The 115,343-nt window shown below is 68.8% G+C and carries 88 protein-coding genes (2 of these 88 running past the window's edge); 41 read left to right on the top strand and 47 right to left on the bottom strand.

Annotated features, from left to right (window positions below; translation table 11 throughout):
* Positions 1 to 559 carry the 3' portion of an NAD(P)H-dependent oxidoreductase gene (locus Q7W82_RS18050; protein ID WP_242080567.1) on the top strand. Its footprint begins 65 nt before the window's first position, so the window shows 559 of its 624 coding nt (coding positions 66-624); its start codon lies off the left edge, out of view; the stop codon is at positions 557 to 559.
* 65 nt (positions 560 to 624) lie between these two features.
* On the opposite strand, the gene Q7W82_RS18045 is transcribed toward Q7W82_RS18050, so the two are convergent.
* Positions 625 to 1,245 (bottom strand): histidine phosphatase family protein, encoded by a 621-nt coding sequence (locus Q7W82_RS18045; protein WP_242161011.1) that lies wholly within the window; start codon positions 1,243 to 1,245, stop codon positions 625 to 627.
* A 266-nt stretch (positions 1,246 to 1,511) separates the two neighbouring features.
* Between Q7W82_RS18045 and Q7W82_RS18040 the strand changes: the two genes are divergently transcribed.
* Entirely contained in the window at positions 1,512 to 3,536 is a 2,025-nt protein-coding gene (locus Q7W82_RS18040; protein WP_242161012.1) for a phosphocholine-specific phospholipase C, read from the top strand.
* Between the two features lie 261 nt (positions 3,537 to 3,797).
* On the opposite strand, the gene Q7W82_RS18035 is transcribed toward Q7W82_RS18040, so the two are convergent.
* Positions 3,798 to 6,107, bottom strand: coding sequence for a TonB-dependent receptor (locus Q7W82_RS18035; protein ID WP_242161013.1), 2,310 nt, complete (start codon positions 6,105 to 6,107; stop codon positions 3,798 to 3,800).
* A gap of 284 nt (positions 6,108 to 6,391) precedes the next feature.
* On the opposite strand from Q7W82_RS18035, the gene rimK reads away from it, so the two are divergent.
* From rimK to Q7W82_RS18015, 4 genes are all read left to right on the top strand, one after another.
* Positions 6,392 to 7,285, top strand: coding sequence for a 30S ribosomal protein S6--L-glutamate ligase (gene rimK, locus Q7W82_RS18030; protein WP_242161014.1), 894 nt, complete (start codon positions 6,392 to 6,394; stop codon positions 7,283 to 7,285).
* Positions 7,286 to 7,544: 259 nt separating this feature from the next.
* Positions 7,545 to 7,991 (top strand): hypothetical protein, encoded by a 447-nt coding sequence (locus Q7W82_RS18025; protein ID WP_242161015.1) that lies wholly within the window; start codon positions 7,545 to 7,547, stop codon positions 7,989 to 7,991.
* Between the two features lie 14 nt (positions 7,992 to 8,005).
* Positions 8,006 to 8,683 (top strand): response regulator transcription factor, encoded by a 678-nt coding sequence (locus Q7W82_RS18020; RefSeq protein ID WP_010340533.1) that lies wholly within the window; start codon positions 8,006 to 8,008, stop codon positions 8,681 to 8,683.
* Positions 8,676 to 10,010, top strand: a complete 1,335-nt coding sequence (locus Q7W82_RS18015) for a HAMP domain-containing sensor histidine kinase (protein ID WP_242161016.1) — start codon at positions 8,676 to 8,678, stop codon at positions 10,008 to 10,010. Before Q7W82_RS18020 ends, Q7W82_RS18015 begins: the two co-directional genes overlap by 8 nt.
* Positions 10,011 to 10,121: 111 nt before the next feature.
* On the opposite strand, the gene coaE is transcribed toward Q7W82_RS18015, so the two are convergent.
* Genes coaE through Q7W82_RS18000 form a run of 3 tightly spaced genes read right to left on the bottom strand, consistent with a single transcriptional unit; the run spans position 10,122 to position 12,888 of the window.
* Positions 10,122 to 10,745 carry a dephospho-CoA kinase gene (coaE, locus tag Q7W82_RS18010; protein ID WP_242161017.1) on the bottom strand — a complete coding sequence of 208 codons (624 nt, stop codon included), beginning with the start codon at positions 10,743 to 10,745 and terminating at the stop codon, positions 10,122 to 10,124.
* A gap of 13 nt (positions 10,746 to 10,758) precedes the next feature.
* Positions 10,759 to 11,622 (bottom strand): A24 family peptidase, encoded by an 864-nt coding sequence (locus Q7W82_RS18005; RefSeq protein WP_010342233.1) that lies wholly within the window; start codon positions 11,620 to 11,622, stop codon positions 10,759 to 10,761.
* A gap of 6 nt (positions 11,623 to 11,628) precedes the next feature.
* Complete coding sequence (locus tag Q7W82_RS18000; protein ID WP_242161061.1) at positions 11,629 to 12,888, bottom strand: type II secretion system F family protein; 1,260 nt, start codon at positions 12,886 to 12,888, stop codon at positions 11,629 to 11,631.
* 364 nt (positions 12,889 to 13,252) lie between these two features.
* Here Q7W82_RS18000 and Q7W82_RS17995 point away from each other — a divergent pair, with 364 nt between their 5' ends.
* The 3 genes from Q7W82_RS17995 (at position 13,253) to Q7W82_RS17985 (ending at position 16,041) form a co-directional block, all read left to right on the top strand.
* Positions 13,253 to 13,645, top strand: coding sequence for a pilin (locus Q7W82_RS17995; RefSeq protein WP_017910395.1), 393 nt, complete (start codon positions 13,253 to 13,255; stop codon positions 13,643 to 13,645).
* A gap of 85 nt (positions 13,646 to 13,730) precedes the next feature.
* Positions 13,731 to 14,177: a pilin gene (locus Q7W82_RS17990; protein ID WP_311195437.1), complete on the top strand. Its 447-nt coding sequence runs from the start codon at positions 13,731 to 13,733 to the stop codon at positions 14,175 to 14,177.
* 118 nt (positions 14,178 to 14,295) lie between these two features.
* Positions 14,296 to 16,041, top strand: coding sequence for a hypothetical protein (locus Q7W82_RS17985; RefSeq protein ID WP_353949499.1), 1,746 nt, complete (start codon positions 14,296 to 14,298; stop codon positions 16,039 to 16,041).
* A gap of 49 nt (positions 16,042 to 16,090) precedes the next feature.
* On the opposite strand, the gene Q7W82_RS17980 is transcribed toward Q7W82_RS17985, so the two are convergent.
* The 4 genes from Q7W82_RS17980 to Q7W82_RS17965 are packed head-to-tail and all read right to left on the bottom strand — an operon-like array spanning position 16,091 to position 19,905.
* The gene (locus Q7W82_RS17980) at positions 16,091 to 17,296 is read right to left on the bottom strand and encodes a glycosyltransferase (RefSeq protein ID WP_353949498.1); all 1,206 of its coding nucleotides are present in this window, start codon (positions 17,294 to 17,296) and stop codon (positions 16,091 to 16,093) included.
* The gene (locus Q7W82_RS17975; protein ID WP_242161020.1) at positions 17,293 to 18,243 is read right to left on the bottom strand and encodes a lysylphosphatidylglycerol synthase domain-containing protein; all 951 of its coding nucleotides are present in this window, start codon (positions 18,241 to 18,243) and stop codon (positions 17,293 to 17,295) included. The genes Q7W82_RS17980 and Q7W82_RS17975 overlap by 4 nt, the downstream gene beginning before the upstream one ends.
* A complete protein-coding gene (locus Q7W82_RS17970; RefSeq protein ID WP_242161021.1) occupies positions 18,240 to 19,028 on the bottom strand; it encodes a class I SAM-dependent methyltransferase in 789 nt (262 codons plus the stop codon). The genes Q7W82_RS17975 and Q7W82_RS17970 overlap by 4 nt, the downstream gene beginning before the upstream one ends.
* Before the next feature lie 19 nt (positions 19,029 to 19,047).
* Positions 19,048 to 19,905 (bottom strand): glycosyltransferase family 2 protein, encoded by an 858-nt coding sequence (locus Q7W82_RS17965; protein WP_242161022.1) that lies wholly within the window; start codon positions 19,903 to 19,905, stop codon positions 19,048 to 19,050.
* Positions 19,906 to 20,037: 132 nt separating this feature from the next.
* On the opposite strand from Q7W82_RS17965, the gene pilB reads away from it, so the two are divergent.
* Positions 20,038 to 21,771 carry a type IV-A pilus assembly ATPase PilB gene (gene pilB, locus Q7W82_RS17960; protein ID WP_242161023.1) on the top strand — a complete coding sequence of 578 codons (1,734 nt, stop codon included), beginning with the start codon at positions 20,038 to 20,040 and terminating at the stop codon, positions 21,769 to 21,771.
* A 236-nt stretch (positions 21,772 to 22,007) separates the two neighbouring features.
* Here the strand turns inward: pilB and Q7W82_RS17955 are convergent, their stop codons facing one another.
* Together Q7W82_RS17955 and Q7W82_RS17950 are read right to left on the bottom strand one after the other, a co-directional pair.
* A complete protein-coding gene (locus Q7W82_RS17955; RefSeq protein ID WP_242080579.1) occupies positions 22,008 to 23,396 on the bottom strand; it encodes a sigma-54 dependent transcriptional regulator in 1,389 nt (462 codons plus the stop codon).
* An 82-nt stretch (positions 23,397 to 23,478) separates the two neighbouring features.
* The gene (locus tag Q7W82_RS17950) at positions 23,479 to 25,092 is read right to left on the bottom strand and encodes an ATP-binding protein (RefSeq protein ID WP_160947582.1); all 1,614 of its coding nucleotides are present in this window, start codon (positions 25,090 to 25,092) and stop codon (positions 23,479 to 23,481) included.
* 379 nt (positions 25,093 to 25,471) lie between these two features.
* On the opposite strand from Q7W82_RS17950, the gene sucC reads away from it, so the two are divergent.
* From sucC to Q7W82_RS17930, 4 genes are all read left to right on the top strand, one after another.
* On the top strand, positions 25,472 to 26,641 hold the full coding sequence (gene sucC / locus Q7W82_RS17945; RefSeq protein ID WP_010342227.1) for an ADP-forming succinate--CoA ligase subunit beta: 1,170 nt from the start codon (positions 25,472 to 25,474) through the stop codon (positions 26,639 to 26,641).
* Between the two features lie 22 nt (positions 26,642 to 26,663).
* Entirely contained in the window at positions 26,664 to 27,539 is an 876-nt protein-coding gene (sucD, locus tag Q7W82_RS17940) for a succinate--CoA ligase subunit alpha (protein WP_010342226.1), read from the top strand.
* A 340-nt stretch (positions 27,540 to 27,879) separates the two neighbouring features.
* Positions 27,880 to 29,976: a pyrroloquinoline quinone-dependent dehydrogenase gene (locus tag Q7W82_RS17935; protein ID WP_242161024.1), complete on the top strand. Its 2,097-nt coding sequence runs from the start codon at positions 27,880 to 27,882 to the stop codon at positions 29,974 to 29,976.
* A 454-nt stretch (positions 29,977 to 30,430) separates the two neighbouring features.
* Complete coding sequence (locus Q7W82_RS17930) at positions 30,431 to 32,068, top strand: NAD+ synthase (protein WP_242161025.1); 1,638 nt, start codon at positions 30,431 to 30,433, stop codon at positions 32,066 to 32,068.
* Between the two features lie 183 nt (positions 32,069 to 32,251).
* On the opposite strand, the gene egtD is transcribed toward Q7W82_RS17930, so the two are convergent.
* Both egtD and egtB read right to left on the bottom strand, forming a co-directional pair.
* Entirely contained in the window at positions 32,252 to 33,235 is a 984-nt protein-coding gene (gene egtD, locus Q7W82_RS17925; protein ID WP_242161026.1) for an L-histidine N(alpha)-methyltransferase, read from the bottom strand.
* Complete coding sequence (gene egtB / locus Q7W82_RS17920) at positions 33,232 to 34,521, bottom strand: ergothioneine biosynthesis protein EgtB (RefSeq protein WP_242161027.1); 1,290 nt, start codon at positions 34,519 to 34,521, stop codon at positions 33,232 to 33,234. Before egtB ends, egtD begins: the two co-directional genes overlap by 4 nt.
* 70 nt (positions 34,522 to 34,591) lie before the next feature.
* Between egtB and Q7W82_RS17915 the strand changes: the two genes are divergently transcribed.
* Positions 34,592 to 35,800 (top strand): aminotransferase class V-fold PLP-dependent enzyme, encoded by a 1,209-nt coding sequence (locus Q7W82_RS17915; RefSeq protein WP_242161028.1) that lies wholly within the window; start codon positions 34,592 to 34,594, stop codon positions 35,798 to 35,800.
* Positions 35,801 to 36,049: 249 nt separating this feature from the next.
* On the opposite strand, the gene Q7W82_RS17910 is transcribed toward Q7W82_RS17915, so the two are convergent.
* The 4 genes from Q7W82_RS17910 to Q7W82_RS17895 form a co-directional block, all read right to left on the bottom strand.
* Positions 36,050 to 37,507, bottom strand: coding sequence for a glycine betaine ABC transporter substrate-binding protein (locus Q7W82_RS17910; RefSeq protein WP_242161062.1), 1,458 nt, complete (start codon positions 37,505 to 37,507; stop codon positions 36,050 to 36,052).
* Between the two features lie 41 nt (positions 37,508 to 37,548).
* Positions 37,549 to 38,286 (bottom strand): ATP-binding cassette domain-containing protein, encoded by a 738-nt coding sequence (locus tag Q7W82_RS17905; RefSeq protein ID WP_160947588.1) that lies wholly within the window; start codon positions 38,284 to 38,286, stop codon positions 37,549 to 37,551.
* 52 nt (positions 38,287 to 38,338) lie between these two features.
* Positions 38,339 to 39,283, bottom strand: coding sequence for a hypothetical protein (locus tag Q7W82_RS17900; RefSeq protein WP_242161029.1), 945 nt, complete (start codon positions 39,281 to 39,283; stop codon positions 38,339 to 38,341).
* A gap of 274 nt (positions 39,284 to 39,557) precedes the next feature.
* The gene (locus tag Q7W82_RS17895; RefSeq protein WP_019797124.1) at positions 39,558 to 40,433 is read right to left on the bottom strand and encodes an outer membrane protein assembly factor BamD; all 876 of its coding nucleotides are present in this window, start codon (positions 40,431 to 40,433) and stop codon (positions 39,558 to 39,560) included.
* Between the two features lie 116 nt (positions 40,434 to 40,549).
* Here Q7W82_RS17895 and rluD point away from each other — a divergent pair, with 116 nt between their 5' ends.
* The 4 genes from rluD (at position 40,550) to Q7W82_RS17875 (ending at position 43,400) form a co-directional block, all read left to right on the top strand.
* Entirely contained in the window at positions 40,550 to 41,557 is a 1,008-nt protein-coding gene (gene rluD / locus Q7W82_RS17890; protein WP_160947590.1) for a 23S rRNA pseudouridine(1911/1915/1917) synthase RluD, read from the top strand.
* A gap of 112 nt (positions 41,558 to 41,669) precedes the next feature.
* Positions 41,670 to 42,443 (top strand): peptidoglycan editing factor PgeF, encoded by a 774-nt coding sequence (pgeF, locus tag Q7W82_RS17885; RefSeq protein WP_242161030.1) that lies wholly within the window; start codon positions 41,670 to 41,672, stop codon positions 42,441 to 42,443.
* On the top strand, positions 42,428 to 42,970 hold the full coding sequence (locus Q7W82_RS17880; RefSeq protein WP_160947592.1) for a DUF4166 domain-containing protein: 543 nt from the start codon (positions 42,428 to 42,430) through the stop codon (positions 42,968 to 42,970). Before pgeF ends, Q7W82_RS17880 begins: the two co-directional genes overlap by 16 nt.
* Positions 42,971 to 42,980: 10 nt before the next feature.
* Positions 42,981 to 43,400: a thiol-disulfide oxidoreductase DCC family protein gene (locus Q7W82_RS17875; protein WP_242161063.1), complete on the top strand. Its 420-nt coding sequence runs from the start codon at positions 42,981 to 42,983 to the stop codon at positions 43,398 to 43,400.
* Positions 43,401 to 43,419: 19 nt separating this feature from the next.
* On the opposite strand, the gene Q7W82_RS17870 is transcribed toward Q7W82_RS17875, so the two are convergent.
* The 6 genes from Q7W82_RS17870 to Q7W82_RS17845 form a co-directional block, all read right to left on the bottom strand.
* The gene (locus Q7W82_RS17870) at positions 43,420 to 45,276 is read right to left on the bottom strand and encodes a methyl-accepting chemotaxis protein (RefSeq protein WP_242161031.1); all 1,857 of its coding nucleotides are present in this window, start codon (positions 45,274 to 45,276) and stop codon (positions 43,420 to 43,422) included.
* A 309-nt stretch (positions 45,277 to 45,585) separates the two neighbouring features.
* Entirely contained in the window at positions 45,586 to 48,018 is a 2,433-nt protein-coding gene (locus Q7W82_RS17865) for a membrane-bound PQQ-dependent dehydrogenase, glucose/quinate/shikimate family (RefSeq protein ID WP_242161064.1), read from the bottom strand.
* A 361-nt stretch (positions 48,019 to 48,379) separates the two neighbouring features.
* The gene (gene otsA, locus Q7W82_RS17860) at positions 48,380 to 49,750 is read right to left on the bottom strand and encodes an alpha,alpha-trehalose-phosphate synthase (UDP-forming) (RefSeq protein ID WP_160948496.1); all 1,371 of its coding nucleotides are present in this window, start codon (positions 49,748 to 49,750) and stop codon (positions 48,380 to 48,382) included.
* A complete protein-coding gene (locus Q7W82_RS17855) occupies positions 49,747 to 51,528 on the bottom strand; it encodes a glycoside hydrolase family 15 protein (protein ID WP_242161032.1) in 1,782 nt (593 codons plus the stop codon). The genes otsA and Q7W82_RS17855 overlap by 4 nt, the downstream gene beginning before the upstream one ends.
* Positions 51,529 to 51,604: 76 nt before the next feature.
* Positions 51,605 to 52,357 carry a trehalose-phosphatase gene (otsB, locus tag Q7W82_RS17850; RefSeq protein ID WP_242161033.1) on the bottom strand — a complete coding sequence of 251 codons (753 nt, stop codon included), beginning with the start codon at positions 52,355 to 52,357 and terminating at the stop codon, positions 51,605 to 51,607.
* 163 nt (positions 52,358 to 52,520) lie between these two features.
* Entirely contained in the window at positions 52,521 to 54,959 is a 2,439-nt protein-coding gene (locus Q7W82_RS17845; RefSeq protein ID WP_242161034.1) for a TonB-dependent receptor, read from the bottom strand.
* A gap of 244 nt (positions 54,960 to 55,203) precedes the next feature.
* On the opposite strand from Q7W82_RS17845, the gene Q7W82_RS17840 reads away from it, so the two are divergent.
* The 4 genes from Q7W82_RS17840 (at position 55,204) to Q7W82_RS17825 (ending at position 59,083) form a co-directional block, all read left to right on the top strand.
* A complete protein-coding gene (locus Q7W82_RS17840) occupies positions 55,204 to 55,692 on the top strand; it encodes a DUF3574 domain-containing protein (protein ID WP_242161065.1) in 489 nt (162 codons plus the stop codon).
* Positions 55,693 to 55,786: 94 nt separating this feature from the next.
* The gene (locus Q7W82_RS17835; RefSeq protein ID WP_242161035.1) at positions 55,787 to 56,239 is read left to right on the top strand and encodes a GNAT family N-acetyltransferase; all 453 of its coding nucleotides are present in this window, start codon (positions 55,787 to 55,789) and stop codon (positions 56,237 to 56,239) included.
* Between the two features lie 106 nt (positions 56,240 to 56,345).
* Entirely contained in the window at positions 56,346 to 57,944 is a 1,599-nt protein-coding gene (locus Q7W82_RS17830) for a hypothetical protein (protein WP_242161036.1), read from the top strand.
* Between the two features lie 305 nt (positions 57,945 to 58,249).
* Positions 58,250 to 59,083, top strand: a complete 834-nt coding sequence (locus Q7W82_RS17825; protein ID WP_242161037.1) for a DUF3014 domain-containing protein — start codon at positions 58,250 to 58,252, stop codon at positions 59,081 to 59,083.
* Between the two features lie 215 nt (positions 59,084 to 59,298).
* On the opposite strand, the gene Q7W82_RS17820 is transcribed toward Q7W82_RS17825, so the two are convergent.
* Entirely contained in the window at positions 59,299 to 60,003 is a 705-nt protein-coding gene (locus Q7W82_RS17820) for a glutathione S-transferase (protein ID WP_242161038.1), read from the bottom strand.
* 216 nt (positions 60,004 to 60,219) lie between these two features.
* Between Q7W82_RS17820 and clpB the strand changes: the two genes are divergently transcribed.
* From clpB to Q7W82_RS17805, 3 genes are all read left to right on the top strand, one after another.
* Positions 60,220 to 62,805: an ATP-dependent chaperone ClpB gene (gene clpB, locus Q7W82_RS17815; protein WP_242161039.1), complete on the top strand. Its 2,586-nt coding sequence runs from the start codon at positions 60,220 to 60,222 to the stop codon at positions 62,803 to 62,805.
* Positions 62,805 to 63,455, top strand: coding sequence for an HAD-IA family hydrolase (locus tag Q7W82_RS17810; protein WP_242161040.1), 651 nt, complete (start codon positions 62,805 to 62,807; stop codon positions 63,453 to 63,455). Before clpB ends, Q7W82_RS17810 begins: the two co-directional genes overlap by 1 nt.
* A gap of 126 nt (positions 63,456 to 63,581) precedes the next feature.
* Positions 63,582 to 64,868 carry an O-acetylhomoserine aminocarboxypropyltransferase/cysteine synthase family protein gene (locus Q7W82_RS17805; RefSeq protein WP_017917425.1) on the top strand — a complete coding sequence of 429 codons (1,287 nt, stop codon included), beginning with the start codon at positions 63,582 to 63,584 and terminating at the stop codon, positions 64,866 to 64,868.
* Positions 64,869 to 65,061: 193 nt separating this feature from the next.
* On the opposite strand, the gene Q7W82_RS17800 is transcribed toward Q7W82_RS17805, so the two are convergent.
* Positions 65,062 to 66,012, bottom strand: coding sequence for a LysR family transcriptional regulator (locus tag Q7W82_RS17800; protein WP_242161041.1), 951 nt, complete (start codon positions 66,010 to 66,012; stop codon positions 65,062 to 65,064).
* Positions 66,013 to 66,059: 47 nt separating this feature from the next.
* On the opposite strand from Q7W82_RS17800, the gene Q7W82_RS17795 reads away from it, so the two are divergent.
* On the top strand, positions 66,060 to 68,096 hold the full coding sequence (locus Q7W82_RS17795; protein WP_242161042.1) for an FUSC family protein: 2,037 nt from the start codon (positions 66,060 to 66,062) through the stop codon (positions 68,094 to 68,096).
* Between the two features lie 62 nt (positions 68,097 to 68,158).
* On the opposite strand, the gene Q7W82_RS17790 is transcribed toward Q7W82_RS17795, so the two are convergent.
* The gene (locus tag Q7W82_RS17790) at positions 68,159 to 68,908 is read right to left on the bottom strand and encodes an SDR family oxidoreductase (RefSeq protein WP_242161043.1); all 750 of its coding nucleotides are present in this window, start codon (positions 68,906 to 68,908) and stop codon (positions 68,159 to 68,161) included.
* Between the two features lie 97 nt (positions 68,909 to 69,005).
* On the opposite strand from Q7W82_RS17790, the gene Q7W82_RS17785 reads away from it, so the two are divergent.
* Positions 69,006 to 69,377 carry a helix-turn-helix domain-containing protein gene (locus Q7W82_RS17785; protein ID WP_242161044.1) on the top strand — a complete coding sequence of 124 codons (372 nt, stop codon included), beginning with the start codon at positions 69,006 to 69,008 and terminating at the stop codon, positions 69,375 to 69,377.
* A 100-nt stretch (positions 69,378 to 69,477) separates the two neighbouring features.
* On the opposite strand, the gene Q7W82_RS17780 is transcribed toward Q7W82_RS17785, so the two are convergent.
* A complete protein-coding gene (locus Q7W82_RS17780) occupies positions 69,478 to 70,308 on the bottom strand; it encodes a helix-turn-helix transcriptional regulator (protein ID WP_353949497.1) in 831 nt (276 codons plus the stop codon).
* A 29-nt stretch (positions 70,309 to 70,337) separates the two neighbouring features.
* Here Q7W82_RS17780 and Q7W82_RS17775 point away from each other — a divergent pair, with 29 nt between their 5' ends.
* The gene (locus tag Q7W82_RS17775) at positions 70,338 to 71,606 is read left to right on the top strand and encodes an MFS transporter (protein ID WP_260115067.1); all 1,269 of its coding nucleotides are present in this window, start codon (positions 70,338 to 70,340) and stop codon (positions 71,604 to 71,606) included.
* Here Q7W82_RS17775 and Q7W82_RS17770 read toward each other — a convergent pair.
* Entirely contained in the window at positions 71,603 to 71,737 is a 135-nt protein-coding gene (locus Q7W82_RS17770; RefSeq protein WP_260115068.1) for a hypothetical protein, read from the bottom strand. The genes Q7W82_RS17775 and Q7W82_RS17770 overlap by 4 nt on opposite strands.
* Between Q7W82_RS17770 and Q7W82_RS17765 the strand changes: the two genes are divergently transcribed.
* The gene (locus tag Q7W82_RS17765) at positions 71,724 to 72,794 is read left to right on the top strand and encodes a sterol desaturase family protein (protein WP_242161046.1); all 1,071 of its coding nucleotides are present in this window, start codon (positions 71,724 to 71,726) and stop codon (positions 72,792 to 72,794) included. The two genes, Q7W82_RS17770 and Q7W82_RS17765, sit on opposite strands and share 14 nt — an antisense overlap.
* Positions 72,795 to 73,048: 254 nt before the next feature.
* On the opposite strand, the gene Q7W82_RS17760 is transcribed toward Q7W82_RS17765, so the two are convergent.
* The 9 genes from Q7W82_RS17760 to ybaL all read right to left on the bottom strand — a co-directional run bounded on the left by Q7W82_RS17760 (position 73,049) and on the right by ybaL (position 85,606).
* Positions 73,049 to 73,363 carry a PsiF family protein gene (locus Q7W82_RS17760; RefSeq protein ID WP_242161047.1) on the bottom strand — a complete coding sequence of 105 codons (315 nt, stop codon included), beginning with the start codon at positions 73,361 to 73,363 and terminating at the stop codon, positions 73,049 to 73,051.
* Between the two features lie 53 nt (positions 73,364 to 73,416).
* Positions 73,417 to 74,670: a type III PLP-dependent enzyme gene (locus Q7W82_RS17755; protein WP_242161048.1), complete on the bottom strand. Its 1,254-nt coding sequence runs from the start codon at positions 74,668 to 74,670 to the stop codon at positions 73,417 to 73,419.
* Complete coding sequence (locus Q7W82_RS17750; protein WP_242161049.1) at positions 74,667 to 76,424, bottom strand: IucA/IucC family protein; 1,758 nt, start codon at positions 76,422 to 76,424, stop codon at positions 74,667 to 74,669. The genes Q7W82_RS17755 and Q7W82_RS17750 overlap by 4 nt, the downstream gene beginning before the upstream one ends.
* Positions 76,402 to 77,574 carry an MFS transporter gene (locus tag Q7W82_RS17745; RefSeq protein ID WP_242161050.1) on the bottom strand — a complete coding sequence of 391 codons (1,173 nt, stop codon included), beginning with the start codon at positions 77,572 to 77,574 and terminating at the stop codon, positions 76,402 to 76,404. Before Q7W82_RS17745 ends, Q7W82_RS17750 begins: the two co-directional genes overlap by 23 nt.
* Positions 77,571 to 79,367 (bottom strand): IucA/IucC family protein, encoded by a 1,797-nt coding sequence (locus Q7W82_RS17740; protein ID WP_242161051.1) that lies wholly within the window; start codon positions 79,365 to 79,367, stop codon positions 77,571 to 77,573. The genes Q7W82_RS17745 and Q7W82_RS17740 overlap by 4 nt, the downstream gene beginning before the upstream one ends.
* Positions 79,364 to 80,590, bottom strand: a complete 1,227-nt coding sequence (locus Q7W82_RS17735; RefSeq protein WP_242161052.1) for a siderophore biosynthesis protein PvsA — start codon at positions 80,588 to 80,590, stop codon at positions 79,364 to 79,366. Before Q7W82_RS17735 ends, Q7W82_RS17740 begins: the two co-directional genes overlap by 4 nt.
* Positions 80,591 to 80,836: 246 nt before the next feature.
* Positions 80,837 to 82,963 carry a TonB-dependent siderophore receptor gene (locus Q7W82_RS17730; RefSeq protein WP_242161053.1) on the bottom strand — a complete coding sequence of 709 codons (2,127 nt, stop codon included), beginning with the start codon at positions 82,961 to 82,963 and terminating at the stop codon, positions 80,837 to 80,839.
* A gap of 28 nt (positions 82,964 to 82,991) precedes the next feature.
* A complete protein-coding gene (locus tag Q7W82_RS17725; RefSeq protein ID WP_242161054.1) occupies positions 82,992 to 83,723 on the bottom strand; it encodes an aldolase/citrate lyase family protein in 732 nt (243 codons plus the stop codon).
* A 203-nt stretch (positions 83,724 to 83,926) separates the two neighbouring features.
* Entirely contained in the window at positions 83,927 to 85,606 is a 1,680-nt protein-coding gene (gene ybaL, locus Q7W82_RS17720; protein ID WP_242161055.1) for a YbaL family putative K(+) efflux transporter, read from the bottom strand.
* 522 nt (positions 85,607 to 86,128) lie between these two features.
* Here ybaL and Q7W82_RS17715 point away from each other — a divergent pair.
* A complete protein-coding gene (locus tag Q7W82_RS17715) occupies positions 86,129 to 87,643 on the top strand; it encodes an MASE1 domain-containing protein (protein ID WP_242161056.1) in 1,515 nt (504 codons plus the stop codon).
* On the opposite strand, the gene Q7W82_RS17710 is transcribed toward Q7W82_RS17715, so the two are convergent.
* Together Q7W82_RS17710 and Q7W82_RS17705 are read right to left on the bottom strand one after the other, a co-directional pair.
* Positions 87,633 to 88,064 (bottom strand): hypothetical protein, encoded by a 432-nt coding sequence (locus tag Q7W82_RS17710; protein WP_242161057.1) that lies wholly within the window; start codon positions 88,062 to 88,064, stop codon positions 87,633 to 87,635. The two genes, Q7W82_RS17715 and Q7W82_RS17710, sit on opposite strands and share 11 nt — an antisense overlap.
* Positions 88,065 to 88,876: 812 nt before the next feature.
* Positions 88,877 to 91,261, bottom strand: coding sequence for a TonB-dependent receptor (locus tag Q7W82_RS17705; protein WP_242161058.1), 2,385 nt, complete (start codon positions 91,259 to 91,261; stop codon positions 88,877 to 88,879).
* A gap of 663 nt (positions 91,262 to 91,924) precedes the next feature.
* Between Q7W82_RS17705 and Q7W82_RS17700 the strand changes: the two genes are divergently transcribed.
* The gene (locus Q7W82_RS17700) at positions 91,925 to 92,848 is read left to right on the top strand and encodes an IS110 family transposase (RefSeq protein WP_242161605.1); all 924 of its coding nucleotides are present in this window, start codon (positions 91,925 to 91,927) and stop codon (positions 92,846 to 92,848) included.
* Between the two features lie 463 nt (positions 92,849 to 93,311).
* On the opposite strand, the gene Q7W82_RS17695 is transcribed toward Q7W82_RS17700, so the two are convergent.
* Together Q7W82_RS17695 and Q7W82_RS17690 are read right to left on the bottom strand one after the other, a co-directional pair.
* Positions 93,312 to 95,705 (bottom strand): TonB-dependent receptor, encoded by a 2,394-nt coding sequence (locus Q7W82_RS17695; RefSeq protein WP_242161151.1) that lies wholly within the window; start codon positions 95,703 to 95,705, stop codon positions 93,312 to 93,314.
* A 207-nt stretch (positions 95,706 to 95,912) separates the two neighbouring features.
* On the bottom strand, positions 95,913 to 98,303 hold the full coding sequence (locus Q7W82_RS17690; protein ID WP_242161150.1) for a TonB-dependent receptor: 2,391 nt from the start codon (positions 98,301 to 98,303) through the stop codon (positions 95,913 to 95,915).
* A gap of 255 nt (positions 98,304 to 98,558) precedes the next feature.
* Here Q7W82_RS17690 and Q7W82_RS17685 point away from each other — a divergent pair, with 255 nt between their 5' ends.
* Together Q7W82_RS17685 and Q7W82_RS17680 are read left to right on the top strand one after the other, a co-directional pair.
* On the top strand, positions 98,559 to 100,418 hold the full coding sequence (locus Q7W82_RS17685; RefSeq protein ID WP_242080618.1) for an ABC-F family ATP-binding cassette domain-containing protein: 1,860 nt from the start codon (positions 98,559 to 98,561) through the stop codon (positions 100,416 to 100,418).
* Positions 100,419 to 100,621: 203 nt separating this feature from the next.
* On the top strand, positions 100,622 to 101,140 hold the full coding sequence (locus tag Q7W82_RS17680; protein WP_242161149.1) for a YcxB family protein: 519 nt from the start codon (positions 100,622 to 100,624) through the stop codon (positions 101,138 to 101,140).
* A 320-nt stretch (positions 101,141 to 101,460) separates the two neighbouring features.
* On the opposite strand, the gene Q7W82_RS17675 is transcribed toward Q7W82_RS17680, so the two are convergent.
* Positions 101,461 to 101,751 (bottom strand): hypothetical protein, encoded by a 291-nt coding sequence (locus tag Q7W82_RS17675; protein WP_237473104.1) that lies wholly within the window; start codon positions 101,749 to 101,751, stop codon positions 101,461 to 101,463.
* A gap of 206 nt (positions 101,752 to 101,957) precedes the next feature.
* Positions 101,958 to 102,836 carry a LysR substrate-binding domain-containing protein gene (locus Q7W82_RS17670; protein WP_242161148.1) on the bottom strand — a complete coding sequence of 293 codons (879 nt, stop codon included), beginning with the start codon at positions 102,834 to 102,836 and terminating at the stop codon, positions 101,958 to 101,960.
* A gap of 98 nt (positions 102,837 to 102,934) precedes the next feature.
* Here Q7W82_RS17670 and bla point away from each other — a divergent pair, with 98 nt between their 5' ends.
* Entirely contained in the window at positions 102,935 to 103,843 is a 909-nt protein-coding gene (gene bla / locus Q7W82_RS17665) for a class A beta-lactamase (RefSeq protein ID WP_242161147.1), read from the top strand.
* 77 nt (positions 103,844 to 103,920) lie between these two features.
* Here bla and Q7W82_RS17660 read toward each other — a convergent pair whose 3' ends face one another.
* Positions 103,921 to 104,139, bottom strand: coding sequence for a hypothetical protein (locus Q7W82_RS17660; RefSeq protein WP_353949496.1), 219 nt, complete (start codon positions 104,137 to 104,139; stop codon positions 103,921 to 103,923).
* Between the two features lie 22 nt (positions 104,140 to 104,161).
* On the opposite strand from Q7W82_RS17660, the gene Q7W82_RS17655 reads away from it, so the two are divergent.
* Positions 104,162 to 105,091 (top strand): alpha/beta hydrolase, encoded by a 930-nt coding sequence (locus Q7W82_RS17655; protein ID WP_242161145.1) that lies wholly within the window; start codon positions 104,162 to 104,164, stop codon positions 105,089 to 105,091.
* 83 nt (positions 105,092 to 105,174) lie between these two features.
* On the opposite strand, the gene Q7W82_RS17650 is transcribed toward Q7W82_RS17655, so the two are convergent.
* A complete protein-coding gene (locus Q7W82_RS17650) occupies positions 105,175 to 107,331 on the bottom strand; it encodes a phosphocholine-specific phospholipase C (protein ID WP_242161144.1) in 2,157 nt (718 codons plus the stop codon).
* A gap of 70 nt (positions 107,332 to 107,401) precedes the next feature.
* Positions 107,402 to 109,744, bottom strand: a complete 2,343-nt coding sequence (locus Q7W82_RS17645) for a TonB-dependent receptor (protein ID WP_311195517.1) — start codon at positions 109,742 to 109,744, stop codon at positions 107,402 to 107,404.
* 491 nt (positions 109,745 to 110,235) lie between these two features.
* Between Q7W82_RS17645 and Q7W82_RS17640 the strand changes: the two genes are divergently transcribed.
* Both Q7W82_RS17640 and Q7W82_RS17635 read left to right on the top strand, forming a co-directional pair.
* Positions 110,236 to 111,519: a cation:proton antiporter gene (locus Q7W82_RS17640; RefSeq protein WP_242161142.1), complete on the top strand. Its 1,284-nt coding sequence runs from the start codon at positions 110,236 to 110,238 to the stop codon at positions 111,517 to 111,519.
* Positions 111,520 to 111,590: 71 nt separating this feature from the next.
* Positions 111,591 to 111,929 (top strand): zinc ribbon domain-containing protein, encoded by a 339-nt coding sequence (locus Q7W82_RS17635; protein ID WP_242161141.1) that lies wholly within the window; start codon positions 111,591 to 111,593, stop codon positions 111,927 to 111,929.
* 176 nt (positions 111,930 to 112,105) lie between these two features.
* Here the strand turns inward: Q7W82_RS17635 and Q7W82_RS17630 are convergent, their stop codons facing one another.
* Positions 112,106 to 113,059, bottom strand: a complete 954-nt coding sequence (locus Q7W82_RS17630) for a DUF3011 domain-containing protein (protein ID WP_242161140.1) — start codon at positions 113,057 to 113,059, stop codon at positions 112,106 to 112,108.
* 157 nt (positions 113,060 to 113,216) lie between these two features.
* Here Q7W82_RS17630 and aspS point away from each other — a divergent pair, with 157 nt between their 5' ends.
* The 3 genes in view from aspS to Q7W82_RS17615 are tightly spaced (at most 31 nt apart) and all read left to right on the top strand, a layout consistent with a single transcriptional unit that may run on beyond the window.
* Complete coding sequence (gene aspS, locus Q7W82_RS17625) at positions 113,217 to 114,968, top strand: aspartate--tRNA ligase (RefSeq protein WP_242161139.1); 1,752 nt, start codon at positions 113,217 to 113,219, stop codon at positions 114,966 to 114,968.
* 31 nt (positions 114,969 to 114,999) lie between these two features.
* The gene (locus Q7W82_RS17620; protein ID WP_242161138.1) at positions 115,000 to 115,296 is read left to right on the top strand and encodes a DNA primase; all 297 of its coding nucleotides are present in this window, start codon (positions 115,000 to 115,002) and stop codon (positions 115,294 to 115,296) included.
* Positions 115,297 to 115,299: 3 nt separating this feature from the next.
* Positions 115,300 to 115,343: the 5' end (the start) of a GNAT family N-acetyltransferase gene (locus Q7W82_RS17615; protein ID WP_160946517.1), read on the top strand. It continues 475 nt past the right edge of the window; only the first 44 of its 519 coding nucleotides appear in the window; its start codon is at positions 115,300 to 115,302; the stop codon falls past the right edge of the window.

Below are 115,343 nucleotides of genomic sequence, written 5' to 3'. Positions count from 1 at the left end.
GCATGCCTACGTGCAAGCGCACCTGCTTGCTCATCCAGCGACCGTGGTGGTGCAGCGCGACCTGGTCAAGGAGCCACTGCCGGCGATGCAGCCGGAGATGCTTCCTCTGTATCTCGGCCGGCCGGAACAGGCGGACGACGCGGCCGCGGCGCTCTGCGATGCACTGATCCGCGAGGTGGAACAGGCCGACGTCATCGTCATGGGCTTGTCGATGTACAACTTTTCGTTGCCCGCCTCGGTCAAGGCATGGCTCGACTATGTGGTGTGTGCCGGCAAGACATTCCGTTACACGCCAGAGGGGCCACAAGGCCTTCTGCCAGCCGGGAAACAGGTGATCGCGCTGGTCGCCAGCGGAGGCATCTATTCGCACGGCGATGGCGCAAATTACGATTACCTGTTGCCCTACTTGAAAACCATCCTGTCCCTGATTGGTCTTTCTGACGTGCGAGCGGTGCGTGCGGAAGGCACGGCGCTCGGCGACGTGACGGCCATTCGAGAGAAGGCCATCGCGGAGGCTGCGGCGCTGGCGAAGCAGCTAGGACAAATGGGATCGTCGTGAATCGCGACCGCGATTGCCTGCACGGCAGTGCCTTCCAACGCCGAAAGCAAGGGCGTTGGATTGCACTAGACGCGAAGCCCCAGCGTGTGATGGGTTTCGTTGAGGCGATGCAGGGTGAAGTTGCCTTCCTCGATCGCGATTTCATTCACGCAGCACGGCTCCTGCTTGATACGCCAGTAGCGCGCCAACGGAAGCCCGAGGCATTGCAGGAGGAGCACCCGGTTGATGCTGTCGTGGCCGACCAGGACGACGGTCTGGCCACTATGATGATGCAGGATGTTGTGCAGCACCTTCATGGCGCGAACCAGCACGTCCGCCAGCGTTTCGCCTCCTGGAATGAGTGCGAGGTCGGGCATCGCAAACCAGGTGCGCGCGCTCTCGGGCCAGCGCGCGGTTACTTCGTCGTGCGTCAGCCCCTGCCACTGGCCGTAGTCGATGTCGGACAAGTCCTCCAGTATCTTGGCCGGCACGCCGGTCGTCTGCGCGATCGCAGCACCGGTCCGTACGCACCGCGACAGCGGGCTGGTGTAGATCGCGTCCGGTGCCCAGCTTTGCGCGACGCGCGTCGCGAGCGCTGCGGCCTGCAGCTCACCAAGCTTCGATAGCGGCAGTTCCGCGCGCCCGCGGAAGCGCTCGGGTGCAATCCAGTCGACATGCCCATGGCGGGCGAGGATCAGGGTGGTCATGTCGCCTTTCTCGCATTGTCTTGTCGAACCAATGCTGAGCGGCGAGGCGGTGCCATGTCCTCGATGCGCGGTGTCTGGTCGCTGGCGCGTCGCGACCGCCGGCTGTTCGACAGCCGCTGGCCAACTGTCAAACCCGCTTCATCGACCAGCGCTAGGCTGGCCGACGCCTGAGCGTTTGCTCGTTGCCGGTCCTGCTTCCCGTGGTCGAACACAGCCGTCGTCGTTTCCTCGCCCGCGCGTCCCTGGCCCTGGGGGCCGGCGCGGCCATGCCGCTGTTGCCCGGCGTCATCCGCAGTGCGCTGGCGGTGCCGCCGGCGCGGGTCACCGGTACGGTGCAGGACGTGCAGCACGTGGTGATCCTGATGCAGGAGAACCGGTCCTTCGATCATTACTTCGGCTGCCTGCGCGGAGTGCGCGGCTACGGCGATCCGCGGCCGTTGCGGCTGCCCAGCGGCAAGCCGGTCTGGTACCAGCCCGAGCGCAAGGGAAGCGATCGCTATGTGCTGCCGTTCCGGCTCAACAGCCAGACCAGCAGCGCGCAGTGGATGAAGGATCTCAACCACGACTGGAAGGGCTCGCACGAGACCTGGAAACACCACGACGCCTGGATCGCGCAGAAGAGCGCCATGAGCATGGGCCACTTCCAGCGCGAGGATCTGCCGTTCTACTACGCGCTGGCCGACGCCTTCACCCTCTGCGACGGCTACCACGCCTCGCTGTTCGGGCCGACCAACCCCAATCGCATGTACATGTTCACCGGCACCAGCGGGCTGAGCGTCGGCAACGACGGCGAGCAGGCGGTGAACAACCGCGACGACGGCAACTGGACCGCGGACATGGCGCGCGACAATCCGCGCTTCCCCGGCTACACCTGGAGCACTTACTCCGAGCGTCTGCAGGCGGCCGGCGTCAGCTGGCAGGTCTATCAGGAATTCGACAACTACGGCGACAACAGCCATCCGTACTTCGCCAACTTTCGCAAGCTGGACCGCGCCTCGCCGCTGTACCGCCGCGGCCGCGCCATCGTGCCGGGCTCCACCGCCGACAACGCCAAGGCCTCGCGCGGCGAACATCTGGTGGCGGCGTTCGCGCGCGACGTGCGCGCCGGCACGCTGCCGCAGGTGTCGTGGATCGTGGCGCCGTATCTGCTCAGCGAGCATCCCGAGGCGACGCCGGCCTATGGCGAATCCTTGAGCGCGCGCTTGCTGGAGGTGCTGGCGGCCTCGCCGGAGGTCTGGTCGAAGACGGTGTTCCTGATCAACTACGATGAGAACGACGGCTTCTTCGACCACGTGCCGCCGGCGCTGCCGGCGATCCGGCCGGAGCTGGGCGCCAGCAACGTGGACCTGCATGGCGAGGACTATCACGGCGTGCCGGTCGGCCTGGGGCCGCGGGTGCCGATGCTGGTGGTGTCGCCGTGGAGCCGCGGCGGCTGGGTGAACTCGCAGGTGTTCGACCACACCTCGGTGTTGCGCTTCCTGGAGCGCCGTTTCGGCGTGATGGAGCCGAACATCAATCCCTGGCGCCGCGCCGTTGCCGGCGATCTGACCTCCACGCTGGACTTCGTCGGCCACGATCCGGCGCCGGTGGCGTTGCCGGACACCCGCGACTACATCGCCCGCATCGACGCCACCGCGACGCTGCCGCCGCCGCAGCGTCCTGCGCAACAGGCGCTGCCGGTGCAGGAGCCTGGCCAGCGCCCGGCGCGGGCGTTGCCCTACGATTTCGACGTGCGGCTGCAGGTGCAGGCGGATGCGCGGGTGTTGCGCATGCGCAATCGCGGCGACGCTGGCGTGGCGCTCAATGCCTACGCCGACGGTGGCATGGCCGGGCCCTGGTTCTACACGCTCGCCGCCGACAGCGAGCTGCAGGATGCGCGCGCGTGGCGCGGCGATGCCGCCGATGCCGGCTACGCGGTGCGCGTGCACGGGCCCAACGGGTTCCTGCGCGAGTTCCATGGCGACGGGATCGGCGATGCCGGGCTGCAGGCGGAGGCCGACTACGATGCGGCCGCGCAGTGCCTGCTGCTGATGCTCGGCAATGCCGGCACGCAGCCGTGCACGCTGCGCGTGCACGACGGGTACCGCGGCGATGGCACCGAGCAGACGCTTACGCTGGCCGCAGGCGATCGCATCGTCCTTCGCCTGCCGCTGCAGGCGCAGCACCACTGGTACGACCTGACCATCGACAGCGCGACCCTGCCGCAATGGCGTCGGCGTCTGGCCGGACACATCGAAACCGGCCGCCCCAGCATGAGCGATCCGGCGATCGGCCGCACGGTCGGCGCGTAGCGGTCGCCGCCTTTCAGCGCGGGACGTGGTTGCTGGTGGCGGTGCCCGGTCGCGGCTGAAGCCGCTCCTACGGGTCATCCGGCTATCGTAGGAGCGGCTTCAGCCGCGACCGCTTCGCGCGCGTGTCACGGGATACACCAGTTCTGTTCCGCGCCGGCTCATCTACAGCACTCCGCACGTTTCAATGACCCCAAAAACAAACGCCGCCGCTGCAAGTGCAGCGGCGGCGCAGGGTGCCTTCCCTGGCGGTGTCGCCTCGGCTCAGAACTTGCCGCTGAAGGTGACGAAGAACTGGCGCGGCGCGCCGGCCATCAGCGTCTGGTTGTAGCCGTTGGGGTCGGAGACGACGTAGCCGTTGGTGCCGACGGTGGCGAAGTAGCGCTTGTCGAACAGGTTGGTGACGTTCGCGCTCAGCCCCAGGTTCTGGAACATGCCGACCTGGCCGAAGTCGTAGCCGGCGCTCAGGTCGAAGCGCCAGTAGCTGGGCACCGACGAGTCGTTGAGGTAGCTGATGTAGCGGCGGCCGGTGTACTTGCCGTCCAGCGAGGCGTGCCAGCCGGCGTTCTCGTAGGCCAGGCTGCTGGAGAACATCCACTCGGGGATGCCGACCACGCGCTTGCCGGAGGTCGCCACCACGCCGCCGTTGAGGTAGTCGTCCTGGTAGGTGGAGTCGTCGTAGGACAGCGAGTTCAGCCAGCGCAGTTGTTCGATCGGGCGCCAGATTACCGCCAGGTCGGCGCCCTGGCTGCGCACCGAGCCGACGTTGTTGAGCGTGGCCGAGCAGGTCTGGATCGCGCTGCACGGCGAGGTCACCAGCAGGCGGTCGTCGAAGGTGGTGTGGTACAGCGCCAGCGACGCTTCCACGCCGCCGCCGCGCACGCGGTAGCCCAGTTCGTAGGTCTGCGCGGTCTCCGGCTCCAGCGAGCCCTTGATCGCGTTGAACGCGGCCTGCGATTCCTGGAACGGGGTGAAGCCGAAGCCGGCCATGTTCTTGTTGTAGGAGGCGTAGACCTCCTGGTGCTCGTCGATCTTGAAGTTGGCGCCCACCTGCGGCAGCAGGTCGGAGTCGGCCTTGATCTCGCCGGCGGCGTTGGACGCGGACGGCACCTGCGACTGCGCGGTGGTGTCGACGATCAGCTTCTTGGCGCCGAAGTTCAGGGTCAGGCGCTCGTCCATCAGGCGCAGCGTGTCCTGCGCGTAGACCATGGTGGTGTCGGTGTCGTAGTGCTGGGCGAAACCACGCGCGAACAGGGTGCCGTTCTTGTTGAAGTAGTACAGATCGGTGAACGGGCCGTCGAGCAGGAAGTAGTTGCGCTCCTGCACGGTCTTGGCGTTCTGGTACCAGCCGCCGATCTCGATCTCGTTGCCGGCCACGGTGAAGTTCAGCGAGCCGGTGACGCCATGGCGGTTCAGGCGGTAGTCGGTGGTGCGCATCGACAGCGGCACGCTGGCCGAGGACGCCGCGTACGGCGTGGTCCACTGGCCTTCGCCGTTGTTGTCGTGGTAGTAGCCGGTCAGGTTCAGCGTGGCGCTGCCGCCGAGGTTGAACGTGCCGCTGAGCGCGGCCAGGTTGTCGCGGCGCAGGCCGGCGCCGGAGTAATAGGACGCATCGGCCTTGCCGTAGTCGGCGGGCAGGCCGTTGAGGCTGGCCGGGTAGCTGCCCTTGCCGTTGAGCGCGTTGGCGATCTGCACCGCGCTGTTCCAGTCCGGCATCAGGTAGTCCCAATCCCAGCCGAGGACCCGCTGCGAGGTCAGCGACAGGTCCATGATGTCGTATTCCTTGCGGTGCGAGCTGTCCAGGTACAGGCTGACCCGGTTGCCGTCGCCCCACTGGTATAGCGCCTTGGCGTTGGCCTGGTTGTACTCGTTGTTGCCGTAGCCCTTCCACTTGTCCATTTCGCCATGCACCAGCGAGGTGTACAGCGAGAAGCCGTGGATGTCGCCGGTGTCGCCGCGCAGGTAGGTGCGGCGGGTGCTGTCGGAACCGAGGGTCTGGCTGAAACGGATGCCGGCGTCGGCATCCGGATCGGCGGAGTAGTAACGCACGGTGCCGCCGAGGTTGCTGCTCGACGGCGTGCCCAGGCCGCCGGCGCCCTGCGCCAGTTCCACCGAGGCCACGTTCTCGGAAATGATCGCGCGGGTCACCTGCAGGCCGTCGCTGACGCTGTAGCTCATGTTGCCCAGCGGCACGCCGTCCAGGGTGAAGCCGAGCCGGCTCTGGTCGAAGCCGTGCAGGCTGATCGCGGTGGACCATTCGTAGGCGCCGAACGGGTCGGCCGACTGGAACTGCACGCCCGGCAGCTTGTCCAGCACCTTCAGCGCGCTGGTGCCGGGAGCGGCGATTCCGATGTCCTCACGGGTGATGCGCTGCACCTGGCGGGTGGTGCCGCTGGACACGACGGTGATCGCGTCGAGCATCGTGGCATCGTTGCCGCTCGCGCTGGCCGCCGCATCGGCGGTTGCGGTGGCGGCGGCCGGCGCGGTCTCGGCCAGCGCGGCGAAGGCCGGCAGGGCGGACGCAACGGCAAGCACCAGCGCGTGCGGGCGCAAGGATCTGGAAGTGGGGGTCATCGAAAGTCACCAATCATGAGGGGGAGACGTGCCGGACCTGCCGCGCGGGGCGCGGGCAGCCGGTATACCGGGCCTAGACGCGGCCCGCCCGCCACGATGCAACGGTTTTGTGAACGTTTCGGGGCGGTCCGATGTCGGCTGTGGGACAGCGCGCGGACCGTGGGTGATGGCGATCACCTCGCATACTCGGCCTTGCCGCGCCGGCGGCGGCTGCGACGACGCGCGGCATCGCAGTGCCGGTGACGCGACGTATGATGCCGGGCCTGCCACCGCCGCCGCCCTCGATGAAGCTCGCCATCCTGTCCCGCAACACCAAGCTGTACTCGACCCGGCGCCTGGTCGAGGCCGGCCGCGAACGCGGGCACACGGTGCGGGTGCTGGACCCGTTGCGCTGCTACATGCGCATCGCCGCCGGCGCCTTCACCATGCATTACAAGGGCAAGCCGATCACCGGCTACGACGCGGTGATCCCGCGCATCGGCAACTCGGTCACCCGCTACGGCACCGCGGTGCTGCGGCAACTGGAGATGATGGGCGTCTGTACGCCCAACCCCTCCGACGCCATCCTGCGCGCCCGTGACAAGTTGCGTGCACACCAGCTGCTGGCGGCCAAGGGCATCGACATGCCGATGACCGTGTTCGGCGACAACCCGGACGACACCGGCGACCTGCTGTCCATGCTCGGCCCGCCACCGCATGTGGTGAAGTTGAACGAAGGGACCCAGGGCACCGGGGTGATCCTGACCGAGAAGGCCAGCGCCTCGCGCGGCGTGGTGGAGGCACTGCGCGGGCTATATGCCAACTTCCTGGTGCAGGAATTCATCGGTGAGGCCGAGGGCGCCGACCTGCGTTGCTTCGTGGTCGGCAACCAGGTGGTGGCGGCGATGCGCCGCACCGCGCCGGAGGGCGACTTCCGCTCCAACCTGCACCTGGGCGGCACCGCCGAGCGCACCACGGCCAGCCGCGGCGAACAGGAGGTGGCGGTCCGCTCGGCCAAGGCGCTGGGCCTGGGCGTGGCCGGCGTCGACCTGATCCGCTCACGGCGTGGCCCGCTGGTGCTGGAGGTCAACTCCACCCCGGGCCTGGAAGGCATCGAGACGGTCTGCGGACTGGACATCGCCGGCAAGGTCATCGAACACCTCGAAGCTTGCCTGAAGCGAAAGAAATCAGCGGGTTAGCGGAATCTGTGGCTAAGGGTTCTGGCTTAACACCGGTTTAATTCCGCCCTGCGTAAGCTTCGTCGAACCGCAGCTCTGCCCTCCTCAGCAGGAACGGTAATCGGGATAGAACTTTTTCGGCCCAGGCAGCCCCGCTGCCTGGGTCTTTTTGTTGGCGAGCACCTACCTGACCCAGCCCGTCTACTGCTTGCGGCGGTGTTTGCGCGGGGGCTACATTGCCAGGCGCGTTCAACTGCGGGGGAAGGGGATGAAACGGTCGATGGCATTGGTGCTGGGCATGCTCCTGGCATGCACGGCGATGGCGGCGCCCAAAGGTGAGGCGCCCATGAACGTGAAGAAAGCGTTCGCGCAGCAACTCAGTACAATTCGGCAGCAATTGAACGATGGTAAGACCTATTCCGAAATCAATGCTGACGATCGCGGCAAGGTCGAAGCTGCATTGGCGCGAATGGCTGCGATACTCGACGCCCACCAGGACGTGGAGACCTTGAAGGAAGAGCAGAAGGTCGCATTGTTCAACGATCAGGAAACGGTGAATACGTTGCTGACCAAAGCGGCAGCGGACAGCCGGATGGTGTGCAGGCGCGAGGCCGTGACAGGCTCGCTGCGCACGACCACGCAATGCAGGACCGTGGCGGAACGCCGCCGCGACAACGAGGATGCGCAGGAACTGATGCGGCGCAATCCAACTGGCAAGTACGACTGACGGGGTAAATGTTGGTGCGAATTCTAGTGATCGAAGACAACAGCGACATCGCTGCCAATCTGGGCGACTACCTCGAGGATCGCGGCCACACCGTCGATTTCGCCGCCGATGGCGTCACTGGCCTGCACCTGGCGGTGGTGCACGAGTTCGATGCGATCGTGCTCGACCTCAACCTGCCGGGCATGGACGGCATCGAAGTCTGCCGCAAGCTGCGCAACGAGGCGCGCAAGCAGACCCCGGTGCTGATGCTGACGGCGCGCGACTCGCTGGACAACAAGCTTGCCGGATTCGATTCCGGCGCCGACGACTATCTGATCAAGCCGTTCGCGCTGCAGGAAGTGGAAGTGCGGCTCAACGCGCTGTCGCGTCGCGGCAAGGGCGTGCACACCCGGGTGCTGGAGACCGGCGACCTGGAATACAACCTGGATACGCTGGAGGTGCGCCGCCAGGGCAAGCTGCTGCAGCTCAATCCCACCGCGCTGAAGATCCTGCAGGCGCTGATGGAGGCCGCTCCGGCGGTGGTGACCCGGCAGGAGCTGGAGACCCGCGTGTGGGGCGAGGAATTGCCCGACTCCGATTCGCTGCGCGTGCATATCCACGGCCTGCGCGCGGTGGTGGACAAGCCGTTCGACGTGCCGATGATCCAGACCCGCCACGGCATCGGCTACCGCATCGCCGCGCCCGATGCCTGAAGCGCCGGTGTTGCCGCGGGTCGTGCGGCGGCGCGGGCGCTACCGCCGCCGTCTCCGCAGCCGCATCATCCTCTCGTTCGTGCTGTTGGGCTTCGGCTTGACCGCGCTGTTCGCGTTCGCCACCAACTGGGCGCGCGCGCGCGTGGAGAACCAGCTGGTCGAGGACGTGATGAACCGCAACCTGGAAGCGTCCTGGCGCAGCTACGTGGCCAGCGGTGGGCGCAACCTGGCGATCCCGGTCCAGCAGATGAAGGGCTTCGTCTACCGCCCCGACAAGCTGGATGGCCTGCGTCGCGATTTCCCGGAATGGGAGCGTCTGAGCGACGGCATCCACATGATGTCGGGTACCGACGCCGACGGCAAAGCGTTCGCCTACAAGGTCGGCGTCCGCAAAACCCCGGACGCGTGGTTCTTCATGGCCTACGACCTGACCCAGACCATGCAGGGCGAGGTCCAGCTCAAGCGCACCCTGATCCTGTCGGTGCTGGTGTTCAGTGCGTTGTCGCTGGTGATCGGCTGGTGGTCGGCGTCGCGGGTGATGCGGCCGGTGTCTGACCTGGCCGCGCGTCTGCGCGCCTATCGCGGCAGCAGCGATCCCAAGCCGTTGGCGCCGCACTTCCCCGACGACGAGGTCGGCCAGCTGGCCGAGGCGCTGGACGACTACTCGGCGCGCCTCACCGAAGTGGTGCAGCGCGACCGCGAGTTCAACGCCGACGTCAGCCATGAGCTGCGCACGCCGTTGGCAGTGATTCGCGGCGCCACCGAGCTGCTGCTGACCCGGCCCAATCTCGACGAGAAGGTGCTGCAGCGCCTGCAGCGCATCCAGCGTGCCGAACAGCAGTGCAGCGACCTGATCGGGTCGCTGCTGCTGCTGTCGCGCAACGAGCGCGGGCAGGGCCACAGCAACGTCGCCAAGGTCGCCGAGCAGTTGATCGAATCGCATCGCGCGCAGTTGGGCGGCAAGCCGCTGCAACTGCTGCTGGAAGGCGAGCGCAACCTGACCATCGATGCACCGGAAGCGGCGTTGTCGGTGGCGCTGGGCAATCTGATCGGCAATGCGGTCAAGTACACCCAGGAAGGGCAGGTAGTGGTGCGGGTGCTGAGCGATGCGGTGCAGGTGATCGACTCCGGCCCGGGCCTGAGCGAGGAGGACGCGGCCAAGCTGTTCCAGCGCGGCTACCGCGGCACCCATGCCGGTCATTCCCAGGGCGGCGGCATCGGTCTGTCGATCGTCAGTCGGCTCTGCGACCTCTACGGCTGGCAGGTCAACGTGCGTCCGGGCGCGACCAAGGGCGTGGTGGCGACGCTGTGGTTCAAGCCGGCTTGAGGCTGGCGGCAGGCCGTCCTCTCCCCGCGGTAGGAGCGGCTTCAGCCGCGACCAGGCTATTCCAGTCAGTGCGGGTCGCTTCTGATCCTTGATGGCGGAATAAACGCTTTTCTACAGCGAAGACTTTGCTGTGGCCAGGTCGCGGTACTGCCGATCCAGCCGATCCACCGCTTCCTGCAGTTCGGCGGCGGCGCCGTCGTTGACCACCACGTCGTCGGCAATGGCCAGGCGCGCGGCGCGGGTCGCTTGCGCCGCCAGCATGCGTTGCGCCAGGTCGGCGGTGATGCCGTCGCGCTGCATCAGGCGCGCATGCTGCAGCGCCTCGGGGGCGTCGATCACCAGGATCCGGTCGAGCCAGGGATAGGCGGCGCGTGCGCCGACCTCGGTCAGCAGGGGAATGGCCGCGATCGCATACGGTCCTGCGGCCTCGCGGCACTGTTCCTGCAGTAACTTGCGGATGGCGGGATGGGTGATCGCTTCCAGGTCGCGGCGCGCCGTCGCGTCCTCGAAGATGCGCTGGCGCAAGGTGGCGCGGTCGAGCCGCCCATCGTCCTGCAGGATCTGCGGCCCGAAGCGCGCCACGATCTGCGCCAGCGCCGGATGGCCCGGCGCGACGACTGCGCGAGCGGCGAGGTCGGCATCGGCGACGACGACACCCTTGGCCTCGAAGCGGCGGCTCAGTTCGCTCTTGCCGGAGGCCACGCCTCCGGTCAGGCCGACGACGAAATCAGTCAAGCCGCAGGCTCCGTCAGCGCAGTCCCGACCAGCGCATGTAGGTCTCCACGATCTCCGTGCCCCAGAAGAAGGTGATCCAGCCGGCGATCGCCAGGTAGGGGCCGAACGGGATCGGCGTGGCGCGGTCGCGGCCCTTGGCCGCCAGCCACAGCGAACCCAGGATCGCACCGACCAGCGACGAGATCAGGATGGTGGGCAGGATGCCCTTCAGGCCGCACCACGCGCCGATCGCGGCCAGCAGCTTGAAATCGCCATGGCCCATGCCTTCCTTGCCGGTGATCTGCTTGAACAGCCACCACACCGACCACAGCGAGAAATAGCCGACCGCCGCGCCGAGCAGAGCGGGTTTGGCCGGCATGTACAGGTTGTCCATGCTGCCGATCAGGCCGAGCCACATCAGTGGCAGCGTCAACTGGTCCGGCAGCAGACGGGTACGCAGGTCGATGCCGGACAGCGCCACCAGGAAACAGCTGAACACGATCGCGCCGAAACCCTGCCAGCCGAAGCCGAAGCGCCACACGCTGGCGACCACCAGCAGGCTGGTGAGCAGTTCCACCAGCGGGTATTGCGGCGAAATCGGCGCATGGCAGTAGCGGCATTTGCCGCGCAGCGCCAGCCAGCTGAACAGCGGGATGTTCTCGAACCAGGCCAGCTTGTGCTTGCAGTGCGGGCAGTGCGACGGCTCCACCACGATGCCGGGCGGCGGCGGATCGTAGATGTCCGGCAGCTCCAGGATCTCGCGCGAATCGCGCTTCCACTGCCACTCCATGCGCTTGGGCATGCGCAGGATCACCACGTTGAGGAAGCTGCCCACCAGCAGGCCAAGTCCGGCCGCGGCCGGGAAGCCGAGGCCGGGGTGTTGATCGAGAAATGCCATTAATGCTTATCCAACGACGGAGGCCAGCTTGAAGATCGGCAGGTACATGCCGATGACCATGCCGCCGACGATGGTGCCGATGAACACCATGATCAAGGGCTCGATCAGGCTGCTCAAGGCATCGACCGCATTGTTCACTTCCTGCTCGAAGTACTCGGCCACCTTGAACAGCATCGCATCCAGCGCACCGGCTTCTTCGCCGATCGCGGTCATCTGGATGACCATGTGCGGGAACAGATTTGTCTGCTTCATCGCCACGTTGACTGGGTAGCCGACCGCCACGTCGTCGCGCATGCGCAGCACGGCAGTTTCGTAGACGCTGTTGCCGGTGGCGCCAGCGACGATGTCCAGTGCCTCCACCAGCGGCACGCCGGCGCGGAAGGTGACTGCAAGAGTGCGCGAGAAACGCGCCACCGAGCTGTTGTGCATGATCTGGCCGATAATCGGCACCTTGAGCACCAATCGGTCCATCCCATGCTGCATCGCAGGCGAACGTTTGTAGGCGAAGATGAAGCCGCCGATGGTGCCGATCAGCAGGAGCAACAGCATCCACCAATACGACACCATGAAGCGCGATGCCGCGACGATCATCTGGGTGAAGGCTGGCAGTTCCGCGCCGAAGCCCTTGAACACGTCTTCAAATTGCGGGACGACCCAGACCAGCAGGATCGAGGTAACGATCAGGGCAACCGCCATTACCATGGCCGGGTAGAACAAGGCCTTCTTGATCTTGCCCTTCAGTGCCTCGATGTTCTCCTTATAAGTCGCAACCGTCTCCAGCACCGTCTCGAGCACGCCGGCGCCTTCGCCGGCCTTGACCAGATTGCGGTACAGCTCGTCGAACTGCACCGGATGCTTGCTGACCGCCTCGTAGAGCGAGGAGCCGCCCTCGATGTCGGTGCGGATCTGGTCGACCATCTTCTTCATGCGCGGGTTCTTGTGCCCGCTGGCGATGATTTCCAGCGAACCCACGATCGGGACGCCTGACTTCATCATCGTCGCCATTTGGCGACTGAAGAAGGCGATGTCCTTCGGGGTGATCTTTTTGCCCGCCGCGCCGAACAGCGGCTTGGGTTTGGGTTTGACCACCGACGGGGTGATGCCCTGGCGGCGCAGTTCTGCGCGCAACAGATTGGCGTTCTTGGCGATCTGCTCGCCCTTCATCTTGATGCCGCGCTTGTCGGTGCCCTCCCAGACGAAGGGCAACTGTTGGCTGGTATTGCGCGCGACCGGCTCTTTCTTGACTGCGCTGCGAGTTGCGGACATCAGGTCGTCTCCCCCGTCCGGCCATCCCCGGGCGGACATGCCAAGCATGGTATCGGTTTCCTGGGCGTCTGACACCCGTAGGGGCCGCGTCGGCAAGGTTCCCTGTCCATCGATGTGACCTCCAGCGTCACTTTTTGCCAAAATTCGACAGATGGCCCATTCTGTCGCAAATCTCCGATTTATCTGCCTCTTGCCTTGCCTGCTAGGGCATGATGCGCCACGAGGCATGGAGCAGGGCGGCGTCAGAAGTTGGCACGCCGTCTGCTTCTATCACCTCGCACGTGGCGCTTCGCCGCGGCGCTCGGGGAGTAGGATCCGCGGGCGAGTGCCTACCACCACCTCATTCCATCTCTAGGGGTTCACAATGAAGAAGCAGCAGGGCTTTACCCTGATCGAACTGATGATCGTGGTCGCGATCATCGCCATCCTGGCCGCCATCGCGCTGCCGATGTATCAGGACTATGTCGCCAAGTCGCAGGCCACCGCCGGTCTGGCGGAAATCACCCCGGGCAAGACCCAGTTCGAGGTGAAGAAGAACGAGGGCAGCACCCTCAGCACGCCGGCTCAGATCGGTTTGGCCTCGAGCACGACCCGTTGCAGCATCGCTGTGACCGATACCACGATTGCCTGTACTCTGAAGGGCAATGCGGCCAAGATCGCTGGCAAGAACGTTACTCTGACCCGTACTGCCAGCACCGGTACCTGGGCTTGCAGCTCGTCGGTCGACGCCAAGTACAAGCCGACCGGCTGCAGCTGATTCGCGTCTGCTGTACAAAAAAAGCCCCGGACATCGGGGCTTTTTTTTTCGCTGCGGTTCTAGTGATGACTGGTGACGGCCACCTATGAGCGTACTGGGGGAGAGTATGCAGCGACGTACGGTGCATGGTTTTACATTGATAGAGTTGATGGTTGTTGTGGCCATCATTGCAGTCCTGTCCGCCATCGCGTTGCCTATTTACATGGACTATTTGGCAAAAGCACAGGCGGTTGCCGCTTTGCGCGAAATTACAATTGGGAAAGCTGCGTACGAATCGCTGGTCGCGAGGGGCGCTGGAGTGGATGAATATAGCGCCCAGGGGGTGAGTCTTCAGGCGAGCAGCGTGCGCTGCAACGCGATCACGGTAAGTGCACCTGCAGACGGGATAACGCGCGCTATCGTGTGCAAGATGAATGGCGGGTCTGATATTCAGGATAAGGAAATGCGTTGGGACCGCTCGGCGGAAGGCGGGTGGATATGCAGTAGTTCGGCGCGGCAGAAATATATTCCGGTGGAATGCAAGGCTGACTGAGTGGATTCTCTATTTTGATTCGGGCCAAACGATGAAGCGCCTGTACTTCTTGTCCATGCTGAGCTTGGCCGCCATCTTGGCATGTGTTGTGTTTCTGCCAGGGCTGTCGGGAGGGTTCTTGTTCGACGATTACCAGGCGGTCGTCGAAAACAAATCCATCATGCTCAAGGCCGTGACGCTCCATGGATTGTGGGAGGCTGCGCATGCCTATGGAGGCCCAATCGGGCGGCCCGTCGCTACCTTGAGTCTTGCGCTCGGCTATTGGATGCACGGTATGGATCCCGGTGCCTACAAGGAAGGGAATCTATTACTTCACGCTATCAATATCGTGCTGGTGGGATTGCTCCTTCGACGCCTCGTCGCGCTCGCGTGGCCGACCGAGTCAAGTCGGAATCAAGCGGTCGCCAGTATTTTGGTGGCGTTTTCCTGGGGCTTGCACCCCTTGCAGGTCTCCGCGGTTCTTTATGTTGTGCAAAGAATGGAGTTGCTGGGGAACCTCTTTCTTCTTTTATCTCTGATCGCATATGTTTCAGCGCGCACCCGCCAGGTGGCAGGGGAGCGCGGCGGTGTTATGTTTATGCTGTGTTCTGTGTTTCTTGTGTTTGGGATTTTATCGAAAGAAAATGCCGCTCAGATGCCGGTCTACGCTTTTGTCATCGAATTGGCTCTGATGCGGTTTGATGCACAGAATTACCGTCTGAGAAAGATCATAAGGGGCGCCTATGGTTCGATTTTCGCTGTGGGTGCTGTGGTTTTCTTTGGTTTCCTGTTGCCACGCATTTCCGGGCAGTTCGCGATGCGCGATTTCACCATGTGGGAACGGGTGATGACGCAATTTCGTGTTCTTCCCGAATATATCTATTGGATGGTCTGGCCTTCTCCCGGGAACTTGACTTTCTATCACGACGACGTTGCTCCTTCGCACGGCATCTTTCAGCCTCCTACGACGTTTATCGGGTTGGTGTTCTTGGGTGGTGTGGTCTTGGTCGGCGTTCTGGCGCGTCGAAAGATGCCGTTGGTGAGTTTGGGTGTAGGTTTTTTTTTCGCGTCGCATCTCATAACCAGCGCGCCTTTGGCGTTGGAGCTCGTGTTTGAGCATCGAAACTATCTTGCACTGCTTGGGCCATTGTTGGTGGCGGCAGAGTTGGTGCGTTGTCTGATCAGCAGCCGCAAGCAGACTGTCGCAGTCGTGCTTGTTGGCGCGTGCATCGTCGGACTTGCGTTTGCCACCTTCTTGCGGAGCTCGGTGTGGGGAAATCCGGCGCTTTTTGCGAACTCTGCGGTGATCGACAACAAGAATTCCTCGCGTGCGTCATATGAGCTGGCCAGTATCTATATGGAGCGCTCTGGCGGTGAAGTCGATTCCGTCAACTACACGTTGGCCATGGCGGAACTGGCGAGAGCATCTGCCCTGCCTCGGTCCTCACCATTGCCTGAGCAGGCCATGATATTGATCAATGCGAAGGCTGGCAGACCAGTTAATCCAGAGTGGCAAGCCAGGATTGTGCAGAAATTCGAGACAAGGCCACTGGGGCCGCAGGAATTCAGTGCCTTCTATGCATTGCATAGTGAGCGCATGGATGGGACACCGGTATCAGATCAACTTTTGAAGACGATAAGCGAGATTTATGTGCGCAGGCAGCCAGGCCTTCTGGATGCTCACTTGTTGTATGCCGATTACGCGGGTCGCGTCCTGCACGATCCCCGCCTTGCATCGAGAGAGTACTGCGCCGCTGTTCGGATAAAAAAAGATCTTGCTTACGACGAGCATCTCATCGCATCGCTTGTCGAGCAAGGACGTGTCGAAGAGGCGAGACTTCTAGCCCCATGTATCGCCAGGGAAAATGCCCTGGTCACACAGTAAAGGCGGGCGATAACCTGGCTGTTAACGTGGCTAAAGAATCGGCCTTTTGCTATACGTTGGTGTGTGCCTGGGATTGCATCAAGTCCTGCCAACGCAGGGCGATTTGCGATGGTCCGAGATGCTTTAGGTAGTACATTCGGCCTGCGTCCGCCAATGAAGAGCGCAGTGTCACATCGGCGGCCAGCGTTTTCAGGCCTGCGACGATCTCTTCCGGTGTGTCCGATGTGAAAAGCGCGGGAATAGGGGGGGCGGAATCGGGTAAGCCATGATCTCGTTGCGTGATAATGGGCTTGCCGGCGGCTAGCGCGATGTAGATTTTAAAGGGGAGTACGCGGGCGGACTTCCCCTGTCCACCAAAGACGCCGAGACAAATGTCTGAATTCTCGATCAGTCGCATCAGCTTTTCAGTTGACAGCCATTCGCGTATCCACGTGACGTTTGGATTTTGGATCAGATAGGGTTGTGCTTCGGATGCGGCTTGCCCGTCCCCGATCAGTACGAATTCTATGTCGTTACGGTCGCGCAGTAAGGCGATCGTCTGTGCGATCTTGGTCGTGCCCTGCAGCGGGACGAACGTGCCGAAAAAGATGACCCGGGTAGCGTGAGGTGCTGTCTGTGGCCTGACGACGGTGCTGGACGTGGATATCTCGTCCATGGCGAGCGGGAGCGCATGGATGCGTGTGCGGTCTACGCCGAACGTCGCTGCGATATGGTCGGCATTCTTGTTGGTGTCAACAATGAGTCCGTTGGCGCATCTCAGGGCGCGTGATTCGAACCGAAGCACCAGGTTCGACAGCCGACCTCCTGCTTTTCCGCCCAGTCCGCGATCCTGGTAAAGCGTGTCCCATATGGTGATGTAGGCATCACATAGGCATGACGGCCGCAGGCGCTTCGGTACCCATGAGAGCATCCATAGTAGGAATGCTCCCGGATAGGGAATGTAGACCAGGTCATTGCGCCGCGTACCCAGCAAGATCTTGATAGCCGATGTCACGTTCAGAATCGCGAGTCTACCTAGGGCGATGGCTGCTCGCCAGGGTGGAAGTCGCGTCAGTTTCCACAGATGAAAGTCTTCCGGGAGCCAATGGCATAAGTCAACGATGTCTATGCCGGCTTTTCTAAGAATGCGTAGTGTGTTCCATGCATTGGGATAGCCGCTGCCACGAAGCGCGACGCCGCCGACAACAAGTCTCTGCCGAGTATTGCCGGTGCCAGATGACGCGGCGCCTTCGTTTGAGGTGCCGGAAGATTTCACTGGAAGCGGTTCTCCTTGCGGGCGGAACAATGTGTGGCCAGGGATAGCAGGAAGACAAGGAGGTCTCCCAATATGCTGGCAACCCTGGTCAGGAGTACAAGCAAAAGAATCTTTTCATGATTGTGCTGGCTCTCCAGGATCAACAGCATGATACCTTCGCGTGCGCCGAGTCCTGCTGGCGCGCCGGGAGCAAGGAAACCAAGGGTCCAGGAAAGCGCGAAGGCTGCGGTCGCCATGGCAAGGTCAACATCCGCTCCCAGAGTCTGGGACAACAGCCATATTCCGATTCCGACGGCAAGAAAGTTGACGGCGTAGGCTGACAGAGCGGTCAAGGCAGCGGTTGGCCCTGGGAGGCCTCCCATCCTTCCAAGCATTCTGATTATCAGCCGATTGCTTCGCTCAAGCGATGATGCTGGAAGGTCGAGACAAAGCAGGGCTGCGCCTAGAAAGGCCGCACATGTCAGCGCGTAGAGAGTCCGGATATGGCCATGTGAGTCCAGTGCCTGCACCCCGCTCGGCGATATCGCCAGCGCAGCACTGCCCACGCACAGGCTCGCTGCCACGGTAAGAAGTGCTTCTTGGCCGGCACTTGCAACATAGCCCTTGGTGGTCACGCCTGCCCTCATGGCCAATACGGCGCGCGAGGCGTGTTGAGCGATATTGCCGGGCACGTACTTGGCCAGCTGCGTCAAGCCGATGATTCTGGTGAGCAGAACTGCTGGATATGTTTGGCTTTGTCTTGCCAGTAACTGCTTCCATGCAAAGCCTGTCAGTGGGTAGATCAGGCAATAGCAGATGGTGGCGGCAAGGACGCCACTGACGACTTCCTGGTTTGATAGGGCTTGGCCGATTTCCCGAATGTCAAGATTTGCTGTCGCAAACCACAGCACATACAGTGCCAGCGCCACCGCCAGCAGCCTCGATGTCCAGCGCCATAGGGATTTCATCGCTTCCTGGCGGCGACCAGATAGCCGCTGCCCCAGTCCGTATTACGCGCAAGCGACTGCATCGCCACTGCTGCGCGCAAGCCGAGGCGGCCGGGCACTGACGCAATTAGCGTAGCCAGGCGTGAATAATCGCGCCGATCGATTCCGCTGGCATGGGTGGCTGCCAGTTTTGACAGATTGCCGCGCTCCTCGATCATTCTCCGATACCTAAACTCCCCAGCCCATTCAGTCAGGTTTGCAGCAGGGAAGCCGTAGCACTCGAAATGCACGCAATCGAGGTCCTGCGCTTCGAGCAGTCGCATGAGGCCGTCGCGATCGTACCTGCGCCAATGACCTGCCCATTCATCGCCGGCGCCCCAGCGCTGTGGATGCGCTGGTACAGACAAGACCATGGTGCCGCCAGGTGCGAGCCAGCGTTTCCATTCTTCTATGGCCGCACCATCGTGCTCAATGTGTTCAAGTACGTCGAAAGCGCAGACGACGACGAATTTTTCGCTCCAGTTCTCGTTGGCGACTTCTTCTATCGTATGTCGCCCTTGGTCGAGTTCGGCAAGGGTTCTCGCCATCGCAAGTGCTGATTCTGAATTCTCCAATCCAGTCGTCTGAAACCCAAGTCGGTCGAAGTCGCATAGCAGAGCGCCGGCCCCGCATCCCACCTCGAGCAGGTTTCCTCGCGGCAGGTGCTTTGCGATCTCAAGGACCCTCGCTCTCCGAAGCAAATAGCGGATGGGTGGGGTCCATCCCGCTTCCGGGGCGAAAATGCCAAGCGAGGTCGAATAGCTCATGGCTGCTTTTTTGTGGGCATCAATGATCGCGGCGGTAGGTTAAGTTGGTAATTTGCTCTGAGATCAGGCCGATCAGAAAAACGATCACGGCGGCACTGAACAATAGTGTGCTCATATTGGTGAAGCGGTGCATCGTCGCGAATGTGTAGCCGTAGTAGGCCAGTCCTGTGATGAAAAACGCAATGGAGACAGGAACGAACAATTTCAGCGGCGAGTACAGCGTTGCGATCTTGAAAATGATGAGCAGAAAACGGATGCCGTCTTTCAGTGGGCGGATATGGCTTGCGGTTCCGACGCGCTTTGCTACCGGAATAGGAACATACGCAACGGGATAGGCACTTCGGAAGAAGGCCATGGTGCTTGTGGTGGGATAGCTGAAGCCATTGGGGAGGAGGTGCAGGAACTCTCGAAATCGTTCCGCGCGGACGGCGCGAAAGCCGGAGGTGAGATCCTTGACGTGGAAGCCTGTCATGCGACTCGCCAGCCAGTTGTAAAAACGGTTGGCGAAGCCGCGGTGAATACTGGCCTGTCCGCTACGGTCACGTGCCCCAACGACCATGTCGTAGCCCGCATCGAGCATCGCCAGGAGCTTTGGGATGTCCTGAGGGTCGTGCTGTCCGTCCGCATCCATGAATACCAGGATGTCGCCGCTTGCTGCGCGAGCGCCACGTTTGATTGCGGCGCCATTGCCCATTGAATAGGGGCTGCCGAGTACACGCACCCCATGATCTCGAGCGACCTGCGCAGTTGCGTCGGTGGAACCGTCATCGACGACGATGATCTCTGCCCCTGGCAGGCAGTCGCGCAGCTTTGGCAGGGTGCGCGCCAAGCCCGCGACCTCGTTCTTCGCCGGCAGGATAATGCTGATTCTGTCCACTGATCGTTCCCGTTTCCCCACGCCCTATGTTAGTCCTAGTCGCCGCGGGATTCATGTCACCCGAAGCGGTGGCGGTAGATGCATCTTGCCGGATATGCAGTATCTTTGCCGTTATATACGGAGACTTCGGACATGAACGCAGCTGTATCGGCCAACCTTGTCGGCATCACCGGTATCGCCCGCCGTCTCGTGCAGGACGGTGCGCTGGACGAAGCCGCGGCGCGGGCCGCGATGGCCCAGGCGGGCGAGGCCAAGGTACCGCTGCCGCAGTGGTTCTCCGAGAAGAAGCTGGTCACCGCCGCGCAGTTGGCCGCCGCCAATGCGGTGGAGTTCGGCATGCCGTTGATGGATGTCTCGGTTTTCGACGCCAGCCAGAACGCCATGAAGCTGGTCAGCGAGGAACTGCTGCAGAAGTACCAGGTGCTGCCGTTGTTCAAGCGCGGCGGCCGCCTGTTCGTCGGCATCAGCAACCCGACCCAGACCCGGGCGCTGGACGACATCAAGTTCCACACCAACCTGACGGTGGAGCCGATCCTGGTCGACGAGGACCAGATCCGCCGGACCCTGGAGCAGTGGCAGGCCAGCAACGACTCGCTCGGCAACGCGCTGGGCGACGACGAGGGGATGGACAACCTCGATGTCGGCGGCGGCGACGAGGACATGGGCAGCAGCGGCGACACCGGCATCGACGCCAAGGGCGAGGACACCCCGGTCGTCAAGTTCGTGAACAAGGTGCTGGTCGATGCGATCCGCCGCGGCGCGTCCGATATTCACTTCGAGCCCTACGAGGACGATTACCGGGTGCGCCTGCGCATCGACGGCCTGCTCAAGAGCGTGGCCAAGGCGCCGGTCAAGCTCAACCAGCGCATCGCCGCGCGCCTGAAGGTGATGGCGCAGCTGGACATCGCCGAGAAGCGGGTCCCGCAGGACGGCCGCATCAAGCTCAACCTGTCCAAGAACAAGCAGATCGACTTCCGCGTCAGCACGCTGCCGACGCTGTTCGGCGAGAAGATCGTGCTGCGTATCCTCGACGGCAGCGCGGCCAAGCTGGGCATCGACAAGCTCGGCTACGAGCCGGAGCAGCAGAAGCTGTTCCTGGATGCGATCCACAAACCGTACGGCATGGTCCTGGTCACCGGCCCCACCGGCTCCGGCAAGACGGTGTCGCTGTACACCGCGCTGGGCATCCTCAACGACGACACCCGCAACATCTCCACCGCCGAGGATCCGGTCGAAATCCGCCTGCCCGGGGTCAACCAGGTGCAGCAGAACAACAAGCGCGGCATGACCTTCGCCGCGGCGCTGCGGTCGTTCCTGCGCCAGGACCCGGACATCATCATGGTCGGCGAAATCCGCGACCTGGAGACCGCCGAGATCGCGATCAAGGCCGCGCAGACCGGCCACATGGTGTTGTCCACCCTGCACACCAACGACGCGCCGCAGACCATCGCGCGCCTGATGAACATGGGCATCGCGCCCTACAACATCACCAGTTCGGTGACCCTGGTCATCGCCCAGCGCCTGGCGCGGCGCCTGTGCAACAACTGCAAGCGCCCGGTCCAGTTGCCGGAGAAGGCCCTGCTGGCCGAGGGCTTCACCGAGGCGGAGGTCGCCGCCGGCATCCAGTTGTACGAAGCGGTCGGCTGCGACGACTGTACCGAGGGCTACAAGGGCCGCACCGGCATCTACCAGGTGATGCCGATGAACGACGAGATCGCGGCGATCGTGCTGCAGGGCGGCAACGCGATGGACATCGCCAGCGCCGCGCAGAAGATCGGGGTCAAGGACCTGCGCCAGTCGGCCCTGCTCAAGGCCCGCAACGGCATCACCAGTCTGGCGGAGATCAATCGGGTGACGAAGGACTGAGAAGCTGGGAATGGGGAATCGGGAGTGGGGAATGGGAAAAGCGGGGTTTCCCATTCCTGTCGCTCAGTCCAAGCCCTATTCCCTGGCTCGCCGACGTGTAGCGCAGGGCGGACGATGCCGGCTGCAGCCACCGCATCGTCAGCCTGGCCGGATCATTCCCTGAGGCGAAGGGCCGGGAGAATCCGGGAAGCCCGCTTTTCCCATTTCCCAATCCCGACTCCCCATTCCCGGCCCTCCTACTCCATCCCCAGCTTCTTCAGCTTGTAGCGCAGCGCCCGAAAGGTGATGCCCAGCTGCGCGGCGGTGCGGGTCTTGTTCCAGCGGTTCTCTTCCAGCGCCTTCTGGATGGCGGCGCGTTCGAGTTGCTCGATGTAGGACGGCAGTGCGGAGGAACTGGGGTCGATGTCGACCACGCCGCGCGGCAGGGCGGGGGCGGCCTCGGCGGCGCTGCGGGCATGGTTGCCGGGTTGCGGCAGGCGCAGGTCGGTGGCGCTGATCTGATCGTCTTCGGCCATCGCCAGGGCGCGCTCGAGGATGTTCTCCAGTTCGCGCACGTTGCCGGGGAAGGCGTAGCTGCTCAGCGCGTCCAGCGCCGAGGGCGACAGCAGCGGGGTGGGGCGGCCGTGGCTCTTGGCCAGCCGTGCCAGGATCGCCGCGGCCAGCTGCGGCAGGTCGCCGCCGCGCTCGCGCAGCGGCGGCACGCGCAGTTCGATGACGTTGATGCGGTAGTACAGGTCGTGGCGGAAGCGGCCCTCGGCGACCAGGTCGGCCAGGTCCTTGTGCGTGGCCGAGAGGATGCGCACGTCCACCGGCACTTCGCTGGCGGCGCCGACCGGGCGCACCGATTTCTCCTGGATCGCGCGCAGCAGCTTGACCTGCATCGGCAGCGGCAGTTCGGCGACCTCGTCGAGGAACAGGGTGCCGCCATGCGCGGCCTGGAACAGGCCGGCCTGGTCGGCATGGGCGCCGGTGAAGCTGCCCTTCTTGTGGCCGAAGAACTCGCTTTCCATCAGTTCGGCCGGGATCGCGCCGCAGTTCACCGGCACGAACGGGCCGGCAGAGCGGGCGCCCTGTTCGTGGATGGTGCGCGCGACCAGTTCCTTGCCCACGCCGGACTCGCCGAGGATGTAGACCGGCGCCTGGTTGCGCGCGACCTTGGCGATGGTGCTGCGCAGCGCGTCCATCGCCGCCGAGGCGCCGAGCAGGCGGCTGGCCTGTTCCGGGGCCGGCTGCGGCGGCGCGGCGCGGCTCTCGTTGTTGAGTTCCAGTGCATGCTTGACCAGGCCGCGCAGCACCTGGATGTCCACCGGCTTGCTGACGAAGTCGAAGGCGCCGGCCTTCAGCGCTTCCACCGCCAGGTCCATGCTGCCGAAGGCGGTGATCATCGCCACCGGCGTGCGCGGGTAGTGCTTGGCGATCTCGCTGACCAGCTCGATGCCGTTGCCGTCGGGCAGGCGCATGTCGGTGATGCACAGGTCGTAGGGGTTGCTCGCCAGCAGTTCGCGCGCTTCGGCGAGGTTGGCGGCGGTGCTGATGCGCAGCCCCATCCGGCCCAGGGTCAGGACCAGCAACTCGCGGATGTCGCGCTCGTCGTCGACGACCAGGGCACTTCGGGTTTCGTTCATGTGCAGGGAAGATAGCGTAGGAACCGGGGCATGCGCCAATTTACCGGCGCCGGCCGCGCGCTGGCGGAGCGATTCTCACCTATCAGCCGCTGAGCATGGCGTGTGGCCCGGGCAGGGCGACGCGGAAACACGCGCCGCCGGCCGGCACCGGCACGTACTCCAGTCGCGCCTGGTTGGCCCGGCACAGTTCGCGGGCGATATACAGGCCCAGCCCGGTGCCGTGCTCTGAGGTGGTGAAGAACGGCCGGAACAACTGCGCCGCCACCGCCTCGGGAATGCCGGGGCCGCGGTCCATCACGTCGACGATGGCGTTGCGCTCCTGCAGCGCGACACGCAGGCGCACCCGCGCCGGTTCTTCCATCACCCGCCCGTACTTGAGCGCGTTGTGCACCAGCGCGCTGAGGATCTGGTGCAGGTGCTTGGGATCGACCAGCGCATGCACCGGCTGCGGGGCGAGGATCGCCTCGAGGCTGTCGGTCTCGATCGACAGGGTCTGTCGGTACTCCAGGACGAAGCGGCGCACGAACGCGCCCAGGTCCAGGTTCTCCGGATTGGAGCGCTCGCGCCGGGCCAGGCCGAGCACGCTCTCGACGATGCCGTTGGTGCGCTGGCACTGCTGGTGGATGATCTGCAGCAGGCGGCGGTCGGCATCGCCGATCGCCGGCGATTCCTCCAGCAGCTGCGAGGCGTAGTTGATCGCGGCCAGCGGATTGCGGATCTCGTGGGCCAGGCTGGCCGAGAAGCGGCCCAGCGCCGACAGGGTCAGCGACTCGGCGCGTCGCGACACCACCGTGGCGTCGTCCAGGAACACCAGGGTCAGGTCGCCCTCGGCCAGCAGCCGGGCGAAGCGCGGCTGCACTTCCGGCTGGTCCGGCGACAGCTGCAGCGGGCTTTCGTCCTGGTTCCAGCCGTTGCGCCAGCGCTGCAGGCGCCGGGCCAGTTCCGGCGCGGCGCTGAGCAGGTCGAGGCGGCCGCTCTCGCTGTTGCCGTCGGTGTCGCCGAGCAGGGCCGACGCGGCCTCGTTGGCCAGGGTCACCCGGTTCTGCGCGTCCACCACCAGCACCCCGGTGCGCATGCGGCGGATGATCAGTTCGTTGATTTCGTAGAGGTTGGCCACCTCGGCGCCGCGGCGTTCGGCCAGGCTCTGGCTGGTGCGGGCGCGCTGGCCGAGGCCGTTGCAGATGTAGGCCACCGCCAGGTAGCTGGTGGCGAACATCGCCAGTTCGGCCAGGCTGCGGGTGTTGTCGGCACCGTCCAGCACGCTCCATATGTACTCGGCCAGCGTCGCCGCCGAGGCGATCAGGGCGATGGCCAAGCCGCCGCGCAGGCGCAGCAGCATCGCCGCGGCGGCGACGTTGAACAGCAGCATCATCGCGATGCCGGCGCTGGCCGCGGGCAGGGCGTGCGCGGCCAGGGTCGCGGCGACGATGTCGGCCACGGCACTGAAGCCGACGATCGGCGCCAGGTGCGCCTCGTTGCGTCCCCACACCAGAAGCGCCAGCGCCACCGCCAGGTAGGCGGTGGACAGGGTGCTGGCCAGCTGCGGATAGCGCGGCTCGCCCACCAGCACGCTGAGCGGGCTGAACACCAGGGCGGCGATCAATCCGGCCACCAGCACGCGGTACAGCGCGAAGAAGTACAGCTCGCGGCGCGGAATGGACTCGATGCGATCGATGAGCGAGGCGCTGGTGGGCAAGCCGGACTCCGGGCGGGCAGCGGACGGCGCGAGTATAGGGGCGGTGCCGTGTACGTGGATGGCGGCCGGCGTGGCGACGACCTGCCTGGGCCGTCGCCGCCCATGACGGGAAGCCGCGATTGTCGCCGCTGGTGGTCCGGCGCCCGGGCAGGGCAAGGGGAAGGGCGAGCGAGCGCGGCAGGATGCGTGCGGCCCAGTGCCAGCTCCATCGGGTGGCGCCACCTCCGACCTCCCGGAGGCCTCGGTCGGGCCGGGACGCCGCCGCTTTTGCGCCGCCGCCCTGGGTCGGCGACAATAGGCGTCCCGTCCGTACCGCTCCCGGCCGCCACTCAGGGCCCGGATCGCTGCGGGACGGCCGTTCCTTTTCCCACGGTGACGCATGAATTTCCACGAATATCAGGCAAAACAACTGCTTGCCGAGTACGGCATCCCGGTCCCGGCCGGCAAGGTCGCGGCGACTCCGGAAGAAGCGGTTGAAGCCGCCAAGTCGCTGGGCGCTGGCCCTTGGATGGTCAAGGCGCAGATCCACGCAGGTGGCCGCGGCAAGGCCGGCGGTGTCAAGTTCTGCAAGACCACCGACGACGTGAAGGCCGTTGCCGAGAAGCTGCTCGGCACCAAGATGGCCACCTACCAGACCGCCGGCGTTGAGCTGCCGATCAACCTGGTGCTGGTGACCACCGCCGGCGAGATCGTCAAGGAGCTGTACCTGTCGGTGCTGGTCGACCGCGGCACCCGCACCATCAGCTACATCGCCTCCTCCGAGGGCGGCATGGAGATCGAACAGGTCGCCGCCGAGACCCCGGACAAGATCCACACGCTCAACGTCGACTTCGTCGAGGGCGTGCAGGGTTACCACGGCCGCGACATCGGCTTCAAGATGGGCCTGACCGCCAAGCAGGCCGGCCAGTTCGCCAGCATCATGGTCAACCTGTACCGCATCTTCAACGAGAAGGATCTGGCCCTGGTGGAGATCAATCCGCTGGCCATCCTGGACGACGGCAACCTGTACGCGCTGGACGGCAAGTTCAACAGCGACGACAACGCCAACTTCCGCCACAAGGAACTGGTCGCCATGCGCGACAAGTCCCAGGAAGACGAGACCGAAGTGACCGCTTCGGAGCTGGACATCAACTACGTCACCATGGACGGCAACATCGGGTGCATGGTCAATGGCGCCGGTCTGGCGATGGCGACCATGGACGTGATCAAGCTCAACGGCGGCGAGCCGGCGAACTTCCTCGACGTGGGCGGCGGTGCCAACAAGCAGCGCGTGATCGAGGCGTTCAAGCTGATCCTGTCCTCGGACAAGGTCGAAGGCATCTTCGTCAACATCTTCGGCGGCATCGTCCGCTGCGACATGATCGCCGAGGGCATCATCGCGGCGGTCAAGGAAGTGGGCGTCAAGGTTCCGGTCGTGGTGCGCCTGGAAGGCACCAACGTGGAAGAAGGCAAGCAGCTGCTGCGCGACAGCGGCATGGCCATCATCCCGGCCGACAACATCAACGACGGCGCCAAGAAGGTCGTTGAAGCTGTCAAGAACGCCGCCTGATCCACGACACCAAGGAACTCCAATGTCTGTTTTGATCAACAAGAACACCAAGGTGATCGTGCAGGGCTTCACCGGCCAGCAGGGCACCTTCCACGCCACCCAGATGATCGAGTACGGCACCCAGGTCGTCGGCGGTGTCACGCCGGGCAAGGGCGGCACCACCCATATCGACCTGCCGGTGTTCAACACCGTGGCCGATGCCGTGCAGAGCACCGGCGCCGACGCCTCGGTGATCTACGTGCCGCCGCCGTTCGCGGCCGACGCGATCCTGGAAGCGGCTGCGGCCGGCATCAAGGTCATCGTCTGCATCACCGAAGGCATCCCGGTGCTGGACATGCTGCGCGTCAAGAACGTGCTGACCCGCTCGCATCCGGACACCGTGCTGATCGGGCCGAACTGCCCCGGCGTGATCACCCCGGGCGAGTGCAAGATCGGCATCATGCCGGGCCACATCCACAAGCCGGGCAAGATCGGCATCGTCTCGCGTTCGGGCACGCTGACCTATGAAGCGGTCAAGCAGACCACCGAAGTCGGCCTGGGCCAGTCCACCTGCATCGGCATCGGTGGCGACCCGATCAACGGCCTGAACTTCGTCGACTGCCTCAAGCTGTTCAACGAGGATCCGCAGACCGAAGGCATCATCATGGTCGGCGAAATCGGCGGCGACGCCGAGGAAGCCGGTGCCGAGTACATCGCCAAGCACGTCAAGAAGCCGGTGGTCGGCTTCATCGCTGGTGCCTCGGCCCCGGCCGGCAAGCGCATGGGCCACGCCGGTGCGATCGCCTCGGGCGGCAAGGGCACGGCCGAGGGCAAGTTCGCGGCGATGGAAGCCGCTGGCGTCAAGACCGTCCGCTCGCCGGGCGACCTGGGTGCGGCGATCGCCTCGCTGGTGAAGTAAGCCGCCAGCGCCGCGGCAGCGACCCGCCTTCGGGTGCGTCGTTGTCGCCGCCGCTGTCCGGAAGGGCCTCGCGCGAGCGAGGCCTTTTTCGTTTCGAGGATCCGGTGCGCGGCACCGGTGCGGCGTCCCTGCCGCGATGAGGCGGATGGGGCGGCCACGCACTGGCGCCCCGCTAACATCTGCGCAATCAAGCAGTTGCGCCATCCCAGTGGTCGCCATTCGTCCCTGCCGCCCCGCCATTGGTCCCCTGGCCGGGTGATGCCGTCCCTGCGGCGCTGACATGGCCGGGCGCCGCGCCGACCCTGGCGCCACTTTCTTCGGCAGCGACAGGAGCGGATGCGTGATCAGGCGATGGCGGGCGGCGGTATGCGGGGCGGGCATGGCGATGGGCATCGGTGGTCTCTGCGCGGCGGCGCCGGGCGACTGGGCCAGTTATGCCGGCGCGCCCGGTGGCGGGCAGTATTCGCCGCTGACCCAGATCACCCCGGACAACATCGGCCGGCTGCGCATCGCCTGGTCGTTCCGCACCGGCGAACTCGGCGCGGGCCTGCCCGACCCGGAACGGCGGCGCTTCGAAGCCAATCCGCTGGTGCTGGGCGGGCGCATGTACCTCACCACCGGGACCGGCATCGCCTTCGCGCTGGATGCGGCCAGCGGCCGCGAGCTGTGGTCGTTCGATGCCAAGGTGCGGCGCGACAAGCACTACAGCGACCCGGCCTCGCGCGGAGTGAGTTTCTGGCGCGACACCCAGGCTGCGGCAGGCGCGTGCCGCGAGCGCATCGTGTTCGGCACCCTGGATGCGCGGCTGATCGCGCTGGATGCGGCCGACGGCCGGCCCTGTGCCGGGTTCGGCAAGGACGGCACGATCGACCTGCATGCCGGCATCGACGTGCACGACAACGCCAGCGATGCCTGGTCCAACTATGCGGTGACCTCGCCACCGGTGGTGGCCGGCGACGTGCTGGTGGTCGGCAGCTCGATCGGCGACAACCGCGGGCATGCGCTGGAGCAGGGCGTGGTACGCGGCTACGACGCGCGCAGCGGCCGTGAGCTGTGGCGCTGGGATCCGGTGCCGCGCGACCCGGCCAAGGCCACCGCCGCCGGCTGGCAGCCGGCGCAGGCGGCCACGGTCGGTGGCGGCAATGCCTGGGCGCCGCTGTCGGTGGATCCGGCGCTGGGCCTGGTCTACGTGCCGACCGGCTCGGCCAGCCCCGATTACTACGGCGGCGAGCGCCTCGGCGACAACCGCGATACCGACGCGCTGGTGGCGCTGGACCTGCACAGCGGGCGCCGGATGTGGGCGCAGCAACTGGTGCATCACGACCTGTGGGACTACGACCTGGCCTCGCAGCCGGTGCTGACCACGGTGCAGACCGCGCAGGGACCGCGCGCGGCGGTGCTGCAGGCGACCAAGACCGGCTTCCTGTTCGCCTTCGACCGTCGCGACGGCACGCCGCTGTTCCCGATCAGCGAGGTGCCGGTGCCGGCCTCCGACGTGCCGGGCGAGCGCGCCTCGCCGACCCAGCCGATGCCCGAGCCGGCGTTGCGCCTGGCGCGGCATGCGCCGCTGACCGCCGCCGATGCCTGGGGGGCGACGCCGGGCGCGCGCCGCGAATGCGCGGCGCTGATCGCCGGGCTGCGCTCGGAAGGCCTGTTCACTCCACCCAGCGTGCGCGGCACGATCGCGCTGCCTGGCTGGGCCGGCGGGGTGAACTGGGGCGGGATCGCCGTGGATCCGCAGCGGCAGCTGGCGATCCTGCCGGTGTCGGACCTGCCGATGCAGGTGGCGCTGATCCCGCGCGACCGTTTCAGCAAGGCCGAACACGCGCGCCATCCGGACCAGCAGTTCAACGACATGGAGGGCACGCCGTACGACATGCGCCGCGGCATGCTGAGTTCCTCCAGCGGCATTCCCTGCGTCAAGCCGCCGTGGGGGCGGCTGGTGGCGGTGGACCTGCGCACGCGCAAGATCGCCTGGGAGCGCCCGCTCGGCACCCTGGAAGAGAAGCTGCCGTGGCTGCCGCTGGAGGTGGGCACGCCGCTGCTCGGCGGCGCGGTGACCACGGCCAGCGGCCTGACCTTCATCGCCGCGGCCGCCGATGCGCGCCTGCGCGCGCTCGACACTGCCACCGGCAAGACCCTGTGGGAGGCCAAGCTGCCGGCCGGTGGCCAGGCCACGCCCTCGGTCTATGCGGTGGGCGGCAAGCAGTACGTGGTGATCGCCGCCGGTGGGCGCGAGGGCATGGGCACGATGGGCGATTACGTGGTCGCCTATACGCTCGACGGCGAAGGCAGGGACGTGGTGTTCCAGCACGGCGTCGGCGTGCGCATGGCGGTGCTGGGCGCTGCCGCGCTGGGGTTGTGTGCGGGACTGGCGATGCTGCTGCGGCGTTGGCGCCGGCGGCGGCGTGCACGGTCTGGCGCTGGCGCCCGCTGAAGCACAGGGCGGTGGCGGGGCGGCGCTGCGGGATTGCTGCAGTCGGGACTGAAGTCCCGCCCACAGTGGCGCGTCAGCACGTGCTGTCCCTGGAGTGAGCGCGGCTTCGGCGGCGACGCGCGGTGCATGCGCCAGCGATTTCTGTTGGTCGTGCATGTTGCTGTGGGAGCGACTTCAGTCGCGACGCGGGGTGCCTGGCTAAGCCGCTTTCTCGGGGCGTGCAGCAGAGCGCGCGGCCTGTGGCATCGCCGTGGCTGCCGCCATGTGCGCATCGAAGATGTGGCTTGCCCGGGCGACATGCCTGCACTCCAACGTGGCGGCATGCGCATCACCGGCCGCAACCCGGCACGGCGCTACACTGCGCAGGGCGCCACGCGAAGCAGCGGCGCCGCGGCAGGTGCGATGCGCTCGCGTGGCGCCTGCGTGTCTTCCCTTCGTTCCCGCAAGGTTGCCTATGTCCGCCTCCCTCCGTCTCGCCATGGCCCAGTTCGATTTCCCGGTCGGCGCCGTGGCCCAGAACACCGACCGGATCATCGCGTTGATCGAGGAGGCGCGCGACGAGTACGGCGCCGACGTGGTGCTGTTCCCGGAACTGGCGGTCAGCGGCTATCCGCCGGAGGACCTGCTGCTGCGGCCGGGCTTCCTGGCCGATTGCGAGCGCGCGGTACAGCGCGTCGCCGCGCAGGTGCACGGCATCGTCGCGGTGGTCGGCTGGCCGCAGAGTGCCGGCAGCGTGGTCTACAACGCTGCCAGCGTGCTGCGCGGCGGCCGCATCGAGCGGACCTATCGCAAGCGCGAACTGCCCAATTACGCGGTGTTCGACGAGCGCCGCTATTTCGACGTCGACCCGGACGGCGAGAACTGCGTGTTCGAGGTCAAGGGCACGCCGGTGGGCCTGGTGATCTGCGAGGACCTGTGGTTCCCGGAGCCGTTGGCGGCGACCGTGCGGGCGGGCGCGGAACTGGTGCTGGTGCCCAACGCCTCGCCCTACGAGCGCGGCAAGCATGCGCAGCGCGATGCCCTGCTGGCCGAGCGCAGCCGCGAGAGCGGCGCGGCGCTGGCCTATCTCAACGTGGTCGGCGGCCAGGACGCGCTGGTGTTCGACGGCGCCTCGGTGGTGGCCGACGGCGACGGCACCGTGCATCCGGCGGCGGCCGCCTTCACCGACCAGTGGCTGGTGGTGGAATACGACACCGCCGCACGCCGTTTCGCGCCGCTGCGCTGGACCGACGACGGCGACGAGAGCATGGATGCGCTGGCCTGGCGCGCGGTGGTGCGCGGGCTGCAGGACTACTGCGCCAAGAATCGCTTTTCCAAGGTCTGGCTTGGCCTGTCCGGTGGCATCGATTCGGCGCTGGTGCTGGCGATGGCGGTGGACGCGCTGGGCGCGGACAACGTCACCGCGGTGCGCTTGCCGTCGCGCTATACCGCCGACCTGTCCAACGACCTAGCCGCGGACCAGTGCCGCGTCCTCGGCGTGAAGCTGGAGACGGTGGCGATCGAGCCGGCGTTCGAGGGCTTGCTGAGCGCGCTCGGCCCGCTGTTCGCCGGCACCGAACCCGACGTCACCGAGGAGAACCTGCAGTCGCGCAGCCGCGGCGTGATCCTGATGGCGCTGGCCAACAAGTTCGGCGGCCTGCTGCTCACCACCGGCAACAAGAGCGAGTACGCGGTGGGCTACGCCACCATCTACGGCGACATGTGCGGCGGCTATGCGCCGCTGAAGGACCTGTACAAGACCGAGGTGTTCGGCCTGGCGAAGTGGCGCAATACGGTCGGCGGCACGCCGGTGATCCCGCCGGCGGTGATCGCGCGGCCGCCCTCGGCGGAACTGCGCGCCAACCAGACCGACCAGGATTCGTTGCCGCCGTACGACGTGCTCGACGGCATCCTGTACCGCTACGTCGACCAGGAAGAATCGCGCGACGAAATCGTCGCCGCCGGCTATGCCGCCGAGGTGGTCGACCGGGTGGTGCGACTGGTGCGCATCAGCGAATGGAAGCGCCACCAGGCCGCGCCGGGGCCCAAGGTGTCGCGCCGCGCCTTCGGACGCGAGCGGCGCTATCCGATCAGCAACGGGTACCAGGCCTGACGCGGTCGTCGACCTGGCATCTGTCTCATCTGTAGGAGCGGCTTCAGCCGCGACGGGCTTTACCAGTAAAGCCCGTCGCGGCTGAAGCCGCTCCTACGAGGGATGTCGTTGACAGGAAGCCGCCACCGCGCGTGCCGGGCTCGCTTTTGCCAATCCCCAATCCCGATTCCCCAATCCCGCCCTTCAGACCGCCTGCAGCAACCGCAACCCGAACGCATCGTCCTGCGCATTCCAGCCATGGCTGACACGCAGGCCGGCTTCGGCGGCCATCGCCGCGAAGCTCTGGTCGGTGTACTTGTGGCTGTACTCGACCTGCATCGCTTCGCCGTCGGCGAAATCGAAGCGCTGCCCGGCCACCGTCACCTGTTGGGCGCACTGGCTGACCAGGAAGGTCTCGATGCGCTCGCGCGCTTCCGAGTACACCGCATGATGGCGGAACTGCGCGAGGTCGAAGTCGCTGCCGATCTCGCGGTTGAGCCGGCGCAGCAGGTTCAGGGTGAAGGCGGCAGTGACCCCGGCGGCGTCGTTGTAGGCCGCCTCCAGCAGCGCCGTGTCCTTGACCAGGTCGATGCCGATCAGCGCGCAGCCGTCCGCGCCCATGGTCTGGCGCATCGAGCGCAGCAGGGCGATGCCGTCCTCGCGGGTGAAGTTGCCCAGGGTCGAGCCGGGGAAGAACACCAGGGTGCGGCGCGCGCCGCGCTGCGGCGCCGGCAGCGCCACCGGCGCGGTGAAGTCGGCGCATACCGGCAGCATCTGGATGTGCGGGAAGCGCTCGGCCAGCCGCGCGGTGCTGGACATCAGCATGTCGCGGGAAATCTCGATGGGGGTGTAGGCCACCGGCATGCGCAGGCCGTCCAGCACCAGCTGGGTCTTGCGGCCGCTGCCGCTGCCCAGTTCCACCACGTGCGCGCCGGTGCCGATCGCCTGCGCGATCGACGGCATCCGCGCTTCCAGCAGGTCCAGCTCGGTGCGGGTCAGGTAGTACTCGGGCTGGCGGGTGATCGCCTCGAACAGGCGCGAGCCCTCGGCGTCGTAGAAGTACTTGGACGGCAACTGCTTGGGGCTGCACGACAGGCCGGCGATCGCGTCGGCGGCAATGTCGTCGGCCTGCGGGTGCAGATCGGTGAGGGCGGCTTCGGTCAGGGCGCGGGCGGTTGCGGCATTCATGCGGGATCCTTGGCCAGGCGCACGCCGGCGAACTGCCACCGCGCATCGGAGGGGAAGAAATTGCGGTAGCTGGCGCGGATGTGATCGTGTGGCGTGGCGCAACTGCCGCCGCGCAACACCCACTGCGCGTTCATGAACTTGCCGTTGTATTCGCCCAGCGTGCCCGACCACGGGCGGAAGCCGGGGTAGGGCAGGTAGGCACTGCCAGTCCATTCCCAGACATCGCCGAACAACTGCTGCAGGCCGGTACTGGCCGGCGCCGTCGACTGCGGATGCAGCGCGTCGCGCTCGACGAAGTTGCCGGCGATGGCGACGCCGGCGGCCGCCTGTTCCCACTCCGCCTCGGTCGGCAGGCGTGCGCCGGCCCAGCGCGCGAACGCATCGGCTTCGAACAGGCTGAGATGGCATACCGGTGCGTGCGGATCGCGTTCGCGCCAGCCGCCGAGAGTGAATTCGCGCGCGCCGTCGGCATGCCAGTACAGCGGGCGCTGCCAGTCCTCGGCGCAACGCTTGGCCCAGCCGTCGCTGAGCCACAGCCCGACCGTGCGATAGCCGCCATCGGCGATGAACTCGGCGTACTCGGCATTGCTCACCGGACGGCTGGCCAGCGTATGCGCCGGCACCAGTACGCGATGCCGCGGCGATTCGTTGTCGTAGGCGAAGTCGGCATGCGCCGGCCACGGCGCGGCACCGATCTCGCTGATCTGCTCATCGCGCTGCAGCCAGCGCAGCGGGGACGCCGGCGCGTGCTGCGTCGCCAGGTCGGCGCGATAGGCCGGGCCCAATGGACTGCGCCAGAACGCGTGCTTGATGTCGGTGAGCAGCAACTCCTGGTGCTGCTGCTCGTGCTGCAGGCCCAACTCCAGGATCTGCAGGGTCTGCGGCGCCAGCGTGCCGGCCTGCAACTGCGCCAGCACACGGGTTTCGATCTCGTTCCGGTACTCCAGCACCTGCGTCAGCGAGGGCCGCGACAGCAGGCCGCGATGCGGCCGCGCATGCGCCGGGCCGATGCTCTGGTAGTAACTGTTGAACAGGTAGTCCCACTGCGGATCGTGCGCGCGGTACGCCGGATCGGCGCCGAGCACGAAACGCTCGAAGAACCAGGTGGTATGCGCCAGATGCCATTTGGCCGGGCTGGCGTCGTCCATGCTCTGCACCATCGCATCTTCTTCGCTCAATGGCGCGGCGAGATGACGGCTGCGGGCGCGCACGCGGCGCAGGCGGTCCGCCAGCGTCGCGACGGACGCGATGGGCGAGGGCGGTGACGCCGGAGAGATCGCTTGCATCGACCCAGTCTTAGCGCAGCGGCGTGAACGGACCGTCACGCGTCGCGGACCGCGGCGTTACCCTAGACACATGTCTACGAACGCCTCGCCCCATGCTGCCGGTCCGGCTTGCGCCGGCGAACTGGTCGACCTCGATGCCGCGGCGGATGCGTTCGCCTTGCCGGCCGGAGTGCGCTACCTCGACACTGCCAGCAAGGGGCCGCGCCTGCACCGTGCGCTGGCCGCGGGGCAGGCGGCGTTGGCCGACGCGATCGCGCCGTGGACGCTGTCCTTCGATACCTGGCGCGCGCAGATCGAAGACCTGCGTGCGCTGGCCGCAGCCACCGTGTTCTCGGGCGACAGTGAAGGCGTGGCGATGGTGCCGTCGGCGGCCTACGGACTGGCCATCTCGGCGCGGCAGGTGCCGCTGGCGCCCGGCGATGCGGTGCTGCTGCTCGATGGCCAGTTCCCCTCCAACCTGTTGGCGTGGCAGCAACGCTGCGCGGAGAGCGGCGCGCATCTCGCGGTGGTGCGGCGGGCGCCGGGCGAGGACTGGACCGACGCGGTGCTGGCCACGCTCGACGCGCAGCCGCGCGTGCGTGTGGCGACATTGCCGAATGCGTATTGGCGCGATGGCGGTCTGCTGGATCTGGACCGCATCGCGCCGCGCGTGCATGCGGCCGGCGCGATGCTGGTGCTGGACCTGAGCCAGAGCCTGGGCGTGCTGCCGGTGCGCCTGGACGCCTGGCGGCCGGATTTCGTGGTGTCGGTCGGGCACAAATGGCTGCTCGGGCCGATGGGGCTGGCGTGGCTGTGGGCCTCCCCGCACTGGCGCGCGCACGGCGTGCCGTTCGAGCAGCACTGGCAGGCGCGCGATCCGGGCGGCGACTGGCAGTTCCCGGCCGAAGCGCCGCCGCCCTACCGCAGCGGCGCGCGCCGCTTCGATGCCGGCGGCGTCGCCGATCCGCTGCGCCTGGCGATGGCCAGCGCCGCGCTGCAGCAGGTGCAGCGGTGGCAGCCGGCGCGCATCGCACAGCGGCTCGGCGAGCTTGGCGGGGCATTCGACGCCGAACTGCATGCGCTGGGCGCGGGCGACTGGACCGTGCCCGGGCACGCGCCGCACCTGTACGCACTGCGTCCGCCGGCATCGACGATGCCGGTGTTGCTGCCATGGCTGCAGCCTGCGCAGGTCATCTGTACCCATCGCCATGGTGCGCTGCGCATCGCCCCGTATCTGCAGCTGACGCCGGAGGCGATGCGTGGCCTTGCCCAAGAGGTGGTGGCTGCGGCGCGTGCATGAACGCACGTGCGTGCGATCGTTGTCCGGTTTCAGTTTCGATGGAAAAACAGCCGATTACCGATCCGGATCGGCGATCCTGTTGGGTGCATGGCTTCGTTGGTCGCGGCTGAAGCCGCTCCTACGGGAGAAACGGCATGCAGGCCGTAGGCGCGGCTTCAGCCGCGACCCATTGCCGGTGTGATGCGTTTCGCGCGGGTGGCGGTTGCCACGGCCGGTCGCACCTCTGACGGCCGTGGCGCGGCGCCCGGTTCACCGCCGCGCCGCCAGGCGCAACCCGCGCGGGGTCAGCGCGCGTTCCAGCAGCTCGAACAGGCCCTGGACCAGCAACGCCAGCAGCGCGGCCGGCACCGCGCCTTCCAGGATCAGGCCGAGGTCGTCCAGGCGGATGCCGGTGAGGATCGGCTGGCCGTAGCCGCCGGCGCCGATCAGGGCGCCCAGGGTCGCGGTGCCGACATTGATCACCGCCGCGGTCTTGATGCCGGCGAGGATGGTGCGCAGCGCCAGCGGCAGTTCGATCCGCCCCAGCCGGGTGCCTGGCGGCAGGCCGAGCGCGGCGGCGGTCTCGCGCAGCTCGCGAGGAATGCCGGTGATGCCGGCGTGCGTGTTGCGCACGATCGGCAGCAGGCTGTACAGGAACAGCGCGGCGATCGCCGGCTTGGCGCCGATGCCGAACAGCGGGATCATGAACACGAACACCGCCAGCGACGGCAGCGTCTGCAGCACGCCGGTCAGCGCCAGCACTCCCTGGCCGAGCCGTGGCCGGTACGCTGCCAGGATGCCCAGCGGCAGCGCCACCAGCAGGGCCAGGCCCAGCGACAGCCCGACCAGTGCCAGGTGTTCGCGGGTGCGTTGCAACAGCCGTTGCAGGCGTCCGTCCTGGGCCGGTGCGGCGATGCCCAGCCAGTGCGCGGCGATGGCGCTCTCGGCGCGCTTGTCGAGCTTGGCCTCGGCGTTGAGCCGCTGCATGGTCGCCGCGTCGATGCGTCCGCCCAGTCCCCGCAGCGCCTGCACGAAGCGCGGCGCGCGCTGCGCCAGATCGGCGCGATACAGGAACACCGCGGCATAGCGCGGGAAGTAATGCCTGTCGTCCTGCAGCACCAGCAGGTCGTGCGCGGGGATCTCGGCGTCGGTGCTGTACAGGTCGGTGAGGTCGATCGCGCCACTGTCCAGTGCGCGGTAGGCGAGGTCGTGGTCCAGGCCGGTGGGCGTCTGCGGCAGCCCGTAGGCGGCGCGCACGCCGGGCCAGCCGTCGGCGCGCGAGACGAATTCGTTGCTCAGCCCGAACTTGAGCCTCGGATGCGCGGCCAGGTCGGACAGGCGCACGATGCCCAGCGCCTGCGCGCGTTGCCGGCGCATGCCGAACGCATAGGTGTTGTCGAAGCCCAGCGGCGCGCTCATCGCCAGGCCGCGCTGCGCCAGCGCCTGCCGCAGCGCGGCGTCGTCGGCGCCCGGCATCTGCAGCAGTTCGGCGGCCAGGGTACCGGTGTACTCGGCATAGGCGTCGATCGAGCCTTGCTCCAGCGCGCGCCACAGGATGCGGGTGCCGCCGAGCTGGCGGCGGTGTTCGACCTCGACCCCGGCCTGGCGTCCGGCACCGGCGGCGATCTCGCCCAGCACCACCGCTTCGGTGAAGTTCTTCGAGCCGACCACGACCTTGGTCTCCGCGGCAGCCGCCGGCAGGCCCGACAGGCTGGCCACAGCGCCCAAGGCGACCAGCACGACCGCGCGCCAGCGCGCGCCTGGCGACGTCACCGCGCATCCTCCAGGGTGCGCTGCGCCTGCAGGAACTGACCGACGAACGGATCGGCCGGCGCCTCGAGCAGGTGGCGCGCGCTGCCTTCCTGCAGCACGCGGCCGCCACGCATCAGCACCAGGGTGTCGCCCAGGTAGGCGGCCTCGGCGACGTCGTGGGTCACCAGCACCACGGTCTTGCCCAGCAGCGCGAACAGCTCGCGCATCTGTGTCTGCAGTTCGCGGCGCACGATCGGGTCGAGCGCACCCAGCGGTTCGTCCAGCAGCAATACCGGCGGGTCCAGCAACAGCGCGCGGATCAGGCCCACGCGCTGGCGCTGGCCGCCGGACAGCTCGGCCGGGTACCGCGCCAGCAGCGCTTCCGGCAGCCGGCACAAGGCCGCCAGCTCGTGCAGGCGCGCGGCGATGCGCGGCCGCGTCCAGCCCAGCGTGCGCGCCAGCAAGGCGGCGTTGTCGCGCGCGCTCAGGTGCGGGAACAAGCCGCCTTCCTGGATCACGTAGCCGATGCGCCGGCGCTGCGCCAGCAGGGTGGCGCGGCGCAGCGGCTCGCCCTGGAAGCGCACCTCGCCGCGATCCGGCCATTCCAGCCCCAGCAGCAGGCGCAGCACGCTGGACTTGCCGGCGCCGCTGGGGCCGATCAACGCGGTGGTGCGGCCGGGGGCGATGCAAAGATCGACCTGGTCCAGTGCCAGCGTGTCGCCGTAGCGGCGGGTGACCCGATGCAGTTCGAACATCGCCGCAGCATAGCCGCAGGCGGCGACCACGCCGCGCGAAGACGCGGCACGCTCAGCGGGCGGCGTCGGTCAGCAGGCCCAGGGTCGGCTTCGGCCGGCTCAGGTCGTACATCAGGCCGAAATGGGCTTCCGCGCCCTGCTGGTCCGGCTGGTCGAGCAGTTCGTAGAGATTGATCTCGGCGACCACGTCGGCGTAGTCGCTGCGCAGGGTCTGCAGCAGTTCCGCCACGCTGTCGTAGCAGGCGCCATCGCCGGGGTAGCCGCCATCGGTGTTGCCGGTGTAGATCTCGGCGCAGTTGAGCTCGTTGACGTACACCTTGGTGCCGTACTTCTGCGCGGCGGCGCGCAGTTGTCCGAGATACAGGTCCATCCAGTAGCCGCGCTCCCCGTGGAAGGCGTAGTAGTGGAAGCTGATGCGGTCGAAGTCGAAGCCGGCGGCCTTGGCCTGGTCCAGGAACCACAGCGAGCCGTTGCGGTCGCCGGGGCAGCGTGCGGTGGCCGAATGATCGTCGCTGTTGCAGGCGGTGATGTTGATGGTGAACTGCAGGCCGGCGCCCACTTCGTCGGAGGCCTGCTTCATGCCGCGGTACATCGTGGTCATCGCCGCGATCCGCGCCGGGGCGGCGGCACGGTCCAGGTCCTGCTCGTTGCCGATCTCCCAGACCTTGATCTCGTTGGCATAGCGCCGCGCCAGCGCGTAGCCGATCTCCTGCGACATCGGATACACCATCGGCCGCAGCGCGATGTTGTACTTGCGCGAGAGCTGCACCAACGTGTCGAGCACGGTGAAGTTGCGCGGGTCGACGTCGAAGCGGTAGCTGCGCAGGTTGCGCTGGTCGAGCAAACGGAACACCGCCTCGCTCTGGCTGAGCGGGTAGGCCTGGCGGCCGTCGTGGCCGTTGACGCCGTACACGATGGCCGGTGCTGCGGCGGCCGGCAGAGCGGCGGCGGAGAAGACGGCGGCGAACAACCACGACAGCGGGCGCAGGATGGGCATGGGCAGGGGTCCCAGCGGATCGGCACGGAGGAGGTGTGGGGGCAGCCTAGCAAGGCTGCGCAGCGGTCTGGCCGACAATCGTCCGGATTGGGGCGCGCGTCGCAGTCCGCGACGCGGGGCAGGCCCGGCACCGTCGCACTGCCGCGGGTGTCAGCCGCCGAGTGCCGTGCCGGATCGGCCCGCCATTGCAGGGCAGGGCGGCGCCATAGTGGTCCCCAGAACGCGACAGGGGCCTTGCGGCCCCTGTCGGTGTGCATCCCGCCGGCGCGGTGGATCAGCGCTGCATCTGCGAGTTGGACTGTCCGGTGGCGGCGGACTTCTCGCCGGCGAACGGATTGAGCTTGCGGATCATCCACGGGTACTTCGGCCAGTTGCCGGTCAGCCACGGATGCTGCGGATCGTTGAGCTCCAGCACGCGGCGCGCGTCGGCGGCCAGGGTCTTATTGCCGAGGTGGGTGTAGGCATCGGCCAGCACCGCCACCGCGTCGTACTGGTAGGCGCTCTGCGGGTAGGTCTCGAGCAGGTAGGTGGCGCGCGAGGCGGCCGACACCCAGGCGTCGCGACGCAGGTAGTACAGCGCGTTGTCCAGCTCGTGCTGGGCGAACACGTTGCGCAGGGCGATCATGCGCTCGCGCGCGTCGGCGGCGTAGCGGCTGTTCGGGTAGCGCTCGGCGACGGTGTTGAAGTCGGCGTAGGCCTGCTGCGGGGTGGACAGGTCGCGGCGGCTGGGATCCAGCGACCACACCCGGCGCAGGAACACCGTGTCGCGGTTGGAGTTGGACAACCCGCGCAGGTAGTACATGTAGGCGATGTTGCGCTGGGTCGGATAGGTGCGAATGAAGCGGTCGATGGTGGACACCGCGTCGTCGTGCTTGCCGGCCTTGTACTGGGCATAGGCGCTTTCGATCATCGCCTGCTCGGTGTAGTTGCCGTAAGGGTACTGCGCGATCAGCCGCTTGAAGCTGCTCTCGGCGCCGGCCCAGTTGCCGCTCTCCATCTGCGCATGCGCCTTCTGGTAGAGCTGCTCCACCGGCATCCCTTCCTCGGGGTTCTTCTTCTGACGGTGGCAACCCGTCGCCACGACCAGCGTGACCAGCAGCAGGGCGATGAAACGGACGTGCGCGGACAGCGGGACGGAGCGTCGGATCATGGGTTCGGGCGCGGCAGGGCAGGAATACGAAGGGGCGATGATAGCCTAGTGGCCTGTCCTGCGACTGACTACGGCCGCCGCGACCCTCCTTTTCCGACCCAAGCCGTGCCCCTGCCATGCCCAATACCCCCCCGGACCTCCCCGAGGACGCCGCCAGCGACGGCCCGCGCCAGGCGCGCGTGCCCGACCATGCCGCCGGCCGCCGTTTCGACGCGGTGCTGGCCGAACTGTTCCCCGAATACTCGCGCTCGCGCCTGGCCGAATGGATCAAATCCGGCGACGCCCTGCTCGACGGCGCCCCGGCGCGGCCGCGCGATCCGCTGCGCGGCGGCGAGATCGCCAGCCTGCACGCGGTGCTGGACACCCAGACCCACGCCCTGCCCGAGGACATCCCGCTGGAGGTGCTGTACGAGGACGACCAGGTCATCGTGCTGAACAAGCCGGCCGGGCTGGTGGTGCACCCGGGCGCCGGCAACCCCAGCGGCACCCTGGTCAACGCCTTGCTGTACCGCGATCCGGGGCTGTCGGCGCTGCCGCGCGCCGGCATCGTGCACCGCCTGGACAAGGACACCAGCGGCGCCATGGTGGTGGCGCGGACCCTGCAGGCGCACACCTCGCTGGTGGCGCAGCTGTCCGCGCGCGACGTGCACCGGCAGTACCTGGCGGTGGTGGTCGGGGCGCTGGTCTCCGGCGGTACCGCCAACGCGCCGATCGACCGCCATCCGCGCGACCGCCTGCGCATGGCGGTGCGCGAGGACGGCCGCGACGCGGTCACCCACTACCGGCTGCGCGAGCGCTTCCGTGCGCATACGGCCCTGGAATGCCGCCTGGAGACCGGCCGCACCCACCAGATCCGCGTGCACATGGCGCACCTGAAGCACCCCATCGTCGGCGACCCGCTGTACGGCGGCCCGCTCAAGCTGCCCAAGGGCGCAAGCGAGGAACTGATCGGCGAACTGCGCGGCTTCAAGCGCCAGGCGCTGCACGCCGAGACCCTGGAGTTCAAGCATCCGCTGAGTGGCGAACCGGTTCGCGCCACCGCCGCAGTGCCGGCCGACCTGCAGCAGCTGATGGCCTCCCTGCGCGCGGATGCGCAGGCGGCGGCCGAGCGGGCGCGGCGCTGAGCATGGCCACGTCGCCGGGTTCCTGCGCCGTGGCACGCGGCACCGTCTCGGGTTGCGGCCGGGGACGTCCGCGAAGCGACAAGGCGGCCGCTGTCGGCCGAGGGTGCTGCTGATGCCGGACTTCGCCCTGCAGGCCGATTGGCCGGTCCCGCCGCGGGTCCACGCGCTGACCACCCTGCGGACTGGCGCCGGCGCCTCACAGCCGCCGTTCGACCGCTTCAACCTGGGCAACCGCAGTGCCGCCGACGGCGACGACCCGGCCACGGTCCAGCGCAACCGCGACGAACTGGCCGTGCGGCTGGCGCTGCCGACGCCGCCGCACTGGCTGCGGCAGGTGCACGGGGTGCAGGTGCTGCGCTTCGACGGGCCGCCGCACGGCACCGGCATCGACGCCGAGCCGACCGCCGATGCCGCGGTCACCGCCGAACCGGGCGTGGTGCTGGCGATCCTGACCGCCGACTGCCTGCCGGTGGTGTTTGCCGCCCGCGACGGCAGCGAGGTGGGCGCCGCGCATGCTGGCTGGCAGGGCCTGGCCGGCGGCGTGCTGGAGGCCACCGTCGCCGCGCTGCGCACCGCGCCGGCGCAACTGCAGGCCTGGCTCGGCCCGGCCGCCGGGCCGCAGCGCTACGAGATCGGCGTCGACGTCCGCGAGGCCTTCCTGCGCCACGATCCGGCCGCGGCCAGCGCCTTCGTCGCGACCCGTCCCGGGCACTGGTTGGTGGACCTGTACGCGCTGGCGCGGCAGCGTCTGGTCGCGGCCGGCATGGCGCCGGACCAGGTCCACGGCGGCGGCCTGTGCACCATCGCCGACGCGCAGCGCTTCTATTCCTACCGGCGCGACCGCCGCAGCGGGCGCATGGCGACCCTGGCGTGGATCGCGCCCTGACCGCGCCGCTGTTCGCGCAGGTGCTGGGGCCGGCGTTCGCGCAGTTGCCGCCGGTGCTGCGCGCGCTGCACACGCCGGGGCCGCGGTCGCGCTACGTCGGCCAGGCCGAGGTCGCCCGCGGCCGGCATCCGCTGCTGCCGCTGTGCGCGTGGCTGGTGCGGCTGCCGCGCACCGGACCGGCCACGCCGGTGGAGGTGGTGTTCCGCGCCGACGCGCGCGGGGAGTGCTGGGAGCGCCGTTTCGGTCGGCATGCCATGCCCTCGCGGCTGTGGCTGCACCGCGGCCGGCTGCGCGAGCGCCTGGGTGCGGTGGTGTTCGAATTCGCCCTGCGGGTCGACGGCGCGGGCATCGAATGGCGCGCGGCGCGGGCCTGGGCGTTCGGCGTGCTGCCGCTGCCGCGGCGCTGGCTGGCCGGCGTGCACTGCCGCGAAGACCAGCGCGACGGCCGCTATGCGTTTCTGATTGCGGTGACGCTGCCGTGGATCGGCCCGTTCATCCGCTACGAGGGCTGGCTTGCGCCGGCCTGAGCCGCCGCCGGTGGTGGCGCCCACGGCGCCGGAGGACGCGGCCATCGTCGTGTTCGACGGGGTGTGTGCGCTGTGCAGCCGCTGGGTGCGGTTCCTGCTGCGCCATGACCGCCGCGGCCGCTACCGCTTTGCGGCGATGCAGTCGCCGCGCGGCAGCGCGCTGTTGCGCGACCACGGGCTGGATCCGGCCGATCCGCTGTCGTTCCTGCTGCTGACGCCAGATGCTGCACTCACCGACTCGGATGCGGCGATCGCGGTGATCGCCGGGCTTGGCGGAGTGTGGCGCAGCGTCGCGGCGCTGCGCCTGCTGCCGCGGCGCTGGCGCGACGCCGGCTATCGGCTGCTGGCGCGCAACCGCCATCGCTGGTTCGGCACCACCGCGCAGTGTTTCCTGCCGGAGCCGCAACAGCGCGCGCGTTTCCTGGAGTGAGCGCGCTGGGCGGACCGGCTCAGCCGCTGCCGCGCGCGAACGGCAGCACCTTGCCGTCGGCAGCGCCGGCACGGCGGCTGTCGAGGCGGAACACGCCGACCGCCGCGGCCAGGCCGCCGGCCTGTTCCTCCATGCTGCGCGCGGCGGCGGTGGCTTCCTCGACCAGGGCGGCGTTGCGCTGGGTCACTTCGTCCAGCTGCGCCACGGTGCGGTTGACCTGTTCGATACCGCTGGACTGCTCGCCGCTGGCGGCGCTGATCTCGCCGATCAGGCCGGTCACCCGCTGCACCGAACCGACGATCTCGTGCATGGTGGCGCCGGCACGGTTGACCAGTGCCGCACCTTCGCCGACGGTGCGCGTGGACGCCTCGATCAGGTCCTTGATCTCCTTGGCCGCATCGGCCGAGCGCTGCGCCAGGGAACGCACTTCGGTGGCGACCACGGCGAAACCGCGGCCCTGTTCGCCGGCGCGTGCGGCCTCCACCGCGGCGTTGAGCGCCAGGATGTTGGTCTGGAAGGCGATGCCGTCGATCACTCCGATGATCTCGCCGATGCGCTGCGAGGACGCGCTGATCGCGCGCATCGTCGCCACCACCTCGTCCATCACCTGTCCACCGGACCGGGCGATCTCGCCGGTGTTCTGCACCAGGCCGTTGGCCTGCTGCGCGTTGTCCGCGTTCTGCTTCACCGCCGAGGTCAGCTCCTCCATCGAACTGGCGGTCTCTTCCAGGCTCGCCGCCTGCTGCTCGGTGCGATCGGACAGGTCGGTGTTGCCCGCGGCGATTTCCGCGGCGGCGCGGCGGATGGTCTCGGCCGCGTCCTGGATGCCGACGATGATCTCGGTGAGCTTGGCCACGGTGCGGTTGGTGTCCTCGCGCAACTGCGCGAACACGCCCTGGGCCTGGCCGTCGACGCGATGGGTGAGGTCGCCTTCGGCCAGCGCCGCCAGTGCCGCCGCCAGGTGCGCCAGGTTGCTCTCCACCGCATCGGCGATGCGGTTGACACCTTCGGCCAGCGACTTGAGCACCCCGTCCATCGCCGCCGTCTCGATGCGCTGACTGAAATCGCCGCGCGCGGCGGCCTCGATCACCGTGGCCAGCGCCTGTTCGGCGCTGACCTGCGCGGTCACCTCTTCCCACTGCGCGATAGTGCCGAGGCGGCGGCCGTCGGCGCCGTTGATCGGGCTGTACACGAAATCGATCTGGCGGCCGAAGAACGGCGCGCGCACGCGCTTGGAGCCGGTCAGCGCACGCATGCGGTCGATCGCCGCCTGGCTGTCCGGATAGATGTCGCCGATGCTGCCGCCGACGAACTGCTCGGCGCGAAATTCCGGGCGGAAGCGCTGCACGTCCGCTTCGATGGTCTGCAGCATCTGCAGCAGCTTGCGGTTGGCGAAATGCACGCGGCCATCGTCGTCGGCGATGCGCACCATGGTGTCGAGATCGTCCAGCGCCTGGATCACGAAGCGGCCATGGCGCAGTTCCGCCTCGGTCTGCGCCTGGCGTGCGGCCAGCGCGTGTTGTGCGTTCTGCACCGCGCGCAGCAAGGCCACCTCGGCCGCATCGCCGGCCAGGTCCACGCGGTACTCGAAGCGGCCTTCGCCCAGCGCCTGCAGCGCCTGCGTGGCCCGGTCCAGGGCGCGTGGCGCGCTGCGTCTGCCGGCCCAGGCCAGCGCCGCGGCGACCGCGGCCGCAACCAATAGCGCCGGCAGCACGCGCGGCAACGCCGATCCGGTCGGCCCGACCGTGCGGCCGACCTGCAGCGCGTAGGCAGTCAGCGCCAGCAGCACCAACACGTGGGCCAGGACGAGCAGCGCCGACTGCGGGCGCAGCCACGCGGGAATGGTGGGGCGGAGAGCGGCGGATGGCGAGGGCATGGTGTGCACCGGCTGGGAAACAACGGGCAACGCCGCAGGGGCGACGCGATCTCGCGGGGGTACAGCCAGTATCTGCGCATTGCGCGGTGTGCTGGATCGCCGGCAGCTGCCGTTCGTCGGAAACTTCACATGACCTGCACGCCTGTACGGCGTGGGCGGCAAGGCGCGAGTGGGTGATGCGCTGCAGCAGGATGGGCGCTGCGCGGGCAATCCGCGGCAGGCCAGACGGGCGTGCCGGCTCGAGCGTGGCCGGGCTGACCGTCCTCGCCACCGGCCCCCTGTGGGCCGGTGGCGGGATGGGGCGGACGCTTACTTGGCCGGCGCCTGCGCGTCGGGCAGGGTCCAGGCGATCACGCTGTCGCCGGCCTTGGTGTCCATGCGGTCGTGTCCGCCGATCGCGGCGACGATGTACTGCTTGCCATCGACGGTGTAGCTCAGCGGTGCGGCCTGCGGCCCGGCCGGCACGCGCACTTCCCACAGCAGCTTGCCGGTCTGGGTGTCGTAGCCGCGCAGGAAGTTGTCCAGCGCCGCGCCGATAAAGGTCACGCCGCCGGCGGTGGCCAGCGAGCCGCTGTTGTTGGGCGTGCCCAGTTCGAACTTCATCTTCGACGGAATGCCCATCGGGCCCTGGTCGTAGCCGGTGCCCAGCGGACGCCGCCAGATCACCTGCTGGGTGCGCAGGTCCACGCCGGAGATATAGCCCCACGGCGGCGCCACGCACGGGGTGTTGAGCGGCGACATCCACGGCTCCTTGCGCGCGCCGTAGGGCAGGCCCTCCTGGGCCATGTAGCCGGGCGTCCTGCTCTTGCCGTTGAACACCGACACCACGCCCAGCGCCTGCATTTCCTGGCGCGGATACACCTGCTCGGTGTAGGGCAGGCGGTTGCTGTTCATCACCATGATGCCGCGCTGCAGGTCCACCGACACGCCGCCCCAGTTGATGCCGCCGTGGTTGCCGGTGAAGGCCAGCGAACCGCCCAGGCTCGGCGGGGTGAACATGCCCTCGTAGCGCAGCCGCTTGAACTGGATGCGGCACACCAGCTGGTCGAACGGGGTGATGCCCCAGGCATCGGATTCGACCAGGGTCTCGTACTCGTGGCTGGGCGCGCCGACGGTGTTGGGCATGCCCGGCGACACCGGCTGGGTCCTGGCGGTCCAGTCGCCGTGGTCGGTGCCCTGCGGCACCGGCTTCTGCTCCACCGGCATGATCGGTGCGCCGGTCTCGCGGTCGAGCACGAACACCTGGCCGGACTTGGTGGCCTGGATCACCGCCGGGCGGGTGCCGCCGCCGGGGACCGGGAAGTCCACCAGGTTCGGCTGCGGGCCGATGTCGTAGTCCCACAGGTCGTGGTTGATGGTGCGGAAATGCCAGCGCTCCTTGCCGGTGGCCGCATCCAGCGCGACCAGCGAGGCGGTGTACTCCTCTTCCTGCGGCGTGCGCTGCCTGCCGAAGAAATCCCCGGAGGCGTTGCCGGTGGGCAGGTAGACCAGGCCCAACTGGTCGTCGGCGGCCATCAGCGACCACACGTTCGGGGTCGAGCGGGTATAGGTCTGCCCGGCCGGCGGGGCCGCATCGATCGCCGGGTTGCCCAGGTCCCAGGCCCAGCGCAGCTGCCCGCTGACCGCATCGAAGGCGCGCACCACGCCGGACGGCGCATCGCGCTCCTGGCCGTCGCGAACCTGCCCGGTGGGCTGGATCACCACCCCGCGCATCACCACCGGCGGCGAGGTCGGGCCGACGAAGCCGGGCTTGGTGTTGCCGGTGTCCTTGTTCAGGTCGACATAGCCGTGGCTGCCGAAGCTGTCGCAGAGCTTGCCGGTGAGCGCGTCGAGCGCGCCCAGGCGGCCGTCCACCATCGGCCAGAAGATGCGCTTGGCGCACTCGGCGACCGGCGTGGTGGCCTCGAAGTAGGACACGCCGCGACAGGTGGTGGCGGCGACACCGGCCATGGCCTTCGGGTCGGTGTGCGGATCGAAGCGCCAGCGCTCCTTGCCGGTGGTGGCCTCCACCGCGATCACCTTCTGCGTGGGCGTGCAGATGTAGACCAGGTCGCCGACCTTCAGCGGGGTGTTCTGGAACGCGTAGCCGAGCTTGGAGCCGGCCGGCTTGAGGTCGCCGGTGTGGAATTCCCAGGCGATCTTCAGGTCCTTGACGTTGTCCGGGGTGATCTGTGCGCCGGGGCTGTAGTGGTTGGACAGGTTGGACCCGGCATAGGCGGTCCAGTTGCCGGCGTCGTGGTTGCCGGCGACGTTGCCGTCGGGGCTGTCCACCGTGGCGCGGCTGAAGGCGGCCTGCGGGCGCTGCTTAGCCAGGCCGGGGTCGGCCAGTTCCACCGTGCGCGGGAACAGCAGCGGCACGAACACCAGCGCCGCGCCGAGCACCGGCAGCACGCCGGCGACCAGCAGGTAGCCGATGCCGGAGACCGGCGCCAGGCGCCAGCGCGCCACCTTCCAGAACGGCAACAGCAGCAGGCCCAGCACCGAGATCATCGCCAGGCGCGGGATCAGTGCCCAGCCGTCCAGGCCGACCTCGGCCAGGGCCCAGGCGATGGTGGCGGCCAGGGTGACGCCGAACAGCCACAGGCCGACGCTGCGGCCCAGTGCGAGCATCAGGCCGGACACGGCCAGCGCCACGCCGGCGAGCAGGTAGTACCAGGAGCCGCCGACGGCGACGAGTTGCCCGCCCATGACGGCGAGCGCGACGCCGATCACGGCGATGAGGATGGCGTAGCCGGCGAACAGCCAGCGGCCAGGTCCGGGTGGGGAGGAAGCAGCAGTCATGAGCGAAACATCCGACGAGGATCCCTGGCGCGTGGCGCGAATGGCGGCGGTGCAGGCGGATCGTGGGGGGAGAGGCGAGGGCAGGGCCGCAACCGCGGCGCGCATCGCAAGTCAGCGACCGCGCTGCCGCGTTCTGGGAAAGCAGCGGAATCGGCGCGGCGCGTGCAGGCTATTTTAGGCGGTGCAGGTCGTCGGGCCGTGACGGCACGCGGAACACTGCGTCATGCGGCGCCGTGGCGGACGCCGCATGGGGACGTGGTGAGGCAGATCGCGGCGCGCGCAGGCGCGGGGCGCGCGACGTCGTGCGAAGCGCGTGCCGCCGCTAGCGCAGGCTTTCCAGCGCCTGCAGATAGCGCTGGCGCCAGGCGTTGATGTCGTGCTTGCGCAGGTGATCCATCATCGCCTGCCAGCGTTCGATGCGCTTGGCCTTGGGCAGCGACGCGCCGGTGGCGATGGCGTCGGCGACGCCGTCCAGGTCGTGCGGATTGACCAGCAGCGCTTCCTTCAGTTCGTCGGCGGCGCCGGCCAGCAGCGACAGCACCAGCACGCCGGGATTCTCCGGGTCCTGCGCGGCCACGTATTCCTTGGCCACCAGGTTCATGCCGTCGCGCAGCGGCGTCACCAGGCCGACCTGCGCGGCGCGGTAGAAGCCGGTCAGGGTGGCGTGGGTGAAGTTGCGGTTGACGTAGCGCAGTGGCGTCCAGTCCGGCTCGGCATGGCCGCCGTTGATGTGGCCGGCGATCTGCTCGAGCTGGTTGCGCAGTTGCTTGTACTCGGTGACGTCGCCGCGCGAGACCGGCGCGATCTGCAGGTAGGTGAGGCTGCCGCGCTGGTCCGCATGCCGCTCCAGGTAGCGCTCGAAGCCGAGGAAGCGTTCCGGCAGGCCCTTGGAGTAGTCCAGCCGGTCCACGCCGATCGCCAACTGGCGATCGCGCAGGCTGCTGCGCAGGTCGCGCACCGCCGGCTTGGACATCGCCGCGCGCGCCTGCTGCGCGATCAGTTCGGTGTCGATGCCGATCGGGAACATGGCTGCGCGGAAACGGCGGCCGCCCGGCGCTTCCAGCACGCCGTCCTTGATCACCTTGCCGCCGCCGAACAGGCGCACGTAGGCCTGGAAACGGTCGACGTCGCGGCGGGTCTGGAAGCCGATCAGGTCGTAGGCGTAGAAGCCGGAGAACAGCCGCGCGTGGTCCGGCAGCGCCTGGATCAGGTCGGCCGAGGGGAACGGTACGTGCAGGAAGAAGCCGATGCGACAGCCGATGCCGCGCTCGCGCAGCAGCGAGGCCAGCGGGATCAGGTGATAGTCGTGGATCCACACCGTATCGTCCTCGCGCAGCATCGGCGCGAGCTTGTCGGCGAACATGGCGTTGACCCGGCGGTAGCCCTCGCGGGTGGCGCGGTCGTAGTCCACCAGGTCCAGGCGGAAGTGCAGCAGCGGCCACAGCGTGCGATTGGCGAAGCCGTTGTAGTACGCGTCCAGGTCCGCGCGATTGAGGTCCATGGTGACGAAGCGGATGTCGCCCTGGGTCTGCTCGTGCATGGCGCCGCTGTCGCCGCGCACGGTCTTGCCGCTCCAGCCGAACCAGACACCGCCGCGTTCCTTCAGCGCCGCCAGCAAGCCCACCGCCAGGCCGCCGGCGCGGTTCTCGCCGGGCAGTGCGACACGGTTGGATACCACGACCAGTCTGCTCATGATGCCTCCTGCCAACTGCGCGACAAACGCATGGCGGCGATGATCAGGCCGACATGCGAATAGGTCTGCGGAAAATTGCCCCAGGCTTCGCCGTTGTCGAAGGCCAGATCCTCCGACAGCAGGCCCAGGTGATTGCGCCGGGCGAGGATGCGCTCGAACAGCTCGCGCGCTTCCTCCTTGCGGCCGATCGCGGCCAGCGCGTCGATGTACCAGAACGTGCAGATGGTGAAACTCGTCTCCGGTTCGCCGAAGTCGTCCGGCGCCACGTAGCGGTACAGCGCATCGCCATGCTTGAGGTCGCGGCCGATCGCCTCGACCGTGGCGATGAAGCGCGGATCGTCCGGGGCGATGAAGCCGATGTCGGCCAGCAACAGCAGCGAGGCGTCCAGCCGGTGGCCGTTGAAGGTGTCGGTGAAGTGCCCCAGCTCCGCGCTCCAGGCCTCGGCCAGCACGCGCGCGTGGATGCGGTCGGCGCGCTCGCGCCAGTGCGCCACGCGCTCGTCCAGGCCCAGGCGCGCGGCGATCTTGGCCAGGCGGTCGCAGGCGGCCCAGCACATCGCGCTGGTGTAGGTGTGCACCTCGGCACGGCCGCGGAACTCCCACAGGCCGGCGTCGGGCACGTCGTGCAGCGCGAAGGCGCGCTCGCCCAGCGGCTCCAGGCGCAGGAAGGTGTGGGTGTCGCCGGGGTCCTTCAGGCGCAGGTCGAAGAACAGCTGGGTGGAGGCCAGCACCACGCTGCCGTACACGTCGTGCTGCTTCTGGATCCAGGCCAGGTTGCCGCGCCGCACCGGGCCCATGCCGCGGTAGCCGGCCAGCGACTCGACCTCGTGTTCCTCCAGCGCCGCCTCGAAGCCGATGCCGTACAGCGGCTGCAGGCTGCCGTCGGTGGTGGCGATGTTGAAGATGTAGCCGAGGAACTGCTCCATGGTGCGGGTGGCGCCGAGCCGGTTCAGCGCACGCACCACGAAGGCGGCGTCGCGCAGCCAGCAGTAGCGGTAGTCCCAGTTGCGCGGGGTGTCCGGCGCTTCCGGAATGGAGGTGGTCATCGCCGCGATGATCGCGCCGCTGTCCTCGTACTGGCACAGCTTCAGGGTGATGGCGCTGCGGATCACCGCGTCCTGCCAGTCCAGCGGCACCGACAGGTAGCGCACCCACTCGCGCCAGTATTCCTCGGTGCGCTCCTGCGCCTCCTGGATGTAGCCGGTCAGCGAGCGGGTCAGCGATTCGTCCACGCCCAGCATCAGGTTGACCGGGTGGGCGAGCACGAACGGCAACTCGTCGCGGATGAAGCGCACCGGCACGTCGGTGGTCAGCCGCAGGGTGAAGTCCGGCAGCAGCCAGCGCACGTGGTTGCTGCCCCAGGTGCTCTCCGGCTGGCGCGCACCCCAGTCGGCCAGCGGCCGTGCGCGTGCGCGGATGCGGGGGTTGCCGGCCAGCGGCCGCACCTGGCGGATGATGCTGACCGGGCGGTAGAAGCGGCCGTGGTTGCGCCAGCGCGGCGCGAAGTCGATCACTTCCACCGCGCCGCCGTGGGCATCGCGCAGCACCGTGCGCAGGATCGCGGTATTGGCCAGGTAGTGCTGGTCGCTGTCGACGAAGTCTTCCAGCTCGATGCTGAAATCGCCGCCGGGATGCGCGCGCGGGGAGAGCAGGGCGCAGAACGCCGGGTCGCCGTCGAAGGCCGGCAGGCAGCTCCACACCACGCTGGCCCGTTTGTCGATCAGGGCGCCGAAGCTGCCGTTGCCGATGACGCCGAGGTCGAGATTGGGGGAACTCATGGAACGGACGGATCCTTGTGCGGAAGCAGTGGGGGAAGCGGCCACGGGACGCAGGCGGGCGGGCGCGGCGGCGCCCTCATCCGGCGTTATCGCGCAGCCAGGCGTGTACGCCGCGTGGATCGGGCAGCGCATAGGTGGCGACGCTGTCGGCGCGGGCGCCGACCAGCACGCTCCAGCCGCCGGCCTGGTTGGCCGCGGCGAAGCCGAACTCGTCGGTGAGATCGTCGCCGACGAACACCGGGCGGCGGCCGCGGAACGGCGGCTGCTGCAGCAGCGTGGTCAGCGCCACGCCCTTGTCGCTGCCTTCGGGCACGAACTCGACCACGTGGTCGCCGGGCTGCAGGCGGTAGCCGGGCAGGTCGGCGATCTGGGCGTGGGCGAACCCAAGCACCGCCTCGGCCGCGCTCGGCGCCGCGCGCCAGTGCAGCGCCATGCTGGCGCCCTTGTCTTCGACCAGCACGCCCGGATGCGCCTGGCGCAGGTGCGCGGCGCGCGCATGGAGCGCATGCAGAAACTGCGAGGTATCGGCGGGCATCGCCGCCTGCGCGTCGGCGTCGCTGCGCAACTCGTGGCCGTGCAGGCCGGCGGCAGGCAGCCGCAGCGGCGCGAACAGGGCGTCCAGTTGCGTCAGCGGACGTCCGCTGACCAACGCCACCGCGCCGCCGAGGCGCTGGTGCAGGCGGCCGATCGCCTCACGGACCTCAGGCAGCAACTGCACCTGGTCGGGGCGTTCGGCAAAGGCGATGAGAGTGCCGTCCACGTCCAGGAACAATGCGCAGGCATCGTCCAGGCGCGGCGGCGGCGGTCGGAGGGGGAGCGCGTCTGCCATCTTTTCATGATGAACGAGACAGCGTTAGCGCCAGGTGGATTGGTCGGGGGCCGGGAAACGGGAATGGGGAAACGGGAATGGGAGGAGCAAAAGCGGTGCCTGCGCGCGCTGCTGTTGCTTTTACCCATTCCCGATTCCCGTCTCCCCATTCCCCACACCTTCGTCAGAAGGTGTACCGCACCCGGCCGTAGTAGTAAGCGCCGTTGCTGCCGATCGGCGAGAGCACGTCGTAGGGCAGGTTGCCGAAGTAGGCGATGTCCGGCTTGGAGCGGTCGGCGTAGGTGTCGGTGAGGTTCTGTCCGCCCACCGCCACGCTCCACTGCGGGGTGAGGTGGTATTCGACCTCGGCGTCGAGTTGCCACTTGGCGCTGTAGGTCTGTTCCGGGGCGAAGCCGCCGCCGAAGTCGAACACGCGGGTGGCGCTGCCGTAGCGGGTGACGCGGGTCTGCAGCGACCAGCGCGCATCGCTCCAGTTCGCCGCCAGCTGCGCGCGGGTGCGTGGGGTCGCTTCGGTCAGGGTGTTGCGCTCTTCCACGCCGAACAGCACGTAGTCCGGATTCAGTGCCAGCAGCTGCGCCGGCGTGGCCACCACGTTCTCCAGCTCGGTCTTGGCGTAGCTCCAGGTGCCGGTCAACTGCAGTTGGCCATCGCCCAGTGCCTGCCGCCAGTTGCTGACCAGTTCGGCGCCGCGGGTGCGGGTGTCGGCGGCGTTGACGAAGAAGCTGGCGCTCTGCAGGCCGGTGATGCCGAAGCGCTGCGCGACGAAGTCGGTCAGGGCGTCGCCGTCGATGCTTTCCGACAGCGCGATGCGCTTGTCGATGTCGATCTGGAACAGGTCCAGCGACAGGTCGAAATGGCTGCCGACGCGGCTGGTGAAGCCCAGGCTGTAGTTGCGCGACTTTTCCGGCTGCAGCGTGCGGGCGCCCAGCGCCTGCGCGATCGGGTTGTCGACCGAGAGCAGGCGGCCCTGCAGCAACTGGCCGTTGGCGTTGTAGCCGGTGGAGCTGGCTTCGTAGCCGATCTGGCTCAGCGACGGCGCGCGGAAGTTGTTGGAGATCGCGCCGCGCAGGGCGAACGCCGGGACGAACTCGTAGCGCGCGGCCAGCTTGCCGGTCAGTTCGCCGCCAAAGTCCTGGTAGTGCTCGTAGCGCGCGGCCAGGTCGGTGGAGAGCTTGTCGCCGAACTGGCTGGACACGCTGGCGTAGACGCTGGCGACGTTGCGCGACAGGTCGGCCGCGTCCTGCGGGGTCAGGCCGCCGCCGGCCTGGGCGCCGGTGGGGCGGTCGGTGTAGGGGCCGGCGGCGTAGCTGGCCGGGTCGCCCGGACGGGTCCGGTAGTGCTCGCGGCGCAGTTCCACGCCGGTGCCCAGGGTGTGGGTGGCGCCGGCGGCGTCGAAGCTGCGGCTCAGGTCGAGGTTGGCCACGCCCTGTTCGAAGGCATAGTCGCCGGTCTTGAAGCGGGTCGGGCTGCCCGGGCCCAGCGAGGCGTTGAGCGAGTGCTTGAGCCGGTAGGTGAAGTCGTTGCGGCCGTAATCGAGGCTGGCGTCGTAGGCCCATTCGCCCCACTGGCCGCGCGCGCCGAGCACCGCCTGCAGGTCGCGGTTCTCGCCCAGCGACACCGGGCGGTAGCCCTGCGGATACACCTGGGTCCAGTTGGCGGCGCCGTCGGGGTAGCGGAAGTAGTTGTCGCCCTGCGTGTCGCGCTGGTTGTAGGTGCCGAAGGCATAGACCTCGCTGCCCTGGCCGAACGGCAGCTTGCCGTTGAGCCAGGCGTTGAGATCCTTGCTGGCGCCGTCGCCGAGCGCGTAGTTGCGTTTGCCGACCAGCGCCAGGTTGGCCGGGGTCTGCTCCTCGAACGAGGGGATCTGGTCGAAGCCGGCGCGGTTGGTGGCCTCGTGATTCTTCAGCTCCAGGCCGACCTTGAAGAAGCCGCCGTCCTCGCCCAGGCGCGTGCCGACCTTGCCGCTGGCATAGCCGGTCTGGCCGTCGGTGAGGGTGCGGTGGATCGGCTTGACGTCGGTATGGTTGGCGCCATAGCTGGCTTCCAGCGCGCCGCTGTCCGGGTCGTCGTCCAGGATCACGTTGATCACCCCGGCCACCGCGTCCGAGCCGTACTGCGCGCCGGCGCCGTCGCGCAGCACCTCGATGCGCTTGATCGCGCTGATCGGGATGGCGTTGAAGTCCACCGGCGTGGTGCCCTTGCCGATCTTGCTGTCGGTGTTGACCAGCGCCGAGGTGTGGCGGCGCTTGCCGTTCACCAGCACCAGCACCTGATCGGGCGAGAGCCCGCGCAACTGCGCGGCGCGCACGTGGTCGGCGCCGCCGGAGTTGGACTGGCGCGGGAAGTTGAAGGAGGGCAGCAGCGCCTGCAGCGCGCTGCCGAGTTCGCCGTTGACCACGCCGGCCTTGCGGATGTCCTCGGCGCTGAGCACGTCCACCGGGGCGGTGGATTCGAGCACGGTGCGGCCGCTGGCGCGGGTGCCGGTGACGATCACCGTGTCCAGATTGGTCGCGGTGGCGGGGGCGGCGTCCTGGGCGAGGGCGGGGGCCGCCAGGGCCAGGGCGATGGCCAGGCTCAACGGCCTGACGAACGGGGACGACATGGGGGTTCTCTCCTGAAACGATGACCATCAAGACCGGCCGCGCCGGCCGTGGCGGCGACTGGGGTCGGCAAAGGTTGCTGCATCCATCCGGATGAAGCGATATATTAGCCCGACGTTAAGGCGATGTGCGAGCCGCGTGGTCGGTGCTGTCGGGCATGAGCTCATGCCCGCCGGTTATCCGGGTCCGGACCGCGCCTGGCCTACGATCGCCCGTTCCCTTTCCGTTCCCACCGAGACCCTGCCGATGCTGCTGCGTGCCCCGTTGATCGCCGTCCTCCTGGCCCTGAGCGCATGCGCCAGCGTCGCGCCGTCCACGCCGACCGCGTCGACCGCGTCGAGCAAGGTCAGCGCGACCATGCAGGGCGATGCGGCGCGGCCGGCGCAGGCCAGCGGCTGGGTGCGCAGCGAGCTGTACTTCGGCGTGGGCGAGGAGAGCGGCCCGGCCGACCGCCCGCAGGCCGAGCCGATCAGCGAGGCGCGCTGGCGCGCGTTCCTGGACAAGGAGGTCACGCCGCGCTTTCCCGATGGCCTGACCGTGTTCGACGCCTATGGCCAGTGGCTGTTCCGCGGCGCCAAGGAACCGAACCGGCTCAACACCAAGGTGCTGGTGATCCTGCACGAGGACACCCCGCAGCGCCGCGCCGACATCGAGGCGATCCGGCTGGCGTGGAAGCAGGCCACCGGGCACCAGTCGGTGCTGTGGGCGCGTCAGGCGGTGGACGTGTCGTTTTGACTGCGGGGATTCGGGAGTGGGGATGACCAGCCGTTCGGCTGTGGAAAGCGGGGATTCGCAAGGGCGGGGTGCTGCGGTGACGGTGGGGTCGTTCGTGATCCGGCCCGGTGATCTCGACGATCCGGCGGTGCGCGGGTTGCTGGAGTACCACGTGCAGCGGATGCATGCGCAGTCGCCGCCGGGCAGCGTGTATGCGCTGGACCTGTCGGGTCTGCGGCAGCCGCAGGTGCGGGTGTGGAGCGTGTTGCGCGACGAGACGCTGGTTGCGGTCGGCGCGTTGCGGACGCTGGACGATGGCGGTGGCGAACTGAAGTCGATGCGCACGCATCCTTCGTTTCTCCGCCAGGGCGCGGCCGCGGCCCTGCTCGACCACCTGATCGCGCTCGCCCGCGCCGAAGGCCTGCAACGGCTGAGCCTGGAGACCGGCAGCGGCGCGGCGTTCGAGCCGGCGCTGGCGTTGTACCGCCGGCGCGGCTTCCGCAACGGGCCGGCATTCGGCGACTACCTGCCGAGCGCGTTCAACCAGTTCCTGCATCTGCCGCTGTAATTGTCGCGGCGCGCCGTCGCCGGAAAACGGCATCCTGCGCGTGCACCGATCCGCCGGTGCCGCTTCCCCTTACCATCCCTCGACTCCTCACGCCGCCACTGCCCGCATGTCCAGTCCCGCTCCCGTTTCACCGCGCCTGCGCTGGTTCGTCGCCGGCGACCTCAACGGCTTCTTCGGCCTGGTGGTCGACAACCTGTCGATCCTCGGCTTCATCACCCTGGCGCTGGTCGGCCTCTTCCAGTTCCCCGCCGAGGTCATCTACACCCGGATGATTCCCGGCACCGCCTTCGGCGTGCTGGTCGGCAACCTGCTGTACACATGGATGGCGCGGCGGCTGGCCGCGCGCAGCGGGCGCAGCGACGTCACCGCGATGCCGCTGGGCCTGGACGCGCCGACCAGCATCGGCATGGCGCTGCTGGTGCTCGGCCCGGCGTTCGTGCGCTACAAGCAGCAGGGCCTGGACCCGCAGGCCGCGGCGCTGGCCACCTGGCACCTGGGCATGGCGTCGCTGGTGGTGATGGGCGCGCTGAAGACAGTGCTGTCGTTCTTCGGCGACGCGGTGACCCGCGCCTTGCCCCGCGCCGCGCTGCTCGGCTCCATCGCCGGCATCGCCATCGTGCTGATGGGCTTCCTGCCGCTGCTGGAGACGCTGCGCACGCCGCTGGTCGGGCTGGTGGTGCTGGGCCTGCTGCTGTACGTGCTGATCGCCAAGGGGCGGCTGCCGTGGCGCCTGCCCGGGGTGCCAGTGGCGCTGGCATTGGGTACCGGCCTGTACTACTGGGCCAATGCGGCGGGAATCGGCATTCCCGGTCACCAGGCGCCGCAGTGGATCGCGCCGCAACTGGTGCTGCCGTGGCCGAGCCTGGGCTTCGTCGCCGGCCTGCCCGACACCGTGCCGCTGCTGCCGCTGCTGCTGCCGTTCGGCCTGCTGATGGTGGTGGGCGGCATCAACGTCAGCGAAAGCGCGCGCGCCGCCGGCGACGACTACCGCACCCGCGACATCCTGCTGGTCGAGGCCGGCGCGACCCTCATCGCCGGCGTCTGCGGCGGCGTCGCCCAGACCACGCCCTACATCGGCCAGCCGGCCTACAAGCACATGGGCGCGCGCAGCGGCTACACCCTGCTGACCGGTCTGTTCATCGGCCTGGGTGGCATGTTCGGGCTGGTCGCCGGCCTGGTGCAGTGGCTGCCGATGGCGGTGCTGGCGCCGATCATCGTCTACGTCGCCATCGACATCACCACCCAGGCCTTCCAGGCCACGCCCAAGCGCCACGCCGGGGCGATGGTGCTGGGCTTCCTGCCGTCGGTGGCCTACCTGCTGGCGATCAAGGCGCCGGGCTGGATCGCCCCGGACCAGCTGGCCAAGCTCACCACCACCCTGGACGGTCACGGCCTGCCGGAGCTGGCGGTGATCCTGACCCTGGGCAACGGCTTCATCATCACCTCGATGCTGTGGATCGCCACGGTGGCGGCGATGGTCGACGGCCGCCTGCGTCGCGCCGCGGCATTCCTGCTGGTGGCGGCTGGGCTGACCTTGTTCGGACTGATTCACTCGGTGGATCCGCGCGGCGGCCTGTACCTGCCGTGGACGCTGAGCGGCGTGCCGAAGCTGATCGCCTGGCAGTTCGTCGGCGGCTACCTGGTGCTGGCCGCCTTGCTCGGCCTGCTGTCGCTGCAGAAGCCGCGCGCGGTGCTGGTGGAGTGAGCGGCGCTGCGGTGCGCGTGCCGTCCGGCGTGAGGTCGTGCGGCCGCCGCTCGATAGCGCGGCGGCCGTGGTGCCGTTCCGCTGGCACCACCGCCAGGGTCTGCTGACATTCCCGCGCCGCCGCGCCCGCCTGCGGCCTGCGGCGTGAAACAGGTGTCGCAGGCCCGCGACGCTCATGGCGCGATGTGCAGTAGTCGGCGCTCTTCCGGTGAGGTGCGTCGAGACTGAACGCCAGCCGTCCCTTGCTGGAACCGGCACACATCACTGCGGTCACACCTCCATTGTCCGATGGAGATGTGCATCCCATGCAGCCGCGTCATTCGTTCTGGCCGTGGATCCTGGTCGCCGTGTTGGTGGCCGCCGCCGCGGCGTGGTTGTTCCGCGACAACATCGCGGCGCTGTGGCCCGCCGCCGCGCCGGCGCCTGCCGCGGTCGCGCCGCCCTCCACCGTGGCGCCGCCTGCCACACCCGACGCGCCGGCCGCGGCGGCAGCGCCGCCGCCGATCCAGCACCCCATCGATGCCGCGGAAGCCGCCGACGCGGCGATTCCGGCGCTGGCCGCCAGCGACGACGCGGTCTGGGCGGCGCTGAGCACGCTGGCCGGCGGCGACGCGCCGCTGGCGCTGCTGGTGCGCGACCACCTGATCCAGCGCCTGGTGACCATGGTCGACAACCTGACCCAGCGCCGCGTCACCGCGCGAGCGCTGGCGCTCAAGCCGGTGCCGGGCGAGCTGCAGGTGAGCACCGATGCCAGCGGCGCCAGCGTCATTGCCGACGCCAATGCGCAGCGTTACGCGCCCTACGTGGAGGCGTTCACCCGGGCCGATCCGGGCACGGCGGTGGCGGCCTACCGGCGCTTCTACCCGCTGTTCCAGCAGGCCTATGTGGAACTGGGCTATCCGCAGGGCTACTTCAACGACCGCTTGGTGCAGGTGATCGACCACCTGCTGCAGACCCCGACGCCGGCGGGGCCACTGGCGGTGGAGGTCGACCCGGTGCGCGGCAAGTACCGTTTCGTGGATCCGGCGCTGGAGTCGCTGTCGATCGGGCAGAAGGCGCTGCTGCGCATGGGCCCGACCCAGGCCGCCGCGGTGAAGGCGCAATTGCGTGCGGTGCGCGAGGCGCTGACGCGGACCTGAGCCGGACGCGAGGCGCGTGCCGCGTCACGTGGCCGCGCCTGCGGGCTTTTTGTTCTTGTAGGAGCGGCTTCAGCCGCGACAGGCGTTACCGGTAATGCCCATCGCGGCTGAAGCCGCTCCTACAGTCGCGATGCTTCGGTGCACCGCTTTTGTTCGTCATCTGCCAGCCCGCCGGGACAGCGGTCTTCCGGTAAATGACAAGGCCCTCGCCCCGCTCACCCATCCAGCTCCGGGTAATGCCGGAAGATGCCGTTCTCGTTGAACGGCAGGCGCCGTGGCGACGCCAGGTAGGCGGCGATCGCCGGGCGCTCGCACACGCGCTGCTGCAGCGCGCGCAGCCGTGGCAGCTTCGGCGACAGTTTTTTCATCGCCTGCGGGAAGGCGCAGTCCAGTCCACTCATCAGCTGGAACAGCGACAGGTCCACGTAGGAGTGCTCGCGCAGCACGTGGCGGCCGCCGCCCTGGTCCAGGACCTGCTCGAAATAGCCCAGGAACTTCGGCAGCCGTTGCTTGCGCAGGTCCTCGGCGCGGCGCAGCGCCTCGGCCTTCTGGTCTTCGTAGTACAGCCCGCTGGCGATGGGGTGGTGGCTGTCGTGGACCTCGGCGACCAGGTCGGCGATGGTCAATTGCAGCTGCAGCGCCTGCAGCCGCCGCGATTCGCTGTCCGGCACCAGGCCCAGCGGCGGGCCGAGGTAGTGCAGGATGTTGGCGACCTGCGCGATCACCAAGCGGCCGGCCTTGAGGAACGGCGGCGCGAACGGCCGCGCGCCGGCATGGGCGCCGTCGAGGAAGGGCTGCATCGCCGCGTCGCCCTGCTCGCGGGCGACATCGCGATAGCCGGCGCCGGCATCTTCCAGCGCCAGCCGCACGAACTCGCCGCGGCCCTGGATGCCGGTCCAGTAGTAGAGCTCGTAGTGCATGGCGGGGCCTGCGCGTGGGAACGAAGCGCCGAGGGTAGCGCCCTTGCGGTAGCGGCGTGTGACTGGCGGGTGCCAAAGTGCGGCCAACGGCACACCGCGTCGCGGTGCTCCTGCGTAGCGTATACGGACGCCGCCGGTGGTCTTGAAACAGGGGCGGACAGCCGCATTTTGCTGGCATGCCGGCGCGGCCGGCCCTTTCCTTCAGAGGACTTCCCGATGCGGATGGACAAGCTCACCTCGCGCTTCCAGCAGGCCCTGGCCGACGCGCAATCGCTGGCCGTGGGCCGCGATCACACCATCATCGAACCGGTGCACGTGTTCGTGGCGCTGCTCGACCAGGCCGGCGGCAGCACCCGGCCGTTGCTGGCGCAGGCCGGCGTCAATGTGCCGGTGCTGCGCGAGCGGCTCGGCGAAGCGCTGGACAAGCTGCCCAAGGTCAGCGGCCAGCCCGGCAACGTGTCGATGGGCAACGATCTCAGCCGCCTGCTCAACCAGACCGACAAGCTGGCGCAGCAGCACAACGATCAGTTCATCGCCAGCGAGTGGTTCGTGCTGGCCGCCGTCGACGACAGCGGCCCACTGGGCCTGGCGCTGCGCGCGGCCGGCGCCGACAGGAAGAAGCTCGAGGCCGCCATCGACAAGTTGCGCGGCGGCGAGACCGTGCAGTCGGAGAACGCCGAGGAACAGCGCCAGGCGCTGGAGAAGTACACCATCGACCTCACCGCGCGCGCCGAGAGCGGCAAGCTCGATCCGGTGATCGGCCGCGACGAGGAAATCCGCCGCACCGTGCAGGTGCTGCAGCGGCGCACCAAGAACAACCCGGTGCTGATCGGCGAGCCCGGCGTCGGCAAGACCGCCATCGTCGAAGGCCTGGCCCAGCGCATCGTCAACGGCGAGGTGCCGGAAGGCCTGCGCGGCAAGCGCGTGCTGTCGCTGGACATGGGCGCGCTGATCGCCGGCGCCAAGTTCCGCGGCGAGTTCGAGGAGCGGCTCAAGGGCGTGCTCAACGACCTGGCCAAGAACGAAGGCCAGATCATCCTGTTCATCGACGAACTGCACACCATGGTCGGCGCCGGCAAGGCCGATGGCGCCATGGATGCGGGCAATATGCTCAAGCCGGCGCTGGCGCGCGGCGAGTTGCACTGCATCGGCGCCACCACCCTGGACGAGTACCGCAAGTACATCGAGAAGGACGCGGCGCTGGAGCGGCGTTTCCAGAAGGTGTTCGTCGGCGAGCCGAGCGTGGAGGACACCATCGCCATCCTGCGCGGGCTCAAGGAGCGCTACGCGGTGCACCACGGCGTGGAGATCACCGACCCGGCGATCGTTGCCGCGGCCACGCTGTCCAACCGCTACATCACCGACCGCCAACTGCCGGACAAGGCCATCGACCTGATGGACGAGGCCGCCAGCCGCATCCGCATGGAGATCGACTCCAAGCCGGAGGAACTGGATCGCCTGGAACGGCGCCTGATCCAGCTCAAGATCCAGCGCGAGATGCTGAAGAAGGAGAAGGACGAGGCCTCGCGGCAGCGCCTGGCCGACCTGGAGAGCGACATCGACAAGCTCGAGCGCGAGTTCTCCGACCTGGACGAGGTGTGGCGTTCGGAGAAGGCAGCGCTGCAGGGCGCGACCAAGATCAAGGAGCAGATCGAGCAGGCGCGGGTCGAGCTGGAGGCGGCGCAGCGGCGCCAGGACTACGCCAAGATGAGCGAGATCCAGTACGGCCTGCTGCCGAACCTGGAGAAGCAGCTGGCCGCGGCCAACGAAGCCGAACAGCACGACTTCAAGCTGGTGCAGGACCGCGTCACCGCCGAGGAAATCGCCGAGGTGGTGTCGCGCTGGACCGGCATCCCGGTCAACAAGATGCTCGAGGGCGAGCGCGACAAGCTGCTGCGCATGGAGGACGAACTGCACCAGCGCGTGGTCGGCCAGGAAGAAGCGATCAAGGTGGTGTCCGATGCGGTGCGCCGCTCGCGCGCCGGCCTGTCCGATCCGCACCGGCCCAGCGGCTCGTTCCTGTTCCTCGGCCCCACCGGTGTCGGCAAGACCGAGCTGTGCAAGGCGCTGGCCGAGTTCCTGTTCGACAGCAGCGACGCGATGATCCGCATCGACATGAGCGAGTTCATGGAGAAGCACTCGGTGGCGCGGCTGATCGGTGCGCCTCCGGGCTACGTGGGTTATGAAGAAGGCGGCTACCTCACCGAGGCGGTGCGGCGCCGGCCGTACTCGCTGATCCTGCTCGACGAGGTCGAGAAGGCGCACAGCGACGTGTTCAACATCCTGCTGCAGGTGCTCGACGACGGCCGCCTCACCGACGGCCAGGGCCGCACCGTGGACTTCCGCAACACCGTCATCGTGATGACCTCCAACCTGGGCTCGCACCAGATCCAGGAGCTGAGCGGCGATGGCAGCGCCGAGGCCTATACGCAGATGAAGGCGGCGGTGATGGGCGTGGTGCAGGCGCATTTCCGCCCGGAGTTCATCAACCGCCTGGACGACATCGTGGTGTTCCACCCGCTGGACAAGGCGCAGATCAAGTCGATCGCGCGCATCCAGTTGCACGGCCTGGAAAAGCGCCTGGCCGAGCGCGGCCTGAAGATCGAATTGAGCGACCGCGCGCTGGAACTGCTCGGCAATGTCGGCTTCGACCCGGTGTACGGTGCGCGCCCGCTGAAGCGCGCGATCCAGGCGCAACTGGAGAATCCGCTGGCGCAGCAGATCCTGTCCGGCCAGTTCGTCAGCGGCGACACCATCAAGGTCGAGGCCGAGGGCGGCAAGCTGGTGTTCGAGAAGGCCTGATGGGGCTCGTCGTGCAGGCGCGCGCTGCCGCGCCTGCGGCACGCGCACTGTTGATCGACATGGATGGCGTGCTGCGGCTGTGGCCCGACGACGACGCGGCGCTGGAACGCGCGCACGGCGTGCCGCCGGGCAGCCTGCGTGCGGTGGCGTTCGCGCCGGCGTTGTTGGAGCCGGCGATCCGTGGCGCCACCAGCGACGCGCACTGGTTGGCCGAGGTCGCCACGCGCATCGCCGCGCTGGCCCCGGCTGCGGACGCCACTGCGCTGGTCGCCGCATGGTCCGCGCCGACGGCGGCCCGCCTCAATGCGCCGGTACTGGCACTGCTGCGCGAGGTGCGCCAGCGCCTGCCGGTGGTGCTGCTGAGCAATGCCACCTCGCGCCTGTCGCGCGATCTGCAGGCGCTCGGCATCGCCGATGCGTTCGATGCGGTGGTGAACTCCAGCGAGGTCGGCGCGATCAAGCCGGAACCGGCGATCTTTACGCATGCGCTGGCGCAGCTGGGGATGGCCGCCGACGAGGTGCTGTTCGTCGATGACACGGCGGCCCATGTCGAGGCCGCGCGTGGCCTGGGCCTGCGTGCCGAGCGCTATGTCGACGCTGCGGCATTGCGTGCCTGGCTGCTCGCCGAGGGCGCGCTCGGCGACGACTGAGGCCGGCATGCCGCCACGGTGCCGCCGAAGCGCTGACAACCCCGCGGCATGGCCTCATAACCGCAGGTTTGCATTCGCCGCCGCGCGCGGCGCTATCGTCTGCGCTCCCGTTGCCGAGAGCCGCCCATGTCCGACCCGAACTGGAAGCTGGAAACCATCGCCGTGCACGGTGGCTACCGTCCCGATCCGACCACCCGCGCGGTGGCGGTGCCGATCTACCAGACCGTGGCCTACGCCTTCGACGACACCCAGCACGGTGCCGACCTGTTCGACCTGAAGGTGCAGGGCAACATCTACAGCCGCATCATGAACCCCACCACCGACGTGCTGGAGCAGCGCATCGCCGCACTGGAAGGCGGCATCGGCGCGCTGGCGGTGGCTTCCGGGCAGGCGGCGGTGACCTATGCCATCCAGACCATCGCCGAGGCCGGCGACAACATCGTCTCCTCCAGCGCGCTGTACGGCGGCACCTACAACCTGTTCGCGCATACGCTGCCCCTGTCCGGCATCCAGACCCGCTTCGCCGACTACCGCGATCCCGGCGCATTCGCCGGGCTGATCGACGAACGCACCAAGGCCATCTTCGTCGAGTCGATCGGCAATCCGCGCGGCAACGTCACCGACCTGGAAGCGGTGGCCGCCATCGCCCACGCCCACGGCGTGCCGCTGATCGTCGACAACACCGTGCCCACGCCATACCTGCTGCGGCCATTCGACTTCGGCGCCGACATCGTGGTGCATTCGCTGACCAAGTACCTGGGCGGCCATGGCACCAGCCTGGGCGGGGCGATCGTCGATTCCGGGCGCTTCCCGTGGGCGGCGCACGCGCAGCGCTTCCGCCGCCTCAACGAGCCGGACGTGAGCTACCACGGCGTGGTCTACACCGAAGCGCTGGGCGAGGCCGCCTACATCGGCCGTGCGCGGGTGGTGCCGCTGCGCAACACCGGCGCGGCGCTGTCGCCCTTCAACGCGTTCCAGATCCTGCAGGGCATCGAGACGCTGCCGCTGCGCATGGACCGGATCAACCAGAACACCCTGGCGCTGGCGCGGCACCTGCAGGGCGAAGCGAAGGTGGAGTGGGTGAACTACGCCGGCCTGCCGGACCATCCCGAACACGCGCTGGCGCAGAAGTACCTGCGCGGCCATGGTTCCGGCGTGCTGACCTTCGGCCTGCGCGGCGGCCGCGCCGCTGGCGCACGCTTCCTCGACGCGCTGCAATTGTTCACCCGCCTGGTCAACATCGGCGACGCCAAGTCGCTGGCCACGCATCCGGCATCCACCACCCATCGCCAGCTCTCGCCCGAGGAATTGCAGCGCAGCGGCGTCAGCGAGGACACGGTGCGGCTGTCGGTGGGCATCGAGCACATCGACGACCTGCTCGCCGACCTGCAGCAGGCGCTGGCGCAGGCCTGAGCGCGCGGCAGCCTCGCCGCGATGGGGGCTCCTGCAACCCTGCTTGTGGGGCTTTGGGGCACTGAAGTGCCCTGTAGGAGCGGCTTCAGCCGCGACGGGGGCGTTCCCGGCAGCCCATCGCGGCTGAAGCCGCTCCTACCGGGAAACCCGCCTCCGGCGCGCTGGGCCGGAGGCGGGTGATGAGCGGCGCCTTTCAATCGGACACGCGCCAATCGGCGAAGATCTCCAGCAGGAAATCGACGAAGGCGCGCACCTTGCGCTCCTGGGTGGCGCGACGGGGGTAGAGCGCGGTGATCTCCAGGTCCGGCCAGCGCTGCCAGCCTGGCAACAGGCGCACCAGCTGGCCTTGGTCCAGCCGCGACTGGACCAGCGGCTGGGAGAGCAGGGCGATCCCGGCGCCTTGGGCGACCTGGCGGATCACCGTGGTCGATTCGTTTGAAATCAGCACCGGCCGCAGGGTCAGCTCGATCGCTTCGCCGGCGCCGTGCCGCAACGCCCAGGCGACCAGCGGCGCATCCGCGCCGACCGCGAGCACGGCGTGGCCGATGAGCTCCTTGGGGTGGGCGGGCGTGCCGGCGCGGGCCAGATACTCGGGGCTGCTCACCAGGATGCCGCGTGAGGCGCCCAACGGCCGCGCCACGTAGCTGGAATGGACCGGCGGCCCCACATGGACCGCAACGTCCAGGCCATGGCGGAGCAGGTCCAGCGGCTGATCGTCGTAGGTCAGCGCCAGTTGCACGCCCGGGTGGCGCTGGCGGAATCGCGCCAACTGCGGTTCCAGCACCAGCAGGCCCAGCGCATAGGGGGCCAGCACGCGCAGGGTGCCGCGCGCCTGGGCGCGCAGGTCGCGCGCGGCCTGCACGGCATCCTGCAGGGTCTGCTCGGCCTCCACGCAACTGGCATAGAAGGCACGCCCGGCCTCGGATACCGCCAGCCGCCGGGTGGTGCGATGGAGCAGTTGCACGCCCAGTGCCCGTTCCAGTGCCTTGATGCGACGGCTGACGCTGGTCAGCGGCACGCGCGCCTGGCGCGCGGCGGCGGTCAGGCTGCCGTGTTCGACCACGCGCAGGAACAGCCGCACGCTGTCGAAGTCCACGCTGTCGGCGCGGCGGTTTTCTTCCGTTTCTGGCAAGAGTCTATCCATCTCTGGCGCCATTATCTCGCAAGCGATCTGCTTCTACGATGACGGCCATGCGCCTGCCCTGCTTCGACCCGGTGTCGATGGTCCGCTTCCGTCCTTCGCCCGCGTTGTGGTTTGCGCTGCGGACCACGGCTGCCGCGCTGCTGGCGCTGGCCATCGCGCTGCTGTGTTCGATGGAAGACCCCAAGTGGGCGGCGATGACGGTCTTCATCGTGGCCCAGGCCGACCGCGGCATGAGCGTGGTCAAGGCGCGCAACCGCATCGTCGGCACGCTGGTGGGGGCCAGCATGGCCGTGGTGCTGATGGGCCTGTTCGGCCAGGCGCCGCCCTTGTTCATGATCGCGCTGGCGCTGTGGCTGGGCGTGTGCACCGGCATGGCCAGCGTGGTCTCGGCCTTCCGCAGCTATGGCGTGGTGCTGGCCGGCTACACGGCGATGATCGTGGGCATGTCCTCCACCGCCCATCCGCAGCAGGTGTTCGACATCGCCGTGGCGCGCGCCACCGAGATCCTGCTCGGCATCCTGGTCGAAGGCGCGATGGCGTCGATCTTCTCGCCGGCGTCGCCGCGCCCGGCACTGGAGTCGCGGCTGGAGACGTATCTGCGCCAGGGCAGCGCGCTGGCCGCGCGGCTGCTGCGCGGCGAGGCGACCGGCACGCAGATCCACGGCTTCTTCGCCAGCGCGCTGGCGCTCAACGATGCGGTCGACTATGCCGCCGCGCGCTCGCGCGAGATCGCGCGGCTGGGCGGGCGCCTGCGCCACATCAGTTACCTGATGCTGGCGCAGCTGTCGGCGGCGCAATCGTGCCGGGTCGGCCTGGATGGACGCGCGCCTTCGCGGGCGCTGCGCGGCGTGCACGACGTGCTGGTCCAGCGTGCCGAGGGCCGGCTGCCTGGCCAGGAACAACTGGCCGCCGCACTGGATCTGCTCGACCTGCGCCATCGCCGCCTGCGCCGGTTGTGCGCGCATCGGCGCGAGGCCTTCGACCGTGCGTTCGCGCTGGAACACGCGCGCAACATCGTGCGCGACCTGCAGGCCAGCCAGCACGAACAGGCGGCGTTCGAACAGGGCCGGCCGTCGCGCCACCGCTTCGCCACACGCCGCCATCGGGACCTGCACGAGGCGGCGTACAACGCACTGCGCGCCTTCCTGGCGGTGGGGGCGGCGTCCTTGTTCTGGGTCTACAGCGGCTGGAGTGCCGGTTCGGGCATGGTGACCATCGTCGGCGTGGTGTGCGCGCTGTATGCGACCCGACCCGATCCGGTGTCCGGCGGCCTCGGCTTTCTCAAGGGCGCCGGGCTGGCGGCACTGGCGGCCTTCGTGTGCATCGTCTGGCTGCTGCCCTGGGTGGAGGATTTCGCCGGGCTGGTGGCAGTGCTGGCGCCGTTCCTGATCCTGGCCGGCCTGGCGATGCGGCGGCCGTCGACCGCCGCGCTGGGCGCCAGCGGCTCGATCTTCTTCATCGATCTGGTGGGGCCGCTCAACGGCACCACGACCGGTGTGGTGCAACTGTTCAATGGCGCGCTGACGCTCTTGCTGGGGATCGGCATCGGCGTGCTGATGTTCACCGTGCTGCTGCCCAGTGGGGCCGGGCGGTACGTGCGCCGGCTGCGGCGTTCGGTCGATGCCGATCTCGCGGCGATCGCGCTGCATCCGCGGCGCATGAAGCGACGGGCCTGGTTCGGCCTGATGGCCGATCGCATGCGCGCGCGCCTGGGCCTGGCCGCCGCGCTGCCGGAGTCGACGCTGCAGCCCGACCTGGCCGCCTTGCTCGGCGCGCTGGGCATGGGCAGCGACGCGCTTGATCTGGCGCGGACCGATGGCGCGTCGGGGCCGCGGGTGCGTGCGGTGCTGCGCCGGCTCGCGCGCGGCGACCTGCCGGGCGTTGCCCACCAGGCCATGCGCGCGGCGCGCCACCATGCGGTCCTGGCCAGCGACCGCCTGGACGCGCAGGCCCAGGCGCACTGGCATACGGCGATGCTGCTGTGGGACATGGCGCTGTGCGCACGCGAATATCTGCAGGCCGGCGCGCAGGAACACGTGCAAGCGCAGGCGCCGCTGATGCCTTCGGCGCCGCTGCCGTCCTGATCGGCGCGCGATTCGACCGGTCGGCCGGGCTGTGCCGGCAGGGTGGAACGGCCGCGCGTCGTTCAGACCTGCGCGAATCCGCCGTCCACGAACACCTCGCTGCCGGTCATGAAGCTGCTCTCGTCCGAGGCCAGGAACAGCGCCGTCGCCGCGACCTCTTCCGCGCGCCCGATCCGGCCCAGCGGGAGCTGCGCGGTCATGCCGTCGAGGATCGCCTCCTGCTGGCCCGTGCCGGACAGCACCGCGTCCAGCCCGGGCGTCGCGATCGGCCCGGGCGAGAGCACGTTGACGCGGATGCCCGTGCCTTTCAGGTCCAGCGCCCAGCTGCGGGCGAAGTTGCGCAGGGCGGCCTTGGTGGCGCTGTACACGCTGAATGCCGCCGTGCCCATGCTGCCGGTGGTGGAACCGGTGAGGATCACCGAGCCGCCGGCGCCCATCAGCGGCAGCGCCTTTTGCACGGTGAACAGCGTGCCTTTGACGTTGACGCCGAAGGTGCGATCGAAGGAATCCTCGGTGATCGCGCCGAGCGGCTGGAAGTCGCCCAGCCCCGCATTGGCGAACAACACGTCGATGCGGCCCTTGCTGGCCTGGACCTGGGCGAAGACGCGGTCCAGATCGTCCAGCCTGGAAATGTCGCCCTGAATGGCGATGGCGTCGGCACCGATCAGGCGCAGCGCCTTGTCCAGTTCCTCCTGCCGACGCCCGACGATGACGACCTGCGCGCCCTCGGCGGCGAAGCGGATCGCGCTTGCCAGACCGATGCCGCTGTTGCCGCCGGTCACCACTGCAATCTTGCCGTTTAGCCTGCGCATGCTGCGCTCCAGGGAATGGGGAGGCGCCACTGTAGAACTGGGCTATTCTTTTGAATAGTATGCACCATTTGGTAAGTGCCTTCGGAGCGGTCGGATCATGGCGAACGCCACTTTCAGTTGCGGTCTGGAGGCCGCCCTGTCCGTGCTTGGCGGCAAGTGGAAGCCGCTGATCCTCTACCACCTGGCGAAGCGCGTGCACCGCTATGGCGAGTTGCGGCGTGCCATCGGCGGCGTGACCGACAAGGTGCTGATCCAGCAGCTCAAGGAGCTGGAACGCGACCAGGTCGTGGCCCGCACCGACTTCCAGGAGATCCCGCCCAGGGTCGAGTACGCGCTGACGCCGTTCGGGCAGTCCCTGGCGGCGGCGCTGGCAGGGCTGTGCGAGTGGGGCACGCAGCACATGCAGATGGTCGAGCGCATCAGCGCGCGTCGCGCGTCCGCCGTCTCCAAATCCAGGTCCAACGCCTGATCGCCGGTGCCATGGCCGGCAGCGACGCCGCATGGCCAGACGTCGGTGCCTGGCCGCGTGCTGGTGACTGCGCGGTCGCTGCGCCGCCGCCTCGGGACCGCTACCGGAAGAACTGGCTGGGCGGCTGCCCGAACTGGCGCTTGAACATGGCGGTGAACGCGCTGGGGCTGTCGTAGCCCAGGTCCATCGCCACGTCGATGATGCGATCGCCGGCGGCCAGCCGTTCGAGTCCGCGCAGCAGGCGCAGTTGCTGCCGCCATTGGCCGAAGCGCATCCGCAGGTCGCGCTGGCACAGGCGCTGGATGGTCTTGACGTCCACCTCCAATTGCGCGGCCCAGGCGTGCAGGGTGGTGGGGTCGGCCGGGTCGGCGTCGAGCGCGGCGCCGATGCGCAGCAGGCGCGGATCGCGCGGCTGCGGCAGGTACAGCGGCAGCGCCGGCAGCGCATGCAGTTCGTCCAGGATCAGCCGCATCAGCCGCCCGTCGCGCGAGTCGGTGGCGTGGTCCCAGGGGATCTCGGCGGCGCTGCGGATCAGCGCTTCCAGCAACGGCTCCACCGCCACCACGGCCGGCGTGTCGGGCATGCCGGCGATGGCGTCGGGGCGGATGTACAGGCTGCGCATGCGCAGCGTGCCGATCCAGCGCACGCTGTGCTCGGTGCCGGCCGGCATCCACAGCGCACGCGTGCTCGGCACCACCCAGTGGCCCTGGCCCGAGCGCACCACCATCAGCCCGGACACCGCGTAGACCAATTGGTGACGGGCATGGCGATGCGGGGGGATGGCGCTGTCGCCGGGGTAGTCGGTGGCCTTGCACACCACGTCGGCCACGGCGTCGTCCGCATTGCGCGGCGATGGCGGTTGCGGCATGTCCTTTTCGCGATAGGGAGTGGTCATGTCGCGCGGGAAGGTCGGGGCCGGGAAGCCTACCATGCGTCCACCCTCGCGCTGCCCGTTCCGCCATGTCCTCTCTGCGCCCCGCCGCGTCCGCGGCCACCCCCGCCTCCGCACCTGCCGCCAGCCCCACCGTCTCCAGCCCCACTGCCGCGCCGCGCAGGCTTGCCGCCGGCGTGCTCGCGGCCATCACCTCCTCGCACCTGATCAACGACATGATGCAGTCGTTGATCCTGGCGCTGTACCCGGTGCTCAAGGGCCAGTTCCAGCTCAGCTTCGCCCAGGTTGGCCTGATCACCCTCACGTACCAGATCACCGCCTCGCTGTTCCAGCCGCTGATCGGGCTGCGCACCGATCTCCGGCCGGCACCGTATTCGCTGCCGATGGGCATGAGTTCCACGCTGTGCGGGTTGCTGCTGCTGGCCTACGCGCCCAGCTTCGGCATGGTGCTGCTGGCCGCGGCCCTGGTCGGGATCGGCTCGGCGATCTTCCATCCCGAATCCTCGCGCATCGCGCGGCTGGCCTCGGGCGGCCGCCATGGCCTGGCCCAGTCGGTGTTCCAGGTCGGCGGCAACACCGGCACCGCGCTGGGGCCGCTGATCGCCGCGGCGGTGATCGTGCCCAACGGCCGCCACAGCGTGGCCTGGTTCGGCGGCGCGGCGCTGCTCGGCATCGCCTTGCTGTCCTATGTCGGGCGCTGGTACGCGCTGCACCTGCAGGCCGCGCGCGCCGCGCCGCGGCCGGTCGCCACGGCGCCCGCGCTGCCGCGCGCCATGGTGGTGCGCATCGTCGGCATCCTGCTGCTGCTGATCTTCTCCAAGTACTTCTACATCGCCGGGCTGAGCAGCTACTACACGTTCTATCTGATCCAGCGCTTCGGCGTCTCGGTGCAGAGCGCGCAGTTGCATCTGTTCGCGTTCCTGCTGGCGTCGGCGCTGGGCACGCTGATCGGCGGCCCGGTCGGCGACCGCATCGGCCGCAAGCCAGTGATCTGGGTGTCGATCCTGGGCGTGGCGCCGTTCGCGCTGGCGCTGCCGCACGTGGGCCTGCATGCGGCCACCGCGCTGACCGTGCTGATCGGCTTCGTGCTGTCCTCGGCGTTCTCGGCGATCCTGGTGTACGCGCAGGAAATGATGCCCGGGCGCATCGGCACCATCTCCGGGCTGTTCTTCGGCTTCGCCTTCGGCATGGGCGGGCTGGGCGCGGCGGTGCTGGGCCTGCTCGCCGACCACCGCGGCATCGTCTTCGTGTACCAGGTGATGTCGTTCCTGCCGCTGCTGGGGATCGTCGCGGCGTTGCTACCGAGCCGGCGGCCGGGCACCGCCGCGGCGCACTAGCGCGGGCAGTGGCGGCCGGCCTCGGTCGACGCGGACAGCTTGGCGAAAGCCAGCGGCAGCATGCTGTCGCGCCGCGCGTCGCGCCCCCATCGCCGTTTCCGCATGCCTGCCATCGCCATGGTTTCGTCCATTGCCCACGCCTGGTCCACGCTGGTCGACCTGGTCGCCAGCCATGCGGTGGCGCCGCTGCTGGCGGCGCTGCACCTGACCGGGCTCAGCGACGATCCGCACGACATCGCCGCCTCGCTGCTGGTGGCCGCGCTGCAACTGTCCATCATCGCCGTGCTGTTCCGGCCGCTGGAGAGCCTGTGGCCGGCCGAGCGCTGGGAACACCGGCGGCTGGCGCGGATCGACTTCCACTACACCTGGCTGATGCTGATCGGGGTGTTCCCGCTGTTCTCGTTCCTGATCCTGACGCCGGTGGTCAACGCGCTGGGCGGCGCCGACCCCAATGCCGCGGCGGCGCCGGAGACCGGCCTGCGCCATGCCTGGCCGTGGCTGGACCAGCATCCGCTGGTGCTGTTCGCGCTGTACTACCTGGCCTACGACTTCACCTACTACTGGATGCACCGGGTGCAGCACTGGATGCCGTGGTGGTGGGCCATGCACAGCATGCACCACAGCCAGCGCCAGCTCAGCTGCTGGGCCAACGACCGCAGCAACTACCTGGACGGCATGCTGCAGTCGTTCGTGCTGGCCGCGGTGGGCATCGCCTTCGGCATCGAGGCCGATGAGTTCGCCTGGCTGATGCTGCTCGGCGAACTGGTGCAGAACCTGTCGCATGCCAACACCCGTTTCGGCTTCGGCCCGGTGCTCAACAAACTCCTGGTCGATCCGCCGTTCCATCGCCTGCACCACATGCGCGTGGATCCGGAGCGGCCCGGCCTGCACAACTGCAACTTCGGCCAGGTGTTCGCGTTCTGGGACGTGCTGTTCGGCACGGCGCTGTACGGCGAGCCGGTGCGGCCGACCGGGGTGGGCGATCCGATGGTCGACCGCGACAACGAACTGGGCCTGGTGGCGCTGCAGGTAGAAGGACTCAAGCGCTTCTGGGGCGCGGTGCGGCGGCGTTCCGGATGGACGCTGGGCGAGGTCGCGTTCGGCGAGGACTATGCGCCGATCCCGGTGGATCATGCGGGGATGCCGTTGAACGGCGGGGATTCGGGAGTGGGGAGTCGGGATTCGTAGGAGCGGTGGCGGTTGGCAACGCGGTTGTTGCCGGTCTCGCTGGCTGTCGTACCCTCACCCCAACCCCTCTCCCGGGGGGAGAGGGGCTGGCGCCTTTCCTTCTCCCCTCGGGACCATGGCCCCCTTTTGGGGGGGAAGGTGCTCCGAAGGGGCGGATGAGGGTAAGGGCGTAGCCTCGTGCACCCAAACACCGCGAGACGCTGCGCGCCGTACCCGCACCCCAACCCTCTCCCAGGGGGAGAGGGCGAGCGGGCTCACTGCTTTTTGAGGCAGCCGCTCATGAAGGTCTTGCGGGCGTCGCCCTGCAGTTTCTGCGTCGCGGCTTGCGCGTTGCAGTCCTTCATCCGTTGCTGCGAGGCGTTGCCCGCCGCCGGGGGGGTGCCACCGCTGAGGCAGGCTTTTTGCGCGCTCTTGTACTCGTCGCCTTTCTTGCCCTTGTTCTGGGCCGAACACTTGGCCATCAAGGTCTGTTGTGCGGTTTGTGGCTTGGTCGCGGCGGTGGCCAGCAGCGGGGCGGCGGTGAAGCTCAGCAGCAAACAGGTGGCGGCGAAGCGAGCGGAACGGGTCATGGCGGCAGCTCCGGATGGTGTGCCGGCAGGGTGTGCCGGCACGGGCGAGCGGATCATGACGCGGGGGTGGCCGGGTCGGCAATGCGGCGCTGCGGCATGGCGTCGGCGGCCTGCGCCGGGCCGTCGAGGAACAGCATCTGCGGCGGCGGATGCATCAGGAACTGCTGGTGCGAGATGTTCCAGGCGTAGGCGCCGGCCAGCGGGAACGCCAGGCAGTCGCCCGGCGCCAGCGCGGCCACCGGCTGGTCGCGGGCCAGCACGTCCTTGGGCGTGCACAGCTGCCCGACCAGGGTCACCCGCGCATCGCGCAGCACCGGCGGCTGGGTGCCGCGCAGGACCAGGAACGGATGATCGTGGCCCTGCGCGGCGGGCGTGCGGAAATGATGGGTGCCGCCGCGGCCGATGGCGAACTGCGCGCCATGGCTGCGTTTGATGTCCAGCACCTCCATCAAATACCAGCCGCAGGCGACGCTGACGTAGCGGCCCGGTTCCAGGCGCAGGCGCAGGCCCTCGCCATGCGTGTGCAGCAGCATCGGCAATCCCGCGCAGAACGTCGCCCAATCGAACGAGGCCGCCGGATCGGCATAGTCCACGCCGAAGCCGCCGCCGGCGTTCACCGTCAGCGGTCCCAACCCATACGCCTGGCGCCAGCCCTGCACGGTCTGCAGGTAGTGTGCGATCAGGCGCAACTGCAGCTGCGCGTCGCGCTGGTGCGACAGCAGGTGGAAGTGGAAGCCGTCCAGGCGCAACCCGCGCGCGCCGCGCAGCACCTGCATGGCCGCGTCCAGGTCGTCCACGTCCAGGCCGAACGGCGAGGGCCGCCCGCCCATCACCAGGCGCGTGTCCTGCATGCCCGGCACCACGATGTTCAGGCGCAGGAACACCGACAGCGGCCGCTCCCTCGACGCGGCGATGCGGGCCAGTCGCTGCAGCTCGCCCAGGCTTTCCACGTGCACGCTGCAATCGGGCAGGCTGGCGGCCAACTGCAGTTCGGCATCGAGCTTGCCGGGGCCGCCGAACAGCAGCCGGCGGCCCGGTTGATGCGTGTGCAGCCACTGCAGCTCGCCGCCGGAGGCCGCTTCGAAGCCGTCCACCCACGGCGCCAGGGTGCGCAGCACGGGCGGCTCGGCGTTGGCCTTGGCCGCATAGAACAGCTCGCACCCGGCCGGCAGGTGTGCGCGCAGCATCGCCGCGTGCGCCTGCAGCGCCGCCAGGTCGTAGACGTAGGCGCAGACCGGGCCGTCGGCCTGCGCGCGCAGCCGCGCCAGCGCCGCCGGCAGCGGCGCGGGATCGATGCGCAGGCTCATGCCGCCACCTGCCGCAGGGCGGCGCTGCCGATCGGGTTGGGCAGGAAGCTGTAGTCGGCGTGGCGGTCGGCGCGCTGCAGCAGGCGCAGGCGCAGGTTGTTCTTGGCCGGCAGCGGCGCGCCATCGAGCAGGGCCTGCAGCGCCGGTTGCGCGCCGTGGCGCTGCTGCCAGCGGCGGGCGATGTCGCCGACGATCTGCCACAGCTGGCGTTCGCGGCGGTCGTGGCCGTCGGCGAGGTGGAAGATCGCTTCGGCCAGGTTGTTGACCAGCGCGCAATAGGCGATGCGGTTCCAGCCGCGTTCGGCGCTGTAGTACAGCGACTGCCGCGCGGTCTCGGACATGCCGGGCAGGCGCGCGGCCGGCCAGCGCGACGGCAGCAGCTTGGTGCCTTCCAGGTCGCGGATCCACACCTGCGTCGGCAAGCCCTCTTCGCAGCCGATCACGGTGTTCTGCAGGTGCGGCTCCAGCACGATGCCGTAGCCGAACCAGGCGCTCCACACGCCGTCCAGCAGCAACTGCGCGTAGGCGCGGAACCAGGCTGCGGTGGCGGCCTCCACGCTGCTGCCGCTGCGCTTTGCCAGCGTCTGCAGCGCGGCGGCGCAGGCCGGCTGGCCACGCGCGTCGAGGGTGAACAGCGCGCCGGCCACCTGCGGGCGATAGCGTGCCCGTTGCGCTGCCGGGATCGCCTGCCGGTACAGCACGCCGAAGCTTTCGCCGAGTTCGCGGCAGGCCTGCGCATCGGCCTCCAGCGCGGAGAAGTCCAGGTCGGTGGCGGCCGGCTCCAGCAGCACGTGGAAGCCGGGCACGCGCTGCGCCAGCGCCTGCCAGTCCGGGGCCAGCAGGCGGGTCAGCGCCACCGCGCTTTCCAGTTCGTACCAGGCGTTCTTGCGCACGCAGTTGGTCAGACGCACGTGCACCGACAGCTTGAGGAAATGATCGAGGTCGGCGTGGTACAGCGTGCGCACCGACGAGGTCGGACGCAGCGCCAGGCCGCGTTCGCCCAGCGGTTCGATCCAGCCGCGCGCCTGCGCCTGGCGCAGCAGCGGATGCGCCAGCACGCGCTCGGCCTCCCACGGATGGCAGGGGTACAGGTCGGCGCCGCCGCCGGCCTGCGCCAGCGTGGCGCGCACGTCATCGCCTTGCGCGCGGTACAGGCGTGGGTCGATGCGGAACCAGAACAGCGGGAAGGCACTGCGCGCTTCCGGCGCGCAGGCCAGCACCTGCTCCAGCGGCACGCCTTCGCGGCTCTTGGGCGTGGGATGGAAGGCGTGACCCCACAGCATCGACTGCTCGGCGTCGATCAGCGCCTCGCCGGTGGGCGACGCGGCCTCGGCCTGGCGCAACAGTTGCGCGGTGATGGCGATGCTGTTGGCGCTCTGCGCCAGCAGTTCCAGGTTCGGCGCCTGTTCGCCTTCGCTCAGCTCCTGCAACAGCAGGCGCACCAGCGCCTCTGCGTCCAGGCAGTGCCAGGGACGGCCGTCGGCCTTGAGGTAGGGCGCCGAGGCGAAGCGGCAGCGGCCCAGGCCGTCGGCATGCGCCAGGCGTACGCAGAGCGTGGCGCCGGAGGGCAGGCGCAGGCGCAACCAGCGTTCGTTGGCGGTGGCGACGCCGGGCCGGTCCAGGCCGCGGTAGTCGAAGTCGGCCAGGCCGCGAGCGAGCGCGACTTCGCGCAGGTAGCAGTTGAGCCAGCAAGTGATCGCCTGCGCTTGCGCGAGGTTGTCGTACCACGGGTCATGCATCGGCAACGGGGACATGGACGGTTCTCCGAACGGACGTGAGCATCAGGGCCGGCAGCAGCGCCAGCAGGGCGGCCGCGGCGGCGGCGAGGAACGGCACGGCCAGGCCATGGCCTTGCACCAGGGCGCCGGCGAGGGCGCCGCCGGCGACGCCGGCGCACTTGCCGGCGGCATCGAAACGGCCGAACAACTGGCCGGCGCCGTGCCCGCCGGCGATCTCGGCCAGGCTGCGGTTGAGGCCGCGCAGCGCCATCCACATGCCCAGGCCAAACAGCAGCCGCGCCGCGATCAACCAGCCCGGCGCCGGCGGCGCGATCTGCAGCAGGCAGGCCAGCGCGAACAGCGCCAGCCCCGCCGGCAGCGGCGAGGTGCGGTGGTCGCGACCGCGCCAGCACGGCATCAACACCAGGTAGACCAGGTGCGGCAGGCTGTACAGCAGGCCTGCGACCGCGCTGCTGCCGATGCCGTGCGCCTGCGCATACGGCAGGAAGTACGGAAACGTCACCACCATCGCGAAGCAGAACAGGAACTGCGTGGTCCACAGCGCCCAGCGCTGGCGGCGCTGCGCCGCATCCAGGTGTGGCGCGGCGGGCGTGGACGCGCGTGACGCCGGTGCGCGCGGCGGATCGGCCGGCAAGCGCCAGCTCAGCGCGAAGGCGAGCAGCGGCAGCAGCGCCAGATAGCGGTAGAGCGACTGCGCCGGCCCCAGCGCGGTGGCCAGGCCGAGCAGCGCCGGGGCGGTGACCATCGCCAGCCGCGCCGAGAACTGGGTCCAGTCCAGCGCCCGCGCCAGCGAGCCACTCTGCGCCTGGCTGCTGAGATAGGCGTTGGTCGCGGCCAGCGAGCCGCCGCAGGCGCCCTGCACGACCAGGCCGGCGACCAGCCAGCCCAGGTTCGGCGCGAAGCCGGCCATGACGAAGCCCAGCGCCAGGCCGAGCTGCGCGCGCAGCAGCGAGCGCTTGCGTCCGTAGCGATCCGCCAGCCGGCCCCAGGCGCTGGCGGTGAGCGCGGTGCACAGGGTCGGCAGCACGTAGAGCACGCCGCTCCAGCCGATCGCCGCGCCCGGCGCCAGCTGCTGCAGCACCTGCGGCAGGAACAGCGGCATGCCCAGCGCGGTGAAGGCGGCCAGGTAGTGCGCGGCCAGCACCGGGCCGAGCAGGCGCTTCATCGCGCCGCCCCGGCCGCGGCCGCGCGCGCCGCCAGCGCATCCTCGCGCAGCAGGTTGGGCGCGCTGTCGCCGTAGAACTTGTTGATGTCCGCCGCGCCGGTGATCTGCTTGCCGAGCAGGCTGCCGGCGCTGAGCAGGTACTTCACCGGCAGCTTCGGTGCATCCAGCAGCGTCTGCGCCGGGGCGATATCGATGCCCTCTTCGCGCAAGGTACGCAGGGTGCCGTGCAGGCGCGCGCGCAGCAGCGCGTAGAGCGTTGCGCGCAGTCCCGGCTGCCATTCCGCAAGTCCTTCGAGCACCGCCTGCAGATCCAGCTGCAAAATGATGGTGCAGAACATCCGCGCCAGCGCGGTGTCGTCCTGCACCGCGATGCGTGTGTCGCGCGGCGTACCCAACGCGGCCAGCGCCGGCCGTTGCGCGTGCAGCCGCGACAGCAGCACCCGCGCCGCATCGTTGTCCTTGAGCAGCAACCGCGGCGCGCGCCCGGCGGCGTAGATCAGCACGCTGTTCTGCTGGTTGGCCTCCAGCGCGATGCCGTAGCGCAGCCACAGCCGCAGGTGCACCTCGCACATCAGCGCCAGGTAGCTGTCCCACCAGGCGGTGAGGTCGCCGCCATGGAAGCGCTCGGCCAGGTGCACGGCCAGCGGCCGGCCGTCCGGCAGCGCCGCGCACAGACCGGCCACGGGGACCAGGGTCGCCTCCGGCAGCGCCGGATAGCGGCGCAGCAGGTAGGACAGGTGCCGGGTCTCGCCGACATGGCCGGCATGCGCCTCGTCCACGTGCAGGTAGCGTTCGCCCAGCGCCGGATCGTGCGCGGCGAGGTCGCGCAGCACGCGTTCGAACCAGTGCCCGTCGTACAGCGTCGACGGCTTGATCAGGCGCAGGTTGAGCGCGCCGAGCGTGCGCATCGGCACCGGCAGCTTCAGGTGATGATCGGGAAACGCCAGCGGAATCACCGTGCGCAGCGACAGCGACGGGCGTACCTGCAGCCACGGCTGCGGCGCGGCGATCGCGCCCTCGGGCACGGCGAAGCTGTCCTCGCCCAGCCGCGCGAAGATCAGCGGATGCAGCGGCCAGGCGACGTGATCGGCGTCCAGCGTCGGGTCCAGGCCGAGCATGCTCGGGCGCGGCCAGAAGGCCGGTGGCGGCGTGGTCTGGGTGACCTGCGCGGCCGGCAGCGCCAGCCAGCGCAGCGCGAAGCTGGGGCCGAACTCCGGCGCGTAGCGCGGCAGGTCGGCGTCGTCCAGGCCGAGCTTGGCACGCGCGCTGGGATAGAACGGGTGGTCGCGGTGGCTGGCCAGTTGTTCGCAGCGGTAGGCGCGTTCGTGCGCGTCGGCCGCGTCCAGCGCGGTGGCCAGCAGGGGCTGTTGCTGCGTGTAGGCCTGCCGCGCCAGCGCGCGCTGGCGCACTGCGCAGTCGGCTTCCTCGACGTAGGCGCGGTGCAGCGCCTGGGTTTCCATGTCGAGTCCGGAGCCCAGCCGCGCCAGCCACTGCGCGGCGCCGGATTCGTAGGCGCTGTGCTGCCCGGTGTGCAGCACCCAGCCGTCGCTGCAGGCGCTCACGGTCTGCAGGTAGCCGGCGCGGCGCAGCGGCAGCCACAGTTCGCCGTCGGGCAGGTGCGCGATGCGCCACCAGGTGGCATCCGCGGGCAGCGGCGCCTGCGCCCAGGCGGCGAGCACCGCCGGCGGCGGCGTGGCGGCGGCGCCGCGGCTGACGATGCCGCGCAGGTCTTCGCGCAGGCAGGCATCGATCACGCGCAGGTCGATGTAACGGCGATCGGCGTCCTGGCTCATGCCGCCACTCCGGTGGTGGTGTCGATGCGCCAGTGCAGGGCCGCCTCGGTGCTGGCCAGCGCTCGCTGCAGGTCCGATTCGGTGTCGGCGAGCACGTCCAGCACGCCCAGGTAATCCTTGTTGGAGTGGCTCAGGCGGATCGCGTCGCCGGGTTGCCGCAGGCGCCGGTAGCGCGCCTCCCAATGTGTGTCGCTGCTGCCGTGGTCGGCGCTGGCCACCGCCAGCGTGCCGTCGTGCTCGGCCACGTAGTAGCGCACCAGGGCGTGCGCGCGGCGCGCCTGCAGCGTCGGCAGCGGCCGGCCCAGGTGCAGGCCGAGCACGCTGTCGAACCAGTGCCCGCCGAACAGCCGGTCGAGCAGGAATTCGCGGCCGTCGCCGATGCTGCGGTAGTTGATCTCCACCAGCACCGGGCCGTCGGCGGTGAGGATGAATTCGCTGTGGCACACGCCGAAGCCGATGCCGAACGCCTGCAGTTGCGCCAGCGCCTGCTGCAGCACCGGCGTGTCGGTGGCGCCGCGCCAGCGCGCCTCGCACTCGACGAAATGCGGCGGTGCCGACAGTTTCACGTCGAAGCCGCCGATCGGCTGCAGGCTGCGCCCGTCGCCGAGCGTTTCCAGGGTGAACAGCGGGCCGTCCAGCACGCTTTCCAGCAGCACGCTGCGCTGCGGGTGGCGCTGCCAGAAATCGTCGAGGTAGGCCTGCAGCGCCGTCGCGTCGGCGCAGTGGCGCACGTCCATGCTCGCCACGCCTTCGCGCGGCTTGGCGATCAGCGGCCAGGAGACCTGCGCCGGCGCCGTCGCGCCCGGCGCCAGGCTGCAGAACCACGGCGTCGGCAGGCCGAGTGCGCGCAAGCGCTGGCGCATCGCCGCCTTGTTCTTGGCCGCGTAGCAGACCTGCCAGTCCTTGCCGGGCACGCCGAGCGCGGCGGCGACCACGGCGGCGCTGGTCTGCAGGTGGTCGCTGTTGCTGAACACCGCGCGCGGCGGCTGCGGCAGGCTGCCGAGCAGGTCGAGCACGCCCAGCGGATTGAACACGTCGCACTCCAGCACCTGCACCGGTGCGGCGGGCGGATGGCGGCGGAAGTGGTCGAGGTGGGCGTGGCGGTGGTCGGTCAACAGCAGCACCGGCACGCCCAGGCGCTGCGCGGCGGGAAGGAAGCCATCGGTCACCGCCGGGTGGCAGACGTGGCTGAGGATCAGCAGGGGAGCGTCGTGCGGGGTCATGTGCGGGTCTCGTCGGGCGCAGGCGCACGCACGCCGGCGCGGCCGCGCGGAGGCGGACACGGGAGGCATGCGCCGCGGCTGCGGCAGGGTCGCGTGGTTGCCTGGCGCATCGCATCGGGCGCGCGCTGGGTAGGGAAGGACGCGGCTGCGTCCGTTGCACTGGCCCGCGTCTCCCGCGGGCGGCGGCGCGCCGTGCTGGCGCGCGGTGGTGCGGCGTCCGGCGTCGTCGTCCGACGCCGGGATGGATCAGAACGTGTACTCGAGGCCGACGGTGACGCTGCGGCCCGGCGCCGGCTGCCGGCCCCAGGGGCTGGTGTCGATGCCGCGGTACCAGTACTTGCGATCGAACAGGTTGTTGACCGCCAGCGACGCGCTGAGCTTGCCGCTGGTCCCTTCGCTGAGCACCTGGCTCAGCTGCGCGTTCCACACCCAGTAGGAGGGCAGTTCGCCGACCGAGGCGATCGCGTTCTCCTGCACGGTGTTGGCCGCATCGCTGAAGGCACGGCTGAAGTAATAGCTGGAAACGGCGACGGTGGTATGACCGGATTCGGGCCGGTACGACGCGCCGAGGGTGAGCTGGTTGCGCGAGGTGTAGGGCACGCGATTGCCGTCGTACACGCCCGATTCCTGCCGCGCGTCCAGGTAGGCGTAGCCGGCGTTGAGGGTCAGCGCGCGCAGGTGCGCCGGGCTCCACTGCACTTCCACTTCGCCGCCCTGGTGGCGGGTCTTGCCGAGGTTGCGGTAGGTGCGGGTGGTGTTGTCGAGCTGGATTTGCTGATCGAAGTCGATCAGGTAGCCGCCGAACTGCACACGGGTGCGCTCGTTGGGCTGGTAGCGCGCGCCAGCCTCGTAGTTCCAGGCCAGTTCGGCGTCGAGGTTGTCGCCGAAGATGATCTGGGTGACCTGCGGCGCGCGCAGCGAGCGCTGGCCGTCGGCGTACAGGTACCACTGCGGGCTGGCCTGGAAACCCAGGGTCAGGCCGGGCAACACGTCGTCGGTCTTGTTGCGCGTGCGCGCGCCGCTGGCCAGGTTGTAGTAGCGCGAATCGACCTGCTCGTAGCGCAGGCCAGGGGTGACGGTGACGCGCCCGTCGGCGAACGCGATCGCGTTGCTGACGTAGGCCGCCGCGCCGCGATCCTTGAAGCGCCAGTCGCGCACCAGGGTGTAGACGCCGTTGCTGAGGCGGGTGTTGCCGACCAGGAAGTCGATGTCCTCGTTGATCGCGCGCGCGCCGAGCGTCCACTGCTGGCGCACCGCGTCGCCCATCGTCCAGCTCAGCCGCGGTTCGCTGCCGTAGACCCGGAAATCGCGCGGCGCGCTCTGCCGCAGTTGCGGCGGCAGGTCGGGGCGCCAGGTCTCGCTGGAGGCCGAACGCATGCCGACGATGAAGTTGCGGCTGCTGCGCGCGCTGAAGTTGCTCCAGTCCAGGCGCAGGTCCTGGAACGGCCCCACGTCGCCGAAGTCCTGCTGGTAGACCAGCGAGGCGCGGGTGGTACGGCCGGTGAATGCATCCAGCGGCCGCGTCGACTGGCGCGGATTGCGCAGGTAGTCGGCGGTGGACAAGGCGCCGGCCATGTCCATGTCGGCGACATAGCGCTGCACGCTGGCCTTGAGCAGCTTGTCCGGCGCCAGCCACCACTCTGCGCGCAGGCGCAGGTTCTTGATGTCGGTGGCGCTGTGTTCACGCCAATAGTCGCCCTTGGTCCAGTTCGCATCCAGTTGCAGGCCGAAGGTCTCGCTGGCGTAGCCGCCGGTGCTGATCGCGGTGTCGCTCAGGTAATGCCCGGCGCCGCCAGCGGTGACCTTCTGGCCCAGCGTGGTGGTCCAGGTGGTGGGGATGTCCGGGCTGATCAGGTTGATCACGCCGCCGACGTTGTTGGGGCCGTACTGCACCGCGGCGCCGCCGCGCACGATGTCGATGCGGTCGATCTGGTTCATGCCGACCGGGAACAGCGACAGGCTGGTCTGCCCGTACGGCGCCAGCGCCAGCGGAATGCCGTCCTCCAGCACCTGTACGCGGCCGCTGCGGCTCTCGTACAGGCCGCGCAGCATGATCTGCGGCAGCGCGCCGGTGCCGGTCTCGTCGAACACCTTGATGCCCGGCACCTTCTGCAGCGCCTCGTCCAGCGAGCGGTTGGCGCCGGTGCGCAGCTGCGTGCTGTCGATCACCTGGCGGCTGCCGGCGTAGTGCTGCACGTCCTCGACGGTGGAGCGGCCGAGCAGGCTGCCCTGCACCTGCACCGCGTCGAGTTGGCGGATCCGCGCCTGCGCGTCGGCATCGGGCGGGACGTCCTCGGCGCGCACGCTGGTGGGAGCGAGCATGGCGGCGACGAGGGCGACGGCCAGCAGCGAAGGGGAAAGCGAAGCGATCAAGACGACGACTCCAAAGGCACGAAAACGGTCAGGGACGGCGCAGGTCGGCTGCGCGCTGGCGCAATGCGGCCTGCAGCAGCGCGCGGTCTTCGCCGGCGAACAGCCACTGCAGGTCCGGTTGCACCAGCCAGTGCGCGCGCTGTGCGGCGTCGCGGGGATTGGGGCAGAACGGAACGCCGGCGGCGCGGCAGGCCGCATCGATCGCCAGCAGGTGATCCCAGACCTGCGGGTGGGTGGGCTGCGGGCCGACGCCCAGGTCCAGCGCCAGGTCGAGCGCGCCTTCCATCACCAGCGACACGCCGGGTACCTGCAGGATCTGCGGCAGCGCGCGCACGCCGGCGGCGCTCTCGATCATCGGGATCACGCGCAGGCGCTCGCGGCTGCGGGCGATGTAGTCGGCCAGGGCCACGCTGCCGAAGCCGGTGACGCGGCCACCGGTGATGCCGCGGCGGCCGTGCGGCGGGAAGTGCGCGGCGGCGACCGCGCGCTTGGCCTGTTCGGCGCTGTCCAGCCCGGCCAGGACCACGCCGCGGGCGCCAGCGTCGAGCACCCGGCCGATCAGCTTGGCATCGACCTCGGGCACCCGCACCCAGGCTTCGCAGCCGCCCAGCTCGCAGGCGCGGATGGCGTGTTCCAGCTCGGCTGGCGAGCGCAGCACGTGTTCCAGATCGAGCACCGCAAAGTCATAGCCGACATGCCCGAACATCTCGCACAGCAGGGCACTGGGCACGGAGTTGAGCAACCCGATCTTGCAGGCCATGGGGGAGGGCGAGCGGAACTGGGGAAGGGAGCGCAATCCTGCCGCAAACGAGAATGCTTATCAAGAAGATTCGCTGCGCGTCGTCACGGCCGCTGTAGACGCTTTCTGTGCGCTACCGCGCTTCTCGCTGCGACTCACTCTTCGAAGAGGAGCCGCTTTTGCGAATACCCGATCCCTAATCCCCAATCCCTGCGGTCAAGGCCTCAGCGTGCGGCAGCGCGCATCCCCCGGTACGGCGGCGTCGCCATCACCATTTCCGCCAGCGAATACGCCAGCTCGCGCTCGGCCATCACCGTGCCGTCGGCGCCGTGGTCGAGCAGATGCTTGACCTCGGCATCGCTGTGCGCCCGCGCCAGCAGGGTCAGCGCCGGGTTCAGCGCGCGCAGCTTGGCCAGGGCCTCGCCGGCCTCCAGCGGCTGCGGGATCGCCAGGATCGCGATCTTGGCCTTTTCCGGATGCGCCTCGGCCAGCACGCGGTCGGCAGCGGCGCTGCCACGGATGCCGGGGATGCCGTCGGCATGCGCGCGTTCGACGTGGTCGCGGTTGTCGTCGATCACCAGCACCGGCACGCCGCGCTCGCGCAACACCGCCGCCAGCGCGCTGCCGACCCGGCCGTAGCCGATCACGATGGCATGGTCGACCAGGTCCAGCGATGGGCCCGGCGGCAGTTCCGGTTCCACCGTCACCGGCGCCTCCACCGCCTGCCGCGCCTGCCATCGGTCCAGCCAGGTGAACAGCAGCGGATTGGCGATGATCGACAGCAGCGCGCCGGCCAGGATCAGGTCGCGGCCGGTCTCGGGCAGGATCGCCAGGCTCACGCCCAGGCCGGCGAGGATGAAGGAGAACTCGCCGATCTGCGCCAGGCTGGTGGAGATGGTCAGGGCGATGCCGGTGGGATGGCCGAAGGCCCGCACGATCACGAACGCGGCCAGCGACTTGCCGACGGTGATGGTCAGGAAGGTGGCCAGCACCTGCCACGGATGCTCGAGCAGGATGTGCGGATCGAACAGCATGCCCACCGAGACGAAGAACAGCACCGCGAAGGCGTCGCGCAGCGGCAGCGAGTCGTTGGCGGCCTTGTGGCTGAGTTCCGATTCCTTCAGCAGCATGCCGGCGAAGAACGCGCCCAGCGCGAACGACACGCCGAACAGGGTCGCCGAGCCGAACGCCACGCCCAGCGCGATCGCCAGCACCGACAGGGTGAACAACTCGCGCGAACCGGTCGCGGCCACCTTTTCCAGCGCCCACGGGATGGCGCGGCGGCCCACCACCAGCATCACCGCCACGAACGCGGCCATCTTCAGCAGGGTGACGCCGAGCGCGCCGAGGATCGAGCCGGTATCGGCGCCCTTGCCGCCGAGCACGTCGGCCAGCGCCGGCAGCAGCACCAGTGCCAGCACCATCACCAGGTCTTCCACGATCAGCCAGCCGACCGCGATGCGCCCGCGCAGCGTCTCCAGCAGGCGCCGTTCCTCCATTGCCCGCAGCAGCACCACGGTACTGGCCACCGACAGCGCCAGGCCGAACACCAGGCCGTGCAGGGTCGGCCAGCCCATGCTCCAGGCCAGCCCCCAGCCGAGCAGGGTGGCGACCGCGATCTGCGCCAGCGCGCCGGGGATCGCGATCCACTTCACTTCCATCAGGTCTTCGAGCGAGAAGTGCAGCCCCACCCCGAACATCAGCAGCATCACCCCCAGTTCCGACAGCTGGGTGGCCAGGGCCTGGTCGGCGACGAAGCCCGGCGTGAACGGACCCACGCAGATGCCCGCCACCAGGTAGCCGACCAGCGGCGAGAGTTTGAGGCGATGGGCCAGCGTGCCAAGGAGGAAGGCGAGCGCGAGCCCGACCGCGATGATGTCGATGAGACTGGTGTCGTGATGCATTCAGGATCGCAGAACAAGTAGGCGTCGAGTGTCGCCGATCGGGGCTTTTGTCGGCAAATCGCTGTAGCAGGGATGGCGTGACAACAGTGGCCGCAGGTACTGGGCGCGCGCCTCTGCGTCCTCGGCCGCGGAACGCAGTGGCGCGACAGGAAGAGCCCGGCCAGCGCTCCGTGCGCAGCCAGGCCTGGCCGGCCGTGTCCTGATTGGATCAGGTGAGGCTGGCTCGGAGGAACTGGATCCGCCCGTCCCCGCACGCGACCGATCCGTTCGGTCAGGTATGGTCGAAGCGGGCGGCGCGGCGCCGATCGTTGCGCAGTCGGTACCGGCGTCGGTCCTCCACCGTGGCCCTGATGGCCACTCCCCGACAGCGCGATTGGGATGGAGGTCGCAGGGATCGGGTGTCGCACGCAACTCCCTGTCAGGAAAGGCATTACACCCAATGTTGGACGTTAACTGTCTACTGTTTCGGCCCATTCCCTGGTGTATGTTTGCGCCATTGGTGTCCTGCCAGGACAGGGTGGCATGGCTAGACTGAAGACCTTCGCGAGCGGAATCCTTCTGAGTGCTTTGTACTGCGCGGCCTACCTGGCCGTGTGGCACTGCTCTCTGGATCAATGGTTCCTGCCGATCGGACTGCGCACGGCAGCACTGCTGTTTCTCCCGTATCGGCTTTGGCCCTACGTTTTTCTGGGAGACGCGGCGGCGCTGCTGAGCATGCGTGTGCCGATGATCGATGCGGAGGGCGCAAATCCGGTCTGGGTGTATGGCAGTTCCTTGCTGTTGATGCCGGCCTTCTCGCTGCTGCCCTGGGCGGTCCGGCGTAACCTGCCCGATTTCCGGGTCGAGCAGAGTTGGCTGCCGCTGATCTGCCTGTGTGCGGCGTTGTGGGCCGTGCTGGTCAACAAGGGCGCCAACTGGCTGCTCGGTGGACCTGCCGCCTACATCAACCTGGAAAACACGCTCAAGTTCTGGATCGGTTTCTATCTGGGTATCGTCATGTTCGTCTTTCCGGCACTGCTGTGGGTCAGGCGAGCAGAGGGGGATGCAGGTACGCGACGGGCGGTGCTGCACAGCGCCGGCATCGCCGCGCTGCTGATGGGCGTTCTGTTCGGTATCGCGATGCAGGTCGAGGGCGTCCTGCGCCAGTTCCTCCTGGTGCTCATGATCACGCCTGCCGTCTGGCTGACGTTCAAGCATGCCTGGCGGGGCGCTGCCATCGGTGTGGTGATGGCCAACTTTGCGGTGGCCATGTCCCTGCCGAAGACCAACTATGCCGGTGCCTACGACGCGGATACCTTGCAGGTGCAGTTGTTGATCGCATTTGCCGTCACCGCGCTTGCCTCACTCGGCGCCAAGCTGTCTGTCGCCTTCGACCAGGTGCAACGCTTCGGCTTTGCCGAAAGGGAGGCGCTGCAGGTCGCCCAGGCCAGCTACATGTCGGCCGAGCGTACCCTGCGCAACCGGGTGATCGAGTACACCGACATCCACGTGCATATCAACAAGCTGCGCCGCGACATCGCCACCACGCTGAAGCAGCACGGCCACTACGCGGCGGCGATGGAAATGAACCGCACCGGGGTGATCCAGGCGCAGCTGCTGGACGACTACGTCGCCGCACTGTATCCGCTGGATATCGAAACCCATGGCCTGTATGGCGCGCTGAATTCCATCGCCTTCGCCAATGCCTGCGATACCGAGGTCGAGGCGCGCCTGCACGGAGATTCGCGGCGGCTGTCGATCGGGCTGCAACTGGCGGCGTATCGCTGCGTGCTCAACGCCATGCAAATCCTGCCCGACGCGGGCCGGCACACGATCGCGGCGCGGGTCTGGTCGGCCCGTGGCAAGCGCGGCGTGGTGGTGACGGTGGAAGCCGATGCGGCGATGCCGGGTGCTGGGCGCAAGCCTCACAACGCCGACGAGATGGACTGGGAGTTGGCCAGCCGGTTGAAGGCTCATGACGGCACCTGCCGGCGCCGCCATGAGCAGAAGATCAGTTTTCTGATCTCCGAGCCGCTGGAAAGGACCGTTACTTCTTGATGGTCACGGTCCAGACGTCGCCGTTGGCGCCGCTGGCCAGCTGCACGGTGAAGTAACGCGCGTCGTAGACCACGGTGCCGCGGCTGCTGTCGAAGGTGTCGACGGTGCTCACCCGATCCACGTCCTTGCCCATCGGCGTCACCCATGCGGTGTCGCCGACGCGGCCGATCGCGCCACGCACCTGGCCGGTGGTGTCGTTGATCTGCAGATAGGTCACGCCGTTACGCTCGAACTGGTAGATGCGTGCCGACGGGTTGCTGGACAGATTGGTCGCCGCCGGGGCGCTTTCGCCAAGGCCACGAATGGCGATCGGCGTGCCGACACCACCGCCCGGACAGCAGCTTTGCGCATAGGCATTGGACACCAGCGCAGAGCAGAGCACGATGCCCGAAAGCGTCGCGAGTTTAGAGGTCTTCCACATAATTACGTCCTTCCCCTGATGGGGTTTTTTTTGCCTGCCGTTCAGGCGATTCCACATTACGCGAATCGCAACAGGCCACTGTTGACAAATAATCAAGCGATTCATACTTGTGATGTGCATCACTTTTATATTCTGGGAAATGATTCCCAGAAAAGTGGGCCGCATCGGCTTGCTCAGGTATGGCCCCAGGTCATCGCAGCATCGCGTGACCGGTCCGGCGTCGCCGGGCTGTCGGGCGCCGTGCTTGGTGCAGTTTCCATGCCATAAGCGGCCATCCCTGCGCGGCGTGGTGGCCGAGCGTGGCCGGTCGCATTGATGCGCACCTAAATACGTGCGGGTCTTCGCTGGCGGTGGCTTGGATCGAATGGCGCTGTCTATCGTCCGCGCACTGCGCCGCGGGTAAAACGCATTGTCCCGCCCGGCGTTTTGCGAGTGCGGCGCGGCGGTCCTGTGTCGGACATCGCGATCATTGGAGGCAAGCAAACGGCTGCCACGTATTCACCGATGCATTCCCATCGCGCGACGAATGCTTGACGCATGTGCGTCGCCGCCGCCGCGATCAGGTCGAGCCCGCGCTGTAAAACGCGATAAGAATGGCGACGGTCGGAGATGCGCCGCCGAACGGCATCTGGCAGGTCGGGCGCGCATGCGTCATGCCGAATCCGTATCGCCACTGCGTTTGGCACGTAGTCCAATCCTGTTGCGCGGCCGTGCTGCCGCATGCCATCGCACGCCACCGGCGCACGCGTGCGGTCGCGGTGTTGCCACGACAAAGACGGCGGCGGTGCCGGGGCACCGCCGCCGCCTGCGCTTTACCAACTGTAGTTGACGTTGGCGTAGGCGAAGGCGCCATTGAAGCCGAACGGCGAGGAGGTGCTGTACGGCAGGTAGGTGCGGGTGCCGGCACCGGCGCGCGAGCGGTCGGGGTACTCGTTGAGCACGTTGTCGCCGCCGACAGTCACGCGCCACCGACCCAGGGTGTAGGCGGCCGACAGGTCCAGCGTCCACTTGGCCGCATAGGTCTGATCGGCCGCGGGCGTGGTGCCGAAGTCGGTGAACTCGCCCCAGCGCGTGGCGGTGGCGGTGAAGGCCCAAGCGCCGGGCGACCACACGCTGCTCAGGAAAAACTTGTCGCGCGGCGAGCCGCGGGTGATGCGGCCGATCTCGGCACGGCCGATGCGCACCGCGGTCGGGTCGATCGCCTCCAGCACCGCCGGGTTGCCGGCAATCTTCTCGATGTCGGTCTTGTTGTAGTTGTAGCCGGCGGTCAGATCGAGGCTGCTGGCGGGCAGCGCCAGCTTGTAGGTGCCGATCGCGTCCACGCCCTGGGTCTTGGTATCGATGGCGTTGGTGAAATAGCGGCCGCCGCCGATGCCGGCGTAGCCGTTGCCCTGCAGGTAATTGCGCACGGCCGTGGAGGTGAGGTTCTCCGAGAGCACGATGCGGTCGTCAATGTCGATGCGGTAGGCGTCGAGGGTGATGTACAGCGCGTCCACCGGCTGCAGCACCAGGCCCAGGCCGTAGTTCTTGGACTTCTCGGCCTTCAGCGGTTCGGCGCCGAGCGCGATCGCCGCCGGGTTGTCGGTGCGGAAGGTGCCGATCTCGAACGGCGTGGCGGCGATGCTGCCGTCGGGCTGGGCGACGTTGATGAAGTTGGTGGCGACCGACTGGAAGTACTGCTGCTGCAGCGAGGGCGCGCGGAAGCCGGTGGAGACGGTGGCGCGCAGCGCGACCTTGGGGCTGAAGGCATAGCGCAGCGACAGCTTGCCGGTGGCGGTGTCGCCGAAGTCGCTGTAGTTCTCGTAGCGTCCGGCCAGGCCGGCGGAGAACTTGTCGGTGATGTCGCCTTCCAGGTCGAGGTAGGCCGAATAGCTGTTGCGGTCGTAGTGGCCGGAGTCGCTGGGCTTGAAGCCGGCGAACACCTGCGCGCCCGGCAGCAGGGTGCCGTTGGCCGAGGGGATGCCGCCGTTGACGTAGGACGCCGGCGCGCCCGGCGATTCGTTGAACTTCTCGCCGCGCCATTCGGCGCCGAAGGCCAGGGTGAGGGGGTAGGCCAGGCCAACCTCCAGCGATTTGCTGAAGTCGGCGTTGAGCACGTTCTGGGTGACCTGCAGCGCGCCGGCATAGAACTCGGTGGGGCTGGCCAGGCCGAGGCTGTTGTTGAGGCTGTGGCGCACGTCGAAACTCAGGTCGTTGCGGCCGTAGTTGTAGCTCAGGTCGATGGCCAGGCCGCCGGCGGTGCTGGACTTGACCCCACCGACCCAGGACACGTCCTTGCTGACGTTGTAGATCTGCGGCAGGAAACCGTCCGGGTAGATCTCCGGGCGGTTGCGGTTGTCGCCGGACCAGCGGAAGTAGCCGTTGGACAGCACTTCGCGGCGGCTGAGCATCGCGTAGGAATAGAAGGTGATGTAGTCGGCCGGGCTGTACTGGCCGTTGTAGGAGAACGCACCCTGGTCGACGTCGGGGTCGCCGTAGCGCTGCTGTACCTGGCCCTGGTACGGCGTGGCGCGGTCGGTCTGGTCCTGGTGGCCGGCCTGCGCGGCGAAGTGCACGCTGCCGGTCTCGGCGAAGGTGAGCCCGGCATCGCCGGAGAGCTGGTACTGCTCGCCGTCGCCGGCGCTGTACTTGCCGTAGCGCGCGGCCAGACTGCCGCCGCTGCCGCTGCCCTTGAGCACGATGTTGATGACGCCGGCGATGGCGTCGGAGCCGTATTGCGCCGAGGCGCCGTCGCGCAGCACTTCGATGCGTTCGACCGCGGCGATGGGAATGGTGTTGAGATCGGCCGGCGACGAGCCGCGGCCCTGCGCGCCGTTGAGGTTGACCAGGGCGGTGGTGTGGTAGCGCTTGCCGTTGACCAGCACCAGCACCTGGTCCGGCGAGAGCCCGCGCAACTGCGCCGGGCGCACCGCGTCGGAACCGTCGGTGATCGCCGGGCGCGGGAAGTTCAGCGAGGGCACCGCGCGCGACAGCGCGGTGGCCAGTTCGGTGGTGCCGGTGGACTGCAGCGTTTCCGGCGAGATGATGTCGATCGGCGACGCCGATTCGGCCACGGTGCGATCGGCCACGCGGGTGCCGGTGACGATGACGGTATCCAGCGTTTGCGCGTTGCCGGCGTTCTGCGCGTGGACGGAAACGGCGGAGGTCGCCAGACACAGGGCGACGGCGTGGGCGAGCGGAGTGAGCGTGCGCGTCATGAGGGAGGCGGCTCCAGTAGTGGGGGAGTGCGTCGCTGCACGCGCGCTCCCCTTGTCCCCTGGCGGATGCGGCGACGCCACTTAGGGATTACCGACGGATGTCAGCAGTGTCAATGTTCCGTTAAGCGCGAGGTGGAGGTTGCAGTTGCAACCACCGCTGCAGGCATTGCGGCAGCGTGGATCCGCGGATTTGCCGGGGTTGTAGACAAAATGGCCGGGCACGCGCGACGGCGCGGTGCCTGCGCCGTGCCTGCGCGGGATCGCGTGCGCATCCTGCGTGACGCTGCGGGTTGCGCAGCTGTGAGGTGCGGGCTACATGGCCGCGGGCGTCATCCTGTGGATTGACCGCGGCGGCGTTGCCATGGGGGGCGCCAGCGCATGGCTGGTCGTTCCAGCAACATCGCCCGCTTCGACGCGCTATAGATGAAGCGTCGCGGCTGAAGCCGCTTGTGTCTTATGAGGGTCTATCGTTATAGGTGAGAGCGGAGTGCGGCAGGCCGTTTAGCCGCAGTGCCAAGCAAGCACGAGTAGGAGTCAGCGCCGCCGCACTCCGTACTCCTGCCTCACAAGCCCGAACAGTTGCCCGAGTCGCGAACTCGAACTCCACAAGCATGGGCATCGGCAGGAGTGCTCTCACCCCTGAGTCTACTGCGGAGAACGTCTATGCGACGCTTTGTCGGGATCGATGTTGCCAAGGCCGAACTGGTCATTCATGTCCTGCCGGAGGGCCACACCTGGACCCAGCCGAATACCGCACAGGAGCGGCGTGCGCTGGCCCAGCGCCTGACGGGGCTGGACTGCGAGCGGATCGTGCTGGAAGCCAGTGGTGGCTATGAACATGCCCTGCTGCGAGTCCTTCGGGAGGCGGACCTGCCCGCGGCAAGGGTGGCCGCCGATCGTCCGCGGGACCTGGCCAAGGCCCTTGGCCTGCACGCCAAGACCGACGCCCTGGACGCGCGCCTGTTGGCCATCGCCGCCCAGCACATCCCGGCCACACCCACAGCCGTACTACCCGAGCATCTTCAGTCCCTGCGCGAATTGCTGGACCTACGCGACACTCTGGTCGGCCAGCGTGATGCCCATCGGCGGCGGCTGGAGCACATCACCAGCCCCGAGGTGCAAGGCCACTGCCAAGAGGTGATCGCCCTACTGAACCAGAAGATCCAGGCGTTGACGCGGCAGATCGAGCAGCAGGCTACGACCTGCTCCACCCTGCCGAAGGTGCCCGGACTTGGCGCGATCCTGCGCGCGGTCCTGGCCGCACGGCTGCCGGAACTGGGCACGTTACCGCCGCGCAAGCTCGCTGCTCTGGTCGGGCTAGCCCCGTTCAATCGCGACAGCGGCCGCTGGCAGGGCCAGCGTCGCATCAAAGGCGGACGGGCCGAGATCCGACGCGTGCTGTACATGGCCACCTGGGCCAGCATCCGCGCCAAATCCCCCTTGGCCAAGACCTATGCCCGCCTGCGTGCGGCCGGCAAACCAGCCAAGGTCGCCATCGTCGCCTGCATGCACAAGTTCCTGCGCTGGCTCAACGCGATTGCGCGTGATCAGGCAGCGTATGCCCCTCCTGCCATCGCGGCTGCATGACAGTTGACTCCTACGGGTGTCACGGGCGTACGCTGCGCAGGCCAGGCCAGGCCAGGCCAGGCCGGCGCGCGCGGTGCGTTCGTCTGGTGCCTTGATGACGGGATGGAGAGGCACGCAGGCGAGGGTGGCGGCGAAGTCACCATCGCCGATCGCCTCCAGCGGTTGTCGCTGGGTTGAGCCAGGGGAGATGCCGTGCGGCAACGTCATTCGCGGTTGGTACGTTCGCGTTTCGCAGGAGCGGCTTCAGCCGCGACCCCTGCGCGATCGCGTCGCAGCTGAAGCCGCTCCCACAAAAACCTAGGCAGGCGAACACGTCGCAACCGATAAATTGCCGATCCCGAATCCCGAATCCCGAATCCCGAATCCCCAATCCCCAATCCCCGCCCGCAAAAAACAACGGCCCGGAAATCCGGGCCGTCGTCATGCCGCATAACGTAGGCGCCATCCACGCCCGGGCCCGCGATCACCAGCGGTAATTGATCCGCCCGTACACGTAGGCGCCGTTGAAGCCGTACGGCGAGTAGTTGCTGTACGGGAGCATGCCGTAGGTCGAGTTGATCAGGTTGGCGGTCTTGTCCGGGTACTGGTCGAACACGTTGTCCGCGCCCAGCGTCAGCGTCCAGTTGGTGCTCGGCTTGAAGCTGGCCGAGGCGTCGACCACCCAATCCGCGCCGTAGGTCTGGTCGCGCGCGGCGGTGGCCGAATTGCGCACGGTGAATTCGCCGTAGCGGGTGGCGGCCAGGCTAAGGTCCCACTTCGGCAGCTTCCAGGTGCCGCTGAGGATCAGCTTGTCCTTCGGATAGCTGTCTTCCAGGCGGCCGATCTCGTCGCGGCCCAGCGTGGTCTGGGTCGAGCCGATGGCGGCCAGCGCCTGCGGCTGGGTCACCGCATGGGTGATATCGGTCTTGCTGTAGCCGTAGCTGGCGGTGAGGTCCAGCGTGCTGGCCGCGAACGGGATGCTGTAGGTGCCGACCACGTCGACGCCGCGGGTGCGGGTGTCGGCGGCGTTGCTGAAGTAGCGCACGCTGGTGACGTTGCTGTAGCCGAGCTGGCGCAGCTTGGCCAGCACCGCCGCGTCGTTGAGGTTGGACGACAGCAGGATGCGGTCGTCGATCTCGATCTGGTACGCGTCCACGGTCAGGTACAGGCGCTCGACCGGCTGCAGCACCAGGCCCAGGCTGTAGGACAGCGAGGTCTCGGCCTTCAGCGGCGCGGCGCCCAGCGCCTGGGCCACGGCGCTGTTCACCGGGAAGGTGCCGGATTCGAAGAAGCTGCCGTTGATGTAGCTGCTGGTCACCGCCTGGTACTGCTGCTGCGCCAGCGACGGCGCGCGGAAGCCGCTGGCGACGGTGCCGCGCAGCGCCACCTTGTCGGTGAAGGCATAGCGCGCCGACAGCTTGCCGGAGGTCTTGCTGCCGAAGTCCGAGTAGTCCTCGTAGCGGCCGGTGAGGCCGGCGGAGAACTTGTCGGTGAGGTCGGCTTCCAGCCCCGCGTACACCGCGTAGTTGTGGCGGTCCGAATGCACCGCGTTGAGCGGCGCGAAACCGGCAAAGCCCTGCGCACCGCCGGTGGTGCCGGTGTACGAGGCCGGCTCGCCCGGCGACTGGTTCCACTTCTCCTGGCGGTACTCGGCGCCGAAGGACAGCGTCACCGGATAGGCCAGGCCCCACTCCAGCGGCTGGGTGAAGTCGGCGTTGATCGCGTTCTGGGTGTACTCCAGCGCGCCGTCGTAGAAGCGCCGCGGGCTGTCCGCGCCGAGGCTGTAGTTGATGCTGTTGGCGGTGTGGAAATCGACCTTGTTGTAGCCGTAGTTGTAGCTGATGTCCCAGGCGAAGCCGCCGGCGGTGCTGCCCTTCAGGCCGGCGAGCAGCGAGCGGTCCTTGGAGTACTGCTCGATCTGCGGCACGTAGCCGTCCGGGTAGACCTGCGCCAGCAGCGCGGTCTGGCCGTTGTGGTTGCGCGAGCGGTAGAACGCGAACGAGGTGATGTCGCGGTTGCTGGCGATCGCGGTGGCATAGCCGGTGAGGTGGTCGCTGAAGCGGAACTCGCCGTTGGCCGAGACCGCGGTGGCGTCGACCTTGGGATCGCCGTAGACGAAGGTGGTCTGGCCGATGCCGGGATAGTTGCCGGTGTTCGGCGCGGTGCCCTGGTACGGACCGGCGCGATTGGTGGCGTCCTGCTGGCTGATCTGCCCGGCCACGTGCAGGCTGCCGCGGCCATCGCCGAAGCCGACCCCGGCATCGCCGGAGAGCTGCGACTTGGCGCCGTCGCCGGCCGAGTACTGGCCGTGCTCCACCGCCAGGCTGCCGCCTTCGCCGGCGCCCTTGAGTACGATGTTGACCACGCCGGCGATGGCGTCGGAGCCGTACTGCGCCGAGGCGCCGTCGCGCAGCACTTCTACCCGCTCGATCGCGGCGATCGGGATCGCGTTGAGATCCACTGCCGAGGAACCGCGGCCGATGGTGCCGTTGACGTTGATCATCGCCGAGGTGTGGCGGCGCTTGCCGTTAACCAGCACCAGCACCTGGTCGGGCGAGAGCCCGCGCAACTGCGCCGGGCGGATGCCGCTGGTGCCGTCGGTCAGGGCCGGGCGCGGGAAGTTCAGCGAGGGCAGCGCGCGCGACAGCGCGGTGGCCAGTTCCGAGGTGCCGGTGGCCTGCAGCGCCTCGGGGGTGATGATGTCGATCGGCGATTGCGACTCGGCGACGGTGCGGTCGCTGACGCGGGTGCCGGTGACGATCACTGTGTCCAGCGTGCTGGGCGTGCTGGACGCCTCGGGGGCGGTCTGGGCGGAGACGGAGGGAGTGGCGAGGGCGGCGAGCACGGCGCTCGCCAGCAGCGACAACGGACGGTTCATGAAAACTCCAGCAGGTGCCGAAACGGCAGGCGGGGCGCGGCGGCTGGCCTGGCCAGGCAGGCCGCGTCCCAGGGGGCGTCTTATTATTTTTTAACATGCGTGCTGCGTCGCAGGATGCAAGCGCATGTTCTTATTTCTTTACGTTCTAAGCCGCCCGCGCCGGAGCATGGCCGCGCCCCTGCGGCCATGCCGCGTTCCCTGGCTGTCTCAGAAGCGGTAGCTCACCCGCCCGTACCAGTAGCGCCCGTTGAAGCCGAACGGCGATAGCGGCGAGTACTGCAGGCCGTTGGGGCGGTCGTCGTAGATGTTGTTGAGGGCGGTCCGGGTCGGGTACTGGTTGGTGACGTTGTCGGCGCCCACGGTGAAGGTGAGGTCGTGCCAGGCATAGCTGGTGGACAGGTTGAGCAGCCAGCGTGCGGCGAAGGCCTGGTCCTGGCTGCCGTCGGCCTCGTCGCCGCGGCGGGTGATGGCGCCGTAGCGGGTGGCGTCGCCGTGCAGGGTCCAGCCGGCCAGGGTCCAGTCGCCGCTGAGCACGTACTTGGTGCGCGGCGTGGCGTCGGTCAGCAGGCCCTGGCTGGCGCGGCCGAAGTTCGGATCGGAGATCTCCAGGATCTCGATCTTGTTGTAGTTGGCGCTGAAGCTGAGGTTGAGCGTGCCGGCGCGGTCGAGGTCGAGCAGGTAGTTGTTCACCCAGTCCACGCCGCGGGTGCGGGTCGTGGCGCCGTTGACGAAGAACTGCGCGGCGCTGACCTGGCCGATCGGTTCGGCCAGCGAGATCTGGTCCGAATACAGGATCTGGTCCCAGATGCGGATCTGGTACAGGTCCAGGGTGGCGTTGAAGCCGCCGCCGGGCTGCCAGACCACGCCGACGCTGTAGTTGGTGGATTTCTCCGGCGCCAGCGGCTTGGCGCCGAGGGCGATGGCCACCGGATCGGAGGTGCGGTAGGTGCCGATCTGGCTGAGCACGCCGTCCACCGGCAGGGTCACCACCGAGGCGTAGTTCTGTTGCGCCAGCGAGGGCGCGCGGAAGCCGTTGGAGAGCGTGCCGCGCACGGCGAAGGCGTCGTTGAGCTGGTAGCGCGCCGACAGCTTGCCCGAGCGGGTGGTGCCGGCATCGCTGTAGTCCTCGTAGCGCGCGGCCACGCCGCCGGACAGGCGCTCGCTCAGGTCCGCTTCCAGGTCGGCGTACACCGCCTTGCTGTGGCGCTGGAATTGCCCGGCCACGGTCGGCGACAGGCCGGGGAACACTTGCGAGCCGCCCGGATACGGCGCACCGGTGTCCGGGTTGATCGCGTTCGGATCGAAGTAGATCGAGGTGGGCGAGCCGGCCACCACGGCGTACTTGTCCTGCCGGTACTCGGCGCCGAAGGCCAGGTTCACCGGGTAGGCCAGGCCCCAGTCCAGGGACTTGCTGAAATCGGCGTTGAGCGCGTTCTGCTCGTTGCGGAAGCCGCCGGCGTTGAAGCGGGTCGGCGAGGCGCCGGTGCTCCAGTACAGGTTGGTGTTGATGGTGTTGCGCAGGTCGAAGGTGACGTCGTTCTTGCCGTAGTCGGCGGAGACGTCCCAGGTCCAGCCGTTGTCGGTGCTGCCCTTGACGCCGAGCACGGCGGCGCGGTCGTTGGACGGGTTGTAGATCTGCGGCAGGAAGCCGTTGGGGTAGACCGCCTGCACGTTGCGGTCGCTGTTGTCCCAGGCGCGGTAGTAGCCGTTGGACAGCACCTCGCGGCGGCTGAAGTTGGCGTAGCCGTACAGGTCGACGTGCGGGGTGAGCGCGTAGCCGAAATTGACCAGCCCCTGGTAGGTCTTGACCGCCGGGTCGCCATAGCGCTCGTAGGGAACGCCGCTGGGGTTGGCGGCACCGGCCAGGGTGGTGGCCTTGTCGGTGTTCTCGGCGCGATTGGTGTTCATCGCGTTCTGGTAGTTCCACGACACCCGCACCCAGCCCGGCGCCTCGCCGTCCGGCGCACCGCCGAAGGCCAGGCCGTAGGAGCCATCGATGCCGTTCTGCGCACCGTCGCCCTTGTCCATGATGCCGCCGTTGACCGTCACGCTGTTGCTGCCTGCCTTGGCGCCGTGCTTGAGCACGATGTTGATGACGCCGGCGATGGCGTCGGAACCGTACTGCGCCGAGGCGCCGTCGCGCAGCACCTCGATCCGCGCGATCGCCGACATCGGGATCGAGTTGAGGTCGGCCGGCGCCGAGCCGCGGCCGACCGAGGGGTTGTAGTTGACCAGCGAGGTGGTGTGGTAGCGCTTGCCGTCCAGCAGCACCAGCACCGCGTCCGGCGACAGGCCGCGCAGGGTCGCCGGGCGCAGCGCGTCGTTGCCGTCGTTGATCGCCGGGCGCGGGAAGTTCAGCGACGGCAGCAGCTTGCCCAGCGCGCTGGCGAGGTCGCTGGCACCGGTGGCCTGCAGCGCCTCGGGCGCGATGATGTCGATCGGCGATTGCGATTCGGCCACCGTGCGGTCGGCGATGCGGGTGCCGGTGACGATGATGTTGTCCAGCGTGGTCGGTGCCTGCTGGGACTGGGCGAGGCTGCTGGTGGAGGCGAGCGCGAGCAGGACGGCACTGACGAGGGGGAGGCGGCGTTGCGTCATCGGGCGGAGACTCCAGTGGCTGGGGGGATTGGCGTGGGTCTGACGAGTTCCGGTGGAGGCAGGGGGAATGCTGCGATGCAGCGCGTGCCATCGGATTGAAATCCGTTTTTCACGCCGGCGCGTATACAAAAATGGACCTGGGTCGGTTTTTTGCGGGGCGCCGGGGGCGGCCCCGGACAGGGCAGGGTGGCCTCGCAGGTGGGCCGGCGCGGGCGAAGCGGCTACACTTCCGCCTCGCTAGCCGAGTGCCCTGCCTTGATTTCCCTACGTAATTTCGCCTTGCGCCGCGGCGAGCGGCTGCTGTTGTCCAATGTCGACCTCACCCTGCATGCCGGTTACCGGGTGGGCGTGGTCGGCCGCAACGGGGCCGGTAAGTCCAGCCTGTTCGCGGCGGTGAAGGGCGAACTGGAGGCCGACAAGGGCGACGTCGACCTGCCCGGCAAGGTGCGCATCGCCAGCGTCGCCCAGGAAACCCCGTCGCTGCCGGACCCGGCGCTGAGCTTCGTGCTCGGCGGCGACACCGCGGTGGCCGCGGTGCTGGCCGAAGAGGCCGAGGCGACCGCGCGCGAGGACTGGGAGGCGGTCGCCGCGGCGCACACCAAGATGGCCGAGATGGGCGCCTACGATGCCGAGGCGCGCGCCGGCAAGCTGCTGCACGGCCTCGGCTTCCCGGCCGAGACACACCAGCGCGCGGTGTCCTCGTTCTCCGGCGGCTGGCGCGTGCGCCTGAACCTGGCGCGCGCGCTGATGATGCCCAGCGACCTGTTGCTGCTCGACGAACCGACCAACCACCTCGACCTCGACGCGGTGTACTGGCTGGAGCAGTGGCTGCTGAAGTATCCGGGCACGCTGCTGCTGATCTCGCACGACCGCGAGTTCCTCGACAACGTCGCCACCCATACCCTGCATCTGCACAACGGCGGCGCCAAGCTGTACACCGGCGGCTACACCGATTTCGAGCGCCAGCGCGCCGAGCAGCTGCGCCAGCAGCAGATCGCGCACGAGAAGGAACAGGCCGAGCGCGCCCACCTGCAGAGCTTCATCGACCGCTTCAAGGCCAAGGCGTCCAAGGCGGCGCAGGCGCAGAGCCGGATGAAGCGCCTGGAGAAGCTGGCCGGCACCGAGGCGGTGCGCGCCGAACGCGAGTTCCGCATCGAACTGGCGCCGCCGGCCAAGCTGCCGTTCTCGCTGATCCGCCTCAACCACGCCGAGGCCGGCTATGGCGCGGACGCGGTGATCCTGCACAACGTCGGCTTCGGCCTGGAGGCCGGCCAGCGCATCGGCCTGCTGGGCCCCAACGGCGCCGGCAAGACCACCCTGGTCAAGACCCTGGTCGGCGAACTGCCGCCGATCGCCGGCGAGCGCATGGCGCATCCGGACCTGCGCATCGGCTACTTCGCCCAGCACACGGTGGAGTCGCTGCACGAAGGGCAATCGCCGATGGACCACATGCGCGAGATCGACAAGGAGGCCAGCAACCAGGCGTTCCGCGATTTCCTCGGCAAGTGGAATTTCCCCGGCGACCGCGCGTTCGAGCCGGTCGATGGCTTCTCCGGCGGCGAGCGCGCGCGCCTGGCGTTGGCGCTGATCGCCTGGCAGCAGCCCAACGTGCTGCTGCTCGACGAACCGACCAACCACCTCGACCTGGAGATGCGCGAGGCGCTGGCCGAGGCCTTGAGCGATTTCGAGGGCGCGATCGTGATGGTCTCGCACGACCGCCACCTGATCGGCCTGGTCTGCGATACCTTTTGGCGCGTGGCCGATGGCGTGGTGGAGCCGTTCGACGGCGACCTCGACGCCTACGCCGCGTGGCTGCGCACGCGGCCGGCCGCGCAGGGCACCAAGCAGAAACTGGCCGAGGCCGCGCCGACCCCGCCGCCGCCGGTCAAGCCGCTGCCGGCGAAGAAGCCGCCGAACCCGCACAAGCTGGCCGCCGCCGAGAAGCGCGTGGGCGAACTGGAAGCGACCCTGGCCGAGCTCGACCGCCAACTCGCCGATCCCAAGCACTACGCCGATGCGGAGAAGATGGCGGTGCTGGGCCGCGAGCGCGAGGCCGCCGCGCGCGACCTGGCCCAGGCCGAGCAGACGTGGATGGAGCTGATCGACGGCGCCTGAAACGCGCCGTAAGTCTCCTGGCCGGTGCACGGCCGCGAAGGTGGCCCGCACGCGTACGCCGGGCACCCGCCGAGTCGCCCGCGGACCATCGTGAATTCAGTCTCGTCGGCGGCGCAGTGCGGCACTGGGCCGCTTTGCACCGATCCTGCCGTGCGTGGCACGCTCCGTGCCCGGCCCTGCACGACAGCGCGAGGAGGAGCGGCATGATCAGCGGCAGCATCACGGTGGAGGATTACCTGGCCGCGCAGCGCCTGCATCAACGGTGCGCGCTGCGGCGCGTGCTGCTGGCGATGGCGGCGTTGCTGCTGGGCGGATTGATGCTGTTCGCTTTTGCCCGGCATGGCTCCGGTATGGCCATGCTCGGCATCGTGCTGGCGGGTGCCGGTGGCGGTGGCTTGATCGGCCAGACCATCCAGTCGGCATGGACGATGCCGCGCAAGGTGCGGCGCCTGTATGCGCAACAGGCGGCATTGCGGCATCGCCTCACCTACCGCTGGGACGAGGCCGGCCTGGAGGTCACCTGGGCGGATGGCCACGTGCGTCGTTCCTGGCGCGACTACGTGCGCTATCGCGAGAGTTCGCAGGTGCTGATGCTGTACCAGAACGACATCCTGTTCGACCTGGTGCCGACGGCCTGGTTCGCCGATGCCGCGCAGCGCGATGCGTTCCGTCAACTGGTGGCGGCGCAGGTCGGCGGCGATGCCGGCAAGCGCACCGTGTAGCGAGTGGCGCGGCTAGGGCATGCGCTGGAGAGACGGGAGCGGTGGATGTCCGGGCGGGTCTGTTCCCGCGGATGCGGCGCGGCGATGGTTGCGCCGCCAAGGCACGGATGATTCCCGCCGAGCCAGCGATTCCTTCTCCCTGCGGGAGCAGGTGCCCCGAAGGGGCGGATGAGGGTGCGGGTGCCAGGGAGTCAGGGCAGCCGGCCGTGCATGCCGGCGTACCCTCACCCCAACCCATCTCCCGGTGGGAGAGGGGCTTCAGTCGCTTCTTGACGCGGCTCCAGGCGAGGCCAGAGCGCGAGAGCGCCGGTCTGTAACGCTCAGGCGGCGGCGCTGGCCACGACCAGCAGGCCGCCGGCGATCGCGGCCCAGTCCAGCGGCGTGCGCGAGCGCAGGCTCTGCAGCGAGGGGCGGGCGGTCGGCGTCGGCCGCAGACCGGCCTTGAGCGCCATCAGCGCCAGGCCCGCGGCGCTGAGCGCCCAGTGCCATTCGCTGGCGCCGCCGCGCAGGAAGTAGGCCAGATGCAGTACACACAGGCAGCTCAATGCGGCTGCCAGCACGACGTCACGCGAGACCAGGCCCGGACGGGCGGTCAGGACAACACGGTTCATCAGCATGTTTCCCCCTGAACGGTGAGCGCCATCCCCGGCGCACATTGCCACTGCGACCAGGATCATATTTCGTGTCTACACGCCCGCCAAGCGGCAGTGCACAAATTCTTCACATCGCTGTCAGGCCCTGCTGGTAAGGGAGGCAAGGCGCATGCCAGATGGGCGGCAGTGGCCTGCGGCGCGACGTGCAGCGCTGGCGGCGCCGCTCAATCCGGGTGCAGCGCCTGTTCGGCCAGCAACCACGTGCGCAGGCGCCGCCCGGCGTCGCTTTCCGCGCGCGAGCGCAGCCGGGTCAGCCAGTAGCGGCCCAGGTCGATCCGGGTGGTGAACGGACAGACCAGGCGCCCGGCGTCCAGATCCTGGGCGAACAGCCGCAGTGGCAGCAGGGCCACGCCGTGGCCGGCCGCGGCGATGCTGGCCAGGGTCAGCGAGGCGTCGCAGATCGGGCCGCCGGCCTGGACCTCGGGCGCACCGGCGGCCTGCAGCCAGCGCGGCCATTCGTCCAGCCGGTAGGAGCGCAGCAGGGTGGTCCTGGCGAGGTCCGCGGGCGTGCGCAGCCGCGGTGCCAGCGCCGGCGCGCAGACCGGTGCGAAGGGGGCGTCCAGGATCGGCGTGGCGCTCTGCCCCTGCCAGTCGCCGTCGCCGAAGCGGATCGCCAGGTCCAGGCCTTCGCCGGCCAGGTCGACCCGGTTGTTGTGGGTGTACACGCGCAGCTCGATATCCGGATGCGCGGCGTGGAAGGCGTCCAGCCGCGGCAGCAGCCAACCGACCGCGAAGGTGCCGACCACGCCCACGCTCAGGGTGTCGCGGTAGCGGCCGCCGGCGAAGCGCTGCAGCGTCCCGGCGATGCGGTCGAAGGCCTCGGTCAGCACCGGATGCAGACGCAGGCCCTCGTCGGTCAGGGCCACGCCGCGCGGCAGACGCTGGAACAGGACCACGCCCAGGCGCGCCTCCAGGTGCTTGATCTGGTGGCTCAGCGCGGCCTGGGTGACGCACAGCTCGGCAGCGGCACGGGTCAGGTTCTGGTGCCGCGCCGCGGCCTCGAAGGCGCGCAGCGCGTTCAGCGGCAGGTGCGGGCGGGTCATTGCTAGGTATCAATTCGGCTCATGGGTGCGATTGAATAACCTCGCTGGTGGGGGCGGGTCAATGCGGCCATCATCCTGGCTCCCGACGGAGGTGGATGATGCTGACGAGACGACGGTTCCTGCAGGGCGTGGGCATGGGCGCGAGCCTGCTGGCGATGGCTGCGGTACAGGCGAAAACGGCGCAAAACCCAGCGCAAACGCTGCAGCAGCGGCTGGCCGAGATCGAGCGCCGCAGCGGCGGCCGGCTCGGCGTGAGCCTGCTCGACGGCAGCGGCGCGACGCTCGGCGGACAGCGCCAGGACGAGCGCTTCCCGCTGTGCAGTACCTTCAAATTTCTATTGGCGGGGGCGGTGCTGCAGCGGGTCGATCGCGGCGAACTGGCCCTGGAGCGGCGCGTGCCGGTGCGCAAGGCGGATCTGCTGGCGAATGCGCCGGTGTCCGAGCGCCATGTCGGCGGCACGCTCAGCGTGGTCGAGCTGTGCCGCGCGGCGATGATCTACAGCGACAACACCGCCGCCAACCTGCTGCTGCCGCTGGTCGGCGACCCGCCCGGCGTGACCCGCTTCCTGCGTGCGCTGGGCGATACGCAGACCCAGCTGGACCGCAACGAGCCGGGCATGAACGATTTCGTCGCCGGCGATCTGCGCGACACCACCACGCCCGCTGCGATGGCCGCGACGATGCGCACCCTGCTGCTCGGCGAGGCGCTGCAGCCCGCGTCGCGGCAGCGCCTGATCGCCTGGATGCGCGACAACCGCACCGGCAACGACTGCTTGCGTGCCGGCTTGCCGGCGGGCTGGCGTATCGGCGACAAGACCGGCAGCAACGGCACCGATACCCGCAACGATATCGCCATCGTGTGGGCGCCGGGGCGGGCCACGCCGCTGCTGCTGACGGCGTATCTCAACGGCGCCACGGTCGACAGCGCCGGTCGCGATGCTGCGCTCAAGGCGGTGGCGCAGGCGGTCGTGGCCTCGCTGCCGGCGCAGGCGCCACGCGCCGCCTAGTCTGCCTTGTGCGCGCCATGGCACCTGCGTTCGCCACAATCGCATCGGATGCAGGTCGCTCTTCCGTAGCAGCGGCTTCAGCCGCGACGGGCTTTACCGGGAAGGTCCGTCGCGGCTGATCCCACAAACGGGGACAACAGCCATTCCTGCCGGACGCCGCTGGCGATCACTGGCGGCGCGATCGTGCCGATGCCGCGCGCGATCGCCTGCGTCGTATCCAACGGCCACAGCCGCCGCGGCCTTGCCCCCTGATCGTGCGGTTCCTTCCATTCCCCATCCTGTTCGGAGCGTCCCATGCGTCGATTCGTGTGCTGTTCCTTGGCCATCGCCCTCGGTCTGTTTGCCCACGCCGCGCAGGCGCGGGTCTGGGAGCCCACGCCGGGCCACGTGCAGGTGCCGATCTGGCCCGGCGCGGTGCCGGATGCAGTGCCGCATCCGAAGCCGGAATCGGCCGGACCCGGAGCCAGGATCGACAACGTCAGCCGGCCGACCATGACCGTGTACCCGGCGCAGGGCCACAACACCGGCGCCGCGGTGGTGGTGTTTCCTGGCGGCGGCTACCAGATGCTGGCGATGGACCTGGAGGGCACGGAGATCTGCGACTGGCTGGTCTCGCGCGGCATCACCTGCGTGTTGCTGAAGTACCGCGTGCCGAACTCGGGTCCGACCTGGGTCGACGACCGCCGCTACTACCCCAAGGTGCAGACCGCACTGCAGGACGCGCAGCGCGCGCTGGGCCTGGTGCGCCAGCAGGCCGCGACCTGGGGCGTGGACCCGCACAAGATCGGGGTGATGGGCTTTTCCGCCGGCGGCCACCTGGTGGCCGCGGTGAGCACGCACTTCGCCCAGCGCACCTACCCGCTGGTGGATGCCGCCGATCGCGTCAGCTGCCGCCCGGACTTCGCCATCGCCGTGTATCCGGGCCATCTGTGGGTGCACGAGGACGAGGACGCCGACACCCGCGATTTCACCGATCTGGCCTTGCGTCCGGACATCCGCGTGGTCGCCGACACCCCGCCGACCTTCCTGCTGCAGGCCCAGGACGACTATGTGGACGGCATCTCGCAGGTGCTGGCGTACTTCGTCGCGCTCAACCACGCCGACGTGCCGACGGAAATGCATATCTACGCCAAGGGCGGCCATGCCTTCGGCCTGCGCGCCAAGAACCTGCCGATCGCGCAGTGGCCGCAGCTGGTGGAGACCTGGCTGCGGACGATCGGGGTGCTTGAGAGCCGGATTAGGGATTAGGGATTCGGGATTGGCAAAAGCGTGTCAGCGCGCGGATTGCGCTTTCGCGAATCCCCAATCCCTAATTCCCAATCCCGCCCGCCTCAGACGGGTCCGGGGCCTTGATAGTTGGGCGGGCTCTCCTGGTACAGCCGCGCCGGTCCGCCCATCGCCGGGTCGCTGATGCCGGGCTTGCCGGTTTCCGCGCGGCCGGCCAGGCGCTGGCGGGCGTTGTCCTGGACCAGCCACAGGTCGTACCAGCCGCCGCTCGGCCTGGCGCTCCAGCGCATGCGCTGCTCGGTGCCGGGTGCCAGTGTCACGCGTTGGCGGGGTTGTGCCTGAGCGTAGGCGGCCGGTTCGAGCGACACGCTGAGTGGCGCGGTGCCAGGATTGCGCAACAGCAGGCACAGCGCCTGCGCATCGTCCGGGTCCTGGGTGATGTCCGCCTGCAGCAGCGGGGCGCTCAGGTCGCCGCGGTAGTGGCGGTGGAAGCCGTTGGGGCCGAGCAGCCACAGGTCGTAGTCGCCGTCGTAGGTGGTCCAGGTGCCGTCCAGGGGCGCGCCGGCGCCGACGGTGTAGCGGCGCGGGATCGCGGCCAGGTCGTAGCGGTCGTACACGTGCAGCACCGCTGCCGCCCCGGTGTTGGCCATGTGCAGTTGCACCTCGCCGCGTTCGCGTCCGTACTGCAGCTGCACCGTCGGCCGATACGGCAGGGCACGCGCGCGGCGCACGCCGAACGCCTGGCGCGGCGCCTGCACCTGCGCTGGCAGCGGCGGCAGTGCGTGCTCGTGCAATGCGGCGGCACGCGCTGCTGCCGCGCGCACGTCGGGCAGGTCGGCGACGAAGGGGCGGGTATCGGCCTGGCGGAAATCGAAGGCGTCGAGCAGATCGCCGCAGACTGCGCGGCGCCACGCGCTCACGCCGCTGGCGGCGACGCCGAAGCGGCGTTCCAGCAGACGCAGCACCGAGGTGTGGTCGTAGACCTGCGAATCGACCCAGCCGCCGCGGCTCCACGGCGAGATCACGTACAGCGGCACGCGCGGACCGAGGCCGTAGGGACGCCCGCGCAGTTCCGGCGGGTCGGCCTTGGCGTCGCCCGGCGCCGGGTGCAGATGGTATTCGCCGTCGGTGTCGACGCTGGAAGCGCCGGCCCGGCCGCCGGCCGCGGACGGGTCGGGCGAAGGCGGCGCCGGTGGCGGCACGTGGTCGAAGAAGCCGTCGTTCTCGTCGAACATCAGCAGCAGCGCGGTGCGCGCCCATACCTTGGGGTCGGCGGTCAGCGCGTCGAGCACGCGCGCGGTGTAGGCCGCACCCTGCGCCGGGCTGGACGGATCGGGATGCTCGCTGCCGGCGGCGTCGGCGATGATGAAGCTCACCGACGGCAGCCGCGCCGCCAATACATCTTCGCGCAACTGGGCCAGGCTGCGGCTGGAGACGCCGCGTGCGCGCAACTGCGGGTCGTGCCCGGGCGCACCGCGCCAGGCCGCGCGGAACGGCGCGAAGCCGGCCAGCGGGTTGTCGGTGAAGTTGTCGGCCATGTCCTGGTAGATCTGCCAGGACACGCCGGCCTGCTGCAGCGCCTCGACATAGCTGGGCCAGCGGTAGTCGTCCGGGTCGCCGCCCAGTTCCGGGAAGTTGTCGTGTGAGTTGGCGATGACCGGGCCGCCGGCGCGGGCGTGCGGATCGTTCTGCCCGGTCCACAGGAACACGCGGTTCGGATTGGTGCCGGCCTGGATCGCGCAGTGGTAGGCATCGCACACGGTGAACGCCTCGGCCAGGGCGAACTGGAACGGCAGGTCATCGCGTTCGTAATAGGCCAGCGCGTGGTCGCGCTTGGCCGCCGGCCACTGGCCCATGCGGCCGTGATCCCAGGCCTGCTGCGCGTTCGGCCAGGTGTGCGGCGTGCCTTGCACGCGCATGGTGGCGAAATTGTGCGCGGTGCGCAGCGGGAACGGCGCCAACTGGCGGCTGCCGTCGGCGCTGGGTTGCAGCCAGACCGTGCGCGGGGCGATGCCGGGCAGCGTCGGTGCCGGGATCGGGAAGCGGTCGCCGAAGCCGCGCACGCCGGCCAGGCTGCCGAAGTAATGGTCGAAGGCGCGGTTCTCCTGCATCAGGATCACCACGTGCTGCAGGTCATCGAGGGTGCCGCTGCGCACGTCCGGGGCGATCGCCGCGGCGCGGGCGATGCTTGGCGGCAACAGGGCGGCGGCGCTGGCGGTGAGGCCGGCGCGGAGCAGCCGGCGGCGGGTCTGGTCGGTCATGGTGGTCCGGGAAAACGCAACGCGGCGGCGGCCGGGATCGACCGCCGCCGCGAGACTGCCACGGCGCCGGTTACAGGTCGACCATGAAGGTCAGGCCGACGGTGCGCGGCGGCGCGATGAAGGCGCTGTCGCTGCCGTCCACGCCGTTGAGGTAGCGCTTGTCGGTGAGGTTGCTGATCACCAGGTCCAGCCTGGCCTGCTGCAACTGCGGCGACAGCCCGCCCAGGGCGATGCCGAGATTGGCGTCGAAGGTGGTCACCGCATCCAGCGCCGCGCTGTTGGCCGCATCCAGGTAACGCCGGCCGAGGTAGCGGCCGGACAGGCCGCCGTGCCAGCGCTCTCCCTGCCAGTCGGCCGACAGCACCAGGGTCTGGCGCGGCTGGCCGATCACCTGCGAGCCCGGCGCGATCTCCAGCGCCTGGTCGCGCGCGGCGTTGCCGCTGCCCAGGTAGGTCGCCTTGTTGTAGGTGTAGGCGCCGTTGAGCCGCCAGCCGTTGTCCCAGGCGTAGCCCAGCGCCAGCTCCACGCCGCGCGCGTGCACGCCGCCGAAGTTCTCGTAGACGCCGTCGGTCTCGCCTAGGTAGTCGATGCCGGTGACGAAGTTGGCCGGCACGTAGACGATGCGGTTGTCGAAGCGGATGTCGTACAGGGTGATGCTCCCGGTCAGCGGCCAGCGGCTCATGCGCAGGCCCACCTCGATGTTGTCGGCGGTTTCCGGCTTGACCTTGCTCAGCACCAGCGGATCGGTCTCGCCGAGCACGCCGGAGGGGATCGCGGCGAAGTTCTGCGAGAAACCGGCAAAGGCCTCCACGCCCTTGATCGGCGTGGTCCAGGTCAGGCCGGCGGAGAACAGCGGATCGGAGTGCGAATCCGATTCGATGTGCGCCGCGTCGCCGATGCGGCGGTCGCGGGTCTGGTCGGCGAAGAACTGCTTGACGCCTACGCGCCAGGCGAAGTCGCCGTAGCGCATCACGTCCTCGGCGTAGTACATCTGCTCGTCGGTGCGGTAGTCGTCCTTGAACTGCACCCAGTACGGCACGTGGTCGAAGGCGATGTTGGTGCCGACGTTGAGCAGGCGGTGCCAGTCGCGGGTGACGCTGCGGTCGTAGCGTTCCAGCCACAGGCCGCCGCGCACGGTGTTGTGCAGTCCACCAAAGTCCTGCGCCCATTCCACGTCGGCGGTGACGCCGCCGCGCTGGTTGTCGTAGTGGCTGTGGCGGTAGGACTGCACCGGCAGCGAGCCGGCCGGATAGCAGGCCGGGTTGGACTCGGCGGGCAGGGTCGCGGTGTCGGCGCAGCCCGGCAGCATGCTCGCGGCCGCGCCGCCCGGGGTGACGAAGTAGAGCTTGCCCAGCGCGCTGCCGCCGTACACGGTATGGCCGCCGGTGTATTCGGACTCGGGCTGGCCCGCGCCGTCGTTGGTGACGTCGACCAGGTACGGCGGAATCCAGTCGCCACGGCCCTTCATGCGGTGCGCGTAGCCGGTCAGGGTGGCCTTGAAGCCGTTGCCGCCGTCGAACAGGCCGCGCAGGTAGCCGAAGGTGTTCTTGCGCAGCGCGCGCGAGCCGGAGCGGTAGTTCTGGTCGTAGTAGGGGATGCCGGTGAGCTTGCCGGTGAGCAGGTCGTGGTCCGGATCGGTGGCGAATTGCGCCGGGGTGACGCTGCTGTATTCGGATTCGTTGGCATCGTCGTAGGACAGGTAGCCGCTGAGCGTCCATGCGCCGAGGTCGCTGACGAACTTGCCGGCCAGGTGGTCGCGGGTGGTGTGGCCGCTGCCGTCGATCCAGTCGTCGTTGCTGGCATGCGAACCGCTGACCCAGGCGCGGGTGCCGCCGAGGTCGCCGCTGTCGTAGCGCGCGTAGTACTTGCGCGCCTGGTTGTCGCCGATGCCGAAGGCCATGCGCACGCGCTGCTGGTCCAGCGGTTCGCTGGTGAGGAAGTTGAGGGTGCCGCCCAGCGCTTCGTTGGAGCGCGAGGCGATGTCGGCGGTGCCTTGGCTGACCTCCACCGTCTCCAGGTCCAGCGTGTCGATGAAGCGGTTGGCCTTGGAGCCGCCACCGTAGGCCGAGCCGCCGTTGGGCACGCCGTCGATGGTGGTGCCGATCTGCTGGTCGTCGCGGTTGGTGACGAAGCCGCGCATGCTGATCTGGGTACCCCAGTCGGAGGAGCCGAACGCATCGGCCTCGGTGGCGATCACGCCGGGCAGTTCGTTGAGCGCGTCGTTGACGCTGCTCATCGCGAACTGGCGGTCCAGCGCCTCCTTGCTGACGTTGATCTTGGCGTAGGTGGTGGCCTGGCCGAGCACCTGCACCTGGTCCAGGGTCGAGACCCGGTCGCTGCCGTCGGCAGGCGCGGCGGGCTCCGCTGCGTCGGCGGCCTCGGCGGCGTGGGCGGAGGCGATGCTGGCGGCCAGCGCCAGGGCCAGCAGGGTTGGGGCGGGGGTGCGGAAATACGCCGAAACGGTCATCGGTTGCGTGGCTTGCGTGAGGGGCGCTCATGGTCCGATCGAGCGGTTTCGTGCATATGACCGGGATCTTGCGGATCCATGCATCATGCGCAAATCGGCATGAATCGAGACAGGGCGATGTCGCGAGCCACGCGCAGCGGCAACGGGGGAGGGGCGGCGGCCGAGGCGGAGCCGTTGCGTTTGCGCGGCTGCCTGGGAGGACGTTCGCGTGCGCGGCGTGTGCGCCGGTGACGCGTTCGTGTTGGGCACGGATGCCTGCATGCGGTGCGGATTCGCCGCAGGCAGGCAGTGCCTCGCGTGGACGCGCCGCTGCACGCAGACGCTACGCAGGGCCCGCGACCGCAGCCGGCGCTTCGCCGTGATGGCGCACAACACGGGCGAACCGGCATCATCGCCGCTGCCGCCGCTGGCGGGCCCGCGATGGAACCTCCTGCCCGATGAGCCACGAACTGATCTACCTGCTGCTGATCTTCGCCCTGCTGGTGATCCCGCGCGCGCTGCAGCGCTTCAAGATGCCGGCGCCGCTGACCTGTCTGCTGTTCGGCATCATCGCGATGCTGGCGATGGGGCCGCGCGCGCACGACCCGGTGGTGACCCTGCTGGCCACGCTCGGCATCTCGTCGCTGTTCCTGTTCGCCGGCCTGGAAGTGGACCCGAAGGCGCTGCGCCGCGGCCTGTGGCCGCTGCTGCTGCACCTGGTGGTGCGCGGCGGCACCCTGTTCGGCGTCGGCTGGCTGGCCTGGCGCTACGCCGCGCTGCCGTGGCAGGCGGCCGGGCTGCTGGCGCTGGCCCTGCTGACCCCATCCACCGGTTTCATCATCGAGTCGCTGGGGCGGCTGGGGCTGGACGAGGAAGAACGCTTCTGGGTCACCAGCAAGGCCATCGCCGGCGAACTGCTGGCGCTGGCGGCGCTGTTCGTGATCCTGCAGGCCGGCGATCCCTGGCAGATGGGCCTGTCCAGCCTGGCGCTGGTGGCGATGCTGGTCGGCCTGCCGCTGCTGTTCGTGGCCCTGGGGCGCTGGGTGGCGCCGCAGGCGCCGGGGTCGGAGTTCTCGCTGCTGGTGATGGTCGGCCTGATCGCCGCCTACATCACCTATTCGCTGGGCGTGTACTACCTGGTCGGTGCGTTCATCGCCGGGCTGGTGGCGCGGCTGCTGCGCCAGCGCATGCCGCTGCTGGCCTCCGACGAGAACCTGCAGGCGGTGCGCCTGTTCGCCTCGTTCTTCGTGCCGTTCTACTTCTTCAATGCCGGCACCAAGGTGCCGAGCGGAGCGTTGAGCCTGCAGGCGCTGGGCCTGGGCCTGGCCATGACCGCCTGCGTGCTGCCGCTGCGCATCGGCATTCTGTGGCTGCAGCGGCGGGTGCTGTTCGGCGAAGGCGCGCGCAGCAGCCTGCGGGTGTCGCTGGCGCTGTCGCCGACGCTGATCTTCACCCTGGTGCTGGCCGGCATCCTGCGCGACCGCTTCGCCATCGCCGACGCCCTGTTCGGCGCCCTGCTGCTGTACGCGGCCCTGACCACGCTGCTGCCGGCGCTGCTGCTGCGCATGCCGTTCGACGTCAGCCCGCTGGAAGCGGCGCCGGCCGCGCCGGCGGATGCCGCGTCGGCGCAGGCACCGACGGCGCCGGCCGCGCCGGTCGCCGAGGCGCCGGTAGCGGAGGCGCCAACGCCGCCCGTGGGCGCGCCGGAGGCGGCGCCGCGGCCCCAGCCCGGGCCGGCATGAGCGAGAGCGCTTGAAAGCCGGCGTGCGGCCCCCATACTGGCCGCCTCCGTTGCTCTCGCGTTTTTGCCGCCATGCCGATCTACGCTTTCCAATGTGCCGCATGCGGTCACAGCTTCGACCGCCTGCAGAAACTGTCCGATCCGGATCCTGAGACCTGTCCGTCCTGCGCCGCCCCGGCGGTCAAGCGCCAGCTCACCGCACCGGCGTTCCGCCTGTCCGGCAGCGGCTGGTACGAGACCGACTTCAAGAAGGACGGCGACAAGAAGCGCAACCTCGCCGAGTCGGGCAGCACCGGCGGCAGCAGCGAGGCCAAGCCCGCGGCTGCACCTGCGTCCGACGCCCCGGCCAAGCCGGCGGCTGCCGCCGCCCCGGCGCCGGCGCCCGCCGCGGCCAAGCCTGCGGCGACCTGAGTCCCGCCCTGGCCAAGCCGCGTCAGGCGCGCGGCTCATCGTAGGAGCGGCTTCAGCCGCGACCAGGCATCACCCGGTCGCGGTCATCCAAAAACGGTACGAGCCGCCCCTGGAAATCGACGTCTCACGCCGGCGTCGGGCCGCCCGACATCGCGGGCGGCACGCATTCGCCTTGCTCAACGCGCGCCGAAGCGTGCCCGGCAGCCGCCGTTGACCCACACCGTATTGCCTTCGTAGCCCCAACTGCGGCCTTCCGCGCAGGTGGTGCCCGACAGCTGTTCGATCAGCACCGGGCGGCCCTGGCGGCGGTCCCAGGCGCAGGTGCGCAGGCGCTTGTCGTCGCTGCTGCAGGTCACCGTATAGCCGCTGTCCAGCGGCGGCCGGCCCGGTCCCCAGCCACCGCCACCACCGCCGCGGCCCGGGGCGAACTCGCCGCGGCAGCCGTCGTCGACCCACACCGCGCCATCGCGCGAGCCCCAGGTGCGGCCCTCGATGCAGCGGGTGTCCGACAGCTGGCGTACCAGCATGGCGTTGCGCCAGCCGGTCGGGCACACGCGCTGGCGCTGGTCCTGGCTCTCGCAGCGCACGGTGCCGGCCGCGCCACCGCCGCCACCGCCCCAGTTGCCGCCCCAATCGCCGCGACCTTCGACGAAGCGGCCGCGGCAGCCCTGGTCCACCCACACCACGCCCGGCGCCGAGCCCCAGGTGCGGCCCTCGATGCAGGGCGAGTCGGAGAGGGTGCCGACCAGGCGGGCAGGCCCGCGGAACGGGGTTGCGCACTGTTGGCGGCGGCGATCGTTGCTGGAGCAGGCGACGGTGCGGCCGTCGAAGCCCGGTTCCTGCCGCCAGCCGCCGCCGCTGCCGCGCAGCGAGGTGGCGATGTCCTGCTGGATGTTGCCGAAGCCCCAGCCGCGGTCGATCTGGTCCAGGTAGAACTCGAGCTGGTCGTCGGGAATCTGCCGACCGCGCGACTGATCGGCGTATTCGCGCTCGATCACCCGGACCCGGCCGGGGATCGACAGTTGCCGCAGGTCCTGCGGGGCGTAGGCGCGGGCGCTCTGGGCCGCGGCCGGGGCGCTGGCCAGGGCCAGCGCGGCGATCACCAGCCAGGTGCCAAGGGGCTTCAACATGGGTTCTCTCCTCCCCGTGAATGGTGCGCGGACTATAGCCGCAGGCCAACTTAAGCCAGGATGAGTCATGCGCGATTTGCCCGGGCCGACGCGCCGCCGCAGAATACCGGGCTTGCCGGCGCCTTCTGCGCCGGCCGCCCCCTGTTTGGAGCTAGCGATGCGTACCCACTTCTGCGGCCTGGTCGACGAGACCCTGATCGGCCAAACCGTCACCCTGGCCGGCTGGACCGACGTGGCCCGCAACCTCGGTGGCGTGTGCTTCATCGACCTGCGCGACCACGAAGGCATCGTGCAGGTGATGGTGGAGCCGGAGAACGCGGAGGTGTTCAAGGTCGCCGCCAGCCTCGGCTACGAGGACGTGCTGCAGGTCGAGGGCGTGGTGCGCGCGCGGCATGCGGTCAACGACAAGCTGCGCAGCGGCAAGGTCGAGGTCATCGCCACCGCCATCACCGTGCTCAACAAGGCCGCGCCGCTGCCGTTCCACGCGCACGAGAACCCGGGCGAGGAAACCCGCCTGAAGTACCGGTATCTGGATTTGCGCCGTCCGGAGATGCAGCGCATGCAGCGCACCCGCATCAAGCTGGTGCAGGCGTTGCGCCGCTACCTGGACGAGCGCGGCTTCCAGGACATCGAGACCCCGATCCTGACCAAGGCCACCCCGGAAGGCGCGCGCGACTTCCTGGTGCCGGCGCGCATGCACCCGGGCGAGTTCTACGCGCTGCCGCAGTCGCCGCAGCTGTTCAAGCAGATCCTGATGGTGGCCGGCTTCGACCGCTACTACCAGATCGCGCGCTGCTTCCGCGACGAGGCGCTGCGTGCCGACCGCCAGCTCGAGTTCACCCAGCTCGACATGGAGTTCGCCTTCGTGCGCGAGCGCGACGTGCAGGACTTCGTCGAGGCGATGGTCCGCGCCATCTTCAAGGAGGTGGTCGACGTCGAACTGGCCGCCGAATTCCCGCGCATGACCTGGGCCGAGGCCATGCGCCGCTACGGCTCGGACAAGCCGGACCTGCGCATCGCGCTGGAGCTGACCGACGTGGCCGAGCTGGTCAAGGACAGCGACTTCGCGGTGTTCAGCGCCGCGGCCGCCGATCCCGATGGCCGCGTCGCCGCGCTGCGCATTCCCGGCGGCGCCAGCCTCTCGCGCAAGCAGATCGATGAATACGCCGCGCACGCCGCCAAGTACGGCGCCAAGGGCCTGGCCTACATCAAGATCGCCGACAGCGGCGAGATCAGCTCGCCGATCCAGAAGTTCTTCGGCGAGGCCGCGTTCGCTGCGCTGCTCTCCCACGTTGGTGCCGGCAACGGCGACATCGTGTTCTTCGGCGCCGGCGCCTACGGCAAGGTCTCCGACTTCATGGGCGCGCTGCGCCTGAAGGCGGGCAAGGACTTCAACCTCATTGCCGACGGCTGGCGGCCGCTGTGGGTCACCGATTTCCCGATGTTCGAGTGGGACGAGGAGGCGCAGCGCTACGTGGCCCTGCATCACCCGTTCACCGCGCCGGCGGTGGACGACATCGCCGAGTTGCGCACGCACGCCAAGACCGCGGTCTCGCGCGGCTACGACATGGTGCTCAACGGCAACGAGATCGGCGGCGGTTCGATCCGTATCCATCGCCCGGACATGCAGAGCGCGGTGTTCGAGCTGCTCGGCATCGGCGCCGAGGAAGCGCGCGCCAAGTTCGGCTTCCTGCTGGATGCGCTGAACTACGGCGCGCCGCCGCACGGCGGCATCGCCTTCGGCATCGACCGTATCGCCGCGCTGATGGCCGGTACCGAGTCGATCCGCGACGTGATTCCGTTCCCCAAGACCACCGGCGCGCAGGACCTGATGACCGACGCGCCGTCGCCGATCGCCGACGCGCAACTCGCCGAGGTGCACGTGCAGGTGCGCCCGCAGGCGCAGTGATCCCGTTCTTCCAACCGTAGCAGGCCGACACATGAGCGAGACCGCATTCAATCTGGAGTGGGAAACCCTCGGCAACGAGGGCGCAGTGGAGGCCATCGTCACCCAGCGCGCGCGCGTGTTCGGCGGCTGGTTGGTGCGTGCCGGCAGCGGCGCCAACGCGCCGCTGGCGTTCGTGCCGGATCCGGAGGGCCGTTGGGACGGCGAGGATTTCGGCGAGGACGATTACGAGTACGAGGAAGACGACGAAGAAGAAGAGGACGAGGAAGACGGCGAGGACGAGGACGACGGCGAAGAGGCCGACGCCGACGCCGCGCACCCGGCGCGCTGAACCGTGCTGATTCGCCGCGCCACACCGGACGATGCCGCTGCGGTGAC

The organism is Xanthomonas indica, from assembly GCF_040529045.1.
Lineage (GTDB): Bacteria > Pseudomonadota > Gammaproteobacteria > Xanthomonadales > Xanthomonadaceae > Xanthomonas_A > Xanthomonas_A indica.
The sequence above is the reverse complement of the archived record's forward strand: the minus strand, read 5'-3'. Positions and strand labels throughout refer to the sequence as shown.

Coding starts and splice junctions, on each gene's coding strand:
- Q7W82_RS17900 (WP_242161029.1), bottom strand. CDS start 39,283: ATGCCCATCCTGCGCCCGCTGTCGTGGTTGTTCGCCGCCGTCTTCTCC.
- Q7W82_RS17650 (WP_242161144.1), bottom strand. CDS start 107,331: ATGACCGACCAGACCCGCCGCCGGCTGCTCCGCGCCGGCCTCACCGCC.
- Q7W82_RS17780 (WP_353949497.1), bottom strand. CDS start 70,308: ATGGTAGGCTTCCCGGCCCCGACCTTCCCGCGCGACATGACCACTCCC.
- rluD (WP_160947590.1), top strand. CDS start 40,550: ATGCCCAATACCCCCCCGGACCTCCCCGAGGACGCCGCCAGCGACGGC.
- Q7W82_RS17680 (WP_242161149.1), top strand. CDS start 100,622: ATGATCAGCGGCAGCATCACGGTGGAGGATTACCTGGCCGCGCAGCGC.
- Q7W82_RS18015 (WP_242161016.1), top strand. CDS start 8,676: ATGCCTGAAGCGCCGGTGTTGCCGCGGGTCGTGCGGCGGCGCGGGCGC.
- Q7W82_RS17805 (WP_017917425.1), top strand. CDS start 63,582: ATGTCCGACCCGAACTGGAAGCTGGAAACCATCGCCGTGCACGGTGGC.
- otsB (WP_242161033.1), bottom strand. CDS start 52,357: ATGGCAGACGCGCTCCCCCTCCGACCGCCGCCGCCGCGCCTGGACGAT.
- Q7W82_RS17735 (WP_242161052.1), bottom strand. CDS start 80,590: ATGACCCCGCACGACGCTCCCCTGCTGATCCTCAGCCACGTCTGCCAC.
- Q7W82_RS18025 (WP_242161015.1), top strand. CDS start 7,545: ATGGCATTGGTGCTGGGCATGCTCCTGGCATGCACGGCGATGGCGGCG.
- Q7W82_RS18045 (WP_242161011.1), bottom strand. CDS start 1,245: ATGACCACCCTGATCCTCGCCCGCCATGGGCATGTCGACTGGATTGCA.
- Q7W82_RS17930 (WP_242161025.1), top strand. CDS start 30,431: ATGTCCGCCTCCCTCCGTCTCGCCATGGCCCAGTTCGATTTCCCGGTC.
- Q7W82_RS17915 (WP_242161028.1), top strand. CDS start 34,592: ATGTCTACGAACGCCTCGCCCCATGCTGCCGGTCCGGCTTGCGCCGGC.
- Q7W82_RS17970 (WP_242161021.1), bottom strand. CDS start 19,028: ATGAGCTATTCGACCTCGCTTGGCATTTTCGCCCCGGAAGCGGGATGG.
- Q7W82_RS17820 (WP_242161038.1), bottom strand. CDS start 60,003: ATGCACTACGAGCTCTACTACTGGACCGGCATCCAGGGCCGCGGCGAG.
- Q7W82_RS17740 (WP_242161051.1), bottom strand. CDS start 79,367: ATGAGCCAGGACGCCGATCGCCGTTACATCGACCTGCGCGTGATCGAT.
- Q7W82_RS17855 (WP_242161032.1), bottom strand. CDS start 51,528: ATGAGTTCCCCCAATCTCGACCTCGGCGTCATCGGCAACGGCAGCTTC.
- Q7W82_RS17700 (WP_242161605.1), top strand. CDS start 91,925: ATGCGACGCTTTGTCGGGATCGATGTTGCCAAGGCCGAACTGGTCATT.
- egtD (WP_242161026.1), bottom strand. CDS start 33,235: ATGAATGCCGCAACCGCCCGCGCCCTGACCGAAGCCGCCCTCACCGAT.
- Q7W82_RS17635 (WP_242161141.1), top strand. CDS start 111,591: ATGCCGATCTACGCTTTCCAATGTGCCGCATGCGGTCACAGCTTCGAC.
- Q7W82_RS17715 (WP_242161056.1), top strand. CDS start 86,129: ATGGCTAGACTGAAGACCTTCGCGAGCGGAATCCTTCTGAGTGCTTTG.
- Q7W82_RS17995 (WP_017910395.1), top strand. CDS start 13,253: ATGAAGAAGCAGCAGGGCTTTACCCTGATCGAACTGATGATCGTGGTC.
- sucD (WP_010342226.1), top strand. CDS start 26,664: ATGTCTGTTTTGATCAACAAGAACACCAAGGTGATCGTGCAGGGCTTC.
- Q7W82_RS17710 (WP_242161057.1), bottom strand. CDS start 88,064: ATGTGGAAGACCTCTAAACTCGCGACGCTTTCGGGCATCGTGCTCTGC.
- Q7W82_RS17800 (WP_242161041.1), bottom strand. CDS start 66,012: ATGGATAGACTCTTGCCAGAAACGGAAGAAAACCGCCGCGCCGACAGC.
- egtB (WP_242161027.1), bottom strand. CDS start 34,521: ATGCAAGCGATCTCTCCGGCGTCACCGCCCTCGCCCATCGCGTCCGTC.
- Q7W82_RS18005 (WP_010342233.1), bottom strand. CDS start 11,622: ATGGCATTTCTCGATCAACACCCCGGCCTCGGCTTCCCGGCCGCGGCC.
- Q7W82_RS17785 (WP_242161044.1), top strand. CDS start 69,006: ATGGCGAACGCCACTTTCAGTTGCGGTCTGGAGGCCGCCCTGTCCGTG.
- pgeF (WP_242161030.1), top strand. CDS start 41,670: ATGCCGGACTTCGCCCTGCAGGCCGATTGGCCGGTCCCGCCGCGGGTC.
- Q7W82_RS18040 (WP_242161012.1), top strand. CDS start 1,512: ATGCCGCTGTTGCCCGGCGTCATCCGCAGTGCGCTGGCGGTGCCGCCG.
- Q7W82_RS17825 (WP_242161037.1), top strand. CDS start 58,250: ATGCAGCCGCGTCATTCGTTCTGGCCGTGGATCCTGGTCGCCGTGTTG.
- sucC (WP_010342227.1), top strand. CDS start 25,472: ATGAATTTCCACGAATATCAGGCAAAACAACTGCTTGCCGAGTACGGC.
- Q7W82_RS17905 (WP_160947588.1), bottom strand. CDS start 38,286: ATGTTCGAACTGCATCGGGTCACCCGCCGCTACGGCGACACGCTGGCA.
- Q7W82_RS17620 (WP_242161138.1), top strand. CDS start 115,000: ATGAGCGAGACCGCATTCAATCTGGAGTGGGAAACCCTCGGCAACGAG.
- Q7W82_RS17690 (WP_242161150.1), bottom strand. CDS start 98,303: ATGACGCAACGCCGCCTCCCCCTCGTCAGTGCCGTCCTGCTCGCGCTC.
- ybaL (WP_242161055.1), bottom strand. CDS start 85,606: ATGCATCACGACACCAGTCTCATCGACATCATCGCGGTCGGGCTCGCG.
- Q7W82_RS17760 (WP_242161047.1), bottom strand. CDS start 73,363: ATGACCCGTTCCGCTCGCTTCGCCGCCACCTGTTTGCTGCTGAGCTTC.
- Q7W82_RS17795 (WP_242161042.1), top strand. CDS start 66,060: ATGCGCCTGCCCTGCTTCGACCCGGTGTCGATGGTCCGCTTCCGTCCT.
- Q7W82_RS17765 (WP_242161046.1), top strand. CDS start 71,724: ATGGTTTCGTCCATTGCCCACGCCTGGTCCACGCTGGTCGACCTGGTC.
- Q7W82_RS17695 (WP_242161151.1), bottom strand. CDS start 95,705: ATGAACCGTCCGTTGTCGCTGCTGGCGAGCGCCGTGCTCGCCGCCCTC.
- Q7W82_RS17640 (WP_242161142.1), top strand. CDS start 110,236: ATGAGCCACGAACTGATCTACCTGCTGCTGATCTTCGCCCTGCTGGTG.
- Q7W82_RS18035 (WP_242161013.1), bottom strand. CDS start 6,107: ATGACCCCCACTTCCAGATCCTTGCGCCCGCACGCGCTGGTGCTTGCC.
- rimK (WP_242161014.1), top strand. CDS start 6,392: ATGAAGCTCGCCATCCTGTCCCGCAACACCAAGCTGTACTCGACCCGG.
- Q7W82_RS17660 (WP_353949496.1), bottom strand. CDS start 104,139: ATGGGACGCTCCGAACAGGATGGGGAATGGAAGGAACCGCACGATCAG.
- Q7W82_RS17745 (WP_242161050.1), bottom strand. CDS start 77,574: ATGAAGCGCCTGCTCGGCCCGGTGCTGGCCGCGCACTACCTGGCCGCC.
- Q7W82_RS17840 (WP_242161065.1), top strand. CDS start 55,204: ATGCTGCTGCGTGCCCCGTTGATCGCCGTCCTCCTGGCCCTGAGCGCA.
- Q7W82_RS17895 (WP_019797124.1), bottom strand. CDS start 40,433: ATGATCCGACGCTCCGTCCCGCTGTCCGCGCACGTCCGTTTCATCGCC.
- Q7W82_RS17725 (WP_242161054.1), bottom strand. CDS start 83,723: ATGGCCTGCAAGATCGGGTTGCTCAACTCCGTGCCCAGTGCCCTGCTG.
- otsA (WP_160948496.1), bottom strand. CDS start 49,750: ATGAGCAGACTGGTCGTGGTATCCAACCGTGTCGCACTGCCCGGCGAG.
- Q7W82_RS17830 (WP_242161036.1), top strand. CDS start 56,346: ATGTCCAGTCCCGCTCCCGTTTCACCGCGCCTGCGCTGGTTCGTCGCC.
- Q7W82_RS17750 (WP_242161049.1), bottom strand. CDS start 76,424: ATGTCCCCGTTGCCGATGCATGACCCGTGGTACGACAACCTCGCGCAA.
- Q7W82_RS17675 (WP_237473104.1), bottom strand. CDS start 101,751: ATGAACCGTGTTGTCCTGACCGCCCGTCCGGGCCTGGTCTCGCGTGAC.
- Q7W82_RS17870 (WP_242161031.1), bottom strand. CDS start 45,276: ATGCCCTCGCCATCCGCCGCTCTCCGCCCCACCATTCCCGCGTGGCTG.
- Q7W82_RS17705 (WP_242161058.1), bottom strand. CDS start 91,261: ATGACGCGCACGCTCACTCCGCTCGCCCACGCCGTCGCCCTGTGTCTG.
- Q7W82_RS17975 (WP_242161020.1), bottom strand. CDS start 18,243: ATGAAATCCCTATGGCGCTGGACATCGAGGCTGCTGGCGGTGGCGCTG.
- clpB (WP_242161039.1), top strand. CDS start 60,220: ATGCGGATGGACAAGCTCACCTCGCGCTTCCAGCAGGCCCTGGCCGAC.
- Q7W82_RS18000 (WP_242161061.1), bottom strand. CDS start 12,888: ATGTCCGCAACTCGCAGCGCAGTCAAGAAAGAGCCGGTCGCGCGCAAT.
- Q7W82_RS17770 (WP_260115068.1), bottom strand. CDS start 71,737: ATGGACGAAACCATGGCGATGGCAGGCATGCGGAAACGGCGATGGGGG.
- pilB (WP_242161023.1), top strand. CDS start 20,038: ATGAACGCAGCTGTATCGGCCAACCTTGTCGGCATCACCGGTATCGCC.
- Q7W82_RS17630 (WP_242161140.1), bottom strand. CDS start 113,059: ATGTTGAAGCCCCTTGGCACCTGGCTGGTGATCGCCGCGCTGGCCCTG.
- Q7W82_RS17755 (WP_242161048.1), bottom strand. CDS start 74,670: ATGAGCCTGCGCATCGATCCCGCGCCGCTGCCGGCGGCGCTGGCGCGG.
- Q7W82_RS17955 (WP_242080579.1), bottom strand. CDS start 23,396: ATGAACGAAACCCGAAGTGCCCTGGTCGTCGACGACGAGCGCGACATC.
- Q7W82_RS17810 (WP_242161040.1), top strand. CDS start 62,805: ATGGGGCTCGTCGTGCAGGCGCGCGCTGCCGCGCCTGCGGCACGCGCA.
- Q7W82_RS17990 (WP_311195437.1), top strand. CDS start 13,731: ATGAGCGTACTGGGGGAGAGTATGCAGCGACGTACGGTGCATGGTTTT.
- Q7W82_RS17845 (WP_242161034.1), bottom strand. CDS start 54,959: ATGTCGTCCCCGTTCGTCAGGCCGTTGAGCCTGGCCATCGCCCTGGCC.
- Q7W82_RS17790 (WP_242161043.1), bottom strand. CDS start 68,908: ATGCGCAGGCTAAACGGCAAGATTGCAGTGGTGACCGGCGGCAACAGC.
- Q7W82_RS17775 (WP_260115067.1), top strand. CDS start 70,338: ATGTCCTCTCTGCGCCCCGCCGCGTCCGCGGCCACCCCCGCCTCCGCA.
- bla (WP_242161147.1), top strand. CDS start 102,935: ATGCTGACGAGACGACGGTTCCTGCAGGGCGTGGGCATGGGCGCGAGC.
- aspS (WP_242161139.1), top strand. CDS start 113,217: ATGCGTACCCACTTCTGCGGCCTGGTCGACGAGACCCTGATCGGCCAA.
- Q7W82_RS17670 (WP_242161148.1), bottom strand. CDS start 102,836: ATGACCCGCCCGCACCTGCCGCTGAACGCGCTGCGCGCCTTCGAGGCC.